The organism is Sphaerospermopsis sp. FACHB-1094, from assembly GCF_014696195.1.
GTDB classification, from domain to species: Bacteria; Cyanobacteriota; Cyanobacteriia; order Cyanobacteriales; family Nostocaceae; genus Sphaerospermopsis; species Sphaerospermopsis kisseleviana.
The window spans coordinates 1-85,313 of the sequence record NZ_JACJPT010000013.1; the positions used below are offsets into that span (position 1 = coordinate 1).

Here is an 85,313-nt window from a genome sequence, read left to right on the forward strand (position 1 = left end):
TCACCAGTCACCAGTCACCAGTCACCAGTCACCAGTCACCAGTCACCAGTCACCAGTCACCAGTCACCAGTCACCAGTCACCTCATCATATTTAGCTTTAACAGCTTGTATATCTTGCCACATTAACCATTTTGGTGAGCCTTTTTCCCTGGAAGAATTACGTAACAAATAGGAAGGGTGAAAAATAGGCATACATAAACGCCCTTCCCAGTCTATCCACTGTCCGCGAATTTTCGTAATTCCTTGTTTATTACCTGTAATTCCTTTAACAGCAGTAGCACCTGTTAATAAAATGATTTTTGGATCAACTAAGCGAATTTGTTCTAATAAATAAGGTTTACAAGCGGCCATTTCTTCCGGGGTGGGAACTCGGTTTTCCGGTGGACGGCATTTTACTATATTACAGATGTATACATCATGCTCCGTACTCAAATTTACAGATGCCAAAATTTTATCTAATAATTGCCCAGACTTACCCACAAATGGTAAACCAGTTTCATCTTCATTTTGTCCTGGACCTTCCCCAATAATCATGATTTTAGCTTGGGGGTTTCCCCTTCCCACTACAGCATGAGTGCGATTTTCACCCAACTCACAACGATGGCAATTTTGACAATGTGGTGTTAATTCCGTCAAACTTGTATAAGTTCCTGACGGAATGGGAATTTTTGCATCTGTAGGAATCAAGTCTTTTTGATTAAAGTTTGATTCGTTAAAAAGGCTAAGTTGGGTATCGCTGTTCATGAAAATTGGGGCTTTGGGTGGGCTATTTCTAAGAGGTTGTCTTAAAAGTTTTCGGCGAATATAATAGAGCCTCCGGCACGCCTGACGGCGAACGCTACTACACAAGCAAAGTCCACCTGCGTGGACTAACGAAAAATTAAGGATTTGAAACCTGCGTAGGCAGGTTTTGTCTGTGTAGATGTGATTTCTAATCACCCAAGTTAGACTTTTCAAACATCCTCTTAGAAAATTTGGGGATCTTGTTGTTCATAAATCATTTAGGATTGCTATATTTTCGCTGTTTGCAAATGCCAATCTGTTGATTGTTCGTAAGCATAAGCTACTTGGAAAAGTTGATCTTCTCTTAATACTTTACCAATTAATTGTAATCCAATTGGCAAACCTTTGCTGTCAAAACCACAAGGTACACTAATTCCAGGTAAACCGGCAAGGTTAACAGGAATTGTCATTAAATCATTCAAGTACATACTTAAAGGATCGGTGATTTTTTCCCCGGCTTTAAATGCTGTGGTGGGTGCGGTGGGAGTGACTAAAACATCAACTTGAGCAAAGGCATTTTCAAAGTCTTCTTTGATTAATGTGCGGACTTTTTGCGCTTTTAAATAATAAGCGTCATAATAACCGGCACTGAGGGCATAAGTACCAATCATAATCCGGCGTTTGACTTCTGTACCAAATCCCATTGCACGGGTGCGGGTGTACATTGATAATAAGTTATCTGCATCTTCCACACGTGCGCCGTATTTTACACCATCATAACGGGCGAGGTTGGCTGATGCTTCTGATGGGGCAATAATGTAATAACTGGGAACACCGTAACGGAAACGAGGACAGGAAATTTGTTGAACTTCCGCGCCTAAACTTTCTAGTTGGGCGATCGCTTTATTTACTGCTGCTTCAACTTCTGGATCTAAACCTTCACCAAAGGTTTCTTTAATCACGCCAATCTTTAATTTTTTCCCTTTTAAATCTGGTGTTAAATTGGCAGTGTAATCAGGAATTTCTACTTTTAAACTGGTGGAGTCTTGGGGATCGTAACCTGCGATCGCGTTTAATAAAATCGCTGCATCTTCCACACTTCTACCAAATGGTCCAATTTGATCCAAGGATGACGCATAAGCTACCAACCCATAACGGGAAACTAACCCATAAGTCGGTTTCATTCCCACCACACCGCAAAAAGAAGCTGGTTGACGAATAGAACCCCCAGTGTCAGAACCAAGAGAAACCACACATTCTTCCGCAGCAACCGCAGCAGCAGAACCACCAGAAGAACCACCGGGAACTCTGGCAATATCCCAAGGGTTAGCGGTAGTTTGATAAGCGGAGTTTTCTGTGGAACTACCCATAGCAAACTCATCTAAGTTGGTTTTACCAACCATTACCGCCCCAGCATCAGCGAGTTTTTGGGTGACAGTAGACTCATAAGGTGGGATAAAATTTTCCAGAATTTTAGAAGCGCAGGTGGTGCGAATGCCCTTGGTACACATATTATCTTTAATACCGATGGGAATCCCTGCTAAGATACCGATTTCTTCCCCAGCAGCGATTTTTGCATCCACAGCGCGAGCTTGTTCTAGTGCCTGTTGTGCAGTGACAGCCAAGAAACTGTGCAGTTTTGGTTCTAATGCTTCAATGCGGTTTAATGATTCTTGGGTGATTTCAACGGCTGAACGTTCTTTTTTTACTAGCTGTTTGTGCAACTCGTTAATGGATGCCATAAATAATTTTTCTCTTTATCATTCAAGTCATTGATTTTAGCATTTACAGGTGTGAGGGTGGTGTTTTGTTGGTTGGTGGGGTTATGGCACGCAGAGGCGCGGAGGCGCGGAGAGGGGTTTGAGAGGGGTGGATGATGTTAAATTATACTGATGTTAGGCAAAAGACAAGATATGCTGTGAGATAAGCTTAATCAATAAATGAAAATTAAAACTAAACAAAAGAGCAAGATGAGTATTAACCTGAACCTACCACCAGAATTAGAAAAGGAACTTCATACAGAAGCTGAAAAACTTCATTTACCTTTATCTGAATATATTTTACATATTTTATCTACCAGAAAAGTTGCAGATAATTTACCGAAGACGGGAGCAGAACTGGTTGCATATTGGGAAAATGAAGGCGTAATTAATTCCCGTCCTGATATTACTGATAGTCAAGTTTATGCTCGTGAGTTGCGTCATCAGGCTGAAACACGGGAGCGAGCATAGGTAAGTTTTATGTACTTATTGGATACAGATATTTTGATTGATATTCAACGTGGTCATGCTCCAGCAATTGCTTGGTTTTCTGGTCTTTTAGAAATTTTTCTTGAAAGTTTAATTCTGGATCAAGTAGTTAAACAGGAAGTTTTTGAAATTAATGAGGTTGAGTATCAGAAGCTAATTACAGTGAGTAAATGCGATTATCTTGAGTTAAAGAAAACAATCTATGGTGAGAAAGCGTTAGCAAAGCTCACCGTTCGCGTCGCGTGCCGAAGGCATAGGTATCGCTCAACCTAACCTTGACCTAAAATAGAATAAAATCAACTATAACAGCACAAAAGTTTATCCTCAAAATACCTATGACACTAACCCTTGATCTATCACCAGAGCTAGAGCAATATCTTTTACAAGAAGCCAATCAGCATGGACTTTCTGTAGAAGCAATGGCATTGCAACTTTTAACAAATTCTATTTTATTAAAACAAAAGCAAGCCGAAGCTGTTAACCTTATCCAATCTTGGATAGATGATGAAGATGAGTCAGAACAGCAAGAAACAGGTGAATATTTAATTCATGCTTTGGATAATGATCGGTTATCTGAACGCAAACTGTTTCCCGTTGAAATGAAGGGGATTACCTGGTGAACCTTGAGTTAAATAAAGCAACCTATCGGGGGAAAGCGATCGCCTGAATTAATTTACTGTAGTCCCTAAAAATTATGAATATCAATGCTTCTATTATTGATCAACGTTTGAATTCATTGACTGATACCATTCGACGACAAGCTGCTGAAGAATTACGTATTAATGATCCTGGCAAACTTAAATCTTTGGCATTTGTATATTTTTGTGTGCAAACTATTCTCGATTTAGATGATTCTCATACCTTTGATTGTTTAATGGAAGGCGGTGGAGATTTTGGTGTAGATGCCATGCACATTTCTGAAGAACATGATGGAGAGTTTACGGTTAGTTTATTTCAAGCAAAGTACAAAAATGATTTACAAGGAAACGCGAATTTTCCTGAAAATGGAATCAATGCTCTGATCAATGCAATTCGATTTCTGTTTGATCCTGGTGCAAAATTAGAACATATTAATCAACGCTTACTTACCAAGGTAGAAGAAGCCCGTAGCTTAATTAGAGATGGATATATTCCCCAAGTTCGAGCATTAGCTTGTAATAATGGCATAAAATGGAATCAATCTTCTCAAGAAGCTATTGATCGTGCAGGATTTGGTGATCAAGTAACTTGGGAACACGTTAATCATGAACGGTTAATAAAAATTTTACAAGCTTCTCGACCAGTCAAAGACACTTTGCAACTCAGTGGTAAAGCTGTGGTTGAGGATATGAATTTTAGTCGGGTGCTTGTGGGAAGAATTTCCGTAACTGAAATTGCCGCACTCATCGAAAGGCACGGAGAAAGGTTATTAGAACGTAATATTCGCCGTTACTTAGGGCTGCAAGGCAACCGCGTTAATGAAGGTATTCGGGATACTTTAAATAGCGATGAAAGGAATAATTTCTATTTTTATAATAATGGTATCACTTTAACTTGTGACAAATTTTCCTACAATTCGCTGCAAAATAGTGATCATCAGGTACAAGTTGAAAACCTACAAATTATTAATGGTGGTCAAACCTGCATGACAATTTTTAAAACTCTTCAGCAGCCAGAACTACTACAGCAAAATAACCAAGCATATCTTTTGCTAAGGCTTTATCAATTACCCAGTGATAATGACGATCTAGTGCAAAAAATTACTTATGCTACCAATAGTCAGAACCCTGTGGATCTAAAGGATCTCCGAGCTAATGATCATCTACAGCAAAGACTGGAAATGGATATTAAACAACTGGGATTTAACTATCGCCGCAAACGCTCTGATACCAGTGCCAGATCCACTACAGATATTACTTCGGGGGTAGCAGCTGAGGCAATACTGGCGGTTTGGCGACAAAAGCCCCATCAAGCTAAGTTTTTCACTCGTGAACATTTTGGTAAACTATACGATGCCATTTTTACTGAAAAGCTTAATGGCTCACAAGTTGTAATTGCTGTACAGTTGTATAGAATTGCTGAAAACCGACGCAAACGACCAAACCCAAATGATCCTCCTTGTGTTCGTTATGCTTCATGCTTTATTGCCATGCAAATGGGGCGAAGGCTTCTCCATGAAATGAATCTTCAAATAGAGCAAATTAACCACCGCAATTTTCATGATGCTAATTTGTTGATCGATCAAAAGGGAGAGGATTATTTTAATGATTCAGTACGAGATATTCAACAAGCACTACAAAAACTTTATGGCAGTCAGGATATTTCTTTACAACAACTTTCGGCTACATTCCGACGTGGGGATTTAATTGAGAAACTTCAACAAATAGAAATCTCTTAACTTAGGGTTGTTTGAGAAATACCCTCATTTAAAGTCTTCAAAACCTGCTGCATATTTCCACCTAACAAAGCCAGAACATTCAACCATAAACCCGGAAATTCTACACTTTTAATAATTCCCTCTGCATCCGGTTTCATTTCTATATATTTACTATCTTCCAACACAAACCAATCAAGTTCTTGATCAAAAGTTCGCAAAACTATATACTCTTTTACACCATTCCGTTGATAAACTCGTTTCTTATCATGGAGATCATAGGAAACGGTACTGGCGGCAATTTCTACTATTAGTTCTGGCGCACCGGCAATATAACCATCATCATCAATTATGGCATTCCCATCTACTCTAAATAACACTACATCTGGTTGAGGTTCGTTGTCATTATCAAGGCGGACAGTGGGTTCAACACCCAACTCTATCCCACCAACAGCAGTTTTGTAAGTCCATAACCAACCTATCAAGTCGCCATGTGGTTTAGCATGGGGTGTAAAGCGTAAAGGAGAAGCCACGTATACAATACCTTCTATTAATTCAGCTTTTTTGACATCGGGTGTCGCAGTATAACGACGTTCAAACTCTGCACGATCCAGGCGATCGCCATTTTCCAACAATGGTAAATTCGGGGGAGATTTAGCAATAGTCATGGTGTTGAAAAACTCTTCTAACCTACACTATAACAATCTTCAATCATTCATCAGAAAAGTCTGCTTTTAGTTCTAGCTTGATCATGCCATAATAGAACAAATTATCACAGCTAAGTAATATGGTTAAAGTAGTTTCCCGTCAATACGTAGGTGAAGCCAATGTTTATGATATTGGTGTTGAGAAAGATCATAATTTCGCCATTAAAAATGGTTTCATTGCCTCTAATTGTTTCAACAAATCCCACTCTACAGCTTACGGTTATGTCACTTATCAAACAGCATATTTAAAAGCTAATTATCCATTAGAATATATGGCAGCACTGTTAACCGCTAACAGTGGTGATACAGATAAAGTGCAGAAATATCTGAACAACTGCACAACTATGGGAATTGAAATTGATCCGCCGGATATTAATCGCTCAGGTTTGGATTTTACCCCCGCAGATAATAAGATTTTATTTGGATTTTCGGCAGTGCGAAATGTGGGACAAAATGCGATCGCCTGTATTTTAGAAGCAAGAACCGAAGGAGGAGTATTTAAATCTCTGGCTGATTTTTGCGATCGCATTGATTTACGTGCTGTTAACCGCCGTACTTTAGAATCATTGATTCAATGTGGAGCTTTTGACAAAATAGAACCTAACCGCCATCAATTGATTAAAGATTTAGAATTAGTCTATGAATGGGCGCAATCCCGTGCTAAAGATAGAGCCATTGGGCAAGGAAATCTCTTTGATTTGATGGGGGGAGGATTTGGTAATAATGGTAATCCAACAACAACTAACAATGGTTTTGAATCTGCACCTAAAGCTGAAACAGTTTTAGATTATCCCCCACAGGAAAAGTTGCGGATGGAAAAAGAATTATTAGGTTTTTATGTATCCGCCCATCCTCTGAAAAATATTAAACAATCATCTTCTTTGCTCTCACCAATTAATTTGGCACAGTTGGGAGAACAAAAAGATAAAACATTGATTTGTGCAGTTGTTATGCTCAATCACGTGAAAAAAGTGATGACTAAAAAAGGTGAGCAAATGGCAATTTTACAAATAGAAGATTTAACAACAGCATCAGAAGCAGTGGTTTTTCCTAAAATTTATGAACGAGTTAATTCACTATTGGAAATAGATACCAGATTAATCATTTGGGGAAAAGTAGATAAACGAGATGAACAAACTCAATTTATTGTTGAAGATGCCGAACAAGTTGAAAAAGTGCAGATGGTAGTAGTGGAATTAAATCCACAGGAAGCTGCTGATATTGAAGTCAAGCGTCATTTAAGTTCAATTTTAACAGAACAATCAGGTGACAATAATCAAGCAAAAGTTCCTGTAATTGGTATTATTCAGGCAGGAAATTCTCGTCAACTGGTGCGTTTTGGTAAGAAATATTGGGTACAAGATTCTTTCTTAACTATGCAATCTTTAAGAAATGCTCACTTCTCTGCTCATGTTAAACAATTGACGGATACTTAGTAAGTATTCAGCTATCAGTAATCAGTTAGCTGAATACTTACGTTTTGCTGATAGCTACAACTTATGTGATTTGTGATAACATTTCCAGTCAGAGACTGGCAACGAGATAAATGAGATTTGAGAAAAAATCAATGTCAAAATGAGGTAAATTAAAAATGTTAAAAACAATACTGTTGCTTTTCATTGGTTTTTTGCCGTCTCTATGGTCCTTGTGGGTACTTCACAAAAACCAGCAACGGACAAGCGCACGGAGGAGACAAGTAACTCTTAACTATTCCCAGATAGAATCATATATAAGACCAGTTCAAGACGATTGCGCTGAACATATCGACGAAGGCGATCGCTATTATTTAGAAGGTGTAGGCTATTTAATAGGTGATATCAGTTGTAAATTTAATGCTCGATCTGGTTACGTCCGTTGTGCTGTCAACCCTAGTGGACCTTGTCAAAACTGCCGTCACTATGAACCTAGAGAGTTAACCAGTAGCAAGCAAATTTAACTATACAACAATATAATATAAAATTATTGCATTCTCAATATGAAAAAAAGAATCATTTTACAGGGATATTTTTCATGACAATCTACTTTTATCATACTCGTGAACAATATGGTTGTTTTTCTAACTTTTCACCACATGGATTTGCATTAGATAATTTATATTGGTTTACAAGTGAACATTACTTTCAAGCACAAAAGTTTATTGGTACAACACATTTAGAAAAAATTCGTCTTGTTAAAACACCCAAAGAAGCTGCAAAAATGGGTAGGCAAAGAAGTCGTCCCTTACGTTCAGATTGGGAAGACGTAAAAGATGATATTATGCGAAAAGCGGTGTTATGTAAGTTTTCTACCCATGCAGATATTAGGGAGATTTTGTTGTCCACAGGTAATGAGGAAATAGTAGAAAACTCACCGATAGATTATTATTGGGGTTGTGGATCTGATGGTAGTGGTAAAAATATGCTGGGCAAAATCTTAATGGAAGTAAGGGAAATAATATTAATTAGCAAGAGCAGAGGTCAGCAGTCAGGAGTAAAATCCTCTTGTTAAATCGCTTTTTACTTTGCTTTTTACTTCATTTACCAGCAATACGCTGTTGTAAATACTCAGACTAGAAACATTGCTTAATTTCAAGTATAATCTTCTTAATTATTAGCAAATTTCATGTTTTTTTTACCTAGCTAATGTATACAATAGATATTGTAGATGTTTTATTCATAATTTACAACAGTTAAGGTAAATGTCCGTAGATGAGGAGTGAAATCACTATAGCAGTCCTAAATATTATGTGAGAAAATCTATTACCTATTGTCCGTTACCTGCATCGAAAAATAAGTATGGCTAGACCATGCAAAATATTACAAATGAAACACAAATGAAAGAGGATTGCGATATGACTACATTACAAAAAACAAAGAAATATTACAAATGGTCTTGGGATGTATCACTTGGGGGTGAATATGATTCTTGGGGTCGTAGTACGTACTTTATGGAAATTGATAGTGATTTATATGCCCGTAGACAAATAGAAGTTTATGAAAATGGCAATGTATTATTCTATGATAAAAGCCATTCATCCGATGATTATGGAATGCTATGCGATAAAAAATTAGATGATAAGGATATTGGGGAATTTGAAATTTCCGAGGCAGAATTTGAACAAATATGGCAAAGTAAAACCCCTATTAATAAATAGGAGTTAGGAGTTAAGGGAATTACCTGTATTAAAAATCTCAAAAATTCATCAAAATGTAGATGATAACTGACCTAAATTGACTGTTATTGAGGAATTAAGGAAAGTCCATAGACGCAAATCAGTAAAATCGGGAATGTCCATGAATGTCCCCATATTTTGTAAGACTTGGGGATCATGGGTAGAAGCGATACCAATAGTGGGGATATTAGCAGCAACAGCAGCACGAATACCAGAAGGAGAATCTTCTAAAGCAATAGCTTGTTCTGCTGTAATTCCTAACTTATTGAGAGCAACTTTGTAGGGTTCAGGATCGGGTTTACCTGCTAGACAATCATCTGCTAAAACAATAGTATGGAAAACTTCTTTAATTCCCAGAACTTCCAACATAAATTCCGCATTTAACTGGGGAGCATTGGTTACTAATGCGCGTTTTATTTGATGTGTTTTGGTCCATTCTATAAGTTCAGCAAAACCAGCTAGGGGTTGCAGGTGGGAAGCACTGTGACGGAAAAGAGCTTCTTTTTCATCTGCAAATTTTTCACCTGCTGCTGATGATAAATGTGGTAAAATATCCTTGACAATTTCTGGGTTAATTCTGCCACTAATGCGGGATTTGTAGAAAGTTTCATCAATTTCGATGCTGTGATTTAACAGCATTTCTCTCCAAGCTTGGTAATGTATAGGATCAGTATTGACAATAGTTCCATCTAGATCAAAGAGAATTGCTGTCAGCATGATTTTTTTGCTAAAATGTAAACAACTATTAAGTTAATTTACTTAGTTTAGCGTAAATGAGTCCATAAAATCCCCACATTCTTTTTTTATCTTGTCAATAAATTATGAATACTGCTACAACATCTTTTCATGTCGAGGATCTCCTGGTGCAGATTTATAAATCGGAAACAGAAATGGCGCAGGATGTTGCTGAAATTGTACAGAAGTATCTATATAAACTGCTGCAAGAACAGGAGACAATTGCTTTATTATTAGCTACAGGAAATTCTCAACTTAAATTTTTGGATGCTTTAATTACTTTAGGTGGGATAGATTGGTCAAAGATAACTTTATTTCACCTTGATGAATATTTAGGAATTAATGCTGATCATCCTGCAAGTTTCCGGTATTATTTGCGGGAGCGTGTAGAAAAACGGGTATTTCCAAAGCAATTTTACTATATAGAAGGGGATGCTTTAGAACCTGTTGGGGAGTGCGATCGCTATACCAAATTATTAAAAGCTCAACCCATTGATTTGTGTCTTCTTGGTGTGGGAGAAAATGGACATTTAGCTTTTAATGATCCCGCAGTTGCTAATTTTGAAGATGCTGCTAGTGTCAAATTAGTAAAACTAGATCAAGTCAACCGTCAGCAACAAGTGAAAACCGGATATTTTCCCAACTTAGAAAGCGTTCCCCAGTATGCTTTTACTGTAACCATACCTATGATTTGTGCAGCTAAAAAAATTATTTGTTTAGCACCAGAAACACGCAAAGCCAAAATAGTTAAAGAGATATTACATGAGTCAATTAACACAAATTGCCCAGCTTCTATTTTGCGAACACAACCACAAGCCGTATTATGTTTAGATGTAAATTCTGCTAGTTTACTATCTTCTTAAACTGCTGAATTTTGTCTTTTGTTGCAGATATTGTTGATGTAATTTCCAACTAGAGAAGCAACTTTCTAAATATGGACAATCTTCACATTTCATTTCTTTTCCAGGATTTTGACATCCACAGGGAAGATTTACAAAACATTCATCAGGATGTTTAGGAAGCCATGACCTTCTAAATATAAAATATAAAGTTGCTTCTTGTAAGCAAATAAGTAAATCTTGCACCATAATACAATTAATTGTGAATCTAAAATGTGAATTGTCTAATGTGAATTTCAAATGTAAATTGACAATTTAAAAGATAAGTAGGTCAGTGGATAGATACCCGAATTCTCCAATAATTCGGGTATCTGACCATGACATTCCTATACTTTACATAAATTACTTTACATAAATGGTAAAATTATTACCTCATTCTCAAAGTAGAGATTTTATCCACCAAAAGACATAATTTAAACCTGAAAATTTCCTCATTCTTGTAGAGACATTATCGTTGAAATTCTTTACTCATTGAAAGAGTTATGAAACTTGTTTAATCAACTTACCATCTTCCATGTGAATGATTCGATCAGCAATATCTAAAATGCGGTTATCATGTGTCACCATTAAAATCGCACAATGTTGTTCCCGTGCTAATTCTTGCATCAAATTAACAACATCTCGACCTGTTTTACTATCTAAAGCTGCGGTAGGTTCATCAGCTAAAACTAATTTAGGATGACTAACTAAAGCACGAGCAATAGCAACTCTTTGTTTTTGTCCACCAGATAAATCAGATGGATAATAATTAATGCGATCGCCTAATTTTACAGCATGAAGCATGGCTTCTGATTGCATTCTACCTTCCCATTCAGAAATGTTTGGTTGTAACTCTAAAGACATTTGTACATTTTGTCTAGCTGTTAAAAAGTCAAGTAAATTATGAGCTTGAAAAATATAACCTATTTGGCGACGGACTTGCACTAATTTATTATTTTCTGCTCCACATAATTCTTCTCCAATAAATTTTAAACTTCCCTTTTGTACAGAACGCAAACCGCCAATCAAAGTTAATAAAGTAGTCTTTCCTGAACCAGAAGGACCAGTCATAATGACAATTTCACCAGATTTAATTGATAAATTAATGTCAAATAATATCTGATTTTTTAATTTGCTTGTACCAAAGTATTGATTGAGGTTACTAATTTCTAAAATTGCGTTTGATTCCATAAAATCCATAATATTATATGGGTTGATCAAAGTAAATATTCAGAATCCAGACTAGCGAAAAATAACATATTTTCCAGTCTAACTACTCTGAAAGCTTTCTTTCTATTCCTGGTTTCACCAGCATTCTGACTCCTGACTCCTGAAATATTAATTAGAAAATTTCTGCTGGATCTAATTTGCGTAATTTATTGGTAGAGAAAAATCCTGAAGTTAAACACATGACAATAGCAGAAATTAACACTATTAATGCTTTGTTCATATCCATAGTAATGGGTAACTGAGTTGCGTTTTTGGCAATATCATAAAGTCCCAAGGATATAGCAAAACCGGGAATATAACCCAAAGCTGCTAAAATTAAAGCCTGTTGAAAAACCACCCGTAAGAGATATTTATTTTTAAAACCCATTGCTTTAAGAGTAGCAAATTCAACGAAATGGGTAGATATATTACTATAAAGAATTTGATAAACAACAATTACCCCAACCACAAAACCCATGATCACCATCAAGTTAAATACAAATCCAATCGGTGTTCTTAAAGTCCAATAACTTTTTTCAAATTCAATAAATTCTTTACGAGTCATAACGATAACATCTTTGGGTAACTTAGCTGATAAATTTGTCAAAACTTTTTTGGAATCAGCACCAGGTTGGAGGTGAATTAAACCTATGTCTATGTCATCCACATCTCGCCCAGCAAATATTCGCATAAAAGTAGAAGAACCAACAATTAAATTACCATCAACTCCAAAGGAAGGACCGAGACTAAATAAACCACTAACTTTAACTCTGTAACCTACTAAACCTGTATAACTAAATATTTCCATAGTCACAGGTTTATTTTGCTGATAATATTCAGCAATTGGTCCAAATTCTGGACGTGAAGCACGGTCAAAAAATACTTGATCAGGTATTTGCAGTGACTGAAAATCATCTTGCAGTTCTGGTAATTTAAAGATTGATTTTACTGGATCAAATCCTAATACATAGATAGGATACTTACGCCCATTAATGGGATTTTTGAACTTAGCAAACTGTACATATAAAGGATCAACTGCTGACACATCTGCAAAACCTAAAGTTTGATATAAACGACTGCGGGGAAAACTTTGATTAGAAGTTAAAGACCTATATTGGGCGCTAATTAAAAATAAGTCTCCTTGGAGATTTTTATGCAATTGTGTAGCACTAGCATACAAAGCGTCTTGAAAACCGATTTGCATAAACATCAAAACAGCAACAAAAGCAATTCCAGCTAAAGCTACAAAAAAGCGAACTCTTTGTTTAGCTAATTGTAGCCAAGCTAGAGGTATATTCAAAATCATATTTAAAACCTCTAAAATTATACATTAGAATGATTAAATGTCAGCAGTCAGCTTTTTAATTGTTAAAGATTCTGACTCCTTTACGGGCGTTCGCGAAGCGTGCTGGAAGCATCAGCATTCGGGCGAACAATTATCAATTTTTATCACAGGTTATTTTCCGAATGCTTCGCCCCTACGACTCCTGAATTATTAGCTTATATTTTGATCATTACCTCAACCTGTAAGTTAGTTAAAGCTGCGACTTTTTGGTTGTCTTTTGGGTCATTAATACGAATTTTGACATCAACTATTTTGTTGTCTGTATCAGCACCGGGATTATTATTAAAGATATTTTGTTTACCAACTTGCAAACCAATGTCTGTAACTGTGCCTTGAATTTTTCCTGTAAAAGCATCAGCAGTAATTTCCACGGACTGACCTAAACGCACTTTTTTAATATCAGTTTCGTAGACTTCTGCGACTACATACATTTGTTGAGTATTACCTAATTCAGCAATGCCATTACTACCAATTATTTCTCCTGGCCAAGCATTGATTTTTAACACTTGTCCATCTATTGGTGAACGGATAGAACTTAAATCTAGTTCTGCTTGAGCTTGTTTAACAGATGCTTTGGCAATTTCAACATCTGCTTTCGCTGCTTGCACATCGGTAGGACGAACTTCCGCAATACTATCAAGTCTAGCTTGGGATTCATTTAACTGTTTTTGCAACGTTTCTACAGTTCGATTGAAGGCAGCTTTGGCTTCATTTAATTGTTGTTGTACAGTATCCTTGCGTAAGCGTTTAGTATCAGCATCTGAAGCAGAAATAGCACCATCTTGATATAATTTCTGATATCTTTGATTTTCTGTTTCTGCATTATTTAATTCAGCTTCTAAACGAGCAATTGTTGCTTTTTGTGCAGAAGTTTCACCCCTTAACTCAGCTTCTAAACGAGCAATTGTTGCTTTTTGGGCATAAATATCACCTTTTTTTGCTCCAGCTTCTACTCTTTTCAGATTAGCTTCAGCAACTTGTACTTGTCGTTTAGCTTTTTCTAAAGCTGCTAGATTAGGAGCGTAACTATCAAGAATTGCTAATACTTTTCCTTCACGAACTTCATCACCTTTTTTTACCAAAAGTTTAGCTACTCTTACACCCCCCAATTGTGTACCTGGAGCAGACAAACGAATAATTTGTCCTTGAGGTTCTAAACGTCCTAAAGCAGCAACAGCAGTCACTATTGGACTAGGACTGCTGATAGGAATTGGTTCGTTTGATTTAGATTTGGAATTAAAACGTGAAAGACTGTAAAAATATACTACGCCAGTAGCTACAACTGTAGTCATTGCCAAAGTTATTGACAACCAATTTACAGGGTTTGCGAATGACTGCTTTTCTTTGTGTACCATAATTATGCCTTTAATTATGCCCTTAATTATGTTTTTGAATTGGCAATTAGCACGTTGTTTTTCCCCTCATGGGGTTAATAGAAGCTGCTATCTCGATCAATAAAATCAATCAAAGAGATAGAGCAGTACACTTGATAGCATTCCCTGATAATGTTGGTGCAACTTAACCTCAGCATTCAGTTGTCAGCAGTCAGCTTTTTAACGGTTACGCTAATAATTACTTTTTGATAATCAACCAATTGATCAAACATTCTGACTCCTGACTCCTGACTCCTAAATCCTGAATTCTTATGTTTTTTGTGGTTATTAATATTTGATAAATTTGGTAAAGATAGAGCTAGGAAGATGGATATATATCCATCAATTCCTTAGCTGTATCGGCTGTGAGCAGAGCTATTTAGTATTTTCTGCACCTGTAAAGTGCATGGTTATTTGTTGAGCATCACTTCTTTTTTCTTTTTCATAATCGCCAAGTATTCACTGCGAGTTCCATCCACACGATAATGATCACAAATTTGGCACAATTTAAGGATATCCAAGCGGCTGAATACTTTTTGATGTTCAATTCCGTTGTCGTTGCGCCACCGCCAAAAAGTTGTTCTATCAATTCGGCGATCGCTCTCTGGCCATCTACGTCGTGATAGAAATTCTACCAATTCATCTTCATAAAAAGAGTAGCCTTTTGGTAATTTCAGCAGTTCTTCTCTCAACTCATTTAGCGGTATGAGTGGATCTAATTCAGATAGTCTCATGCCAGCAAGCCCTTATAGTTTCTTGTAATTACCATTTTGCAGAAATTTACACACAATCTACACACAATCTGGTTAAATCGCATGAATTTTTACTGCAATACTGGGCGGTTAAGAGTGGATAGATTGATGAATTAATAAAGTGAATTTATATATTCACTCCACCTAAATTCTGGATCTACCCACTACGTTAAACGAACAGCATGGATTTACATTTACATCATTCAATCACACACAATAAACTGATTAATGATCAATTTCAAGTCCTATGCAACAAATTTATTCAAGAAAATTTGCACGTAGCTTGACAGATTGAAAATTCATCAATATAGTTGATTTGCATTTGATACTTAAATACCTAACTTAAACGCTTTTTGAGTCAAAAAAATGATTAGTCTCATACTTTAGATATAGCCAGTAGTTATTAAAATTACAGATGTTTTTCTCTTCTGATAAAATATAGCTTCATCAATTATTAAAGATGTTGGTAATTTAAATATTATTTAAAACTTATTTAAATAAGATAAAAAATCTGCTCTGGGATAGATGCAAAATTCACAAACTTGTAAAAATACTTCCATCAGTGAATAACTGGTTGAATAAATATCCTTGTTGTTACCTGATATTTTTTTGTTCTTTCTATTCCCTATTCCCTACCTTCAAAGATATGCAATTTATATGCAACTTTTGTAATCAAATAAAAATCATCAGCTAAATTTGATAGTAATTGGATAAGCAAAAAGCTCACGAATTAATATATCTCAAGCTCAAGCAAACTTAGATTTCATCCAACTTGATTAAGTTGCATCTAAGTTGCATATAAGTTGTAAAAGATTTGTCACCAGTCTAATATCAAGATAAGTTAGCGGCAATTTGAAGTTACAGGGAAGAGGATTAAGTTTTTTCTATGAAACTATCCTTGCTTGAGCCGCCGAGCAAAGCATTTTACCAAATTTAAATAACAACTTTCTCAAAAAAATTCAATCGCACAAGAAACAAAGATATTGTCATGGCTGCTGCCAAATTTGAAGCTGCGTTAGCACAATTGCAAAATGAAGTTAGTAATTGTGAAAAGGCTTTGCTCAAGCTTATTAAGGTGAAAAAAAATATGCGCGATCACAAAAACGATCACACCAATTTAGACAGTAAAATTAATAGCCAATTGCAACAAAGTAACATAGCAATTATTGGCATGGCTTCGATATTTCCTCAATCTAAAAATTTACAGGAATATTGGGAAAAAATAATTCAAAAAGTAGATTGTATTACTGATGTTCCTCCTTCTCGGTGGAATATAGACGATTACTATGATCCTGATCCCAAAACACCAGACAAAACTTACTGTAAACGGGGTGGATTTATCCCAGATATTGATTTTAATCCGATGGAATTTGGTTTACCACCAAATATTTTAGAGGTGACAGATATTTCTCAATTATTAGGTTTGGTAGTTGCGAAAGCAGCAATGGAAGATGCAGGTTATAGTGAATCTAGAGAATTTAACCGCGATCGCACTGGGGTAATATTAGGTGTAGCAATTGGTAGACAATTAGCAGTACCTTTAGGTTCAAGATTGCAATATCCAGTGTGGGAAAAAGTTTTGAAAAATAGCGGTTTATCGGATGAAGATACCCAAAAAGTAATTGAGAAAATTAAAAGTGCTTATGTACAATGGGAAGAAAACGCCTTCCCCGGAATGTTAGCTAATGTGATTTCTGGACGTATCGCCAACCGACTAGATTTAGGCGGTATGAATTGTGTAGTTGATGCTGCTTGCGCCAGTTCTTTAGGTGCATTAAAAATGGCAATTAGCGAATTAGTTGAAAATCGCGCCGACATGATGATAACCGGCGGAGTTGATACTGATAATTCGATTTTTGCCTATCTGTGTTTTAGTAAAACTCCTGCGGTTTCTCCGGGAGAAAAAGTTAAACCATTTGATGCAGAATCTGATGGCATGATGTTAGGTGAAGGCGTGGGAATGGTGGTACTCAAACGCCTGGATGATGCAGTGAGAGATGGCGATCGCATCTATGCAGTCATTAAAGGTATCGGCAGTTCCAGCGATGGCAAATATAAAAGCATTTACGCCCCCCATTCCCAAGGACAAGTAAAAGCCCTCCGTCGTGCTTATGAAAATGCCGGTGTTTCACCAGAAACTGTGGGTTTAATTGAAGCACATGGCACAGGAACAATGGTAGGAGATCCCACAGAATTTACATCCATAACTGAAGTTTTTAGTGACAACAATCCCAAAAAACAATATATTGCTTTGGGAACAGTTAAATCCCAAATTGGACACACCAAAGCCGCCGCTGGTGCAGCAAGTTTAATTAAAACAGCGTTAGCATTACATCATAAAGTATTACCACCAACAATTAACGTTACTCAACCACATCCAAAACTGAATATCGAAAATTCACCATTTTATTTAAACACAGAAACTAGACCTTGGATTAGTAACCAACCCAGACGCGCTGGAGTAAGTGCATTTGGTTTTGGAGGCACAAATTATCATGTTGTTTTAGAGGAATACACCAATGAACATGAACACTCGTATCGTTTACACAATTCTGCAAAATCCATCCTCTTATTTGCACCCACAACCGCAGAATTATTATCTCGCTGTGAGAATATCCAACGACAACTACAATCAGAAAATAAAGAACAACATTATCAACAACTAATTACAGAATCTGAACAATTAGAAATTCCCATCAATTATCCCAGAGTGGGATTTGTAGCAGCATCTTTGACACAAGCAACAGAATTTTTACCAGTCATTATTGACTTACTAAAAAATACACCGCAATCTGAATCTTGGGAACATCCCAAAGGAATTTATTACCGACAAAAAGGAATAGAAACTACAGGAAAAATAGTGGCTTTGTTCTCTGGGCAAGGTTCGCAATATTTGGAAATGGGACGGGAATTAGTCATTAACTTTCCTAACTTACGTCAAACCTATAATCAGATAGATAATTTGTTTTGTAAAGATGGGTTAAACTCTTTATCCGAAGTTGTATTTCCGCCACCAGTTTTTGAACCAGAATATAAACAAAAGCAACTAGAAACACTGCAAAAAACCGAATATGCACAACCGGCAATTGGCGCTTTTAGTACAGGTTTGTACAAGATATTACAACAAGCAGGTTTGAAAGCAAATTTTGTTGCTGGTCATAGTTTTGGAGAATTAACAGCTTTGTGGGCGGGGGGTGTTTTAAGTGAAGAAGATTATTTTTTCTTGGTCAAAGCTAGAGGACAAGCAATGGCCACACCCACAGAAATTGACGCCGGGGGAATGTTGGCAGTTAAAGGTAATGTCAGTCAGGTAACGGAATTAATTAAAGACTTTCCTCAGGTTGCTATTGCTAATTGTAATTCTCCAAATCAAGTAGTATTAGCTGGGAAGAAAGCAGAAATTAGCAAAGTACAAAATGTTCTGCAAGAAAAAGGATTTTCGACATTTTTATTAGGAGTTTCCGCTGCTTTTCATACACCATTAGTAGCCCATGCCCAGAAACCTTTTGCCCAAGCAATTGAAAAGGTAACTTTTAATCAAGCGCAGATTCCCGTTTATACTAATGTCACAGGGGAATTGTACCCCAATCAACCCGCAGCAATGCAAAAAATTCTCAAACAACATTTGTTAAATCAGGTGTTATTTCAACAAGAAATTGAGAATATATATGCGGCTGGTGGTTATTGCTTTATTGAGTTTGGACCTAAAAATGTTCTCACCAACTTAGTAAAAGAAATTTTAGGTGAAAAACCCCATATAGCTATAGCTTTAAATGGGAACTATCGTAAAAATAGCGATTTGGTATTAAGAGAAGCAGTCATACAATTGCGGGTTGCTGGTATACCTTTGCAAAATCTAGATCCATATCAGATTGAAACTAAAATACCCGAAGTTAATAAAAAGGATCAAAAGAAAATTTTGAATGTGCGTTTGAATAGTACAAATATTACCGACAAAGCACAAAAAGCATTTGCTAAAGCCTTAGAAAATGGTCATGTTATCAAAGCGGAAACAGCAAAAGTTAATGAACATCACCCACAACCAGTTGCGGATATCAAAATTACCGTCCCCAAAAATCAGGAATTGTTAGTAGAAAAAAGCAGTAATGGTAAGACTGTGAATAAAGATAGTAACGGCCAATTAGAAAAAATAGAACAACCTGAAAAAATAGAACAACCTGAAAAAATAGAACAACCTGAAAAAGTTGAAATTCAACTTTCTAATTATGACAGAGTAATTGACAGATTAGAACAATCATTAGCAGAATTTACTCGCCAACAAAGTGAAATTACACACGCACATGAACAATCTTTGCAAAATCAAACAGAGTACACAAAGACATTTTATGAATTAATGCAACAACAATATTCGTTGTTAGCAAATGACGGAAGAAATGAACATCAAGCGCAAACACAACAACTAGCAATTTCTAGTTGCGAACGTAGCATAATGCGATTGCATGATCATCAAGCTGAAACTATCCGCATTCATGAAAAATATCTCAACTATCAACAAGACTACGCCAATAATTACTTTCAATTACTGCAACAACATTATGATTTTTGGCAGATTACTGATGATATAAATCAAAACCAATCTCCTTCTCAACCTCTTCCTCACCATCTCCTAAAAGCACAAGAAAACGGAAAAAGCTTAATTAACGAAAATGATTTGAATATTTCCCCTCACCTTGTAGGAGAGGGGTTAGGGGAGAGGTTTATTTCCCCTCCCCAACCAGAGGAGAAGTTAGAAGAGAAATCAAATACTATTAACGTCGTTCCCACAACTCCAATTAATATAGATACCTCCACCCTCAGTCAAACTCTACTCAATATCGTCAGTGATAAAACAGGTTATCCTGTAGAAATGTTAGATTTATCAATGGATATTGAGGCAGATTTAGGAATTGATTCTATCAAAAGGGTAGAAATTTTAGGAGGACTTTTAGAACTTTATCCCGACTTACCTAGACCTAACCCAGAAGAATTAGGACAACTGCGGACACTGGGAGAAATTGCCGAGTATATAAAAACTCTAGTTCCAGAGTTGCGAAATCAAAAATCAGAACAAAAAGTAGAGAGTTCAGAAACAAAAGAAAACCAAAAATTACCCGCACCAATGTTTGTAGAAGTTCCTCATAAAACTGTTGAACATGAACCGCAATTTTTAGCATCTTCTAACCATCTGAGTGATACACAAACTGACGCTACAATTGTCATTTGCTCTAACGACGATGTATTAGTTAAATCTGAAAATCAAGAAATAAAAATCCCCACAGATTTGAGCAATATTCTGCTCAACATTGTTAGTGATAAAACAGGTTATCCTGTAGAAATGTTAGAACTATCAATGGATATTGAAGCAGATTTAGGAATTGATTCCATCAAAAGAGTAGAAATTTTAGGAGGACTTTTAGAACTTTATCCCGACTTACCTAGACCTAACCCAGAAGAATTAGGACAACTGCGGACACTGGGAGAAATTGCCGAGTATATGCAACATCAAGCTGAAGGTTTAACGCAATTGTTCACGCAAGAAAAACAGGATATCAAAGAACAGGAATTTCATCACAAAATTCTTCGCAGTCCAGCAAAATTAAAACCACTTCCCCAACCTGATATTTTAGATTTCACCATTCCTGAAAATCAAATTGTTTTAATCACTGATGATGGTTCACCAACGACAGAAAAATTAGCTAGGATTTTAACAGTTAGAGGTTGTAAAATTGTAGTTTTAAGCTTTCCCTCTACGCAATCAGATTTACCCGTAGGAATTAATCAGATAAGATTAAATGATTGGCAAGAAGAGAGTTTACAGCAACAGTTAACCGATATTTCTAATAAGTTTGGTCTTGTAGGTTCTTTCATTCATCTACACCCTGTATTCAGTGATAGTTCGGAAACAGAAAAAACCATTCTCTGTCATGTATTTTTAATTGCCAAACATCTCAAAGAATCACTCAATCAAGCAGCAACAAAAGGACGTAGTTCTTTTTTAAGCATTGCGCGGTTAGATGGGGAATTTGGATTAGGAAAAACCAATAATTTTAGTCCTATTAGTGCGGGACTATTTGGACTGACTAAAAGTTTAAATCAAGAATGGGAAACAGTATTTTGTCGTTCCCTGGATTTAAGTCCTGATTTAGATGCAGAAACATCAGTAAAATACATCCTTGCGGAATTGCAAGATCCGAATTTATTAGTTACAGAAGTAGGATATACCAACAAAGGTAGATGCACTTTAGTTGCAGAACCCACCCCATTAACCATTACCAATCACCAATTACCCATTACCAAAGACCAAGTATTTCTAGTTAGTGGTGGTGCAAAAGGAATCACTGCCCAATGTGTGATCAAATTAGCCCAAGAATATCAATGTAAATTCATTCTTTTAGGTCGTTCCAGTACAGAACCAGAACCAGTTTGGGCTGAGGGTTATGAAAATGAAGCTGAATTAAAACAGCGAATTATGGAGGATTTTCTGGACAAAGGAGAAAAACCAACCCCCATCATGGTGCAAAGAAAATATCAATTAATTTACTCTCAAAGAGAAATTAAAAATACATTAAAAGCCATTGAAAAAGCAGGAGGAAAAGCTGAATATTTGAGTGTAGATATCACCGATAGAAATTTATTAACAGAAAAACTTGCACCTGTAATTGAAAGGTTAGGGGCGATAACTGGAATTATTCACGGTGCTGGTAACTTAGCTGATAAACGGATTGAGAAAAAAACAATTCAGGATTTTGAAACAGTTTATACTGCCAAAGTTCAAGGTTTAGAAAATCTCCTGCAATGTGTACCACCAAGTCAACTACAATATTTAGTATTGTTTTCTTCAGTGGTTGGTTTTTATGGAAATGTGGGACAAGCAGATTATGCACTTGCTAACGAAATCCTCAACAAATCAGCCCATATTATCAAACAGAATTACCCCCATTGTCATGTAGTTGCTATTAACTGGGGTCCCTGGGAGAGTGGCATGGTATCACCAGAATTAAAGACAGCATTTGCAGAAAGAGGAATTGAAACTATACCCCTAGAAATCGGCGCACAAATGTTAGTTAATGAACTGATAAACACCAATTCAAATACAACACAAGTAGTAATTGGTAGTCCCTTAGTTTATATTCCTACCACCTTACCCAGTGACTTAAAAACCTATCACATTAAACGTCAATTAACATTAGCATCCAATCCATTTTTACACGATCATGTTATAGCAGGTCGTCCCGTGCTTCCTGCAACTTGTGGACTATTATGGATGGCTAACACTTGTGAACAACTATATCCTGGTTTTAAAGCCTTTAGTTGTTCTAACTTCAAAGTTTTAAAAGGAATTGTCTTTGATGAAAATTCAGCAAATGAATACACTCTAGAAATTCAAGAACTTGCTAAAATAGAAAACAAAGAAATACAAATAGCTGCTAAAATTAGCAGTATCACCCCCGACGGAAAAATCAGATATCATTTCAGCACCAATCTGATTTTAAAACGGGAAATTCCCACACCTCCTAACTATGAATTGGTGAACTTAAACCAAGATGAACAATTCCTATCTACCAATCCATTACTATATCAAAATGGAGGAGGTAGCCTATTTCACGGAACTATCTTTCAAGGCGTAAAATCAGTATTAAATGCTAGTCCTGGTAAACTCACCATCGAATGTAAATTACCAGAACCAACACCACAGCAACAGGGACAATTTCCAGTTCAGACATTCAACCCCTATATAGCAGATGTGCAGATTCATTCCCTTTGGATTTGGACACAACACTTTCATCAAATAGGTTGTTTACCCTCAGAAATTCTGAACTTTGAACAATTTGCACCCGTTCCCTTTGGGGAAACATTTTATGTAACTTGTGAAGTCAAATCCAAAACAGAATCAAACGTAGTTGCTGATGTTATTACCCACAATCAACAAGGGCAAATTTATAATCGCATGATTTGCGCAAAAGGTACAGTTCTAGTTAAGCAAATAGGTTAGATACCTCACGCAGAGACGCAGAGCAAAAATGTAGATTTTACCCTCTGAATCTCGACATTAGATAATAATCTTCTTCTCTTTGTGCCTCTGCGTGATCTCTTCTCTTAATTCTAAAATATGGAGAATCATCATGAAAGAATTTACACAAAATAAACTTCCAAAAATAGCAATTATCGGCATGAATTGTTTTGTTAGTAGTTCTCAAGAACTAGACGATTTTGAACGCAGTATTTACCAAGGAAAACAATATTTCACACCTATTAATTATAGTCAAAACGATAGTCAAACATCATCCTTACCAATTCCCTTAGCAGAAATTGAAAAATTATCACCACAACAACAATTAATGTTAAAAGTGGCTGATAATACTCTCAAAAATACCAAACTGCGACCAGATACAAAAATTGCAGTGATCATGGTGAGTAAATCCCAAACTCAGCACCAAGATAAATTAGCCAGTTATATTTCCCGGCTTTGGGATGCAACAAGTCCAGCTTTTGCTGAAGAAAATTCTGTTTTTTTAGCCTTAAATTTAGCGCAAAAGCTATTAACAAATAAGCAAGTGGATGCTGTTTTGGTCGCAGCAATGGACTTTGCTAAACAGGAAAATCACCGCATAGATATACAGACCCTCAGTTATGACCGAAACGCTCATGAAACTTTAACAGGAGAAGGTGCAGCAGCAGTAGTATTGCAACTTCATGATGTAGCCAGAGAAGAGAATAATTGCATATATGCAGTAATTGATGCTTTAAGTGTATTGCAAAATTCTCCATATCAACCAGAAACTGTCACCCAAGCTTGTCAAACAGCTTTTTCTCTGGCAGAAATTGAAGCCAAAGATATTGGTTATCTGGAAGTTTATGCTAGTGGAATTCCCCAACAAGATGATGCAGAAATTCAAGGTTTAATCACAGCTTATAGAACAGGAAAAACCAATTTACATTGTGCTTTAGGTAGCGTTAAGGCTAACATTGGTGACACTCACACTGCATCAGGAATTATCAGCTTAATTAAAACAGCACTTTGTTTATATCATCGCTACATTCCCGCAGTTCCTCAATGGACTGGAGTCAAAAAACCAGATATTTGGCGTGGTAGTCCCTTTTATGTTGCCACAGAATCTAAACCTTGGTTTTTAGAATCAGGTGTGAATAGAAGAATAGCTGCTATTAATAGCATGGAAGCTGATGGCAGTTATGTACATTTAATTTTGTCAGAAGATACCAGTCAAATAGAACGCAGCAGTAAATATTTAGAACAAATGCCTTATTATTTATTTGCTATAGCTGCCAAAAATCAATCCTCACTCCTAGACGAAATTTTCACACTACAAAAAAATCTCCAAAATTATCCTACTTTATCCCAACTAGCTAACCAAACATTTAGAGAATTTCAAAAACATCAAATTCAAAACTATCAAATTCAAAACTATCAAATTCAAAACTATCAAAATGCCAATTATACCATAGCAATCTTAGCACGTAATCAAGAAGAATTAACAATAGAAATAGATCGGGCAATTCAAGGTGTTAAAATTGCCTTTGAGACTGGCAAAGATTGGCAAACTCCTCTTGGCAGTTATTTTACAGCCAAACCACAGGGAAAAAAAGGTAAAGTTGCTTTCGTTTATCCCGGCTCTTTCACATCTTATCTTGGTATAGGTCGCAACCTCTTCCGACTATTTCCGAAAATTTATGACGATCCAGTAATTAACAACGTCTATGAACGAGTTGCTAAGATTGAAAAAACAATTTATCCCCGCAGCATCAATAAACTTGCAAAAAGACAATTAGAAGTCATAGAACAACAATTAATAGATGACCCAGTAACAATGCTGGAGGCAGAAGTTGGCATTGCTGGACTAATGACAGCAATTCTCAAAAATTATTTTCAAATTCAATCTCAATGCGCTTTTGGCTACAGTCTTGGTGAAACCAGTATGATGTTAGCCCAAGGTATTTGGACTAGCTTTAAAAGTACCAGTGATTACTTGAACTCATCTCCTTTATTTAAAACCCAACTATCAGGACAAAAAAATGCAGTTCGTCAAGCTTGGGGGATACCGTTAAATAGCAATGTTCCAGAATTTTGGAGTAACTACATTCTGATATGTCCAGTTTCCGAAGTGAAGGAAGCAATCAAACATGAAAACCGTGTGTATATCCCATTAATTAACACACCGGAAGAAGTTGTAATTGCTGGAGAAACACAAGCTTGTAAACGAGTCATTGAAAACCTTAAATGTGATGCTTTCCCTACATCAATAAATCATGTAATTCATTGTCAACCAATGGAATCAGAGTACAATGAACTTGCTAAAATTAACACATTGCCGATTCAAAATATACCAGAATCTACTTTTTATTCTGCTGCAAATTACGAACCAATTACAATTGATAGTCAAACTATAGGACATAACATTGCTAAAAGTCTCTGTCAACAACTTGATTTTCCCCGTTTAATTAACCGCGTCTACAATGACAACATCAGAATATTTATTGAAGTAGGAGTTGGTAGCAATTGTACCCGCTGGATAAATTCAACCCTCAAAGAAAAAGAACACCTCGCTGTATCTATGAATAGAAGGGGAGTAGATGATCATACTTCAATTATTAGAGGATTAGCCAAACTCGTCAGCCATCAAGTTGAATTAGATTTATCACCCTTGTATTCTCTTTCTGGGGTAAATAGTCAAACTCAAATTCAATTAGAACCCAACAGTAATTTCCAAAATCCACCTTTAATTTCTCTGGAAGATTTAAAATCTATCACCCATCATCCCTCTAATCTGCACTATCAAAAATTGAGTGATAACAATGCACTCATGAATAAAGCTCACAGTTTTTTATTAAAATCACGCCAAGCATCATTACAGCAAATCAATTGTTTAATTCAACAAAAAATAGGCATTTACAAAAAGATAGTTGAACAAAGAGCAAAAATTAAATAACCTGTATTTGTGGTGTATGTGTGGGGTGGGCATCTTGCCCGCCCAAATAAGGGAATTTACTAATAGATAAAGGGATCAGGTGCAGGAAGTTTAGATAATATCAATTAATTGGATAATTGATTTTTCGGAGTTCCCAAAACCAAATTAGATGTTAAGAGGTTGGCTCAAATGTACAATACAGAAAATAGATCGAATCAAGAAAATAATCTCCAGTTTTCTAACTTATTCATCAACCATCATCAAAATTGGCAAGGTAATTTTAACAATGTTTCCTTTGATGCAGAACAAATTAAATTAAAACTGAGGAATTTAGAAAAACCATGTTATATAGTTAGAAATGAAGGGATAATTGGCATCACAAACGAAGGTAATTTATCTCATGTCAATAATGGTAAAACAGCCCAGATGGAAATGTTAATGGCTGTTCCACCCTTAGCAATTCAACAACTAGGTGATACAAGTTTCCTCGATTTTTATGGTGTAAAATATGCCTATATGACTGGGGCAATGGCTCAAGGAATAGCATCAGAAGAAATGGTAATTGCACTAGGTAAACAAAGAATTTTAAGTGTCTTTGGTGCAGGAGGTTTATCCCCTTCCCGTGTCGAGACTGCTATTAACAAAATTCAGCAAGCCTTAAATCAAAAACCTTACGCTTTTAACTTACTCCATAGTCCCAGTGAACCAGCAATTGAACGTCTTAGCATTAATTTATATCTCAAACATCAAGTCAGAATTGTTGAAGCATCTGCATTTTTAGATTTAACTGACAACATTGTTTATTATCGAGCCGCAGGATTAAGTTTAAATTCAGCCAATCAAATCCAAATCAAAAATAAAGTCATCGCCAAAGTTTCTCGCCGCGAAGTTGCCACTAAATTTTTGCAACCTGCACCTACAAAAATCCTTAAACCATTAGTTGAACAAGGTTTAATTAGTGAATTACAAGCCAATCTTGCCAGCAAAATTCCTATGGCTGATGATATTACAGTAGAAGCAGATTCTGGAGGTCATACAGATAATCGTCCCCTGATATGTTTATTACCTTCCATCTTAGAATTACGAGATGAAATTCAAAATAAATACAGATATGAAAACCCCGTCAGAATTGGCGTAGCTGGCGGAATTTCCACACCAAAATCAGCCTTAGCTGCCTTTATTATGGGTGCTGCTTATGTTGTTACCGGTTCTATAAATCAATCTTGCATTGAAGCCGGAACTTCTGAATATACCAAAGAATTATTAGCTCAAGCCGAAATGGCTGATGTGATGATGGCACCCGCCGCAGATATGTTTGAAATGGGTGTAAAATTACAAGTTCTCAAACGTGGTACACTCTTTCCTATCCGCGCTCAAAAATTATATGAATTATATAAAAATTACAATTCAATTGAAGAAATTACCCTCGCAGAAAAAGAGAAATTAGAAAAGCAAATTTTGAAAAAGCCTGTGCAAGAAGTTTGGCAAGAAACAGTTAATTATTTATCCCAACGCAACCCAGATAAATTAACCAAAGCAGCAAGTAATCCTAAACTGAAAATGGCTCTAATTTTCCGTTGGTATTTAGGACTATCTTCTCGGTGGTCTAACAGTGGAGAAAAAGGTCGAGAAATTGACTATCAAATTTGGTGTGGACCGGCAATGGGTAGCTTTAATGATTGGGTGAGAGGTTCATACTTAGCTGAACCAAAAAATCGCCAAGTAGTAGAAGTTGCTGAACACATTATGACAGGAGCAACATTTTTATACCGCATCCAAAACTTAAAAATCCAAGGACTACAAATTCCAGATGAATACAGTCAATATTTTCCAGAAAAATTATGACTATGCCAGACAACAGAGAATTAAGCAGTCTGGAAGCAACAATGGAAATCCTCAATAGCCGTGCTAAAACCTGGAATTTAGTTACTATTAGTCGCATTAACGGCAACCTCCAAGAAGCAGTTATCAGACAAGCTTTAGATATTATTCAATATCGCCATCCTAGTCTAAATTCTCGCATTATCCATTCTCAAAATCGTTTTTATTTTCAACCCATAGGTACAGAAAAAATCCCTTTGCAAACAGTTATAAATTTAGATGAGGAACAATGGCAAGAAGTTGTTAATCAAGAAATGAATCAGGTAATTGATAGTAGCAAATGTCTAATGAGAGTTGTCATAGTTACTATCAAGGATGAGCCAAAAATTAATTATCTAATTTCCACCTTGCACCATGCAATTTCTGATGGTTTATCCAGTATTCAACTGCATTCAGAAATTTTCACTTATTACCAAAAACTTACATCTGGTGATACCATTCAAGAAGTTACCACCTTAGAACAACTACCACCCATTGAAAAACTACTACCCAAATATACACAAGGTTGGAGAGGGAATACAAGCAGATTTTTATTATTGTTAAAAATTGGATGGCAAAAGTTTTGGAAACAACCAAAAACATTAAATTTTGAAAAGTATGTACCTATTTATCAACGGAATTGTGCAATTATCCATAAACAAATTTTTGCAGATGCAACTGAAAACTTTATTGCTCAATGTAAGCTAGAAAATACCACAGTCAACAGTGCTTTATGTGCCTTACTCATGTTGACAGTAGCTAGAAAAATTATCAAACCAAATCAAAAAAGTGTCTGCATGAATTGTCTATCTTATCTTGATTTACGCAGACGTTTGCAACCTGCAATTAATAAGGAAAACTTAGCTGTTTTAGCTACATCTCTGATGGGATTTCACACCATAAACAAAAATACATCTTTTTGGGAATTAGCAAGGGAAGTAAAACAAAATTTAGAATCGGGAATTAAGCATGGTGATATTTTTAATATGGTATTACTGGCTAAGTATCTAACCAAGTTTTGTTTTATCTTTCCTCAACAAGTAGCAGCTACAGTTTCAGTATCTAATATTGGCAAGGTAAACATTCCCAAATCGTATGGTGAATTAGAACTAGAAGAGATCAGTTTTGCAGGTTCTCATTCTTTATATGCAGGTATGTTTGTGATTCATGTGGCAACTTTTCAAGGCAAAATGCTGTTAAACTTTGTTTTTTCTCAACCTTCAATTAGTCGGGAGACAATGGAAGATATGGTAAATCAAGTTGTCTGTTACATCCTTAATTTATCATCCAATACTGCAAAAATTAGAGGTGCATAAATAAATGAGCGAAAATCTTTATCAACACCCTGTAAAAACAGCCTTTAACACCGCAGATATTCAAGCTTGGCTAATAGATAATATTTCCCACATATTGGGACTTAACCCAGAGGAAATTGATATTAGAGAACCGTTAGATAGCTACGGTTTAGATTCATCTCAAGCCATAATACTTGCGAGTAAAGCTGAGAAATTTCTGGGATTTAAATTATCTCTAATCCATTTGTGGTATTATCCCACTATTGAAGAATTGGCACAGAGATTAGCTGAAGAATTAGAAAATTCAGACTCAGAAATTTTGCAGATTTAAACAATACATAAACATTTTTGTAAGAATTTAGCTTGTAATTTCCAGCATTTTTCGCAAATTAACACGACACAAATAAAGACACGAATAAATTGGCAATTATTTGATGTTAGCTGATTGCTGATGGCTAATAGCTAAATACTTACAAATTTTCAAGTTTTTCCTCCTCTAAGACTGACACTTCGCACGAATAGAGGAAACATCATTCAGCGGAGTGTCTTCTTTTCCTTATGCTTTTTAGTTCGTTAAAACCTGGGAGATTTAGTCATGAACGCATCCGAAATTTTAGCGAAACTCACTCAACAAGGCGTGGAATTTTGGGTTGAAAATAGCAAATTAAATATTCGTTCTCCTAAAGGAGTAATTACACCAGAAATACAAGCGGAAATAGCCACATATAAAGGAGATATTTTGGCATTATTACAAGAAATGAATATCGCTACAAAATCAGCTTCTGAACCTCTGATTCAAGGAATTAGTTTACAAACTATTGGCAGGTTAATAGGTGGTTTTACAGGTGAATCACCTATAGGATATCAGCCACCAATTATTAATCCACAAATGATGGCTCAAAATCTCAGTGTGACATTTAGACCTTTACCTCATGGTTATCATAATCAAATAATTATTAAATTCCGCCAAGAATTAGCAATTAAATTAAAAAACTTGGGTGTTACTGTTATCCCTTGGCAAGAAGCAACCACGGAAATTTTCTATGATATTAAAATTCCTTTAGTTAATTGGAATTATTCTTTAAAAATCAAGGGTGTACGAGCAGAAATTGATGCAGTGATAGATGTAGAACGACCTAACTCATGGTTGAGAAAATTAGGAATATTTATAGCCGAAAATTTTTATAGTTTATCTTATCCCTGGCTAGTAAATCAGCAAAGACTGTCTGTTGTTCAAATCGCTAAATTAAGTAGTTGGGCGGAAGATCATGCAGCTAAATATGTGGAAGATCCCACAAATACTCAAGTGATCATTATTGGTGAACTAGATGAGGAGTTTGTAAATCCTTTAACCAAGTATCAAGACAAAATTAGCATTGGCATCAATACACTCATTAAAACATTTTCCGAAATTGTCATTGGCGTATCTAATGATAAAATTTCCATTCTCAATATGAATCTATCAGATTCTATTTTCGAGAGAACAGAAATAGATAATTTTATTTCCAAATCTCTGATTCCTAAAGTTTTTGTTCCCATCGCTCCCCTGTTAATGAATAGATTTGAAATCGGAGAATATAATCCTTATATATCTAGCTATACTCATAAATTGGTGAAACTAGGTCAAGAACTAGCATCAACTGGTTTATTTCCACCAGGTTTTAAATTAGCGGAAGTTATTAAAAGAAAGTCCCACAGAGATATTGTTAATGTCATCGTCAATGGTAGAACGGGAGTTTCTTATGGTTTTGTCGCTTATGCAGAACCACCTTATTATGTAGGAAAACCAGAAATAACTGCTGCTGAATGGGAAAACCTATTACCTGTTGGTGGATTTAGTAGTAATGAAATTCGTACAAATGAAGCAGGTAGACGTTATATTAAAATCCTCATTGCTGGAGAATATGTATTTAAACAAATCCCCGATATTTGGTTACTTAGTTCTCGTTCCGGTGCTAATAAAACAGACTTAAATCTTGAAAAAGATATCCTTCGCATCGGTTTAAAAAATAATTTACATCTGCAATTACCACTAGGCAATCAGTCAAATACACTAGATATCAAACCTTCCTATGATATCTATGTCATGCTGGCAATTACTCTAGGTGCGGCTTTATATACACCAGAATTAATTGCAAATGGTGCGCCAATTGTTCACTTTCATGGCTATCCTGCTTATGATTGGTTTCAAGAAAATGAATATTGTTTTGGTGTTGATAATCCTTCTGTACCCTGTGGAACTTATGAATCAGGAGTGTTTAATTTTTTAGGTTTTTCTAACTTAGCTAATCAACCAACAAAAAATATCAAATTACTTAGTTTAATAGAACCAGATCATGGCACAAATTTTATTGCTCGTGATATGGACTATTTAGTTGATAGATTAAAAAATGGATGTGTAGCAGAACAAATTGAATTAGGTGGACAACATTTTGCTGCTCTCAAAGCAAATATAAGTAGTAAAAATCAATTCATCATTCATAGGGAATAGGGAACAGGGAACAGGGAACAGGGAATAGGTAATTGGGTTATTAATCTCCCTAGTGAAAAAATTGAGTAATTTGTGAGAATTATGAACATCAATTCCAAAACATTACTGATTACGGGAATAGATAACTTTATTGGTTTACGTGCTGCTGAATTAGCTTTAGAACGGGGAATGAAAGTTCGTGGTTTACAAACTTCTGTGAACAGAAAAAATACCAATAATTTGGATATTGATTTATTGTTTGGTAACATCACGGATTTTGCCATTGCCCAAAAACTTTGTCAAGCAGTAGATATTGTTTTTCATACCGAACAATTAGCAGCAGAAACAGGCGATATCAAGAAATTTCGGGAAATAAATGTTGGTGGTACAATGAATATCGCAAAAGCCGCCAAAGATGCTGGTGTGAAAATTTTTGTGCATCTTTCCAGTGTCCTAGTTTATGGTTTTCACTATCCTCATCAAGTGACAGAATCAGAATTGCTTTGTGGAGAAAATAACCCCTATTGTCAAACTAAAATAGAAGCAGAATCTGCACTTTTACGATTGAACGCACCGCCAGATTTTAATATTATTATTATCCGCGCTGGTGATGTTTACGGTCCGGGTTGTATTCCCTGGGTAGTGCGTCCACTTTTATTGATGCGTCAAAATTTATTTGCTTATGCCAATGATGGTAAAGGTGTAAGTAATCATCTCTATATAGATAACCTCATTGATGCTATTTTTTTGGCAGTTGAAAAAGAACCATCGGGAGAAATATCTGGAGAAATATTTAATATCACAGATGGACAAGAAACTTCTTGGAAAGAGTATTTTACAAAATTAGCTGCAATAGAAAATTTACCAGCTTTTATTTCTCTACCCAAAGATGAAATGAAATTATTGTTGCAAGTGCGTTACCAAGGTCAAAAACTGTTACGAAAAAAAGCCGATATTCTGCCAGAATCTTTAGATTTTATCACTCGTCCTTATGCCTATTCTATCGCTAAAGCTAAAACTATGTTGGGTTATCAACCAAAAATTGATTTGACTGAAGGAATGCGTCGTACTCATGAATGGTTGAAAAAAACTGATATCCAAAAATTGATTTAGGGAGTATCCCAACTTTGAAAAAAATCAACACAGCCACACCAAAAAATCTCTGAAACTCTCTTACATTTGCGTTCTTTGCGCCCTTTGCGGTAATGCCTCCGGCACGCTACGCGAACAATCATATCAGGATATTAGTGCATATTATTTCCATAGATAAAAATAAATTTACACATTTGGGATGCTGCCTTGATTTCAAGCTAAATTCACTTTAAACCTGTTCATTTTAATCACCTATTACTTGGGATTTCAAGATGTTGAGTAATTTCACTTCTCTGCCTGAAAACTTGTTAAATAACTTTATATCCCGCCCTAATCACTATCCCTTGAGAAGATTGTTTTGGAAAGGATGGTATAACCTTTTCGCGGCTAATTATAGCAACATAAAAATTACTTTTATCAACTATGGTTATGCAGATGTAGAACCGAATACCAAACAACTAGAATTGAACCCATCTGAAGAAGAAGAACGTTATTGTCTTCAACTTTATCATCATGTTGCCAAGGCTATCTCACTGCAAGAATTGGATGTTATTGAAGTAGGATGTGGACGTGGTGGTGGTTCTTCATATATTATGCGTTATTTACAACCAAAAACAATGACCGGGGTTGATTTTTCCAAAAGCAATATAGCATTCTGTCAAAAAGCACATTCTGTTCCCCAACTCAATTTTCAACTCGGAGATGCAGAATCTCTACCATTTAATGATTGTTCCTTTGATGTGGTCGTTAATGTTGAATCGTCACATTGTTACGGTTCACCTGAAAGTTTTTTCGCTGAATCTTTTAGAATTCTGCGCCCAAATGGTTACTTTTTATTTACTGATTTTCGCCCAAAAAAAGACATTAAAAAAACAACCATATCATTAAAAAATACTGGCTTTAAAATATTAAAATCGGAAATAATAACCCCTAATATTCTCAAAGCTATGGATTTAGAAAATGACAGAAAACTAAAAACAATTAACCAGTATATTCCTAAATACTTACACATAGTCGCCAACTGGTTTGCTGGATGCCAAGGAACTCCCATGTATGAAGCATTTAAAACCGGAGATCAAGAATATCTTTGTTATGTTTTGCAAAAGTAACTTTTCTTTCAATAAAAAATGCTCGATTTAAAAATCCATGAAACGTTTACTGATAGTTTATTACTCACATTACGGAGATGTGAATCGTGCAACTCAATCTTTTACAAAATACCTCAATATACCAGAAATTGAGATTCATTGGGAGTGTATTAAACCAAAAGCAGATTATCCTTTATCCTTATAAAATAGTTGCATCTCATTTATTAGCGACGTTTTCCCATAAATGGAGTCAGGTGTATAGAGGAATCAAAAATGAATTTGCTGAAAATGCAATATTACTCTAAACCCGAACAAATAGCACCATTCTTATCAATTGATAATTGAGAATTGAGAATTGAGAATTGTTTCATTTTTTTTTACGCCGACCCACTTATAATCATTGCTATGAACCTCTGTGGAAAAACACTTCTTATTTCTGGAATCGGTGGGTTTATCGGCTTACGTACCACCGAAATAGCCCTAGCAAAAGGTTTGAAAGTTCGTGGGCTGCAACATTCCCAAATAAAAGCTAAAAAAGCCCAAAAATTAGGCGCTGATGTCATGATTGGCAGTGTAACTGATCCTGCGACTGTACAAAAAGCTTGCCAAGGAGTTGATATTGTTTTGCATACAGCAGCCATTGTCAAAGAACATGGATCACTCCAGCATTTTCGTGAGGTAAATGTGGGCGGAACTGTTAACATGGCCAAAGCTGCTCACAATGCAGGTGTGAAAACCTTTGTTCATCTTTCCAGTGTTCTTGTTTACGGTTTTAATTATCCTGATCGCATCACCGAAGCTGATCCAATTTTTGCCGAAAATCATCCCTATTGTCAGACAAAAATAGAAAGCGAAAACGCACTTTTGCAACTTAATTTCCCCCCAGATTTTAACATTATCATTCTCAGACCAGGAGATGTTTACGGACCAGGAAGCTATCCCTGGGTAGTGCGACCACTACAATTGATGCGCCAAAAAATATTTAGGTTAGCCAACAATGGGCAGGGAGTAATTAACCATTTATATATAGACAATCTCATTGATGCTATATTTCTAGCCATAGAAAAAGAAGCATCTGGAGAGATATTTAACATTACTGACGGACAAGAAACTTCTTGGAAAGAATATTTTACACGGTTGGCGGAAATTGCAGATTTACCTGCACCCCTTTCTCTCCCTAAAAATGAACTCAAACTTCTGCTGCAACTGCGCCATCAAGGGCTAAAACTGATTGGTAAGAAACCTGATATTTTACCGGAAACTTTAGATTTTATCACCCGTCCCCATGCTTATTCCATTGCTAAAGCACAAAGTGTATTAAATTATCAACCAAAAATTGACCTAGACGAAGGACTGCGACGCACACAGAAATGGCTGCAAACATTGGACTTGAAAACCTTAGATCAGATGGGTTAAAATGGGTTAAAAATTATGAAATATAAACACAATCTTCCCAGTCAATCGGTAACAACTTTAGATAGTCTTCCCTTCACTTGGGAACGTCTAATTCCCAAACAGATACCCAGCGATCCAGCAAGTCAAAAACTTTTTGAAATTCACCTGCGACGGTACGAAACTGCAGCAAGTTATGTACAAGGTAAACGAGTTTTGGATATCGCCTGTGGTACAGGATACGGTAGTCAGATGCTTCGTCTTGCAGGGGCGATCGCTGTCGTCGGGGTAGATATCTGCCCAAAAACCATAGAATATGCCAGAAACCACTATCAAGAAAACAATGTAGAATTTGTCTGTGCTGATGCTCTTACCTTTGAGTGGCCACAGCAATTCGACGTGATTGTTTCTTTCGAGACGATAGAACACCTACCCCATCCTGCAAAATTTCTAGATCATCTTTGCAGTTTGATAATTCCTGGAGGTGACTTACTGCTGTCAGCACCACTTGGTGAAACCCGACATATAGATCCCTATCACCTCCATGCTTTTAGTCAAGAAGATATATTTACACTACTTGAAAACGCGAATTTTTCTGTAGACCGATACCGTTGTGATGATTGGTGTCTGACTCGTGGGGATCTTCTACTGTGGCGACAGCTTTATCCAGCAGCCAGACCAACCCTACGGCAACAGTTTTTCACTTTCAGAGGCTGGCAACTTCTCAGCGATTTTTTCTTCCGGGGTGTGATTAATGTACCTGAACTCATGGTTGCTGCCAAATTAATGACCACCTAAAAAGATCAGGGGCAGAAGGCAGAAGGCAGAAGGCAGAAGGCAGAAGGCAGGGAGCAGGGAGCAGAGAGCAGGGAGCAGGGAGCAGGGAGCAGGGAGCAGGGAGCAGGGAGCAGGGAGCAGAGAGTAGGGAGCAGGGGGAAAAGAATTTGCGGATTTCTGCACACACAAGTTATATCGCAAGTGATTTAGGACTTACGCAAAACAGAATGAAAGTAGGGGTAATTCATGAATTACCCCTACGTCAGAATCAGGTTTTGAGTCCAATCTTGCATAAGTCCTATTTTTAAGAAAACAGTCACTAGCTACTAACCCCACCCCAGCCAGAACAACATCATCGGCTGAGATTTGCGCCATAAAGCGAGAATTATGGCAGGATGGAAACAAGCTCATGCAACGAGAAGTCCAAAAGCTGGTTTTCACTCTGAGGAACTTCATAGGAGGCAGGAGGCAGGAGGCAGTTAACAGCAAACAGTTAACAGTCAATGGCGATAACTGATAATTGATAACTGATAACTGATCCACAGTTTCGCATTGTCAGCCAAAAAAAATTCTGGACGAAGACTGCTTATTATCGTCGGAATGACTGTGTGAGACTGCGAAAAAAGAATATATACTCCCAACCTTGACTATTAAATGAATCCAGACTACTCAGAAACTTACATCAATCATCCAACGTGGGGTTTACTATATAGGATCTGTATGGTTGATGATAACCAGGATCTGTTTACTACACTATATGCCCAACGCTTATTTTTTTTGGTAACAAATGACGTTAAAGGTATTAAATTTCAGTCTATTGGCCGGACTGAAGCCAGAATGATGTTGGAAAATCGTTTGCGTACTTTGCGTCGCAGTGGCAAGCCACAGGAGTACGATCAGCTTCAGAGTGTTTTCCAACGCACATTCCAATGACAAGTTCAATTAGTGAACGTATTGCTACCATTCGTGCTGAACTTCCGCCTTCAGTGCGGTTAATTGCTGTTAGTAAGCAAGTACCAACCGAACTGATGCGGGAAGCATACAGCGCGGGCATTCGTGATTTTGGTGAAAGTCGCATCCAAGAAGCTGCCAGTAAACAACAGGAGTTACAGGATCTGCCAGATATTACTTGGCACTTCATTGGACATTTACAAAGTAACAAAGCTAAAAAAGCTCTGGAATTATTTAATTGGATTCACTCTGTAGATAATCTACATCTAGCCCAGCGTCTAGATACCCTGGCGCAACAGCTAGGAGTGAGTCCCCTGGTTTGCCTACAAGTCAAAATTCTCCCTGATCCTCACAAGTCTGGTTGGATCATCCCAGAACTATTAGCAGACTTGCCAGCACTTGATCAATGTCAAAATTTGCAAATTCAAGGTTTGATGACAATTCCGCCTCTGGGTTTGGATGAGGGGGAAATTTTGAATGTGTTTAAACATACCCATAAACTTGCCCAAGAAATTGCCTCACAACCATGGAGTAATATCACAATGCAGCATCTATCTATGGGTATGTCTGGGGATTATCAATTGGCAATCCAAGGAGGTGCAACAATGGTCAGATTAGGGACTATTTTGTTTGGGCATCGCTCCCAAATTTCCCACATCTCACCAGATAAGACTGTATCTTAAACAACTCAGCACTGACAATTGCGTCAGTGCCTATTGGGGAAAACCAAGTAGCTAGATTTATATACTTGACAAATGTAAATACTAAGACAAAACTATAGGTAAAGAACTTTGCATAACTCCATCTTTAGGATATAATTTTAACTCATTGTTATGTCAATATAAAGTTCTTTCTAGAACAGTCTTTTGTTCATGAAAACCTGTACTAGAAAATACAAATAGCAATAAAATTGCTCAAAGCAGCAGCACTTACTAGGGCTACCACAATTTAAATCTGGATCAATTAAGGTAATTTCCACTGGGAGCGTAGATAATGAACAACATATTTTCTAAACTAAGGGATTTTGTGGGCTTGAACGAGCAGGTAGAATACGAATATTACGAGGAAGAACCAGATACCGACAGCTACCAAAATCTGTATCAGCAAGAAAATCCTCAACCTGCTCCACAAGAAACCCCAGCTGCTAATCGACGTTGGCGTGAAAACTCCTCTACAATGGGAGAAGAAGAAGCAGCAGCAGGATCAAAGCCTATGAGTAATGTGATTGGTATGCCAGGCGCAATTAATGGAATTTCTGAAGTTTTAGTCCTTGAACCTCGCACTTTTGAAGAAATGCCTCAGGCAATTCAAGCATTACGTGAACGTAAGTCTGTAGTATTAAACTTGACGATTATGGACCCGGATCAAGCTCAACGGGCAGTTGATTTTGTTGCCGGTGGTACTTATGCTCTAGATGGACATCAAGAACGGATTGGCGAAAGTATCTTTTTGTTTACACCCAGTTGTGTGCAAGTCAGCACTCAAGGCGGATTTTTACATGAAGTACCCCAACCACCAGTACGTCCCGTTCGTCCTACAGGTACTACTCCCACTTGGGGTAGCGAACCTAACCGCATGGCACAATAATGAAGTTAAAGTTAGTCGTTTGTCAGGTTCAAGGCAAATGACTAATCAATGATGATTAATGACTAAATAACTAAATGACTATTAAATTTGGTTTAGTTGGTGGCGGGGTAATGGGAGAAGCTCTATTATCCCGCCTTATTGCACGGGGCATTTATCAAGGTTCAGAAGTTATAGTGAGTGAACCCCAAGAGTCTCGCCGGAGTTTTTTACAGCAGCAATATGGGGTAGCTGTAACGACGGATAATTGTTTGGTGTTATCTCAAGCTCAAGAGGCGGTGATGTTGGCGGTTAAGCCCCAGGTATTTAGTGCGATCGCTCAAGAATTAGCAGATATTTTACCTATAAAAAATACACCTCTAATTATTTCTATTTTGGCGGGTGTGTCTTTAAAACAGCTAGAAGCGGCTTTTCCCCAACTGCCAGTTATTCGCGCTATGCCCAATACCCCGGCTACAGTGGGTGCAGGAATGACGGCTATTTGTACAGGTGCTTATGCTCAACCCAGTCATCAAGCAACAGCTAAGGAAATTTTTGCGGCGGTGGGGGAAGTGGTGGAAGTTCCAGAAACGCTGATGGATGCAGTGACAGGTTTATCTGGTAGTGGTCCTGCCTATGTAGCGTTGATGATTGAAGCTTTATCTGATGGGGGCGTGGCTGCGGGTTTACCCAGGGCAGTGGCTAAACAGTTAGCTTTACATACGGTGTTGGGAACAGCAAGACTGATAGAAGAAAGTAAGATTCATCCCGCAGAGTTGAAAGATAGAGTTACCAGTCCTGGGGGAACGACTATTGCGGGGGTCAGCGAGTTGGAAAAAGCTGGTTTTCGTTCTGCTTTAATTGAAGCGGTGAAAGCTGCTGCTCATCGTTCTCAGGAGTTGGGGAAAGGGTGATCAATTAATTTAAAGTTCAAATTTAGGGAAGTTTCGCGCAAAGACGCAAAGGAGCAAAGGCGCAAAGGCGCAAAGATTGATATCAATCAAAATTTTCATGAACTCAACAGCAAAACTTCATACATCAGATCGAAGTTTTTTCCAGTTTGTGTAATGGGTTTTAGGGGTGGTTTGATTTTGCTTCACTCGTTCTAGCAAACCAGGAATTGCCAAAAGTTCTTGAGTGGCAGCTTCACTTTCAGCATTTGCTAAGTAAGCAGCAAAATCTGCAAGCACTTGTAAGGGATTCATTAACGGACTCTATAAAATTTGCGATCGCACTAACTTTTTAACCCACATTCCGCACCCTGAACTGTCACATAACTAAAAATTGCTTGTTTGGAGATTTGATATTGGCGATTGGCTACGTCAGTGCCGTAGGCAATCGCTATCTAAAATTTCTGCATTTTTGTATAAAAACCATCCTTTGAAGTATTCAAAAATCCGAAATTACCAATTGTGACATCTGGGGGTGCGGAATGTGGGTTATAAAATAACATCTAAACATTGCCCAACATACTCATAATAATCTAGATATTCTTCTTTTGTAACTTCCCAAGCAAGGCTCCCATCAGAACCAGGATGAGACACACTATTAGAGTTTCTGCGATCAAATAAGTTTCTTATTTTTATACATATTTCATGTCGAATGCCTTGCGATTGCAAAAATTTGACTACATTGTTAACATCGTAATCTTTTTTATTTGCTTTTTCCTGTTTGATACAAACAGCATGGATTTCATTAACTAAATGATTAAGAGCAACCGAATAGGATGTATTTCTCTCACTTAAAATTCTCAGTCGAGTTTGCTCTAATACATCCGGCATCTCTGAAAGCTTTTTCATCTGCATACAAGCTAAATTATAGTATCCAGGTTTATTGCAATTAAGTTCTTTTTTAAGGAAAACATCAACAATATTACTCATATGAACATTCTGTCGAAGTTTCTGAAGAAGATTTTGATTTTCGTCATCAAAATTGGTTTGACATAGAAATTTAATAATTAAGTCGGCATCTCCCGTAGTGATAATAGTTTTATCCAAACAAAAATTCCTGAATTCATTAGTTGCAGTTTCATCCTTTAACAATATAATTAGTATTTCGAGTGGTTGGACTTTAACCAGATCAAAATTAAATTTTTTGAAGATGTTTTTAATCTTCCTTTTGTTGGCTGGTTTATCAAGTATTTGCTCTACACTTTTGTCAAATACCTCTTGAAGAATTTCCTCTTGTGCTGAATTACCTCTTATAAAATAATCCTCAACTCTAGATTTCTTGATCTTTCTTAGCTCTTTAAATATCTTATTTAGCTTATCTTGAGGTGTTTCAGCAACCTCTTTAACTTCCTCTGTTTCTTGCTCATCATCATCCTTGATATTGCTAAAATATTCATCACTTGGAGATGATTTACGTATATTCTTAAGAAGTTCTTCTTTTTCCTCCTTTTTCGACAAGCGATACAACCTAGTTTTTAGATTAAGTTTAAGACCAAGCTGGCTATATAAAATTTCAGCAATTTGAGAAGCAATTGAATGAATATACAAACCTTGATATTCTTGATTAATATTTGGCTTAAATGTTATGGAAATGTATATATCATCTGTATATCTAATAATACTATGCGATTCAATAATATCTTTATATTTTCTTAATATATCATCTATAAACAGATCACCAAAAACTAAATACAAATATCCAATGAAACTGGAAATTATATTATTATCTGATTGAGGAATTCCAGATTTACCATTAGATATAAACTGAAATAGAGATATAATTTGTTCTTTTGTAAAAATATCATACGCCCTATTAGCCTGAATACTAGGCTTGATAAAACTACTTAGAAGATTAAGTAGTCGGGAAACCGATAATTCATTAAAATAATTCTCAATATCAAGCTTTAAAATGACTTTATCCTGATTACCTGATTTAGTTTCTTCTTTAATTATTGATTTAAATTGTTCGTGAAAATGACGATAATAAATATTTTTAGAGTTTAATTGAAGCTTGCCAGATTTATAACTAAGGTTGCCACCGTAAAAAGCATTAATACTTTTAATTTGTTTATAGGTTTCAATTACAAATTCCTGTGAAAGTTCAAGTAAATATAGCCCAACTGCATAATATACTACTCTCATTGGGTAAGTAAAAAACTTATAATCCCTTAATCCAAGTCCTGGCTTCGGTACAACATATGAGAAAATAGAAAACTCTTTTTTTAAACCATAAAAAAGACTACTAGATATTTTTATATTGAAGTAGTCTTGTGCAGCATGATTTAGGCAAGTTACATCAATTTTTTCATAATAAAATAGGCTAAAAGTATTAAAATGGCGATTAGTTCTCTTTTGCTTTATTTGGAAATTTATTAGTTCCAGTGCATCTTGCCAGAGTCCAAAATCTATAAAGTATCCAAGTTGTGTTTTGTTGTTGTTGGTCATCACTGTAGCAATCCTAAATCATTCGTGATAAAGAAAATAGTGCAAGGCTTATCAATAAATACTGATAACCACCGTATTTTCCCATACTTTAATTTGGATGGCTATATAGTTTGGGTAAAAAAAGCTTATGTTCAAGATTTACTTGGATGTGTTGCTTGTGATGATACCCTACAAGAAACAGAGTAGCTGATTTAGAATTGTATCTGGAAGTATTGAAAGAAGATGGACAACCCATACCCGAACCATCTACAGAAGTTGGTAAAGTTGCAGTGACAATATAATCACAACTACCGAAAAAATCCACCATGCAAACACTAGCCGTTACTGAAACCATCACCACCATAGCTGAAGCAGAAAAAAGATTTGGTTTAACTCGCAGTGAATCTCAGGATTTTTTTACAGAATGGCATGATCAATTACCTGAGATTAACCCTAATGACCGCACTAACCTAGAAATTTTATGGCAGCGTTATATTTATCATCGTTCCGGTGGACATTTATTAGAAAGTACAGTAATGCTATTACTTGTCTCTCCATTGCTGACAGTTGCAGGTTTGTATGACCCACCTTTTCGCATCAAAGCTGAAGAATCTGTACAAATCACAATAACCGATAGCGAAGAAACTCTACAGGGTCGAATAGATGTTTTAGTATTGAAAGATCGCCTTTGGATAATTGTTTTAGAGTCCAAAAAAACCATGTTATCAGTTTGGTCGGCATTACCCCAAACTCTTGCTTATTTAATAGCCAGTCCGAATACTGATTTGCCTACTTTTGGAATGTTAACTAATGGGGATGATATTGTCTTTGTCAAAGTCCAAAATCAGCAGTATGCTATTTCACGGGTGTTTGCACCTCTAACTACCCAAAGTGAATTAGAGTCTGTGTGTCGAGTCTTACGCAAAATTGCAGAAACAGTAAAATGATTGATAAAAGTGTAAAATTAAATAAAAGGGAAAATGCTATGCTAACTAAAACAGATTATGCTCTCTGGATTGAAGAAACAGTTAATCTATTGAAAGAAAAAAACTATCAAAATGTAGACTGGGAAAACTTAATTGAGGAGATTGAAAGTTTGGGCAGAAGCGATCGCCAAAAAGTGAGAAGTTTTTTAAGACAATTATTGGCACATCTACTTAAACGCTGTTATTTACCACTTCCTCAAGAATTTCATCACTGGGAAGTAGAAATTCGTAATTTTCGCGTAGAACTTCAGGATATTTTTGATGATTCACCCAGTCTCAAACGCTATGCTAACGAAGTTTTACCAAATTGCTGGCAAGTTGCTTTAGAAGGAGTTCGTCAAGAATATAAAGGTTTCGATTTTCCTGATCAATACCCTTTTGCTGAAGATATAAAGGGAATTTTACATGATACTTTTTGGTTAGAGCAATTACAATGACTTAAATCGCGTAATTTTACGCATAAATAATCTACTACGCAACCCACCAATTACCAATTACCAATTACCAATAACCAATAACCAATTACCAATTACCAATTACCCATCACCTCTTCCCCAATCAGGTTATGATAGTAGATAGTCTGGATGCAAAAGATGATTGAGTGAACTACACCGCACCCTCTTCAGAAATTAATTTAGGGTCGATTTTTCCCTTTGAGTTGGATCAATTCCAACTAGATGCGATCGCCTCTCTCAATGCTGGCCGCTCAGTGGTTGTCTGTGCGCCCACAGGATCGGGTAAAACTTTAGTTGGGGAATACGCTATTTATCGCGCTTTATCCCGTGGTAAGCGTGTATTTTACACCACACCACTGAAAGCCTTATCTAATCAAAAATTACGCGACTTTCGGGAAAAATTCGGATTTGATATGGTCGGTCTATTAACCGGAGATGCTTCTATTAACAGGGATGCACCGATTATAGTCATGACTACCGAGATTTTCCGTAATATGCTTTATGGCACACCCATAGGTCAAATCGGGATCTCTTTAACAGACGTTGAGGCTGTAGTCCTCGATGAGTGCCACTACATGAACGATCGCCAACGGGGTACAGTCTGGGAAGAATCTATTATTTACTGTCCCCGTGAAGTCCAACTGGTCGCACTTTCGGCTACAGTTGCGAATAGTGAACAACTTACAGACTGGTTAAATCGTGTTCATGGACCCACAGACCTGATTTATTCTGATTTTCGCCCTGTTCCTTTAGAATTTCACTTTTGCAACCCCAAAGGTTTATTTCCCCTACTCAATGACAGCAAAACTAAAATTAATCAACGTTTAATTAAACGCGGTAAAAAGGGTATAGGAGAAAGAGGTAAAGGTAATCGTCCAGAACCACCAAGTATAGTTTATACCCTCAGTCAATTGGCACAACGGGATATGCTACCTGCCATTTTCTTTATTTTCAGCCGCAGAGGTTGTGATAAAGCGGTGGCTGAGGTGGGTGATTTATGGTTAGTCAATAATGAAGAATCCCAAATATTACGTAGGCAGATTGATGATTTTTTAGCCCGTAATCCAGAAGCAGGACGTACTGGACAAATTGCACCCCTGTACAGAGGTATTGCGGCGCATCATGCGGGAATTTTACCAGCTTGGAAAGTTTTGGTTGAAGAACTTTTTCAACAAGGTTTAATTAAAGTTGTCTTTGCTACGGAAACTCTGGCAGCAGGTATTAATATGCCAGCACGGACAACAGTTATTTCTACCCTTTCTAAACGCACTGATAATGGACATCGTTTATTAAAAGCTTCGGAATTTTTGCAAATGTCCGGGCGTGCTGGTCGTCGGGGCATGGATTTACAAGGTCACGTTGTGACATTACAAACTCCCTTTGAAGGTGCAAAAGAAGCTGCTTATTTAGCTACATCTCCCCCAGATCCTTTGGTGAGTCAGTTTACTCCCAGTTATGGGATGGTGTTAAACCTCTTGCAAACCCATACTTTAGAACAAGCAAAGGAACTGATAGAACGCAGTTTTGGCCAGTACATGGCAACATTGTATTTAAAACCAGAATATGATGAAATTGCGGACATTAAAGCAGAGTTAGCAAAAATTGAAGCAGAATTAGCCGCAGTAGATGAAAATGAAATTGCACTTTATGAAAAATTGCGGCAGCGTTTAAAAGTAGAACGGCATATATTTAAAACTCTACAGGAACAAGCACGGGAAGACAGACAAGAGCAACTTTCCATGATGTTAGATTTTGCCGTGACAGGAACGCTGTTGAGTTTAAAAGATAAAAACATGACAGCGACTTTACCGTTAACGGCTATATTATATGGTAAAGCTCCTGAAGTTGGACCTACGTCTTACTTAGTTTGTTTAGGACAGGATAACCGCTGGTATGTAGCGACAACAGCAGATGTAATTGATTTATATGCAGAGATGCCCAGAGTAGAAGTACCAGAGGATATTTTACCACCTGATGAACTAGGTTTAAAACGGGGTCAGTCAGTGCGGGGGAATGCAGCAACAGAGGCGATCGCTCAGAGTATACCCGATCCGAGCGAATATATGTACATGACACCGGAAGTAGCTGCTCAACTGAGTCGGGTGAATGCAGTACAATCACAAATAGAAAATCATCCCTTGCATAAATCAGGGAATATTGCCAACATATTTAAACAACGAGCGCGGTGTGTAGAATTAGAAGCGGAACTAGAAGAGTTAGAAGAACAAGTAAAACAACACTCACAGCAACACTGGGAAGAATTTCTGAATTTAATTCAGATATTACAGCACTTTGGCGGGTTGGATAATTTAGCACCCACAGAACTAGGACAAATGGCCGCAGCAATTCGGGGTGAAAATGAGTTATGGTTAGGATTGGCGATCGCCAGTGGAGAACTAGATAATTTAGATCCCCATCACTTAGCAGCAGCAGCAGCATCTTTAGTCACAGAAACACCACGCCCCGATAGTCGGGTACGTTTTAACCTCAGTAACGAAACAGCAGACGCTTTAGCCAAACTTAGGGGTATTCGTCGCAAACTGTTTCAAATTCAACACCGTCATAACGTAGCTTTACCTATTTGGTTAGAATTTGAACTCATTGCAGTTGTAGAACAATGGGCGTTAGGAATGGACTGGTTACAACTTTGTGCTAATACAACTTTAGATGAAGGTGATGTAGTTAGGTTGTTGCGTCGTACTCTAGACTTATTATCACAAATTCCTCATGTTCCCTTTGTTACTGATAGTTTACGACAAAATGCCCAAAGAGCAATGCAATTAATTGATCGTTTCCCGGTGAATGAAGCAATGGAATAAACTAAGCAAACCGAGTTCATTGATCATCCCATAAAACCAGCAAACAACAAAGGTAAAAGTATCAAAGCTGATCCTATTAAAACCAAAGTTGCTGGATCAATTTTGATGTGATTTTTTTGTGGATCTGGTATTTTTGACATTCTCTAAAATTGGTAGTTTAGCTAATTTTAAATCATTAATAACTGTAACCTGTAACCTGTAACCTGTAACCTGTCACCTATTATCTCTTTTACCAGGAAATTGAGTACCCATTTCCGTTAGCGCAGAAAAGATGAGATAGGTAATGAGTAAAGCGAAACCTGCAAAAAAAGCGAGTAAATCGTTGTTCATAATATACCTGATTTTATCAACAAAACTATTATAATAGTTGAAGATACCAAAAAAGTAAAAAAATGGGAGTAAACAATGGGGCCCATTAATCCTTACACCCTACAAATGCAAATTACCAGAATGTTTGCGGAAGGACAATCATTCTTTGCTTTAACAAAAGTGCAAGATTGGTTAAAAGAACATAATCAAAACCCGTTAGAATATGAGATTTTTTTTCATAAAAAACCTGCACCTCCTGGTTCTCAAGAAGTAATGGTAATAGAAATAGAACTGAAACGTAAAGATGGACAACCTGTGGACTCTTGGTTACAAGAACAAGTAAATTTACACGCTTAACTAATTTGTAAGCATTCAGCTATCAGCATTTAGCAGTCAGCAAAAAAGAAGAAAATCATCAATAATAGGTTATAAATTTCTCTCATTAATACTTATGTCATTTGACAGAACAGGAGCATCCTTGTTATTACAGCAGTTTTCATGTCTTTAGACCACAGTCAGGGCGAAGCATTCGGATGATAGTCTTAGGTAAAAACCGATAATTAATTGTCCGAATGCTGATGCTTCCAGCACGCTTCGCGAACGCCTCTACATTGTTGACGCGAAACCTAAATCAAATGTGGTTCATTTACCTGAAAATAGCTGTAACTCAGTTTTTCTTCAGAGAATAACTGATTACTGATAGCTGAATACTTAGACTAATTTCCACAATTATCAATTATCAATTATCAATTATCAATTATCAATTCTTAATAATCACTATCAGCCACACAAATTCCTTTACATTTAATCCCATTAGTAGCAGTGCGTTTACAATGGGGACATAGGACTTTTTCAGTTTCGATATCTTGATTTATTTCTATATTGTTACTTGCGTGTAACTTGTCTTTTTCGGTCTGAATTTTTTCACTCATAAGCATCAAGGAATTTTTTACGGTTTACAAACTTGTATCTACCCATTTACTGGTTACGGTGTTTCCGTGGGTGTGGGTTCTGGTGTTTCTGTGGGTTCTTCTGTAGGTGTTTCTGTAGGTGTTTCTGTAGGTGTTTCTGTAGGTGTTTCTGTAGGTGTAGGTTCAGGTTCTGGGGGATTTTCTGCTGTCACCGTTAACTGATAATCTGTAGATTTAGAAGCTGTGGAAACTACGACAAATTCATAAAATCCCGTTTCTGGTAATGTTTTGGATACAGTCCGCACCGTAGAATCTTCTAAAAATGTGACTTTACCAGAGGGAGAATAAATAGATAATAACACCTGAGAACTAGCATCTAGTTTAACTTCCATTGTTTGATCTTTTGCTAGTCCAGCGATGAAAACTTTACCTCCTCCTGGTTGTAGATTACCACTAACTGTTTTACCTGTAGTCCCAGGATCAAATACTATTCTTGCAAAGGCACTATTAGAAAGGATAGCATTGAGTTTATCATTAACAAATGCGTGCCAAACTTGCCCAACGGGTTGCTCTATAAAATTTTTACCTTGATATTCAGGGAATACACGGAAAAAGGTTGCATCACCTAAGTCATACAAAGCACGACTGCTAACATTTCTGCGGTTAACTTCTACTTTCCAGCGATCGCGTTCTGCTGGGGTATAAGTTCCCATTTGTCTACGCGCTCTACTACTCAAAAGAGACAGTTTATCTAGGGTTTGGGCGGCTATTTGATCCCATTCTTTCCGTAAATCTTCGTCTTCTGGTGTATCATTTAAATCACGTCCTTGGATATTGGGGTTTTTCTCCCAAAAAAGTTGGTTGATTAAACTGATATAAAAGTTATTATCTATACCCAACTGTTGACGGCGATCGCTCAATCTTTGTTTACGTTCTCTTTCTTCAGGTGAAAAATTATTTTCCGGGGTGGTGGGGGTTTCTGTAGGTGTAGGACTTAATGTAATATCCGGGTTACTTCCATCTTGGTTGTTCCCACGGTTACTAATACCCCACCACAACAAACCTATACTACTAAATAACGCCACAGTCACAATAAATACATTTGTTGTAGTCCAAATACTTGTATTTTGGGGTGTGGGAGTAGCAACTGCTGGAGGTGCGGGAGTTTTGGGAGGAGAAACTGCAATAGTTCCTGCGGTGGTTGGGGAAGTTGTGGGTTTTGGGGGTTGAGTAGCTGGATATACTGTAGGTGCGACAGGAGGAGAGTTATTAACTGCTTTTCCATTCAGTGCGTCTAAAACTTGACGTGCTGACTGATAGCGATCGCTTGGTCTGGGAGATAGCATTTTATCTAAAATGTCCCCCAATAAAGGACTAAGGCTAATTTCTCGCCGCCATAGCCATTGTAAATTTTGTGTATCTATTAAATCTTGTGGTAGTTTCCCTGTCAGTAAAACCAACACTGTCACAGCTAAAGCATATAAATCACTGTGAGGATATACTAAACCGGTTTGCATTTGTTCTGGAGGTGCAAAACCAATTTTTCCTAACAAAGTTCCACTACTTCCAGAAGTAATTACCCCAGATTGATAATATTGAGAAGCGACAGTTTGCGCGACTTGTTTCACTCCCCCAAAATCAATTAAAACTGGTAATTGATCCACAATTCTCAATATTAAATTATCAGGAGAAATATCACGATGAATCACACCTACATGATGGATATATTCTAAAACTGGTAAAAGTTGTTCTAATAACTGACGAACTTCAATTTCTGTAAATTTTAAACCTTTTTGTTTGCGGGAATTTAATAAAGAATTATAAGTTTCACCTGCTACATGATCTTGCACTAAAAATAGAGATTCTTTACCTTGTAAATTAATACGTAATAGTTCCCGAAAGCGGGGAATTTGAGGATGTTGTAATTGATAAAGAACACTAGCTTCTCGTTGAAATAACTCCTCTGCTTTTTGCACAATATAAGGAGTTTGCACCTGGGGAGAAAATTCTTTTAAAACACAAGCTTCTCGAAAACGGTTAATATCTTCAGCTAAGTAAGTTTTCCCAAACCCACCTTGTCCGAGTTGACGGACAATAACATAGCGATCGCCTAAAGTTTGTCCTGCTTGAATACCACTATTGACAGGAGTTTCTATTATCTTCTCACCACACTGAAGACAAAACTTACTACCGGATGGATTTTGATGTCCTTGAGAACAATAAAGATTAGTCATAGGGAATAGGAGTCAGGAGTCAGGAGTCAGGAGTCGGGAGTCAGGAGTCGTAGGAGCGAAGCATTCGGACAACAAATTATCAATTTTATGAAAAGGCTATTTTCCTGTAAGGGCGAAGCATTCGGGCAACTAATTATCAATTTTTATCACAGGTTATTTTCCGAATGCTTCGCCCCTACTTCGCCCGTACAGGAGTCAGGAGTCAGGAGTCAGGAGTCAGGAGAAAATTAATACCCCAGTCACCAGTCACCAGTCACTTATTCCCTACTTGATCAGAGGCGATCGCATACCAAAACTGCATAAAAGTCTGCTGATTTAGTTTCCCACGCACTTGACCAGGAAACAATGGATCAAATTTTTGATATGTTTCCTCTCTTAACTCCTGAAATGAACGATATTTACCTAATCTACCAGCTTTAGCTAGTCTATCCCATTTTTGGGAATCTTCTATACTATAATTACCTATTTTCCTCCGTGCTATCTGACTCAAATTAGCTTGTTCTATTTTCTTTAACAACTCATCTGCTGTACTATTCCACTGTTCCCGTAAAACCCGATCTTCCGGTTTATCTGTTAATACCCTTCCCCGCAACCCTGGCCTGATAGCATAAAATCTTTCATCTACTGTCTTAGTAAACACCGCTTGGGAAATTTCCAACTCTTGCACACGGTTAAAAACCTCCTCAACACTGCGGTTTTTATTTCCCACACTGATAGGATTATTGATAGATGGTATACCGGGAACTTCCACTTTAGGTAAACTAATTGATGTAACACTTCTTACCATAAAATGTCCCAATGCCCACATACCACCACCAATTAAACCGACTCCCATAGTCATAGTAAAAGTGACAGCAAAAGGACGCAACCATATAGGCATCGGTATATTTTGCAGTGCCAGGTGAGTAGTTCTATATACTTTTTTCCCTGGTGCAGCTACCATTGTTTGTAACCTGCTCAGGTGAGTGTTTTTGTTATTAACAGAAGGTTGCATAGTATTTGGATTAGTATTTATGTTATGGATAACTGTAGAAACAGAACCAGAAACAGATGTTGGTGCTGGTAAATCTTTCAGAACTTGATCTGCTGTTTGATAGCGATCGCTTGGTTTATATGCCAACATCTTTTTTAAGACTGCTGTTAATTTTGGACTTACTTTAATTTCCTTTCCCCAATACCAAGTCCCGTTATAACTATCATAAAGTAAATGCGGTTCTTTACCAGTCACTAACACCAAAGCCGTTACCGCCAATGAGTATAAATCACTGCTTTTAAATACTTTTCCCTGAAGTAACTGTTCTTCTGGTGCATAACCTTTTTTACCTAATAAAGTACCATTTCCCACCAACTTAGTCTGCCAAAAACCCTGATAAGCTGGTAATTGTTTTACACCACCAAAATCAATCAACACAGGTAAACCATCTTTTTGGCGTAAAATCAAATTATCAGGCGAAATATCACGGTGGACAATATCTAAAGAGTGAATATAACTCAAAATCGGGAGAATCTTGTGTAAAAGGTTAATAACTTCCTCCTCACTCAAAGATTTTCCCTGTGTTTGCAGTTGTTCAAATAACTGATAATAATTAGCGCCTTCCACATAATCTTGCACTAAAAAGAAAAAATCTTTAGTACCAATTTTAGCTTGTATAGATTCATGAAATCTGGGAATTTGCGGATGTTTGATTTTTTTAAGTACGTTCGCTTCCCGTTCAAATAACTCTTGAGCTTTTTGTAAATCTTCTTTTTTAGTGACTTGGGGCGCAAATTCTTTTAAAACACACTTTTCACGGGCTTTTTGTCTATCAATCGCCAAATAACTCCGCCCAAAGCCACCTTGCCCCAGTATACGCCCAATTTCATAACGATTATTGATTACCTGTCCTACAGTCAGCGGTAAAGATTCTCCGCACTGAGTACAAAAACTGTTACCATTATTATTTGCGTGTTGTTTGCTGCAATAGACGGACATGGTAGGGAACATAGATCAATATACTGATACAGTTCTACAATATCAAAAAGGTAATTTACGAACTATTGTGGTGACTGGTGACTGGTGACTGGTGACTGGTGACTGGTGACTGGGTTATTAACTTGCCCTAGTTCTTCTACCTCCTGAACTCCTGACTCCTAACTTATGAACCCAAAAACCCAAAAAGCGATTCAAGAACTAGAAAAATTTGTTTCTACTCCCCTAGCAGAAACACTGGAACAACATCAAAAAACTACACCCCAAGAAATCGCAATTAACCTATTTAAAACTGTAGCTGCTACCGTACCAGCTTACAAAGCGTTTTTAGCAACACATCACATCAACCCGGCAACAATTCAAACTTTAGCAGACTTCCAAAAATTACCAGTTATTTGTAAAGAAAATTATATTTCTCTTTACACTCTACCAGAGCTATGTCAAGATAGAATATTAGGAAGCTGTGATATGATCGCGGCTTCCTCTGGCTCAACGGGAAAATCCACATTTTGGCCGCGTTTCTTCACTGATGAATTACAAATAGCCACCCGGTTTGAGCAGATTTTTCATGATAGTTTTGATGCAGATAATAAAAGCACCTTAGCAATAATTTGTTTTACCTTGGGAACATGGGTAGGGGGAATGTTCACTACCAATTGTTGTCGGTATTTAGCAACTAAAGGTTATCCCATTACAGTCATTACACCTGGAAATAATAAAACCGAAATATTGCGAGTTGTGCAAGAATTAGGTGGTAATTTTGAACAAGTTGTATTATTAGGATATCCGCCATTTTTAAAAGATGTTATTGATACGGGAATTACCAATGGTTTACAGTGGAAACAATATCATATTAAATTAGTAATGGCAGGAGAAGTATTTAGTGAAGAATGGCGGAGTTTAGTAGGTGAAAGAATAGGATCAGAAAATCCTTGTTATGATTTTGCGTCAATGTATGGAACAGCAGACGCAGGAGTTTTAGGAAATGAAACACCTTTAAGTATTTGTATTAGAAGATTTTTAGCAGCAAACCCAGCAGCAGCAAAAGCATTATTTGGAGAGTCACGTTTACCGACATTAGTACAGTACGATCCTTGTAGTCGATTTTTTGAAGTTGAAGAAGGAAGATTAATATTTTCTGGTAATAATGGCATTCCTTTAATTAGATATAATATCTTCGATAATGGGGGGTTAATTAGTTATTCAGAAATGCTGAAATTCCTAGCTGAATGGGGGTTTGATCCGGTTGCTGAGTTAGGTGAAAATAGAGGAATACATCAATTACCATTTGTTTATGTTTTTGGACGTGCTAATTTTACCGTTTCCTATTTTGGTGCAAATATTTATCCTGAAAATGTGACTGTGGGATTAGAACAACCGATAATTAGAGAATGGGTAACGGGTAAATTTGTGTTACAGGTAAAAGAAGATCAAGATAAAAATCGCTTTTTATCTGTCGTTGTGGAATTAGCACCAGGGGTAGAAGGTAGCATTGAAAAAACTGCAACTATTACTAATTCTATTCTTGCTCAATTGTTACGTTTAAATAGTGAGTTTGCTAATTATGTTCCTGGGGAATATCAAACACCCCAAGTAGAATTAAAACCTACAGGTGATTTGGAATATTTTCCCGTGGGTGTTAAACATAGATATACTCGCAATTGATAATTGATAATTGATAATTGATAATTGATAATTGCAATGATATGGGTTCTGCCTATAATAGAAGTCAGAGACTTCTTAAATTCATTCCCATACAGACAGGACTTACGCAAAAGGGAACGAAAGTAGGGGTAATTCATGAATTACCCCTACGCAAGAATAAGGTTTTCAGTCACATCTTGCGTAAGTCCTAACAGAGTATGGGAACTAGTAATTGATAATTGACAATTGATAATTGACAATTGCAATGATATAGGTTCTGCTTAAATTCATTCCCATACAGAGTATGGGAACGAGTAATGATTTTCTGATATGATTAATACCATAATTTACACTTATAATGATACAATCACTGCACGGTTATTTAGTTAATTAATGAATAGTTCTGGTATAAAGTCTATCCTTCATCCTTTGCGAATTGGTGAACACATTGCCCGCTATCCAATTATTCAAGGTGCAATGTCAGTGGGTGTATCTGGTGCTAAACTGGCTAGTGCAGTAGCTAACGCTGGTGGAGTGGGTGTCATTGCTTCAATGGGAATAGGGTTAAATTCTCTGTATTTTCACAAACGCCAACGGGGTAGTTTTTTTACAGCGAATCAGTTAGCATTGAAAGATGAAATCAGCAAAGCACGGATTATTAGCCCAGAAGGAATTATTGGTGTTAATGTTTTAGTTGCTACTAGAGATTATTTGACATTAGCTCAAACTGCGGCAGCAGCAGGGGCAAATTTAATTATTACTGGTGCGGGATTACCTTTGACTTTACCAGAATTTACGGTAGACTATCCAGATGTGGCCTTAGTGCCAAGTGTAGCTAACGTGCAAGCTGCAAAGTTGATTTGTGAAACTTGGAAAAGCCAGTATAATCGTTTACCTGATGCTTTGATTTTGGAAAATTGTCAAAAGGTGGGAGGACATTTTTCACAGTGCGAACAGGCGAATTTTCCTGGTTTTTCCATTGAGTGGATAATTACCGAATTACGCGAGTATTTAGCACAACAAGAAAAGAGCATACCATTAATTATTACTGGGGGAATAAGCGATCGCACAGAAATTGATCAGATATTAGGGATGGGAGCAGATGGTGTACAAATTGGTACTCGCTTTATTACTACAGAAGAATGTGATGCTGATTTGCGGTATAAAGAATTTCATCTAAGAGCAACTCCAGAGGACATTGTGACAGTACCGAGTCCAGTAGGAAAACCCAGTCGTGCTTTAAAAAATGCCTTTGCGGAAATGGCGATATCTTCAATAAGCTGCGCTAACGCTGATTTATCATTGTTAGAACGTAGATGTATAGCAAATTGTTTAGAATCTTGTTTATGTAGAGATACTAAAAAAACCTATTGTTTGCTGCAAGCACTTTCTAAAGCAGCGTGTGGAGACATAGAAAATGGTTTAATTTTTTCTGGTGCTAATTTGGGATCAGGCGATCGCATCATCTCAGTTTCCGAATTAATGGCAGAATTAACCTGTTGATAGAAAATGGGGAGATGGGGAAAACATTCTTTACTTAATTCCCTATTCCCTATAACTTTAGCGGTGGCGATCGCATTTAATAAACATTTAATAAACATTTAATAAAAATTCGCCCAATCTATACCATTAAAAACTAATATTTGAATTAAACCATAAGCCAAAGCTGCACTACCGATAGGAACAGTTAAATTATCAATACCCAGAAACGAAAAAGCTTCTAAAAATGTAGCTATAATAGCTACAATTATTGATATCAGCCATATTTCCCAAGAGTTTCCTTGGGTTGGCAGTAAAATCAACACAGTCATCAAAAAACTAACAAACGTCATGGTTAAAGAACCTTCCCAACTTTTGTTTGCACCAAAAAGTTTATATTTATGTTTACCAAATCTTTGCCCGATTAAAGCCGCTAGTCCATCTCCCCAAGCCATAATTAAAATACCTAAAGCTGCATATTGGGGTTGGTGTAAATACCAAAAACAAGCAACTAAAATCCCAATACTAACTGCATAAAAAAATGTACCTAAACTTTGACGACCAACGCTATTAATTCCTGGTAAAAGGGGGAAAAAATAGGATAATAAAGTAATAATGCCAGCTAAAATTGCAGATGTAATGCCAATAATAGCAGGGATATTGAACCACCAAGCCAGTAAAATTACATTACCTGCGCCAATATGGACTATTTTACGGATAATTTCGGGTTCACTGTCGGTAAAGCGACTAACTAACCAGGCGACGAAGATAACAAGTAATACCCAAGCCGCAGCAACGGAAATTTGTTGCCACAATGGGAGAATAGATTCTAAACCGAGAAATGTCATCAACTATGTAATCAACTATGTAATCAACTATGTAATCAACAATGACGCAACTGATAATTTTGAGACTGTGATTCTTGTTATTTAAACCTAATACTACTGTAGGCGATTTGGGCATGAAAATAATATTGATTGGGCTAATTAAAGGTTATCGCTTATTCATCTCTCCTCTGTTTCCGCCGACTTGTCGCTTTCAACCAACTTGTTCAATGTATGCTATCCAAGCTATTGAGCGTTTTGGGGTGTTCCGTGGTGGTTGGATGTCTATTTGCAGAATTTTACGTTGTCATCCGTTCCACCCTGGTGGTTATGATCCAGTACCAGAAGTGGGGGAAAAGTCTTGTTGCGAACATCGGGAGTAACAGATACAGAACTGGTTGGAGAAAATTGGGTAGTGGAAAACTCATTCAAAACCTACTACAAAACTTACTATTTTACAAGCTGAGTTGATAATATGCGTCCATATCACCAAATTTCCATTATTGAATGTGGTGAACCTTTAGTGAAAATTCCCTTAGAACGGTTTGCGGTGGAGACTCCCCATCCTTATGAAAAATTAGGTGCTGACTATGGGGGATATTCTGCTTATTTTTTGCGTGCCAGTGTGGTCGAAAATTTAATTGAGGCACAAAATTATTTACAATTGTTACATCCTGGTTGGTGTATTCAAATATTTGATGCTTATCGCCCGGTAGCTGTGCAGCAATTTATGGTAGATTATAGTTTTGCCCAAGCTGTGCAAGCCAGGGGATTGATTGAGAGTGATTTATCGACTCAACAACGGGAAGAAATTTGGCAGCAAGTATATGAAATTTGGGCGGTCCCAAGTTTAGATATGAATACTCCTCCTCCCCATAGTACAGGTGCTGCGGTGGATATTACTTTAGTCGATGAAAATGGGGAAGTTGTGAATATGGGTTCACCGATTGATGAAATGTCTGAGCGATCGCACCCTGATTATTATGCCCATTCTGATGCCCATTGTCATCAAGAATATCATCGCCATCGAGAATTGTTACTAAATGTGATGTTAAAGGCAGGTTTTCAACGTAATCCTAGAGAATGGTGGCATTTTTCCTTTGGTGATCAAATGTGGGCTTGGTTGTGTAATCAGCAAACCGCACGCTATGGGCGTTTCAATAATGAATAATTAGGGGTTGCTGAAAAAGTCCCTTCGTTGAGGCAGGGAATAGGGAATAGTTTGGACTCAATCGCTCAATTACTTGTCTAGATTGAGTTTCCCATCTTTTTGACCTCTGTTAATACTACCCTTGACAATTTTTCCTTTTCCTTAACTTGTCACCAATGATCTTTTAACAATTCTGCTAAAATTTCGGGAGTTAAGCCGTTTTCTTCTGCTTCTTGGCGAATCTGTTGAACAATTTCTTCAAAACTTGTATTTTTTAAAAGTTCTTTAAGGATAAGATTACAAACAATCAGGGCATTTTTTTGTTTTTCGGGTTCTGCTTCTCGGTATGCTTTGGCAATTTCTGGGTCAACTTGAAGGGTAATTGTTTCCATAATAAGTTAAGCCTCTATTAATTGACATTGTTAATTATAACAAATTAAGATTATTTGTGCTTGACATTATCCTCAATAAATTTCTCTGGTTTCTGCTTTGGGGTTGTGGCGTTTGATTAAAATAAAAAAGCCCAAATCTGTAATTGAATTTTATTTCTACATTAATTGTCAATTATCAATTGTCAATTATCAATTGATGATGGCATTCCCAGTCTGGAGACTGGGAACGAGAGGTTAGTTAGCTTTTTTGTATCGGAAATTAAAGATTTACCATTTATGTCTGATCCATTCGTAAATCTCTAAATATTTCGCACCGGGAATATTCCAAGAATTATCATACAACATACCCTGAATAGCTAGTTTTTTAAACTCTTCGGGTTGCTGATACCATAAATCTATAGCCCTTCCCATTGCTGATTCTAATGCTAGGTTATCCATGTCATAAAACACATAACCATTGCGTTTTTCTGGTGGTAAATTTTGATCATAATCTCTGTCAAAAACAGTATTTACTAAACCTCCAACACCCCGAACAATGGGTACAGTTCCGTATTTTAAACCTATCATTTGGGTTAAACCGCAAGGTTCATAATTACTGGGTACAACTATCATATCTGCACCAGCATAAATGAGGTGAGATAATTCTTCATTAAATCCCAGTTCTAAATGCACATCTGGGTTATTATTTAAAAATTGTTTTTCATGGTAAAAATGAGCGTTAATTGCTGATTCCGTAGCTGAACCTAACAATACAAATTGCGCTCCTCTATTCAAAGCATAGTACATAGCATGGTGAACCAAATGGACACCTTTTTGATTATCTAAACGACCGATGTAAGCAATGATGGGTTTTTTCTCATCATGAGCTAACATCAATCTTTCCCTTAATGCTTTTTTGTTATATGCCTTTTGTTCAAATTCATCCCAGTTGTAATTATTAGGGATGTAACGGTCAACTTCGGGATTCCAAAAATCGTAATCAATGCCATTGAGAACTCCACTAAATTTGTCTTTTTGCAAATATAATGTATGTCCTAAACCACAACCCACATCACTGGTTTGAGCTTCGACTGCATGATTTGGTGATACTGTGGTAATTGCATTGGCGTAATTAATCCCTGCTTTCATAAAATTGATCGCAAAAGGATTAAAATTATCCCGCAGTTTGTCGTATTGAAAATAATATTCTGGGCGATTTAAATTGGTAGCTTGGAGAGTTTCTACACCACCCATACCTTGATGTTTAAAGTTGTGAATGGTGTAACAAACTCTTTGATATTCCATGCCATGATATTTATAAATTTCATACAACATGACAGGAATTAACCCAGTTTGCCAGTCGTGACAATGAATGATATCTGGTCTTTTATTACTTTGCAGTAAAAATTCTAAAGCTGCTTTGCTAAAGAAAGCAAACCTCATGTTGTCATCATCGCAACCATAGTAACAACCTCTATTAAAGAAATTGTCTTGACTGTGGGGTTGAATGAAGAAACAAACCCGACCATGTACCCACCCGCAGTATACAGAACAGTGAACTGCGCCACCATACCAGGGTACCCACAGGTTAAGGTAGGCATCGTGAAGACCCCATATATGATCGTAACGCATACAATCATACATTGGGAGAATAAGTTCAACAGTGTTTCCCCGTCCTTCTAACTCCCTGCTAAGTCCATAAACAACATCCCCCAAACCCCCAGCTTTTATTACAGGAGCGCATTCTGAGGCAATTTGTACTATGTACATTCCTAGCCCTCGCCTTACAAAACTTTATGTTTACTATATAGCAATTTATGAAAAATGTACTCATTGACAACTGGGTATTGGGATGATAAACGAGGATTGAATTTTTGGGTGTGGGGTGTAGGAATTTTCATTTTCACTCTTGCCTCTTGCCTGTCCTCACAGATAACATAACTATTCAAACGGACTTGATATTACTCCTGACTCCTGATAGCGTAGCGTAAGCCACATTTTGCTGTAAATTAAGATGTCAGCAAGGGAATCTATCCTCAGAATTATTATCAAAGCATTAAGTTTCCAGACAAAATCCTGGGATTTATGTCTGAAAAGAGTATGCTTCAAACCAGAAGATATCGAAATTGTGTATTACAGCAGTTTTCACCTAGTTAGACCATAGTAGAGACGTTGCGTGCAAATTCTCTACAAGGGTTTTAAAGATTGTTTTGTGGTTCATTTACCTGAAAATCGCTGTCATGTAATTTGGTAATCTCAATCTATCAAGGTAAAAATTTCAGACAAAATTGTGTGGTTTAGGTTCTGACATAATATCTAAAAATATTTTTAATATGTGAATTTTCCATTATTGGAACTTAGTAATTTTAAAATTTAGTAATTTTAAAATATACGAATTACATTTTTAGACAAAATGATCGGATTTATGTCCTATGATCATGTGCATAAAGCTTTATATGTATCGGGACTTTGGATTATTTTAAATCTAGTTATGCAAAAACATTTAAAAGGAATTAACTCCTAATTTAGAGGATAAAACAATGAAGAAAATAGTAATTGCGGACTTAAAATATAATGCAGGAAGCCTTTTTCGTGAGCTATCTGTGGTTGAAACAAAGACTGTATCTGGTGGTAGTGGTGGGAGCGTCAATAATTATTTTATATCGGGTAATACTGGAAACGTGGAGAATACAGGGACTGGTGACGTTAAAGGTGTAGATAGTGGCATCAGGGATAATAAGGTCGCTACTGTAGACTATTCCAGGTCAATATACGTCGTCATAAATTCTTGGTGATTAATTATTTGTATTCTGGTACTGACATTAAGAAATTTTTAGTTGGTTGAGGGGAAAACATTTTTTTAGGGCATTTGTTTTTACAGATTTTACTCCTCATAAATCATAAATTTTCATACCTGCTCATTTCTGGATTGGTAAATTAAGACAATGGCTGCAATCATGAATACTGAATTACATTCTGTTCAAGTCAATGGGCTTTTTCAGAAACTGACTTTAGAAGAAATGGAGTCAACGTCAGGAGGTAATACTGTTATTCCTTTATGGAGTAGTGGTTTAGCGGCTTTCTCTCTCAATATGTTTTGTGATGAGTTAAATAGTTTATTCAGTGAATATTACATACCTCCGATTTTTAACGACAACAAGCTTTTTACGGTTGATTTTTCGGAAATAGATATCTATTTGGTAGTTTAATCATTTGCGGGGGTTAAAAATTGGTTTGTACCGACTCTTAACCCCTGAAAAATTACACGGCTATTGTCTCTAAAGTTCGAGATTGTTGCTGACGACGACCGTGGTAAATCATTTGAATAGGTTTATCTTGACCTGTCACCAAACCACGGCGTTTTGGTTTAACTTCACGAGTATCTGCTAGTTCCATTTCCCAACCTTGGAGGATTTTAGCTAGTGCTAATTTCATTTCAAATTGGGCAAATGCTAGACCAATACAACGTCTTGCACCAGCGCCAAAAGGGATAAATTGATATGGTGAAAATTGTTTTTCTATAAAGCGTTCTGGGTTAAATTGTTTAGAGTTGGGATAAATATCTTCTCGATGGTGAGTGAGGTAAATTGAACCCATCACAACTGTACCTGGTTCTAGTTGATAACCATCTACAGAAATAGGGGTTTTTACCCGACGGGGAAAAGTCAACATTCCCACGGGATAAATCCGCAAAGTTTCATTACAAACGGCGGTGAGATAAGGTAATTTAAAAATAGTATTGGAATCAGGATTTTCGCCTAAAGTATCAAGTTCTGCTAATAATTTTTGGCGGACTTCTGGTAGTTTATGAACCCAATATAAAGCCCAGGCTATGGCTGTAGCTGTGGTTTCATGACCTGCTACTAACAAAGTCATTAATTCATCCCGTAATTCTACATCAGTCATTGGTTGACCGTCTTCATCCCTTGCAGACATTAGCAAACTGAGGATATCTGTACGTGATGGGTCAGGATTTTCTCTGCGTTCCTGAATTTCTGCATACAGGAGTTGGTCAGCTTTATTTTGACGACGTTCCTGTATTTCCCAAAGTTTGGAAAGACCAATCACTTTTTGTAACGCTGGAAAATATAATAAAGCCACTCTCCAAACTTCACTACCTGCTTCCAGAATTTCACATAGTAAGTGTTGTAATTTTTCAGCCCGTTCACCTTCATAAAGTCCAAAGACAGCTTGCATCATCACCCCCAGAGTAATTTCTTGGGTAACTGTTCGCACATTAAAAGGTTGATTTATTTGCTGTTTGCCGATGACTTTTTCGGTGATATTATTAATTACATCAGCATAAGTTCGCATTCTTTCCCCGTGTAAGGGAGGCATGATTAACTGCCGTTGTCGCTGATGTTCTTTACCACTTTGAGAAATCAGAGAATTTTTACCTAGTAACCCTTCAAATAGTTGATTTAAATCGCCTGGTGCTTCTAATTCTTTGGTATCATTGCTCAAAACCTGCTGCATTGCTTCTGGGCTATGAATAAAGACCATAGGAGGTAAATTGTAATCCAGCTTGAGAGTAAAAATATCACCGTAGGTTTTGGCGCATTCTTCCATGTAGGACATCGGGCTAAATACCCAGCGTAGCATTTGCAGGGTAGCTGGAGTTTTGGGTCCTGTGGGTAGAGGCATAAAAGTTTTTTGGTAGATGTTAGTTTTTTACTAAATATCTTATAGCAAAATTCAGAAGTCAGGAGTCGTAAGGGCGAAGCATTTGGGCGACAAATTATCATTTTATCAAAAGCCTATTTTCCTGTAAGGGCGAAGCATTCGGGCGACAAATTATCATTTTATCAAAAGCCTATTTTCCTGTAAGGGCGAAGCATTCGGGCGACAAATTATCATTTTATCAAAAGCCTATTTTCCGAATGCTTCGCCCCTACTTCGCCCCTACTTTGCCCGTACAGAAGTCAGGAGTGAATGAGAAAACGAACCACGAAGGCACAGAGGACATGGAGGAAAGAAGGTTTTAGAGATATTTTGCGTCAGCTTCCACACCCGCCATGAAATTCATTTCATGGCTAATAAATCAAGTAAACTAAAGTTTACTGAAGAATTTTCTGGTTATTGAGTCATCTTTAGATGACTTTGGCTATTAGCAAAGAAATATGGCTAACGCCACGCTTCGCTATCATTTCCTTGCGGGCTATTGGTTTGTCATGCTGCTTTCATAATCTCTGCTTATGTTTTGCATTCTAAAACTGCAATAAACCTTTACAACCGTGAAGATGTAAAATTTTGGTTACATTACAGTAGTTTTCAAGTCTTCAGACTTCTCTTATTTCCCCTTTGCGCCTTTGCGTCTTTGCGTGAGATAAAAAAGTCATTCATGAAAACCACTGTAAACCAGCATTTAAAGTTTCCGACGATTTTATTAAGGTACTCAGCATGACAGCAACTACAACAAAGGCATCTTCCGCAGTTCCCAATTTTTGTGAAGGTATTCAATATTTTGGGGAAGCATTGCCAGATTTTGAAACTTATGGTGCAACGCCGGTGATAGAATCGGGCAAAGGTGCGATCGCTAATCCCAATGATACTACAGCAGTTTATCAAACCCTACTAGCTGCCGATGCCCTGCGCTACCTGACTCTACAAATTACTGGTAGTAAGGCTTCTGGACATCCCGGCGGTTTTGCCAGCCAAGCGGAAGCTTATGCAGCTTTGGTCATGCTGGGACATAAAAACATTATCACCGAAGTTGGACACCACGCCCCCGGTTTTTATAGTGCCATGTTTCTCGACCGTTCTTTAGAAGACATGGGCATTTCTACAGTACAACAATTGCGCGATCGCTTTCGGGAAAAACACGGTTTATTAGGACATTTATCCGGTTATATTCCTGGTATTCTCGCCCCTGCTGGTCCTTTGGGACAAGGACAACATTTTGCGATGTCTGCTGCACTGCTACACCGTGACAAACTCTTCCCCTTCACTGTGGGAGATGGGGGACTCGGTGAACCCTACATCATGAGTGCAATGGCGCATTTTCACACCGCTTACCCCAATGTAACCAACTTCCTACCTATCCTAGTTTGGAACGGTTACAGCCAAGAACATCATAGCATGGTATCTTTAAAAACTACCGATGAAATGATCGCTTATTGGAAAGGTAACGGTTTTGCCGAAGTTATCATCGTTGATGCCAAAGAATTTGACGACCAACATCAACCGGGAGATTACGTAGATAGTACCATTTTCTCCTTCCAAAAACGGTTAGAATTTACCAAAGCGGTATTATTAGGCGTTGATAAAGCTGCCCGTTCTGCTTTGAGTGGCACATTAACGGTATTTATCATTAAACAACTCAAAGGCGCGGGTGTTCACGCTTTAGGGGCAAAATCTCACAACCTCTATCCTCAAGATACCTTAACCGCTCCTCACATTGTCACAGCCTTACAAAAACGCGCTTTACCTGTAGAAGCATGGCAAACAGTCCGCACAAACGCCGAACGTGCCGGAGGTGGACCCGCAGCGAAAACTGTAGTTACAGAATTTGAATTACCTTTAGCAGACATCGGCGAATTACCATTAGAAGAATATGCAGTTGGCGGAGATCCAAAAGTTTCCACAACCGCAATGGGAAGGTTAGTAGGAATAATCGGAAATAAAGATAAAAATTTCCTAGTAACTAACGCCGATGGTAACGCCGCTTCAGGAATTGGTAATATTAATGAAGCCTTAAAAATCATTCACCCCACAGCAGATGAAACCTATCATCAGGCTCCAGGAGGTCAAGTTTACGAGCCTTTGAGCGAAGATGCTTGTGCAGGTTTAGCAGTGGGTTTATCCTTAATGGGGGCGAGAAGTTTGTGGTGTTCCTATGAATCTTTTGCCATCAATGGTTTACCAATTTGGCAAACAGTCACCCAAGCAATGGCAGAATTAAGAAGAAAAACACCGTCAACTATTACCTTATTTACTGCCGGTGCATTAGAACAAGGTCGCAACGGTTGGACACACCAAAGACCAGAAATTGAAGCTTATTTTGCTTCGATGATGAGAAATGGTAATGTATTTCCTGTTTTTCCCCCCGATGCTAACAGTATTCAAGTCTGTTATGATTGGGCTTTGGGAACAAAAAATAAGGGAATTGTCATTACTGCAAGTAAGTCACCTTTACCCATTAGAACAACTTTAGAACAAACAAAAGAAGGGTTAGAAAAAGGCGCGATTTTATTACATGAAGTTGCGGGAGGAAAACAGGTTGTATTTGCTGTAATTGGCGATATGACCTTAATTCCCGTGTTTGAAGCGGCGGCATTTTTAGAGACTGAAGGTATTGGGGTGAAGATAATTTCTGTTATTAACCCCCGGCGTTTATATCGTGCTAATGATACAGCTTGGGATACTTGTTCTGAACCTGATGGTGGGTTTTTGAGTGATACAGAATTTGATAGTTTGTTTGCTGGTGATGCGTTAATTGGTGTGACTGGTGGTGCAGGTGCGATGTTAGAACCTATTATGTTACGCAGTACCAGTAAGCGGGATATTTTCGCTTGGAAGCGTGGGGAAACTACCGCAAGTGCGGGTGAGTTGATGGCGTTTAATGGGTTGACTGCGGAAGCGTTGACGAAGCGGGCTATTGAGTTGGTGCATTAATTAAAACGCAGATGTACGCAGATGAACGCGGATGATTTGGCGTTTGTTGCGTACATTTGCGGTTTTTAGTTAAAAGTATTTTTTGTAGATCATTTTTTGTTAAGCAATAATTAAAAGAAAATCATGTTATAATCTTATAATAAATTCATATAAACTATTATGCAAATACTTTCTAAAAGCTTCGATAATAGAATAAAAGCACACAATATTTTAACAGAAATGCCTATTTCTGAATACTTAGAAATAGCTAGAAATATTATTGACAATAATCCTTTTCAAAGGAGAAAATTAAGATTATCTTCATCAATTTATAGCTTGCTAAAACAAGATTTAAAACAAGGTTGTACCATACCTCCTTTAGTTTTAGCTCTCAGTAATGAAAATATAGCTATTAATGATATAGATGAGAATAAATCTATCGATTATATTAATACCCATAGAGACAAATTAATCATTCTTGATGGTTTACAAAGAACATATACATTACTTGATTTAGCCAATGAATTAGATGCTAAAAATAATGAAAATAAGAGAAACTTTTATGATCACCAGTTAAGATTTGAAATCTATTTAGGTCTGAACAAAATAGGTATACTATACAGAATGTTAACCCTGAATACGGGTCAATCACCCATGTCTGTGAGGCATCAAATAGAAATACTTTATTCAAATTATCTTGATGAAAATATTCCTGAAGGAATACGACTTGTAAGGGAAGTTGATGAAGAAACACCTCATCAAATTGGTGAGTATAGATTTAATGATGTAATAGACGGTTTTACTTCCTATATTCTTAGAGATGAGTCTAGTTTAGATAGGAGAGACTTACTTGAAAGTATCAAGAGTTTAGAAAAACTGGCACTAGAAAATCAAGATAAGGATTTATTTCAAAATTACATCACAACCTATAATAAGTTTGTTGAAAAAATCCAAGAATTGGCAGGTGATTGGGAATTTAATAATGAAGAAAGCAGCTTATCAGGAAATCCTTTTGGTTCTAGCGTAGGTACAACTAACGTATATAAAATATTTACTAAATCGCAAGTAATGACAGGTTTCGGTGCTGCTGTGGGATTTTTGAGAGATAAAGAACTCATTAATTCATTTGATGATATAAACCTGTATATTGCCACTATTCAAGTTACCAATAATAATGAGCATTTTCTTGATAAATTAGTTTTAAATTTAGATGATATCAGTAAAACGGCTCGAAAAATTGGCAATTCTCAAAGAATGTATTTTTACTACTTGTTTAGAGAATTATTTAGTAGTGCTAGTGACTCATTTTTATCAATAGATAAGTCAATAGAATCTGGTTACAAAAAATATAAATTAAATGAGTAATTTTTGTCTATGCCTCTCAAAATCAAAAATGAACTTGCCAGCATACCATATACTTTGACAGAAGTTATACCCAAATTTAATGATAGTCAATCTTGCTTTGAACTCTCTGATTCAAATGATTTTAAAATAGACGTTGACTATATTTTAACTCCATATCTTGATTATGTTCCTGAAGATTATTCATTATTTGTAATGAAATCATTGGAACTAAATAGAGAAAATGACATTTTTCAAGTGTATGATAAAGATGCTAATTTAAGAATTGGTTGGGTATTTCCTATTCAAGCTATTGTATCTAATAAACATGGATGTGCAAACAATAAGCATTTTTTAAAATATGCTTATGTTGCCTTTTACAAACTATTAATCAATAAGGAAGAATATGATCATTTTATTCCATCTTTTCAAAATGCCGACAATTATATGCTGACAGATTTTTATGGAGATGATATAATCATATTAATTTTATCTAATTCCCAAATTCAAAATATTGATAATTTTCATATTGATAACTACTTGACTTCCTTATATTCATATAGTTATTATTACTGTCAACCAACAGAGAATTTAAAACAGATTAATAATTGTCAACCAACAGAGGATTTAAAAGAAATCAGAAATAGAGCTAATTTACAATCTTTTGGTAATACTAGACTGATAATTCAGAGAAAGTCACAGTATTTACAAGGAGAGGCTTATCTTGATAGACTTTTCAAAAGTTTATTGAAAACTGAAGAAAATCCTTTAGTTAGATTTTACCTTCTTTACCAAGTAATTGAATTAGTTATAGAGATAATTTTTGAAAAAAGTTTTTCAGATATAATCAATAATTTTCAGAATAATGCAGATAAAAATATATATGAACTTAAAGAATCAATTACAAATATTTCTAGTGAAAAAGAAAGAATATCTAAATTAATAGCTGCTTTAGAAAAAAAATTTGATGCAGTTAGTAAAACAAATTTACATCTGCTTTGTAATCAATTACTTACAGCATTTAATAGTGATAACAAAAATAGTTTGCCTTTAGCTTTATACTCTGTCAGAAGTTTAATTGTTCATAAATTTAGAAATTTACCAGAGAAAGATTTACCAAAACTTGAACAAATTAATAGAGAATTTGAAAATATTGTAATTAAAATAATCTTAAATTTTGAAGAAATAAGTATTAAGTAGTAAGTAAGGTTGGGTTAAGGGATGTAGACGTGGATCAACTTGCCGTAAACTAACCCAACATACTAAAAATTGTGATGGGTTTCGCTGTCGCTCTACCCATCCTACAAACTGATTTGGTGTAATATATATAGTGTGAGCCTTGGGTACTCCTTGGAGCATAAAATTGGATGCGGTCTGCAAAACGTGAATAACGATAAATAGGCTTGCTTACAATTTAGAGTTCCCGACCCCAAGGTAAGAATTTTTTTAAATTGAATAACCGCTTTTTGAATTATGGGTGAATTTGTGGATGGTGCAGGTGCGATGTTAGAACCTATTATGTTACGCAGTACCAGCAAGCGGGATATTTTCGCTTGGAAGCGTGGGGAAACTACCGCAAGTGCGGGTGAGTTGATGGCGTTTAATGGGTTGACTGCGGAAGCGTTAACGAAGCGGGCTATTGAGTTGGTGCATTAATTAGAACGCAGATGTACGCAGATGAACGCGGATGATTTGGTGTTTATTGCGTACATTTGCAGTTTTGATTAAGGTATATATATGATTAGCTTAATAGATTAATCAAAAATAGCTAATCTTGTATTAGGAATAGAATAATTATTAAACATAAATTAATTATTAAATTTGATATTTTAAATTAAAATAATTAGAATATTAATATTCAGATATTCATGATTTAAAACAAGAAAACTGTATGAACGACTTTGAAAAACTTACGATCCTTATAGGCTCATATAAACTTGATCCATCTGATAAGTGTTATCACGAGATTGAAAACATAATGATTAGTTATCAAGCCAATACGCCTGATATAGTTAGAGAAAATATGGAACATAAATCTATACAAAAAATTATGGAAAATCCAACAACAATATCTGATGATATAGTTGAGAGTCTAATTGATGCGTTCAGTAATTTTATAAACTATCCAACAAATGCTAATGCTGATAGTTTTAAGCGTATAATGCAAGAATATAAAACAAGATTTAATGCTAACAATTAATACTATTATGTCATAATTTCTCAAGAGTCTTTATGTTCTGGACAATATGCTTTTTCTGCTGCCAGTTGTATCTTAATATTTAAAATTACAATTACAAGATCTATATCTGCTGATTGTTCAGCTGTAAGCTTACCTTGAGTGATTAGTTCTACACCAGCTAGAGATTGATTTTTCCATAGATGATTTTTCCGTATCTCTTCTTTATCTAAGCCTTTAGTTAATAATTTGCAGTATTCTATACCTTCTTGTCTGGCTTTATCCCAACCATATAGTTCATTAAAAATTTTCTTGTGTCTTGTATTTATTTCATTACTTTTGCTACTATTCAAAAGTTCATTGAGTCTATTATCAAATTCCGAATTTGGATTAGAACAGCCGTAGTTAATAATTAACAGTAATAGAATTAGATTAAAACGTTGGACATATTTAATCAGCATTTTTATCAGTAGAGCGACATAATTAATCCGCTTAAATTAACATATCTCTTATATGTAGTCAACAGTATTGTTGTTTAAGGATATAGTCAGAAAAGCTACTTATTCCAACGCAAATTAAAACTAACGCACTCCACAGGCTAATAATCACGAATAGTTTTTTCCACCAATGGCAGAAAATGACAAAAACCGCCATGATATAGAAAACAACATTCAGAAAATCACCTCATGAAAAGTATGAATATTTCCTTACCTGACACCATGCGAGCTTACGTAGAAGAACTGGTCGCGCAAGGTGGTTACAGCAGTGTCAGCGAATATTTTTGGGAATTAGTACGACAAGACCAAAAACTCCAAAGCAAATGAACAACTACAAACCCTGCTTTTAGAAAGTTTGAACTCTGGAGAAGCTACAGAAATGACTGCACAAGACTGGGAAGATATTCGTCAAGGTGTACGTTAGCAGTGATGTTTACAATCGAGAAAGCATATTCATCACAGATGTATCTACCAGTTTATAAGATATCTGTTTATTTACATATTTCATAATAGAATCCATAATTTCTTGTTGTAAAATTTCACATAATACTTGTTTATTACCTTCCTTTAGTTCTAATACTAACTCTTGAGTTTTCAAAGAGATATCTTTCATAGTATCTTCTTCAGGTAAAATTACAGGGGTTTTTAAAACATATTTAGCAGAATTATTAGCAGATGGATTAATAGATTTTAAACATACCCAAAAAACCGGAGAATTACAATAAGCTAATAGAAAATATAAATCAATAGAAGATTTAGGAAAAATTCCTACTATAGATTGGTCAAAAAGACTTTCTTCAATTAATGCTGCTGTAGGACGTTTAGATGTTACCATTGGAAAACCAATTCCTGTTTTAAAGTAGTAAGAAGAATTTTGAAACCTTGATTTTTTATTATTTTTATAATGTTGAATTGCTTCCAAACTCCAATCTACATACCATTGAGTAGGTTTAATAAAATGAAAACCACCACCTTTGAGAATAGGAATAAAATGTTTAACTCCTGCTATTCCCTGTAAAGGATGTTGTAATGTGGAAGGTGTAGATTCAATAGTATTAGAATCAACAAATAAATAATCGCTAGAACCTTTAACAGAAATTGATGCTTTACGCAAGAATATTTTATCATTTCCTGAATAAAAACCTGTTACACAGTCAGCAATATCAGCCATTTTAGTTACATAACTTGAGATTTGTGTAACAACTGAATCATGACGTGATATAGGAATCGATAAAGATTCACTCTTGAGAATATCTTTTTGTAGAATAGACTTGTAATTGTTTTGATTTAACGATAAATGTAAATCTGCAATTTTATCAATAAATCTGATAGCAAACGAGTGATTAGATTGTGGTTTTTGGGAATATATAGAAATAATACAAAGACCAGCATAACCAAAGGAAATACCAGGAAATAAAGATGAACGAAAAACATCTATACTTTCAATAGTAAAATCTTCTAGAAGATAACGCCTAATATTAATATGACTGTGAAGATATAAAAAAGTGTCAGGAATAATAAATACAAGTTGTCCTTTTTCTGCAAGCAATTTGAGACAACGTAGCAAAAAAATAGTATAAGTTTCTCGAATATAAAATCCTGGATATTTTCTTTTTAATTCTGTACGACGCTCATATTCTTGCCAACCTCCATAGGGAGGATTACCTAAAATTTTGGTAAATTTATGACCAAAAGATTCACATAGGTCTAAATCTGGGCAAAAAATTGTGTCACGCTCTCTTATCTCTACATTTTTAAATTGGCTAAACTTTAATCTGAGTTTTTTTGCATATTCAGGGTGTAATTCATAAGCAACAGATGATATATTTTTATTCGTTTGAAGTGCTGCTTCTAAAAGATGTCCTTCTCCAGCAGATGGTTCAAGTAGTTTATCATGATTGTCTAGTTTCAAAAGTGAAACCATATAAGAAGATAAAGATTGATCTGATGTAAAATAAGTTTGGTATTGATCTTTAGATTTTGTTTCTATTGCCATTGTAAATATCCCATTAAATTAGATTGCTGAAAATCACTAACTGTTTTTACTAATAAATCATTTTGCCAATCAATATTTAAGTTAATCCAATTTTGAATATCAAATCCAGTAAAATCTCCAATTTTTTGATATGCTTCATCACCACAATAAGCATCCCAAACATCAGAATTTTTTAAAATCCTAAAATAATTATTATTTAGATATTCCTTAGCACGAACAAGTAAAACATTATTATATTCATCCTCTAAATTGCGATAAATAGTTGCTACCATAAGCAGTCTGTTAGTATTTCCTTTCTCATTTGATCCAAATCCACTTTTAAAATCTATATTGAATTTTTTACCTTTAATAATAGCATGAAAATCTAGCTCAAGACTTATCTCACCAGAATCAACTAATAACCAAACTTTTTCATAGTAATTAATAAGTTCATTTCTCTGTGCTTCAGATATTGGCAAAGTATCAATATACTTTTTAATTTCACTTTTTAGATTTTTTCTCACTTCTGAAAAAAGAGGTGGTACAAAAGAAGCTAATTCTGCTGTTTTTGGTGGGTACAAAAATGGTAATCTCACAAAATCTTCCCAAAGTTCGCCAATTCTTCGAGAAAAATCCATATAGTCATAAGGTCTCACTTCATGACGTAAATCAAGCATTACTACATGAGCGCAATAAGTTGTAAAAAGAAGTGAAGAAATCTTATCTTGATCATTCCAGTTATTACAATCAGCATTTTCAATAATTGTATGTAAAAAATCATGTTTAGTTTTGTTGATTGCTTTATTTATATGAGAAGCTATTTTTTTAGGATATTTATTTCCAATTTCTCTTCTTATTTCAGCTAGTTTTTCATTTCCTAATTCCCTGAAATGTGCCAATAGTTTAGATTTGTTTTGTGTGTTGTTTATAGTTATTTCAAATGTCATAATTTTAATTTTGAGTAATGGATACAAATACTGAAAAAAAGTTACCACAAAACATACTAATTTTATCGAAACCGTAATATTATTTAATATAATGAAAAATATAATCTATAAAGTATTCATTGAGTTTAATACAACATCACCCAAACCACCCAACCATCACCAACCATCACGAATAGTTTTTTCTACCAATAACAGAACATGACAAAAACCGCCATAATATAAACAAGTAGATTTAATAAATCACATTATGAAAAGTATGAATATTTCCTTACCTGACACCATGCGCGATTATATAGAAAAGTAGCGCAAAGAGGTTACAGCAGCGAAGGGTGAATATTTTCGGGAATTAGTGCGACAAAACCAAAAACTCCAAAGCAAAATAACAACTACAAACCATGCTTTTAGAAGGTTTGAAATCTGGAAATACAACAGAAATGACAGCACAAGATTGGGAAGATATTCGTCAAGCAGTGCAAGGATAGAATAAAATTGATACTAGAATTATTAAAATTTAGCACCGGGAGCAAATTTGCATCAAGAGGACATAATTTATCAACAAATTATAGCAATTGCCAGAAGTTACGGAATATTTGATTGTATCCCCTGCGCTAGAGCAATCAAAGAATTTTTAATTAGACAAGGTATTCATGGCAAACATATTAAACTAGATACAAATTCTCAAGATCCCATTTATGGCAGAATTTATGATGATAGTATTGGAGAATTGATTGCTACTACTGGTCATCATGAAGGTGTTATAATTGAGATCAATGGGGTGGAAATTGTTGTTGATAACATCCACCATCAAGGAATTACGCGATTAGACTGGATACAGAATCTCTATTCACCTATGTTAGATGCAGGATTAGAGTTTCAAATCACAGAAACATACTTTTAACCTAGAAAATTAGGGAGTTAAATATGGATAATCTCTACAAATTACTGCAAAAAATTAAAAAAAGACCTGCAATGTATTTAGGTAAAAACTCTATTTTTAGCCTCCAATCTTTTTTAGACGGCTACTATTTTGCTCGTCGAGAAATTGGTATTCCCTTAACAGCAGAAGAAACCGAATTTCAAGATTTTTTACAATGGATAAGACAGAAATTTAATGTAGAAACAGGTCAATTATGGTCAAGTATTTTGCTTTTCCATTCAGCCGATGAAAAAAGCGCAGTAGATAGATTTTTTACCTTGTTTGAAGAATTTAGTCAACAACAGAAAAATCATGAAACAGCAAAAATTAATGAAGTAGCATCTTCAAGTTGATAATACCAATTATTTGGTACTTCAGCACTCAAATTATCACACATCCAACGATAGGAGTTTTCAATTTCTTGAAATGCAGTAGGTTGAATAATAACTTGATAATTCATGAGCGAGGAGGAATATTATATTTTGTTTGTAAGGTTGCCAAAGCTTGATCCGCAGGAATCCCTTCACCGCGCTCAAATTCATCTAATCCTTTACGAATACCTACTATTGTTTCTAAGTAATCTATTCTTTCTAACAATTCTTGATAGGAAACTGGGGGTTTTTGTGGTGCTGTTTTGAGTGATTGCAAAAAACCAAGCACATCTTCTAAAAGTTCGCTGGGTGTGTTGTCAATTTCTTGTAACAGTAATTCTTTGATAGTCATTACAGTTAATAAATCTGATTGATATTTTTATTATAGCAATTATTTTCATGTTTTATATGGATAAGTTAATTGTTTTTATTACAACTAAAGTAAGTAAGTTAGGTTGACACAAGAAAACCCAACATCACCCAAACCACCCAACCATCACCAACTATCAGGAATTATTAGGTTTTGGAGACAATAACCGAGCAATTCATGTAGTTTGTTCACCCAAAAACGAATATCTAGCAATTATCACCGCTTACATTCCCGAACCAACACAATGGTCATCTGATTTTAGGAGGAGAATTTAAAATGGAATGCTTATATTGTAAAGGTAAAATGCACCGAGGAACAGCCCCTTTTACTATTGATAGAAAAGGCTATCATATCTCTTGGGATGCCATTCCTGCATGGGTTTGTGAGCAGTGCGGTGAATCACTTTTTGAAGCTCGTGAAGTTGAATTAATTCAAGAAGCACTGACAGTTTTAGACCGAGAAACAGAAGTTTTAGTAAGTTCATAATTACGTTAGTTATTAGGTTGGGTTGACACAAATAAACCCAACATTACCCAAACTAACCAACCATTACTAAATAACATGAATTAAAAAGTTATAAACACTAAAAATATCAAAATCAGCTATACTACTAATAGTATTACCCTGGTTAGGATATGGCTAAAATCTCAATTTCATTGCCAGATGAACTACTAAATTACATTGACCAAAAAGTTGATAACCGTAGTGCATTAATTGAAAGTCTCTTGAAACAATGGCAAGAAAAACAACAAAATGAAGCACTAGCGGCAGCTTGCGCCTTGGTTGATGAATTAGAATTAGGTTGGGAAAGTGAATGGCAAAACATAGCGATTACCGAATGGGAAGCATCTGGATCGTAACATTTGACCCATCGGTAGGTACAGAAATTCAAAAAACTCGTCCAGCACTGATAATTTCTGGAACTTTGTTTAACAACCAACGCAGCAAAGTCACAGTTTTACCTTTTACTTCTGCAAAACCTAATAACCCCCGTATTTCACCAGCAGTAGTAGAAGTACCTGCATCAGCACAAAACGGACTTTCTGTAGATAGTCTTTTGATATGTGTTGAACCGATGACTTTTGATAAAGTTCGTTTAACGCAACAATTAGGAGAATTAGAAGCAGAATTATTAGAAAAAGCGCAAAATATTTTGCGGCGATACCTGAGTTTAAATAATAGTTAATTGTAGTAAGTAGGTTAGGTTGACGCAAGAAAACCCAACTATTAAATTAAAAAAAGACCTCCCAAAAAAACCGCTATGAAATTTCAAGTAATATTCACCTATGATTCAGAATACGAAGGTTACATTGCTGAAGTACCAGAACTTCCTGGTTGCGTCAGTCAAGGTAAAACCTTAGATGAAGCAATTACAAATATCAAAGATGCTATAAAAGGCTATCTTCATGTATTAGAAAAACATGGTAAACCCTATGTACCAAAAGAATCTCAATCTTTTGTAGGAGAAGTATTAGTATAAATGGGACGTTTATCAAATATCTCCGGTAAACAAGCAGTCAAAATCTTTGAAAAACTGGGCTATGTTGTAGACCATCAAACCGGAAGTCATATCATACTTTGGCACGAATCAAAACCTATTTTATCAGTTCCTAATCATAAAGAACTAGCACCAGGTTTATTGAGAAGTTTAATTAGACAAGCAGGAATTACCGTAGATGAATTTTTAGAATATAAGTAGACTAATATCTAGTGAGTAGGTTGGGTTAACGCAAGGAAACCCAACATCACCAGCTATATAGAACAGAAATAAGCATTATCTAAGCATCTGTTAAAATAGGAATAATAAAGTTAACAACAATAATTATGATTGAATTACAACAATTGCAAGAACGAACTTGACCCCTGGACTCAAAGTTTAATAGGTGTAATTAGCTTAGAATCAGAAAATACATTATTATAGTAATAACATAATTCAAAAACAGGCAGTAACTATGGATATCAAACTTGCAGAAATATCTCAAGAAATTAACAGCTTACCCGAAGAAGCACAAATCTTACTACTTGATTTTATTCAGATATTAAAAAAACGTTATCCACAACCAGGAAATCATCATCAAGAAAAAACCATCTATGAGAAATTTGATGAAATTGGATTAATTGGTTGTTGTGCTGTGGAAGAAAATTTATCAACCACCTATAAAGAAGTTTTATCTAATACACTACCAAATAAATATGATAATCGTTGATACAGGATTTTGGTTAGCTCTCATTGACCAAACAGACACCTACCATGAAAGAGCAAAACAGGCTTTAAAAAAATGCAATGAACCTTTAATTACAACATGGTATGTTGTCACAGAAACCTGTTATCTTTTCCTAACTCGCAAAGGATTTCAAGCACAAATTACTTTTTTAAACAGTCTGCAACAAGAATTATTTACAGTCTTTAATTTAGGACCTCACCATACTCCGCGAATTATTCAGCTAATGGAACAATATGCTAATTTACCAATGGATTTAGCTGATGCTTCCTTAGTAATTTTAGCATAATATTTAGGACATGGGCGCATTTTTTCAGTAGATCAACGGGACTTTAATACCTATCGTTGGAAGCAAAGTTATCCTTTTGAAAATTTGCTGTTTTGAGCTAATTTATAGTAAGATAGTGATGTTTGCAGTTTAAAAAAGATTTAATAACTAACTAGGTTTCTTAACCATGAGTTATAATCAAAAATAAAGTCATAAACATAAATTTACTATGACTATCCAAACCTTAGACAAAACCACCACAATTTGCGAACAGCGATTTCTTCTACCTGGTTATTACACCTGGAAGGAATTTGAAATCATAGAAACCTTAACCGCAGATGCTGGAAACTTGCGGATAACTTATCTTGATGGGTGCATAGAATTTATGACACTTGGTGAACAACACGAAAATATCAAAAAAATTATCGCTATTTTGATAGAAGCATATCTCTTTGAAACAGGGATAAACTTTATCCCAGTCGGTAGTGCTACTCGTCGCGCAAAAGAAAAGAATGCTTCCTTTGAACCTGATGAATCTTATTATATCGGAGAAAAAAAATCCAATCCAGATTTAGCAATTGAGGTGAATATTACCAGTGGTAGTATTGATAAACTGGAAAAATATAAAAGGTTTAATATTACCGAAGTCTGGTTTTGGGAAAATGATCAATTATCTCTCTATCATCTGAAAAATAATAACTATGAGCAAATTAATCAAAGTGAATTATTACCAGATTTAGATATAGATTTGTTAGTAAATTGTGTTTTCATGCCTTCCATTATTGATGCGAGAACAGAATTTATTAAAGGTCTTAAACAGTAGTTTGTAGTAGTTTTTAGGTTGGGTTGACGCAAGGAAACCCAACAATAATTATAATAATGATATAAACATCAAATCTCTTCCTCAGTTCCGGCGTAGTTTGAAAAGCACTTGCTAACCGCAAAGCAATATTAGGTGTTACACTTGCACGTTCATTCACAATTTCTGAAACCGTTTTGCGAGACACACCCAAAATATTAGCCAATTCTGTCACCGTCATATTTAAAGGTTATTTTTGCCTTCATGCTTTCATTGGGATGCTCCCCAGAAAATACCCGTCATCAACAGTATGAAGATTTCCTTGGGTTAGGGGTTTAGCATTTCTGAACCCTAATATTCTTATCATACTTACAACTGATGACAAAGGGGACACAAATCTGGTGAAATAAAAATAATGTTGTCATAATGTTGTCATAATGTTGTCTAAACTGTAATCATGACAGATCGTGTATTAATACTAGGTGGAAGGGGACGCATTGGTAGCGCAGTTGCTAATGATATTCTCAGCCACACCCAGGCAAATATTACCATCACTGGACGTTCCCCAGAGACGGGAAAGGGTGTCAGCTTGTCTTCGGGAGGAAGAGAGCAATTTCTGATTTTAGATTTGAGTGAGGTGGAAAAATTACAAGAGGCGATCGCCAACTCTCACCTCGTTATCCACTGTGCAGGACCATTTCACTATCGAGATACCCAAGTTTTAGAAATTTGCATTGATCAAGGTGTCAATTATCTTGATGTTAGTGATCACCGTTCCTACACCCAAAAAGCCCTAAAATTACATGAAAAAGCTGTTAATGCTGGTGTCACCGCAATTATTAACACGGGTATTTTCCCTGGTATTTCTAACAGTTTAGTCCGTCAAGGAATCGAACAATTTGATTTACCAGAAAAAATACATTTAAGTTATTTAGTATCTGGTTCTGGTGGTGCTGGTGTTACAGTCATGCGAACCACTTTTTTAGGTTTACAACATTCTTTTAATGCTTGGATTAATGGCAAATGGCAGTTAATTAAACCCTATACTGATAGGGAAGAAATAAATTTTTCCCTACCCTACAAACGCAATGGAGTTTACTGGTTTGATATGCCAGAAACTATCACCTTACCCCATTCTTTCCCCACTGTCAAAACTGTAATTACTAAATTTGGTTCAGTTCCTGATTTTTATAACCATCTCACTTGGATAACCGCCCATATTTTTCCTAAATGGTTAATACAGAAGAAAGAAACCATTGAATTTTTATCTCATGTTAGTCATCGCATGACCGATTTTACTAATATCTTTACTGGAATTGGTGTAGCAGTACGCGCAGAAGTCACAGGAAAAAAAGATAGTAAAACAGCAGCTTATGTTTCTACATTAATCCATGAAAATACAGCCATTGCTTCTGGTTTAGGTACTGGTAGTATTGCCAAATTATTATTAGAAGGTAAATTGAAACACCCCGGAGTTTTACCTGTAGAAGCAGCATTAACTACAGATTTATTTAAACAAATAATGGAAGAAAGAAAAATACAAATTGGTTCTCATTGGGTAACAATACATAGGAGAGAATAGGAAGGATCAGGTAACAGAGGAGATGACGGAGATGGGGAGATAAATTAAGTCAAAAGTCAACATTAATAACTTCTGAATCCTGAATTCTGACTCCTGATATTAAAACTATTCAAACTCATCAATATAAATAGGTAGAAATAACCTCAAGATAGATTTTTTATACATATTTGGCATTTATGGTTATATTTGTTAATCTAGTAAGAAATCATTTTTAATCTTTTGTATTATGCCCAGCTTACCTACTCTGACAACTCCCCAATTTATCCAACGCTTCCAATGGTTATTCAACCCTTGGGGATTTATGGAAAAAAATGCCAAAGATTATGGTGATTTTTTCCAGACATATATTCTTGGTAAAGAACCAATTATATTTATTAGTCATCCCCAAGCAATTCAAGAACTTTTTGCAGCTTCTCTAGAAAAATTAGATGCTAGAGGTTCACAACTTTTAAAATCTTTTTTGGGTGAAAAATCTTTATTGTTGCTGAGTGGAACAGAACACCAACGTCAACGGCGATTATTAACACCACCATTTTATGGCGATCGCATGAAAGCCTATGGTAAAACTATCACTGATATTACCAAAGAAGTGATCAACAAATGGCAAATAGGTACACCATTTTCTGTCAGAGAATCAATCCAAGAAATTTCTCTAAAAGTTATTTTACATACAGTATTTGGCATCTGTGAAGGAGAAAGATTTAGAGAATTAGAAAAGCTGCTTTGTTCACTTTTGAATTTCGGTGATACTCCCCTACGAGCAGCCGTTAATTTTTTCCCAGCACTACAAGTAGATTTAGGAGAATGGAGTCCCTGGGGTTATTTTTTACGACAAAGGGAAAAAATTGATCAATTATTATATGCAGAAATTCAAGAACGCAGAGATCATCCTGATCCAAATCGAACTGATATTCTTTCTTTGATGATGTCAGCGCGAGATGAAAATGGTGAAGCCATGACCGATGTAGAATTGCGAGATGAATTAATGACTTTGTTAGTAGCAGGTCATGAAACCACAGCTTCCGCAATTACATGGGCATTATATTGGATTCATCATTTACCAGAAGTGCGAGAAAACCTGTTACAAGAGTTAAATAACATAGATGAAAATACAGATAAAAACGAAATTTTTCGCCTACCTTATTTAACTGCAGTTTGTAACGAAACTCTCCGCATTTATCCCATTGCCATGATTACCTTACCGAGAATTGTTAAATCACCAATAGAAATCATGGGTTATGAATTTCCCCCAGGTTCATGGTTAGTAGGCTGCATATATTCAACCCATCGCCGCCCAGATTTATATCCCGAACCAGAGAAATTTAAACCAGAAAGATTTTTAGAAAAACAATTTGCACCCTATGAATATTTACCCTTTGGTGGTGGAAATCGTAAATGTTTAGGAATGTCATTTGCACTATTTGAAATGAAGCTAGTTTTAGCCACAATTCTTTCACAATTAGATTTTCAATTAGTGAACAACATTCCTGTTAAACCCGTGCGTCGTGGTGTCACCTCAGCCCCTTCTGGTGGTAAATGGTTAGTGGCAAAAGGAAAAAGAGAAAGGGTAAAAACTACTGCGGGAGTTTAGTTATATTGGTAATTGGTAATTGGTAATTGGTAATTGGTAATTGGTAATTGGTAATTGGTAATTGGTAATTGGTAATTGGTAATTGGAAAAAATAAAATTGATTACCCAGTCACCAGTCACCAGTCACCAGTCACCAGTCACCAGTCACCAGTCACCAGTCACCAGTCACCAGTCACCAGTCACCAGTCACCAGTCACCAATTTACTTACCAATATTCGGCTTAAATTTTAAATAAGTACCTCCCAATCCTTCAACAATACTGCGGGTATTTGCATCTATCATTTTTTGATAGGTTTCTCCATCACTACCAGGTTTACCTAGTCCATCAATATAAAGTTGTCTATCAAAAAGTTTCACATTTGCTTTACTGGTAATAGGTTGAAGTGACATAAGATTAATTGTTGTATCTGCAAAAACTGTTGGTGCTTTTGTTTTTTGAATATATTGGGCTAAATTTTTCACTTTTGTATCTGTTAAATTATCTTCATTCCTAATATCTGCTAAACTACCTTTATAGGGAAAACCATAAGCTTTGACATAATAAATCATGGCTTCGTGGGTTGTTAGCAATTTGCGATTTTTATCAGGAATAGTGTCAAGTGTGGACTGAACCCAGTTGTTTAGTTTGTTTAATTCTTGGGTTAATTTACTGGTATTGCTACTATATTCTTTTCGATGTTGAGGTAATATTTTACTTAAATTACTATTAACTACTTCTGCCATTTTAATAGTATTTTTCACATCATGCCAAATATGTGGTTCAGTGAAACTTTTAGCATTTTTACGTAATCTTTCAGGTGTGGTGACAGCACGTTGAGCAACTGCTATTTTGGGTGCATTATTTTGAGCATTTTGAATAACTTTAATTAAAATTGGTTCAAAATTATAACCATGATATAAAATAAGTTTAGCTTGTTCAATGGCTTGAATATCTTCTGATGTCGGTTCATAAATACTCGGATTTAAACCAGGAGGAATTAAACAAGTCAAGTTTATTGTTTCTCCCGCAACTTGTTTAGTTAAATCACATAATACACTGGTAGTTGCCACTACTTGAGGAAGATTTTTGTTAATATTTTGCGTCTGATTATACTGAATATATCTGGTATTGAAATTGCGATTGTTGCAACCAGAAAATCCCAGGGAAATCACCAATAAGGCAATATTTAATAAATTCTTGTATATGATTTTTTTTGTCATAAATAACTGCTATTTCTAAATTAAATTTAAATCAAAAAATAGGGAGCATTCCAAATGTGTAAATTTATGTTGATCTAACGAAATAAAACGCTCCCAGATCCTGATATGATTGAACCACAAAGGGCGCAAAGGACACAAAGGTAAGAGGTTTTAAGAGATTTTTTAGTGTTGCTGGGGTTATTTTTTCAAAGTTGGGATGCTCCAAAAAATATTGTGGTGTTTTAAGAGCTAAATTAATCAAGTAGTAAAGGCACAGAAATGAGTAATACTGTGCCGGAATTTGGTTTCATAATTGCTAACTTGATTAAAAGTCAGCACTAGGTAATTTACCTTGCAACTTATGAAAATTAGATTGAACACAAGCACTACAACTGCAACCAATATTATTTAAAATTTGCTGGTTTTGTTGTTTGAAAATGGGTTTTGTTAATTCGGGAATTGGTTGTACAGATGCCGCTACAATCTGATCAGAAGTAGCTACAGTCTTCCATCTAGTAGATGCTTGTGCTGGACTTACTAGCAAAAACAAAGATGCTAAAAACAGATGACAAGCCAGAAAAATCAGTTTAGTTATGTTTTTAGTTATGTTCATAGTTCACCCTTAAAGGCTGCTGATACAGCATAACCAATTATTCAACATTAGTCATTAGTTTTTGACCAAATTAGTAGCTCTCCTTGTTCCCCACCAGCGGCTAAAAATTTACCTTGGGGATGCCAAGCTAAAGTAGAAAAACCACCACGTACACCTGTGAGAATTTGCGATACTTCAAAATTCTCGTTCCATAAACATAACCACCCATCAGCACCAGCAGAAGCAAGTATATAACTTTGGGGTGCATAGGCGATCGCATTAATTATATCCACATGATTGGTTAAAATTCGCGCTTCCCAACCTAAAGATTCATCCGCTGATTTTTCCCAAACTACCACACCTTCCACACTGGAAGCAGCTAAAAGCGGCGCACCTGTAGCAGTTGTAATTTCTGACCAAGCTAACTGACGAATTTTACCTGGAAAACCACGCATAACCCAAGGATCAGGATTTTCCCATTCTAAAACGGTGACGCTACGATCCATATTTCCTGACGCTAAATATTTACCATTAGGTGACCAAGCCATTGCTACACTAACTGTACCCATAGCTAAAATATACGGTTCATCATCCCAATCTTCACTATTCCAAATTTTCACTCCTTTATAACCACTAATAGCTAAATATTTTCCATCTTTACGCCAATCAATTCCTAAAATTGATGAATTTTCAAAGTTAAGAGTGACAACAATTTCTTCTGTTTCTACATCCCAAACTTGCACATAACGCCCTAAACTAAAAGCTAATAGATTATTAGTATGATTCCAAGCTAATTTATCAACCCAAGCAGGGGCATTTTCTAAGGTTTTAATTAATTGATTTTCTCGCCAAATCTTTACTTTTCCATCTTGTCCACCCACGGCTAAATATTTACCATCAGAGGAAAAAGCTACACAGTCTATTGATTTACCTGTAGTTGTTTGTAAGTGAGTAATTTCGCAATTTTCCCAGATTAAAACTTCTCCCGCAGCAGATATTACAGCCAGTTTTTCACCTGTGGATGACCAATTTAGAGAGGTGATATAATCTGCAAAATGACCTGAATAGTAGGTTGTAAATTGTTGAGGTTTGTTAGTTGTAAAATTCATATATTAGGTAATTGGTGACTGGTGATTGGTGATTGGGAAAAGTCTTTTTCTCACCATCTCTATTATCAGGGTTTAGCACTGCTAAACCCCTACGAATCCTGACTTTCTACAAATCCTGACTTTCTAAACAATACAAGCCAGAAAATCTTGTTTTAACTTGGCTTCATCTAAATTACGTCCAATAAAAACAAGTTCATTTTTTCTGGTTTCATTCTCTTTCCAAGGTCTATCTGCTTTACCATCAAAAATCATGTGTACACCTTGGAAAACAAAGCGGTTATCTTCACCAGCAATGTTTAAAATGCCTTTCATGCGGAAAATATCAGTTCCTTTGGTGCTAAGTAATTCTGACATCCAAGCATTTAATTTTTCCCCATCTATTGCACCTGATTCTACTAAAGCTATAGAATAAACACTTTCATCATGTTCATGGGCATCTTCACCTAAGAAGTTAGGATCAATTTCTAAAGCGCGTTCTAAATCAAAGGCATTTACCCCCAATAAAGCATCCATTGATAATTCAGAATTTCGGGTGCGGTAAATTTTCGCCATTGCATTCATTGAACGAATGCGTTTTTCTAATTCCTCTAAAATTTCTGGTGTGACTAAATCAGTTTTATTTAATAAAATCACATCAGCAAAAGCAATTTGTTCTTGGGCTTCGTCTGCTTCCCAATGTTGCCAAATATGTTTGGCATCTACCACTGTAACTACTGCATCTAGTGATAGTTGACTCTGCATATCTTCATCAACAAAGAATGTCTGAATCACAGGTGCAGGATCGGCTAATCCGGTGGTTTCAATTACTAAATGATCAAATTTATCCCGGCGTTTCATCAAATTACCAATGATGCGGATTAAATCACCACGCACTGTACAACAAATACAGCCATTGTTCATTTCAAATATTTCTTCATCTGCATCAATTACTAATTGATTATCAATGCCTACTTCCCCAAATTCATTGACGATAACTGCTACTTTTTTACCATGTTGGTAGGTGAGAATATGGTTGAGGAGGGTAGTTTTTCCCGCACCTAAATAGCCAGTTAAAACGGTTACGGGTACGGTATTTGCTATTTCTGAAGTCATCATAATTTTAAGGCAATTTTTAGATAATTTGATGATTGGTTCGTTGGCTATCAACAGTTAGGAGTCAGCTTTTTAACACTTATGTCAAAAATTCTTGTTTGCCATCTAGCAGTTAACCCAAATATTCTGACTCCTGACTCCTGACAGTCATTGAGAATCATTCTCTGTTTAACACATATTGGTTAAAAATGGCAGTATTGCATCAAAAACAATTGCTGGATATTCCTCATGAAGTCCCAAAGTACCAGGAATAATCACGCTGGTAATTTTTGGTAACTTTGCTAAAGCGTCCATTTCTTGCCGTGATTTTGGTGGACTAGACGCGCCTATAAATGCAATGATGGGAACGTTTACGGACTCAACCAAGGATAAAAATTCCGCTTGACTGTGAATAGTATCAATGTTGCCAGTGACAAAGGCCGCAGATGCAAATCTGGCATTTGGTTGTTGGGTGGTTTGCCATTTTTCGGCGATAAATTCGGGTGTAAGTTTAGTTGTATCAGTGAAAACGTGACGGCGATACATCCAACTTAAAAAGGATGGGGTAGTGTTTAGCTTGTAGAGTGCTTGACCGAAAATAGGCGATCGCACCATCCCCCGCACCATAGCAGCTATATTGGCATTTGCCCCCATTGTTGGCAAGGGTCCGCGCCAAGTCGGTGCTAACAAGACAATTTTAGAAATAGCTTCTGGTTGTTTAAATGCCAGCTTTAATACATAACCAGTAGCATGACCAGCAGCAACCACAATAATTGGAGTATTAAAAACAGATTTCACAAAATCTGCTAAAAATTGCTCATATATGGCGGGATTGTAATCTAAACTCAAGCGTGAACTTTCACCAAAACCCGGCCAGTCAATAGCAGTAACCTGAAAATGGGTAGAGAGTAACTTGGCAAGTTCTCCCACTTCTCCCCGTGTGGAAACGCTACTAAAAGCAGGAAGTAATAAAAGTGGTGAACCCTCCCCTATGGTTTCATAAACCACCCGCAACGGCTGATTTTGCCAATTCCAGGGAAATTCTTTAACTTCACCAGCAAATACACCAGTAGTAGATAAAGTCGTCATTGGTGATTGGTAATTGGTAATTGGTAATTGGTAATTGGTTATTTTCTCCGATACAAAAAAGCTAACTAATGCTAACAAAAGTTGGCTTTTTCTTCCTGTTTCACCCTAGCAGTGTCGGCACTATCTAGTCCACAGGCTAACACGATCAATCTGACCGCTTCTTGTTTTAAATTAATCGCAGCGTTTAAATCTCTGTCAATCTCAAAGCCACA

Annotated in this window: 80 protein-coding genes and 1 pseudogene; 53 read left to right on the forward strand and 28 right to left on the reverse strand. The window is 36.2% G+C overall.

Annotated elements, in window-relative coordinates:
• Positions 1 to 63: 63 nt before the first annotated feature.
• Both H6F47_RS05810 and gatA read right to left on the reverse strand, forming a co-directional pair.
• Complete coding sequence (locus tag H6F47_RS05810) at positions 64 to 744, reverse strand: uracil-DNA glycosylase (protein ID WP_096565491.1); 681 nt, start codon at positions 742 to 744, stop codon at positions 64 to 66.
• A 266-nt stretch (positions 745 to 1,010) separates the two neighbouring features.
• Entirely contained in the window at positions 1,011 to 2,465 is a 1,455-nt protein-coding gene (gene gatA / locus H6F47_RS05815) for an Asp-tRNA(Asn)/Glu-tRNA(Gln) amidotransferase subunit GatA (protein WP_137666714.1), read from the reverse strand.
• Between the two features lie 228 nt (positions 2,466 to 2,693).
• Here gatA and H6F47_RS05820 point away from each other — a divergent pair, with 228 nt between their 5' ends.
• The 4 genes from H6F47_RS05820 (at position 2,694) to H6F47_RS05835 (ending at position 5,349) form a co-directional block, all read left to right on the forward strand.
• Complete coding sequence (locus tag H6F47_RS05820) at positions 2,694 to 2,954, forward strand: hypothetical protein (RefSeq protein WP_137666713.1); 261 nt, start codon at positions 2,694 to 2,696, stop codon at positions 2,952 to 2,954.
• Positions 2,955 to 2,963: 9 nt separating this feature from the next.
• A complete protein-coding gene (locus tag H6F47_RS27785; RefSeq protein WP_242027342.1) occupies positions 2,964 to 3,245 on the forward strand; it encodes a hypothetical protein in 282 nt (93 codons plus the stop codon).
• Between the two features lie 62 nt (positions 3,246 to 3,307).
• Positions 3,308 to 3,592, forward strand: coding sequence for a hypothetical protein (locus tag H6F47_RS05830; protein WP_190347043.1), 285 nt, complete (start codon positions 3,308 to 3,310; stop codon positions 3,590 to 3,592).
• Between the two features lie 74 nt (positions 3,593 to 3,666).
• A complete protein-coding gene (locus tag H6F47_RS05835; RefSeq protein ID WP_190648033.1) occupies positions 3,667 to 5,349 on the forward strand; it encodes an AIPR family protein in 1,683 nt (560 codons plus the stop codon).
• Here the strand turns inward: H6F47_RS05835 and H6F47_RS05840 are convergent.
• Positions 5,346 to 5,993 (reverse strand): Uma2 family endonuclease, encoded by a 648-nt coding sequence (locus H6F47_RS05840; RefSeq protein ID WP_190648035.1) that lies wholly within the window; start codon positions 5,991 to 5,993, stop codon positions 5,346 to 5,348. The two genes, H6F47_RS05835 and H6F47_RS05840, sit on opposite strands and share 4 nt — an antisense overlap.
• Before the next feature lie 119 nt (positions 5,994 to 6,112).
• On the opposite strand from H6F47_RS05840, the gene H6F47_RS05845 reads away from it, so the two are divergent.
• From H6F47_RS05845 to H6F47_RS05860, 4 genes are all read left to right on the forward strand, one after another.
• Positions 6,113 to 7,468 (forward strand): OB-fold nucleic acid binding domain-containing protein, encoded by a 1,356-nt coding sequence (locus H6F47_RS05845; RefSeq protein ID WP_137666706.1) that lies wholly within the window; start codon positions 6,113 to 6,115, stop codon positions 7,466 to 7,468.
• A gap of 155 nt (positions 7,469 to 7,623) precedes the next feature.
• On the forward strand, positions 7,624 to 7,968 hold the full coding sequence (locus H6F47_RS05850; RefSeq protein ID WP_137666705.1) for a DUF6464 family protein: 345 nt from the start codon (positions 7,624 to 7,626) through the stop codon (positions 7,966 to 7,968).
• Between the two features lie 74 nt (positions 7,969 to 8,042).
• Positions 8,043 to 8,519: an NADAR family protein gene (locus H6F47_RS05855; protein ID WP_137666704.1), complete on the forward strand. Its 477-nt coding sequence runs from the start codon at positions 8,043 to 8,045 to the stop codon at positions 8,517 to 8,519.
• Between the two features lie 343 nt (positions 8,520 to 8,862).
• On the forward strand, positions 8,863 to 9,165 hold the full coding sequence (locus tag H6F47_RS05860; protein WP_190347084.1) for a hypothetical protein: 303 nt from the start codon (positions 8,863 to 8,865) through the stop codon (positions 9,163 to 9,165).
• A 48-nt stretch (positions 9,166 to 9,213) separates the two neighbouring features.
• Here the strand turns inward: H6F47_RS05860 and H6F47_RS05865 are convergent, their stop codons facing one another.
• Positions 9,214 to 9,900 carry an HAD-IA family hydrolase gene (locus tag H6F47_RS05865; protein ID WP_096565507.1) on the reverse strand — a complete coding sequence of 229 codons (687 nt, stop codon included), beginning with the start codon at positions 9,898 to 9,900 and terminating at the stop codon, positions 9,214 to 9,216.
• A 104-nt stretch (positions 9,901 to 10,004) separates the two neighbouring features.
• Here H6F47_RS05865 and H6F47_RS05870 point away from each other — a divergent pair, with 104 nt between their 5' ends.
• Positions 10,005 to 10,781, forward strand: a complete 777-nt coding sequence (locus H6F47_RS05870; RefSeq protein WP_096565509.1) for a glucosamine-6-phosphate deaminase — start codon at positions 10,005 to 10,007, stop codon at positions 10,779 to 10,781.
• Here H6F47_RS05870 and H6F47_RS05875 read toward each other — a convergent pair.
• The 5 genes from H6F47_RS05875 to H6F47_RS05895 all read right to left on the reverse strand — a co-directional run bounded on the left by H6F47_RS05875 (position 10,770) and on the right by H6F47_RS05895 (position 15,457).
• Positions 10,770 to 11,006 carry a hypothetical protein gene (locus H6F47_RS05875; RefSeq protein ID WP_137666702.1) on the reverse strand — a complete coding sequence of 79 codons (237 nt, stop codon included), beginning with the start codon at positions 11,004 to 11,006 and terminating at the stop codon, positions 10,770 to 10,772. The two genes, H6F47_RS05870 and H6F47_RS05875, sit on opposite strands and share 12 nt — an antisense overlap.
• 291 nt (positions 11,007 to 11,297) lie before the next feature.
• Positions 11,298 to 11,987 (reverse strand): DevA family ABC transporter ATP-binding protein, encoded by a 690-nt coding sequence (locus H6F47_RS05880; protein WP_190347045.1) that lies wholly within the window; start codon positions 11,985 to 11,987, stop codon positions 11,298 to 11,300.
• Between the two features lie 151 nt (positions 11,988 to 12,138).
• Entirely contained in the window at positions 12,139 to 13,311 is a 1,173-nt protein-coding gene (devC, locus tag H6F47_RS05885; protein WP_096565513.1) for an ABC transporter permease DevC, read from the reverse strand.
• A 194-nt stretch (positions 13,312 to 13,505) separates the two neighbouring features.
• Complete coding sequence (locus tag H6F47_RS05890) at positions 13,506 to 14,705, reverse strand: ABC exporter membrane fusion protein (RefSeq protein ID WP_096565515.1); 1,200 nt, start codon at positions 14,703 to 14,705, stop codon at positions 13,506 to 13,508.
• A gap of 428 nt (positions 14,706 to 15,133) precedes the next feature.
• Positions 15,134 to 15,457 (reverse strand): hypothetical protein, encoded by a 324-nt coding sequence (locus H6F47_RS05895; RefSeq protein ID WP_096565517.1) that lies wholly within the window; start codon positions 15,455 to 15,457, stop codon positions 15,134 to 15,136.
• Positions 15,458 to 16,463: 1,006 nt separating this feature from the next.
• On the opposite strand from H6F47_RS05895, the gene H6F47_RS05900 reads away from it, so the two are divergent.
• The 15 genes from H6F47_RS05900 (at position 16,464) to proC (ending at position 39,802) form a co-directional block, all read left to right on the forward strand.
• Complete coding sequence (locus tag H6F47_RS05900) at positions 16,464 to 23,468, forward strand: type I polyketide synthase (protein WP_190648036.1); 7,005 nt, start codon at positions 16,464 to 16,466, stop codon at positions 23,466 to 23,468.
• A 130-nt stretch (positions 23,469 to 23,598) separates the two neighbouring features.
• Positions 23,599 to 26,421 (forward strand): type I polyketide synthase, encoded by a 2,823-nt coding sequence (locus tag H6F47_RS05905; RefSeq protein WP_137669157.1) that lies wholly within the window; start codon positions 23,599 to 23,601, stop codon positions 26,419 to 26,421.
• A gap of 168 nt (positions 26,422 to 26,589) precedes the next feature.
• The gene (locus tag H6F47_RS05910) at positions 26,590 to 28,245 is read left to right on the forward strand and encodes a PfaD family polyunsaturated fatty acid/polyketide biosynthesis protein (RefSeq protein WP_190347048.1); all 1,656 of its coding nucleotides are present in this window, start codon (positions 26,590 to 26,592) and stop codon (positions 28,243 to 28,245) included.
• Positions 28,242 to 29,576, forward strand: a complete 1,335-nt coding sequence (locus tag H6F47_RS05915) for a condensation domain-containing protein (protein ID WP_347239066.1) — start codon at positions 28,242 to 28,244, stop codon at positions 29,574 to 29,576. The genes H6F47_RS05910 and H6F47_RS05915 overlap by 4 nt, the downstream gene beginning before the upstream one ends.
• Before the next feature lie 4 nt (positions 29,577 to 29,580).
• Entirely contained in the window at positions 29,581 to 29,886 is a 306-nt protein-coding gene (locus H6F47_RS05920; protein ID WP_096565527.1) for an acyl carrier protein, read from the forward strand.
• 264 nt (positions 29,887 to 30,150) lie between these two features.
• The gene (locus H6F47_RS05925; protein ID WP_096565529.1) at positions 30,151 to 32,046 is read left to right on the forward strand and encodes a hypothetical protein; all 1,896 of its coding nucleotides are present in this window, start codon (positions 30,151 to 30,153) and stop codon (positions 32,044 to 32,046) included.
• Positions 32,047 to 32,127: 81 nt separating this feature from the next.
• Positions 32,128 to 33,138, forward strand: coding sequence for an NAD(P)-dependent oxidoreductase (locus H6F47_RS05930; protein ID WP_190347049.1), 1,011 nt, complete (start codon positions 32,128 to 32,130; stop codon positions 33,136 to 33,138).
• 251 nt (positions 33,139 to 33,389) lie between these two features.
• Positions 33,390 to 34,226: a class I SAM-dependent methyltransferase gene (locus tag H6F47_RS05935; RefSeq protein WP_137666363.1), complete on the forward strand. Its 837-nt coding sequence runs from the start codon at positions 33,390 to 33,392 to the stop codon at positions 34,224 to 34,226.
• Positions 34,227 to 34,263: 37 nt separating this feature from the next.
• Positions 34,264 to 34,410, forward strand: coding sequence for a hypothetical protein (locus H6F47_RS05940; protein WP_190648086.1), 147 nt, complete (start codon positions 34,264 to 34,266; stop codon positions 34,408 to 34,410).
• A 200-nt stretch (positions 34,411 to 34,610) separates the two neighbouring features.
• Positions 34,611 to 35,621 (forward strand): NAD-dependent epimerase/dehydratase family protein, encoded by a 1,011-nt coding sequence (locus H6F47_RS05945; RefSeq protein WP_190347051.1) that lies wholly within the window; start codon positions 34,611 to 34,613, stop codon positions 35,619 to 35,621.
• A gap of 15 nt (positions 35,622 to 35,636) precedes the next feature.
• Positions 35,637 to 36,395 (forward strand): methyltransferase domain-containing protein, encoded by a 759-nt coding sequence (locus H6F47_RS05950; protein ID WP_190648038.1) that lies wholly within the window; start codon positions 35,637 to 35,639, stop codon positions 36,393 to 36,395.
• Positions 36,396 to 37,028: 633 nt separating this feature from the next.
• Positions 37,029 to 37,307: a transcriptional coactivator PipX gene (gene pipX / locus H6F47_RS05955; protein WP_096565540.1), complete on the forward strand. Its 279-nt coding sequence runs from the start codon at positions 37,029 to 37,031 to the stop codon at positions 37,305 to 37,307.
• On the forward strand, positions 37,304 to 38,008 hold the full coding sequence (locus H6F47_RS05960) for a YggS family pyridoxal phosphate-dependent enzyme (protein WP_190648040.1): 705 nt from the start codon (positions 37,304 to 37,306) through the stop codon (positions 38,006 to 38,008). Before pipX ends, H6F47_RS05960 begins: the two co-directional genes overlap by 4 nt.
• A 310-nt stretch (positions 38,009 to 38,318) precedes the next feature.
• Positions 38,319 to 38,912: a cell division protein SepF gene (locus H6F47_RS05965; RefSeq protein ID WP_137666358.1), complete on the forward strand. Its 594-nt coding sequence runs from the start codon at positions 38,319 to 38,321 to the stop codon at positions 38,910 to 38,912.
• Positions 38,913 to 38,986: 74 nt separating this feature from the next.
• A complete protein-coding gene (gene proC, locus H6F47_RS05970; protein WP_190648042.1) occupies positions 38,987 to 39,802 on the forward strand; it encodes a pyrroline-5-carboxylate reductase in 816 nt (271 codons plus the stop codon).
• A gap of 117 nt (positions 39,803 to 39,919) precedes the next feature.
• On the opposite strand, the gene H6F47_RS05975 is transcribed toward proC, so the two are convergent.
• Positions 39,920 to 40,093: a hypothetical protein gene (locus tag H6F47_RS05975; protein ID WP_162501836.1), complete on the reverse strand. Its 174-nt coding sequence runs from the start codon at positions 40,091 to 40,093 to the stop codon at positions 39,920 to 39,922.
• A 234-nt stretch (positions 40,094 to 40,327) separates the two neighbouring features.
• Positions 40,328 to 42,283 carry an AbiA family abortive infection protein gene (locus H6F47_RS05980; protein ID WP_190648080.1) on the reverse strand — a complete coding sequence of 652 codons (1,956 nt, stop codon included), beginning with the start codon at positions 42,281 to 42,283 and terminating at the stop codon, positions 40,328 to 40,330.
• A 305-nt stretch (positions 42,284 to 42,588) separates the two neighbouring features.
• Between H6F47_RS05980 and H6F47_RS05985 the strand changes: the two genes are divergently transcribed.
• From H6F47_RS05985 to H6F47_RS06000, 4 genes are all read left to right on the forward strand, one after another.
• Positions 42,589 to 43,209, forward strand: a complete 621-nt coding sequence (locus H6F47_RS05985) for a type I restriction endonuclease (protein ID WP_190347059.1) — start codon at positions 42,589 to 42,591, stop codon at positions 43,207 to 43,209.
• 38 nt (positions 43,210 to 43,247) lie between these two features.
• Complete coding sequence (locus H6F47_RS05990; protein ID WP_096572558.1) at positions 43,248 to 43,685, forward strand: DUF29 domain-containing protein; 438 nt, start codon at positions 43,248 to 43,250, stop codon at positions 43,683 to 43,685.
• 164 nt (positions 43,686 to 43,849) lie between these two features.
• On the forward strand, positions 43,850 to 46,522 hold the full coding sequence (locus H6F47_RS05995; protein ID WP_190648044.1) for a DEAD/DEAH box helicase: 2,673 nt from the start codon (positions 43,850 to 43,852) through the stop codon (positions 46,520 to 46,522).
• A 405-nt stretch (positions 46,523 to 46,927) separates the two neighbouring features.
• A complete protein-coding gene (locus H6F47_RS06000) occupies positions 46,928 to 47,188 on the forward strand; it encodes a hypothetical protein (RefSeq protein ID WP_190648046.1) in 261 nt (86 codons plus the stop codon).
• Positions 47,189 to 47,598: 410 nt separating this feature from the next.
• Here H6F47_RS06000 and H6F47_RS06005 read toward each other — a convergent pair whose 3' ends face one another.
• The 3 genes from H6F47_RS06005 to H6F47_RS06015 all read right to left on the reverse strand — a co-directional run bounded on the left by H6F47_RS06005 (position 47,599) and on the right by H6F47_RS06015 (position 51,948).
• Entirely contained in the window at positions 47,599 to 47,763 is a 165-nt protein-coding gene (locus tag H6F47_RS06005) for a hypothetical protein (protein WP_190347062.1), read from the reverse strand.
• A gap of 53 nt (positions 47,764 to 47,816) precedes the next feature.
• A complete protein-coding gene (locus H6F47_RS06010) occupies positions 47,817 to 49,976 on the reverse strand; it encodes a serine/threonine-protein kinase (RefSeq protein WP_190648048.1) in 2,160 nt (719 codons plus the stop codon).
• Positions 49,977 to 50,229: 253 nt separating this feature from the next.
• On the reverse strand, positions 50,230 to 51,948 hold the full coding sequence (locus H6F47_RS06015; protein ID WP_190648082.1) for a serine/threonine-protein kinase: 1,719 nt from the start codon (positions 51,946 to 51,948) through the stop codon (positions 50,230 to 50,232).
• Between the two features lie 165 nt (positions 51,949 to 52,113).
• On the opposite strand from H6F47_RS06015, the gene H6F47_RS06020 reads away from it, so the two are divergent.
• Together H6F47_RS06020 and H6F47_RS06025 are read left to right on the forward strand one after the other, a co-directional pair.
• Entirely contained in the window at positions 52,114 to 53,610 is a 1,497-nt protein-coding gene (locus H6F47_RS06020) for a phenylacetate--CoA ligase family protein (protein WP_190648050.1), read from the forward strand.
• Between the two features lie 372 nt (positions 53,611 to 53,982).
• Positions 53,983 to 55,092 carry a nitronate monooxygenase family protein gene (locus H6F47_RS06025; protein ID WP_096565563.1) on the forward strand — a complete coding sequence of 370 codons (1,110 nt, stop codon included), beginning with the start codon at positions 53,983 to 53,985 and terminating at the stop codon, positions 55,090 to 55,092.
• Positions 55,093 to 55,190: 98 nt separating this feature from the next.
• On the opposite strand, the gene H6F47_RS06030 is transcribed toward H6F47_RS06025, so the two are convergent.
• The gene (locus H6F47_RS06030; protein ID WP_096565565.1) at positions 55,191 to 55,916 is read right to left on the reverse strand and encodes a diacylglycerol/polyprenol kinase family protein; all 726 of its coding nucleotides are present in this window, start codon (positions 55,914 to 55,916) and stop codon (positions 55,191 to 55,193) included.
• Between the two features lie 113 nt (positions 55,917 to 56,029).
• Between H6F47_RS06030 and yidD the strand changes: the two genes are divergently transcribed.
• Both yidD and H6F47_RS06040 read left to right on the forward strand, forming a co-directional pair.
• On the forward strand, positions 56,030 to 56,275 hold the full coding sequence (gene yidD, locus H6F47_RS06035; RefSeq protein WP_096572559.1) for a membrane protein insertion efficiency factor YidD: 246 nt from the start codon (positions 56,030 to 56,032) through the stop codon (positions 56,273 to 56,275).
• Between the two features lie 92 nt (positions 56,276 to 56,367).
• Positions 56,368 to 57,063, forward strand: a complete 696-nt coding sequence (locus H6F47_RS06040; protein WP_190648052.1) for a M15 family metallopeptidase — start codon at positions 56,368 to 56,370, stop codon at positions 57,061 to 57,063.
• A 149-nt stretch (positions 57,064 to 57,212) separates the two neighbouring features.
• Here H6F47_RS06040 and H6F47_RS06045 read toward each other — a convergent pair whose 3' ends face one another.
• Together H6F47_RS06045 and glgA are read right to left on the reverse strand one after the other, a co-directional pair.
• Positions 57,213 to 57,434 (reverse strand): hypothetical protein, encoded by a 222-nt coding sequence (locus H6F47_RS06045; protein WP_190347066.1) that lies wholly within the window; start codon positions 57,432 to 57,434, stop codon positions 57,213 to 57,215.
• Between the two features lie 267 nt (positions 57,435 to 57,701).
• Positions 57,702 to 59,183 carry a glycogen synthase GlgA gene (gene glgA, locus H6F47_RS06050; protein ID WP_096565571.1) on the reverse strand — a complete coding sequence of 494 codons (1,482 nt, stop codon included), beginning with the start codon at positions 59,181 to 59,183 and terminating at the stop codon, positions 57,702 to 57,704.
• A 770-nt stretch (positions 59,184 to 59,953) separates the two neighbouring features.
• Here glgA and H6F47_RS06055 point away from each other — a divergent pair.
• Positions 59,954 to 60,208 carry a hypothetical protein gene (locus tag H6F47_RS06055; RefSeq protein WP_190347068.1) on the forward strand — a complete coding sequence of 85 codons (255 nt, stop codon included), beginning with the start codon at positions 59,954 to 59,956 and terminating at the stop codon, positions 60,206 to 60,208.
• A gap of 150 nt (positions 60,209 to 60,358) precedes the next feature.
• On the forward strand, positions 60,359 to 60,622 hold the full coding sequence (locus H6F47_RS06060) for a hypothetical protein (protein ID WP_096565575.1): 264 nt from the start codon (positions 60,359 to 60,361) through the stop codon (positions 60,620 to 60,622).
• Between the two features lie 52 nt (positions 60,623 to 60,674).
• On the opposite strand, the gene H6F47_RS06065 is transcribed toward H6F47_RS06060, so the two are convergent.
• The gene (locus H6F47_RS06065) at positions 60,675 to 62,057 is read right to left on the reverse strand and encodes a cytochrome P450 (RefSeq protein WP_190648055.1); all 1,383 of its coding nucleotides are present in this window, start codon (positions 62,055 to 62,057) and stop codon (positions 60,675 to 60,677) included.
• 756 nt (positions 62,058 to 62,813) lie between these two features.
• Here H6F47_RS06065 and H6F47_RS06070 point away from each other — a divergent pair.
• The 5 genes from H6F47_RS06070 to H6F47_RS06090 all read left to right on the forward strand — a co-directional run bounded on the left by H6F47_RS06070 (position 62,814) and on the right by H6F47_RS06090 (position 68,547).
• Entirely contained in the window at positions 62,814 to 65,027 is a 2,214-nt protein-coding gene (locus tag H6F47_RS06070; protein WP_190648057.1) for a phosphoketolase, read from the forward strand.
• 159 nt (positions 65,028 to 65,186) lie between these two features.
• The gene (locus H6F47_RS06075; RefSeq protein ID WP_137666342.1) at positions 65,187 to 66,371 is read left to right on the forward strand and encodes a hypothetical protein; all 1,185 of its coding nucleotides are present in this window, start codon (positions 65,187 to 65,189) and stop codon (positions 66,369 to 66,371) included.
• Positions 66,372 to 66,380: 9 nt separating this feature from the next.
• Positions 66,381 to 67,547, forward strand: coding sequence for a hypothetical protein (locus tag H6F47_RS06080; RefSeq protein WP_137666341.1), 1,167 nt, complete (start codon positions 66,381 to 66,383; stop codon positions 67,545 to 67,547).
• 273 nt (positions 67,548 to 67,820) lie between these two features.
• Entirely contained in the window at positions 67,821 to 68,003 is a 183-nt protein-coding gene (locus H6F47_RS06085) for a hypothetical protein (RefSeq protein ID WP_190648088.1), read from the forward strand.
• A 235-nt stretch (positions 68,004 to 68,238) separates the two neighbouring features.
• On the forward strand, positions 68,239 to 68,547 hold the full coding sequence (locus tag H6F47_RS06090; RefSeq protein WP_190648059.1) for a hypothetical protein: 309 nt from the start codon (positions 68,239 to 68,241) through the stop codon (positions 68,545 to 68,547).
• A 20-nt stretch (positions 68,548 to 68,567) separates the two neighbouring features.
• Here H6F47_RS06090 and H6F47_RS06095 read toward each other — a convergent pair whose 3' ends face one another.
• Complete coding sequence (locus tag H6F47_RS06095) at positions 68,568 to 68,984, reverse strand: hypothetical protein (RefSeq protein WP_190648060.1); 417 nt, start codon at positions 68,982 to 68,984, stop codon at positions 68,568 to 68,570.
• Between the two features lie 225 nt (positions 68,985 to 69,209).
• On the opposite strand from H6F47_RS06095, the pseudogene H6F47_RS06100 reads away from it, so the two are divergent.
• Positions 69,210 to 69,444 (forward strand): annotated as a pseudogene (locus tag H6F47_RS06100) (type II toxin-antitoxin system ParD family antitoxin).
• A gap of 9 nt (positions 69,445 to 69,453) precedes the next feature.
• Here the strand turns inward: H6F47_RS06100 and H6F47_RS06105 are convergent.
• On the reverse strand, positions 69,454 to 71,016 hold the full coding sequence (locus H6F47_RS06105) for an N-6 DNA methylase (protein WP_190648063.1): 1,563 nt from the start codon (positions 71,014 to 71,016) through the stop codon (positions 69,454 to 69,456).
• A complete protein-coding gene (locus H6F47_RS06110) occupies positions 71,007 to 71,942 on the reverse strand; it encodes a hypothetical protein (protein WP_190648065.1) in 936 nt (311 codons plus the stop codon). The genes H6F47_RS06105 and H6F47_RS06110 overlap by 10 nt, the downstream gene beginning before the upstream one ends.
• 529 nt (positions 71,943 to 72,471) lie before the next feature.
• Here H6F47_RS06110 and H6F47_RS06115 point away from each other — a divergent pair.
• Positions 72,472 to 72,840 carry a papain fold toxin domain-containing protein gene (locus H6F47_RS06115; RefSeq protein ID WP_190648067.1) on the forward strand — a complete coding sequence of 123 codons (369 nt, stop codon included), beginning with the start codon at positions 72,472 to 72,474 and terminating at the stop codon, positions 72,838 to 72,840.
• Positions 72,841 to 72,863: 23 nt separating this feature from the next.
• A complete protein-coding gene (locus H6F47_RS06120) occupies positions 72,864 to 73,211 on the forward strand; it encodes a hypothetical protein (protein ID WP_096565593.1) in 348 nt (115 codons plus the stop codon).
• A gap of 103 nt (positions 73,212 to 73,314) precedes the next feature.
• Here H6F47_RS06120 and H6F47_RS06125 read toward each other — a convergent pair whose 3' ends face one another.
• Positions 73,315 to 73,581, reverse strand: a complete 267-nt coding sequence (locus tag H6F47_RS06125; protein ID WP_190347074.1) for a prevent-host-death family protein — start codon at positions 73,579 to 73,581, stop codon at positions 73,315 to 73,317.
• 294 nt (positions 73,582 to 73,875) lie between these two features.
• Here H6F47_RS06125 and H6F47_RS06135 point away from each other — a divergent pair, with 294 nt between their 5' ends.
• The 8 genes from H6F47_RS06135 (at position 73,876) to H6F47_RS06170 (ending at position 76,912) form a co-directional block, all read left to right on the forward strand.
• Positions 73,876 to 74,085: a YgiT-type zinc finger protein gene (locus H6F47_RS06135; protein WP_096565597.1), complete on the forward strand. Its 210-nt coding sequence runs from the start codon at positions 73,876 to 73,878 to the stop codon at positions 74,083 to 74,085.
• 149 nt (positions 74,086 to 74,234) lie between these two features.
• Positions 74,235 to 74,459, forward strand: a complete 225-nt coding sequence (locus H6F47_RS06140) for a ribbon-helix-helix domain-containing protein (RefSeq protein ID WP_137669292.1) — start codon at positions 74,235 to 74,237, stop codon at positions 74,457 to 74,459.
• Positions 74,438 to 74,785: a type II toxin-antitoxin system PemK/MazF family toxin gene (locus H6F47_RS06145; protein ID WP_137669293.1), complete on the forward strand. Its 348-nt coding sequence runs from the start codon at positions 74,438 to 74,440 to the stop codon at positions 74,783 to 74,785. Before H6F47_RS06140 ends, H6F47_RS06145 begins: the two co-directional genes overlap by 22 nt.
• A 75-nt stretch (positions 74,786 to 74,860) precedes the next feature.
• The gene (locus H6F47_RS06150; protein WP_137669294.1) at positions 74,861 to 75,079 is read left to right on the forward strand and encodes a type II toxin-antitoxin system HicB family antitoxin; all 219 of its coding nucleotides are present in this window, start codon (positions 74,861 to 74,863) and stop codon (positions 75,077 to 75,079) included.
• Positions 75,080 to 75,298 carry a type II toxin-antitoxin system HicA family toxin gene (locus H6F47_RS06155; protein WP_187040664.1) on the forward strand — a complete coding sequence of 73 codons (219 nt, stop codon included), beginning with the start codon at positions 75,080 to 75,082 and terminating at the stop codon, positions 75,296 to 75,298.
• Between the two features lie 253 nt (positions 75,299 to 75,551).
• Complete coding sequence (locus H6F47_RS06160; RefSeq protein ID WP_190347080.1) at positions 75,552 to 75,806, forward strand: DUF2281 domain-containing protein; 255 nt, start codon at positions 75,552 to 75,554, stop codon at positions 75,804 to 75,806.
• Positions 75,793 to 76,110, forward strand: a complete 318-nt coding sequence (locus tag H6F47_RS06165; RefSeq protein WP_242027343.1) for a PIN domain-containing protein — start codon at positions 75,793 to 75,795, stop codon at positions 76,108 to 76,110. The genes H6F47_RS06160 and H6F47_RS06165 overlap by 14 nt, the downstream gene beginning before the upstream one ends.
• 208 nt (positions 76,111 to 76,318) lie before the next feature.
• Positions 76,319 to 76,912 (forward strand): Uma2 family endonuclease, encoded by a 594-nt coding sequence (locus H6F47_RS06170; protein WP_137669337.1) that lies wholly within the window; start codon positions 76,319 to 76,321, stop codon positions 76,910 to 76,912.
• A gap of 13 nt (positions 76,913 to 76,925) precedes the next feature.
• On the opposite strand, the gene H6F47_RS06175 is transcribed toward H6F47_RS06170, so the two are convergent.
• Positions 76,926 to 77,129: a HigA family addiction module antitoxin gene (locus tag H6F47_RS06175; RefSeq protein ID WP_137669338.1), complete on the reverse strand. Its 204-nt coding sequence runs from the start codon at positions 77,127 to 77,129 to the stop codon at positions 76,926 to 76,928.
• A gap of 216 nt (positions 77,130 to 77,345) precedes the next feature.
• Here H6F47_RS06175 and H6F47_RS06180 point away from each other — a divergent pair, with 216 nt between their 5' ends.
• From H6F47_RS06180 to H6F47_RS06190, 3 genes are all read left to right on the forward strand, one after another.
• Positions 77,346 to 78,470: a saccharopine dehydrogenase NADP-binding domain-containing protein gene (locus tag H6F47_RS06180; protein ID WP_137669339.1), complete on the forward strand. Its 1,125-nt coding sequence runs from the start codon at positions 77,346 to 77,348 to the stop codon at positions 78,468 to 78,470.
• Between the two features lie 226 nt (positions 78,471 to 78,696).
• On the forward strand, positions 78,697 to 80,061 hold the full coding sequence (locus H6F47_RS06185; protein WP_096565601.1) for a cytochrome P450: 1,365 nt from the start codon (positions 78,697 to 78,699) through the stop codon (positions 80,059 to 80,061).
• Between the two features lie 75 nt (positions 80,062 to 80,136).
• The gene (locus H6F47_RS06190) at positions 80,137 to 80,292 is read left to right on the forward strand and encodes a hypothetical protein (RefSeq protein ID WP_190648069.1); all 156 of its coding nucleotides are present in this window, start codon (positions 80,137 to 80,139) and stop codon (positions 80,290 to 80,292) included.
• Here the strand turns inward: H6F47_RS06190 and H6F47_RS06195 are convergent.
• From H6F47_RS06195 to H6F47_RS06215, 5 genes are all read right to left on the reverse strand, one after another.
• The gene (locus tag H6F47_RS06195) at positions 80,263 to 81,261 is read right to left on the reverse strand and encodes a zinc ABC transporter substrate-binding protein (protein ID WP_190648071.1); all 999 of its coding nucleotides are present in this window, start codon (positions 81,259 to 81,261) and stop codon (positions 80,263 to 80,265) included. The two genes, H6F47_RS06190 and H6F47_RS06195, sit on opposite strands and share 30 nt — an antisense overlap.
• Positions 81,262 to 81,565: 304 nt before the next feature.
• Positions 81,566 to 81,853: a hypothetical protein gene (locus H6F47_RS06200; RefSeq protein WP_096565605.1), complete on the reverse strand. Its 288-nt coding sequence runs from the start codon at positions 81,851 to 81,853 to the stop codon at positions 81,566 to 81,568.
• A gap of 47 nt (positions 81,854 to 81,900) precedes the next feature.
• Positions 81,901 to 82,941 carry a WD40 repeat domain-containing protein gene (locus tag H6F47_RS06205; RefSeq protein WP_190648073.1) on the reverse strand — a complete coding sequence of 347 codons (1,041 nt, stop codon included), beginning with the start codon at positions 82,939 to 82,941 and terminating at the stop codon, positions 81,901 to 81,903.
• A 123-nt stretch (positions 82,942 to 83,064) separates the two neighbouring features.
• On the reverse strand, positions 83,065 to 84,036 hold the full coding sequence (locus H6F47_RS06210; protein ID WP_096565609.1) for a GTP-binding protein: 972 nt from the start codon (positions 84,034 to 84,036) through the stop codon (positions 83,065 to 83,067).
• Positions 84,037 to 84,201: 165 nt separating this feature from the next.
• A complete protein-coding gene (locus tag H6F47_RS06215; protein ID WP_137669226.1) occupies positions 84,202 to 85,101 on the reverse strand; it encodes an alpha/beta hydrolase in 900 nt (299 codons plus the stop codon).
• Positions 85,102 to 85,313: the final 212 nt, after the last annotated feature.

Excerpts from the sequence above, each read along its gene's own strand:
- pipX (WP_096565540.1), top strand. The coding sequence starts at position 37,029 with ATGAATCCAGACTACTCAGAAACTTACATCAATCATCCAACGTGGGGT.
- H6F47_RS06175 (WP_137669338.1), bottom strand. The coding sequence starts at position 77,129 with ATGACGGTGACAGAATTGGCTAATATTTTGGGTGTGTCTCGCAAAACG.
- H6F47_RS05850 (WP_137666705.1), top strand. The coding sequence starts at position 7,624 with ATGTTAAAAACAATACTGTTGCTTTTCATTGGTTTTTTGCCGTCTCTA.
- H6F47_RS06135 (WP_096565597.1), top strand. The coding sequence starts at position 73,876 with ATGGAATGCTTATATTGTAAAGGTAAAATGCACCGAGGAACAGCCCCT.
- devC (WP_096565513.1), bottom strand. The coding sequence starts at position 13,311 with ATGATTTTGAATATACCTCTAGCTTGGCTACAATTAGCTAAACAAAGA.
- H6F47_RS06215 (WP_137669226.1), bottom strand. The coding sequence starts at position 85,101 with ATGACGACTTTATCTACTACTGGTGTATTTGCTGGTGAAGTTAAAGAA.
- H6F47_RS05990 (WP_096572558.1), top strand. The coding sequence starts at position 43,248 with ATGCTAACTAAAACAGATTATGCTCTCTGGATTGAAGAAACAGTTAAT.
- H6F47_RS06165 (WP_242027343.1), top strand. The coding sequence starts at position 75,793 with ATGATAATCGTTGATACAGGATTTTGGTTAGCTCTCATTGACCAAACA.
- H6F47_RS06000 (WP_190648046.1), top strand. The coding sequence starts at position 46,928 with ATGGGGCCCATTAATCCTTACACCCTACAAATGCAAATTACCAGAATG.
- H6F47_RS05835 (WP_190648033.1), top strand. The coding sequence starts at position 3,667 with ATGAATATCAATGCTTCTATTATTGATCAACGTTTGAATTCATTGACT.
- H6F47_RS05915 (WP_347239066.1), top strand. The coding sequence starts at position 28,242 with ATGACTATGCCAGACAACAGAGAATTAAGCAGTCTGGAAGCAACAATG.
- H6F47_RS06120 (WP_096565593.1), top strand. The coding sequence starts at position 72,864 with ATGGATAATCTCTACAAATTACTGCAAAAAATTAAAAAAAGACCTGCA.
- H6F47_RS05950 (WP_190648038.1), top strand. The coding sequence starts at position 35,637 with ATGAAATATAAACACAATCTTCCCAGTCAATCGGTAACAACTTTAGAT.
- H6F47_RS05875 (WP_137666702.1), bottom strand. The coding sequence starts at position 11,006 with ATGGTGCAAGATTTACTTATTTGCTTACAAGAAGCAACTTTATATTTT.
- H6F47_RS05920 (WP_096565527.1), top strand. The coding sequence starts at position 29,581 with ATGAGCGAAAATCTTTATCAACACCCTGTAAAAACAGCCTTTAACACC.
- H6F47_RS06080 (WP_137666341.1), top strand. The coding sequence starts at position 66,381 with ATGCCTCTCAAAATCAAAAATGAACTTGCCAGCATACCATATACTTTG.
- H6F47_RS05975 (WP_162501836.1), bottom strand. The coding sequence starts at position 40,093 with ATGAATCCCTTACAAGTGCTTGCAGATTTTGCTGCTTACTTAGCAAAT.
- H6F47_RS05980 (WP_190648080.1), bottom strand. The coding sequence starts at position 42,283 with ATGACCAACAACAACAAAACACAACTTGGATACTTTATAGATTTTGGA.
- H6F47_RS27785 (WP_242027342.1), top strand. The coding sequence starts at position 2,964 with ATGTACTTATTGGATACAGATATTTTGATTGATATTCAACGTGGTCAT.
- H6F47_RS06015 (WP_190648082.1), bottom strand. The coding sequence starts at position 51,948 with ATGTCCGTCTATTGCAGCAAACAACACGCAAATAATAATGGTAACAGT.
- H6F47_RS05960 (WP_190648040.1), top strand. The coding sequence starts at position 37,304 with ATGACAAGTTCAATTAGTGAACGTATTGCTACCATTCGTGCTGAACTT.
- H6F47_RS06140 (WP_137669292.1), top strand. The coding sequence starts at position 74,235 with ATGGCTAAAATCTCAATTTCATTGCCAGATGAACTACTAAATTACATT.
- H6F47_RS06200 (WP_096565605.1), bottom strand. The coding sequence starts at position 81,853 with ATGAACATAACTAAAAACATAACTAAACTGATTTTTCTGGCTTGTCAT.
- H6F47_RS05900 (WP_190648036.1), top strand. The coding sequence starts at position 16,464 with ATGGCTGCTGCCAAATTTGAAGCTGCGTTAGCACAATTGCAAAATGAA.
- H6F47_RS06045 (WP_190347066.1), bottom strand. The coding sequence starts at position 57,434 with ATGGAAACAATTACCCTTCAAGTTGACCCAGAAATTGCCAAAGCATAC.
- H6F47_RS05845 (WP_137666706.1), top strand. The coding sequence starts at position 6,113 with ATGGTTAAAGTAGTTTCCCGTCAATACGTAGGTGAAGCCAATGTTTAT.
- proC (WP_190648042.1), top strand. The coding sequence starts at position 38,987 with ATGACTATTAAATTTGGTTTAGTTGGTGGCGGGGTAATGGGAGAAGCT.
- H6F47_RS06095 (WP_190648060.1), bottom strand. The coding sequence starts at position 68,984 with ATGCTGATTAAATATGTCCAACGTTTTAATCTAATTCTATTACTGTTA.
- H6F47_RS05985 (WP_190347059.1), top strand. The coding sequence starts at position 42,589 with ATGCAAACACTAGCCGTTACTGAAACCATCACCACCATAGCTGAAGCA.
- H6F47_RS06110 (WP_190648065.1), bottom strand. The coding sequence starts at position 71,942 with ATGACATTTGAAATAACTATAAACAACACACAAAACAAATCTAAACTA.
- H6F47_RS06060 (WP_096565575.1), top strand. The coding sequence starts at position 60,359 with ATGGCTGCAATCATGAATACTGAATTACATTCTGTTCAAGTCAATGGG.
- H6F47_RS05930 (WP_190347049.1), top strand. The coding sequence starts at position 32,128 with ATGAACATCAATTCCAAAACATTACTGATTACGGGAATAGATAACTTT.
- H6F47_RS06205 (WP_190648073.1), bottom strand. The coding sequence starts at position 82,941 with ATGAATTTTACAACTAACAAACCTCAACAATTTACAACCTACTATTCA.
- H6F47_RS06005 (WP_190347062.1), bottom strand. The coding sequence starts at position 47,763 with ATGAGTGAAAAAATTCAGACCGAAAAAGACAAGTTACACGCAAGTAAC.
- H6F47_RS05940 (WP_190648086.1), top strand. The coding sequence starts at position 34,264 with ATGAAACGTTTACTGATAGTTTATTACTCACATTACGGAGATGTGAAT.
- H6F47_RS06020 (WP_190648050.1), top strand. The coding sequence starts at position 52,114 with ATGAACCCAAAAACCCAAAAAGCGATTCAAGAACTAGAAAAATTTGTT.
- H6F47_RS05840 (WP_190648035.1), bottom strand. The coding sequence starts at position 5,993 with ATGACTATTGCTAAATCTCCCCCGAATTTACCATTGTTGGAAAATGGC.
- H6F47_RS05925 (WP_096565529.1), top strand. The coding sequence starts at position 30,151 with ATGAACGCATCCGAAATTTTAGCGAAACTCACTCAACAAGGCGTGGAA.
- H6F47_RS05905 (WP_137669157.1), top strand. The coding sequence starts at position 23,599 with ATGAAAGAATTTACACAAAATAAACTTCCAAAAATAGCAATTATCGGC.
- H6F47_RS06145 (WP_137669293.1), top strand. The coding sequence starts at position 74,438 with ATGGGAAGCATCTGGATCGTAACATTTGACCCATCGGTAGGTACAGAA.
- H6F47_RS06160 (WP_190347080.1), top strand. The coding sequence starts at position 75,552 with ATGGATATCAAACTTGCAGAAATATCTCAAGAAATTAACAGCTTACCC.
- H6F47_RS06105 (WP_190648063.1), bottom strand. The coding sequence starts at position 71,016 with ATGGCAATAGAAACAAAATCTAAAGATCAATACCAAACTTATTTTACA.
- H6F47_RS06155 (WP_187040664.1), top strand. The coding sequence starts at position 75,080 with ATGGGACGTTTATCAAATATCTCCGGTAAACAAGCAGTCAAAATCTTT.
- H6F47_RS06180 (WP_137669339.1), top strand. The coding sequence starts at position 77,346 with ATGACAGATCGTGTATTAATACTAGGTGGAAGGGGACGCATTGGTAGC.
- H6F47_RS06010 (WP_190648048.1), bottom strand. The coding sequence starts at position 49,976 with ATGACTAATCTTTATTGTTCTCAAGGACATCAAAATCCATCCGGTAGT.
- H6F47_RS05810 (WP_096565491.1), bottom strand. The coding sequence starts at position 744 with ATGAACAGCGATACCCAACTTAGCCTTTTTAACGAATCAAACTTTAAT.
- H6F47_RS05965 (WP_137666358.1), top strand. The coding sequence starts at position 38,319 with ATGAACAACATATTTTCTAAACTAAGGGATTTTGTGGGCTTGAACGAG.
- H6F47_RS05945 (WP_190347051.1), top strand. The coding sequence starts at position 34,611 with ATGAACCTCTGTGGAAAAACACTTCTTATTTCTGGAATCGGTGGGTTT.
- H6F47_RS05910 (WP_190347048.1), top strand. The coding sequence starts at position 26,590 with ATGTACAATACAGAAAATAGATCGAATCAAGAAAATAATCTCCAGTTT.
- H6F47_RS05855 (WP_137666704.1), top strand. The coding sequence starts at position 8,043 with ATGACAATCTACTTTTATCATACTCGTGAACAATATGGTTGTTTTTCT.
- H6F47_RS06025 (WP_096565563.1), top strand. The coding sequence starts at position 53,983 with ATGAATAGTTCTGGTATAAAGTCTATCCTTCATCCTTTGCGAATTGGT.
- H6F47_RS06085 (WP_190648088.1), top strand. The coding sequence starts at position 67,821 with ATGGGTGAATTTGTGGATGGTGCAGGTGCGATGTTAGAACCTATTATG.
- H6F47_RS06125 (WP_190347074.1), bottom strand. The coding sequence starts at position 73,581 with ATGACTATCAAAGAATTACTGTTACAAGAAATTGACAACACACCCAGC.
- H6F47_RS05880 (WP_190347045.1), bottom strand. The coding sequence starts at position 11,987 with ATGGAATCAAACGCAATTTTAGAAATTAGTAACCTCAATCAATACTTT.
- H6F47_RS05870 (WP_096565509.1), top strand. The coding sequence starts at position 10,005 with ATGAATACTGCTACAACATCTTTTCATGTCGAGGATCTCCTGGTGCAG.
- H6F47_RS06185 (WP_096565601.1), top strand. The coding sequence starts at position 78,697 with ATGCCCAGCTTACCTACTCTGACAACTCCCCAATTTATCCAACGCTTC.
- H6F47_RS06075 (WP_137666342.1), top strand. The coding sequence starts at position 65,187 with ATGCAAATACTTTCTAAAAGCTTCGATAATAGAATAAAAGCACACAAT.
- gatA (WP_137666714.1), bottom strand. The coding sequence starts at position 2,465 with ATGGCATCCATTAACGAGTTGCACAAACAGCTAGTAAAAAAAGAACGT.
- H6F47_RS05895 (WP_096565517.1), bottom strand. The coding sequence starts at position 15,457 with ATGAGACTATCTGAATTAGATCCACTCATACCGCTAAATGAGTTGAGA.
- H6F47_RS06070 (WP_190648057.1), top strand. The coding sequence starts at position 62,814 with ATGACAGCAACTACAACAAAGGCATCTTCCGCAGTTCCCAATTTTTGT.
- H6F47_RS06030 (WP_096565565.1), bottom strand. The coding sequence starts at position 55,916 with ATGACATTTCTCGGTTTAGAATCTATTCTCCCATTGTGGCAACAAATT.
- H6F47_RS06090 (WP_190648059.1), top strand. The coding sequence starts at position 68,239 with ATGAACGACTTTGAAAAACTTACGATCCTTATAGGCTCATATAAACTT.
- H6F47_RS06065 (WP_190648055.1), bottom strand. The coding sequence starts at position 62,057 with ATGCCTCTACCCACAGGACCCAAAACTCCAGCTACCCTGCAAATGCTA.
- H6F47_RS06195 (WP_190648071.1), bottom strand. The coding sequence starts at position 81,261 with ATGACAAAAAAAATCATATACAAGAATTTATTAAATATTGCCTTATTG.
- H6F47_RS06055 (WP_190347068.1), top strand. The coding sequence starts at position 59,954 with ATGAAGAAAATAGTAATTGCGGACTTAAAATATAATGCAGGAAGCCTT.
- H6F47_RS05820 (WP_137666713.1), top strand. The coding sequence starts at position 2,694 with ATGAGTATTAACCTGAACCTACCACCAGAATTAGAAAAGGAACTTCAT.
- H6F47_RS06170 (WP_137669337.1), top strand. The coding sequence starts at position 76,319 with ATGACTATCCAAACCTTAGACAAAACCACCACAATTTGCGAACAGCGA.
- H6F47_RS06210 (WP_096565609.1), bottom strand. The coding sequence starts at position 84,036 with ATGATGACTTCAGAAATAGCAAATACCGTACCCGTAACCGTTTTAACT.
- H6F47_RS05860 (WP_190347084.1), top strand. The coding sequence starts at position 8,863 with ATGACTACATTACAAAAAACAAAGAAATATTACAAATGGTCTTGGGAT.
- H6F47_RS05890 (WP_096565515.1), bottom strand. The coding sequence starts at position 14,705 with ATGGTACACAAAGAAAAGCAGTCATTCGCAAACCCTGTAAATTGGTTG.
- H6F47_RS05830 (WP_190347043.1), top strand. The coding sequence starts at position 3,308 with ATGACACTAACCCTTGATCTATCACCAGAGCTAGAGCAATATCTTTTA.
- yidD (WP_096572559.1), top strand. The coding sequence starts at position 56,030 with ATGAAAATAATATTGATTGGGCTAATTAAAGGTTATCGCTTATTCATC.
- H6F47_RS06040 (WP_190648052.1), top strand. The coding sequence starts at position 56,368 with ATGCGTCCATATCACCAAATTTCCATTATTGAATGTGGTGAACCTTTA.
- glgA (WP_096565571.1), bottom strand. The coding sequence starts at position 59,183 with ATGTACATAGTACAAATTGCCTCAGAATGCGCTCCTGTAATAAAAGCT.
- H6F47_RS05865 (WP_096565507.1), bottom strand. The coding sequence starts at position 9,900 with ATGCTGACAGCAATTCTCTTTGATCTAGATGGAACTATTGTCAATACT.
- H6F47_RS06150 (WP_137669294.1), top strand. The coding sequence starts at position 74,861 with ATGAAATTTCAAGTAATATTCACCTATGATTCAGAATACGAAGGTTAC.
- H6F47_RS05935 (WP_137666363.1), top strand. The coding sequence starts at position 33,390 with ATGTTGAGTAATTTCACTTCTCTGCCTGAAAACTTGTTAAATAACTTT.